The 115,343-nt window shown below is 48.2% G+C and carries 99 protein-coding genes and 4 pseudogenes (2 of these 103 running past the window's edge); 58 read left to right on the top strand and 45 right to left on the bottom strand.

Features of this window, described 5'->3' with window-relative positions:
• From glsA to JOY44_RS17645, 3 genes are all read right to left on the bottom strand, one after another.
• Positions 1-381 carry the 5' portion of a glutaminase A gene (gene glsA / locus JOY44_RS17655; RefSeq protein ID WP_171574911.1) on the bottom strand. 516 nt of this gene lie to the left of the window's left edge, so only the first 381 of its 897 coding nucleotides appear in the window; its start codon is at positions 379-381; the stop codon falls past the left edge of the window.
• Positions 382-437: 56 nt separating this feature from the next.
• Positions 438-776: a carbon dioxide-concentrating mechanism protein CcmK gene (locus JOY44_RS17650; protein ID WP_171574910.1), complete on the bottom strand. Its 339-nt coding sequence runs from the start codon at positions 774-776 to the stop codon at positions 438-440.
• A gap of 117 nt (positions 777-893) precedes the next feature.
• Positions 894-1,205 carry a BMC domain-containing protein gene (locus tag JOY44_RS17645; RefSeq protein ID WP_171574909.1) on the bottom strand — a complete coding sequence of 104 codons (312 nt, stop codon included), beginning with the start codon at positions 1,203-1,205 and terminating at the stop codon, positions 894-896.
• 458 nt (positions 1,206-1,663) lie between these two features.
• On the opposite strand from JOY44_RS17645, the gene JOY44_RS17640 reads away from it, so the two are divergent.
• Entirely contained in the window at positions 1,664-2,476 is an 813-nt protein-coding gene (locus JOY44_RS17640) for a hypothetical protein (protein WP_171574908.1), read from the top strand.
• A gap of 1,346 nt (positions 2,477-3,822) precedes the next feature.
• Here JOY44_RS17640 and JOY44_RS17635 read toward each other — a convergent pair.
• Positions 3,823-4,887 (bottom strand): hypothetical protein, encoded by a 1,065-nt coding sequence (locus JOY44_RS17635; protein ID WP_197985538.1) that lies wholly within the window; start codon positions 4,885-4,887, stop codon positions 3,823-3,825.
• 119 nt (positions 4,888-5,006) lie between these two features.
• Positions 5,007-5,147 carry a hypothetical protein gene (locus JOY44_RS17630; RefSeq protein ID WP_171574905.1) on the bottom strand — a complete coding sequence of 47 codons (141 nt, stop codon included), beginning with the start codon at positions 5,145-5,147 and terminating at the stop codon, positions 5,007-5,009.
• A 219-nt stretch (positions 5,148-5,366) separates the two neighbouring features.
• On the opposite strand from JOY44_RS17630, the gene JOY44_RS17625 reads away from it, so the two are divergent.
• The 4 genes and pseudogenes from JOY44_RS17625 to JOY44_RS17610 form a co-directional block, all read left to right on the top strand.
• On the top strand, positions 5,367-7,181 hold the full coding sequence (locus JOY44_RS17625; protein WP_197985537.1) for a YncE family protein: 1,815 nt from the start codon (positions 5,367-5,369) through the stop codon (positions 7,179-7,181).
• A gap of 403 nt (positions 7,182-7,584) precedes the next feature.
• Entirely contained in the window at positions 7,585-11,397 is a 3,813-nt protein-coding gene (locus JOY44_RS17620; RefSeq protein ID WP_171574904.1) for a sugar-binding protein, read from the top strand.
• Positions 11,398-11,437: 40 nt separating this feature from the next.
• Complete coding sequence (locus JOY44_RS17615; RefSeq protein ID WP_171574903.1) at positions 11,438-11,590, top strand: hypothetical protein; 153 nt, start codon at positions 11,438-11,440, stop codon at positions 11,588-11,590.
• A 509-nt stretch (positions 11,591-12,099) separates the two neighbouring features.
• Positions 12,100-12,563 (top strand): annotated as a pseudogene (locus JOY44_RS17610) (IS1 family transposase); the annotation flags it as partial.
• A gap of 15 nt (positions 12,564-12,578) precedes the next feature.
• On the opposite strand, the gene JOY44_RS17600 reads toward JOY44_RS17610, so the two are convergent.
• Positions 12,579-13,886, bottom strand: coding sequence for an IS701 family transposase (locus JOY44_RS17600; RefSeq protein WP_171573592.1), 1,308 nt, complete (start codon positions 13,884-13,886; stop codon positions 12,579-12,581).
• A gap of 158 nt (positions 13,887-14,044) precedes the next feature.
• On the opposite strand from JOY44_RS17600, the pseudogene JOY44_RS17595 reads away from it, so the two are divergent.
• From JOY44_RS17595 to JOY44_RS17545, 11 genes and pseudogenes are all read left to right on the top strand, one after another.
• Positions 14,045-14,297: pseudogene (locus JOY44_RS17595) on the top strand (IS1 family transposase); the annotation flags it as partial.
• Positions 14,298-14,429: 132 nt separating this feature from the next.
• Positions 14,430-14,939, top strand: a complete 510-nt coding sequence (locus JOY44_RS17590; RefSeq protein WP_171572048.1) for a helix-turn-helix domain-containing protein — start codon at positions 14,430-14,432, stop codon at positions 14,937-14,939.
• Positions 14,933-15,502 carry an IS630 family transposase gene (locus tag JOY44_RS17585; protein WP_171572047.1) on the top strand — a complete coding sequence of 190 codons (570 nt, stop codon included), beginning with the start codon at positions 14,933-14,935 and terminating at the stop codon, positions 15,500-15,502. The genes JOY44_RS17590 and JOY44_RS17585 overlap by 7 nt, the downstream gene beginning before the upstream one ends.
• Positions 15,503-15,533: 31 nt before the next feature.
• Positions 15,534-15,779 carry a hypothetical protein gene (locus tag JOY44_RS17580; protein ID WP_197985536.1) on the top strand — a complete coding sequence of 82 codons (246 nt, stop codon included), beginning with the start codon at positions 15,534-15,536 and terminating at the stop codon, positions 15,777-15,779.
• 281 nt (positions 15,780-16,060) lie between these two features.
• Positions 16,061-16,390: a cupin domain-containing protein gene (locus tag JOY44_RS17575; RefSeq protein ID WP_171574900.1), complete on the top strand. Its 330-nt coding sequence runs from the start codon at positions 16,061-16,063 to the stop codon at positions 16,388-16,390.
• Between the two features lie 158 nt (positions 16,391-16,548).
• Positions 16,549-17,390, top strand: a pseudogene (locus tag JOY44_RS17570) (IS630 family transposase).
• A gap of 25 nt (positions 17,391-17,415) precedes the next feature.
• Positions 17,416-17,871 (top strand): transposase, encoded by a 456-nt coding sequence (locus tag JOY44_RS17565; protein WP_171574899.1) that lies wholly within the window; start codon positions 17,416-17,418, stop codon positions 17,869-17,871.
• Between the two features lie 73 nt (positions 17,872-17,944).
• Positions 17,945-18,952, top strand: coding sequence for a transposase (locus JOY44_RS17560; protein WP_415881114.1), 1,008 nt, complete (start codon positions 17,945-17,947; stop codon positions 18,950-18,952).
• 264 nt (positions 18,953-19,216) lie between these two features.
• Positions 19,217-20,230, top strand: coding sequence for an ABC transporter ATP-binding protein (locus JOY44_RS17555; protein ID WP_171574897.1), 1,014 nt, complete (start codon positions 19,217-19,219; stop codon positions 20,228-20,230).
• A gap of 140 nt (positions 20,231-20,370) precedes the next feature.
• Entirely contained in the window at positions 20,371-21,201 is an 831-nt protein-coding gene (locus tag JOY44_RS17550; protein ID WP_245404933.1) for an ABC transporter permease, read from the top strand.
• Positions 21,202-21,329: 128 nt separating this feature from the next.
• A complete protein-coding gene (locus tag JOY44_RS17545) occupies positions 21,330-22,880 on the top strand; it encodes a GldG family protein (protein WP_171574896.1) in 1,551 nt (516 codons plus the stop codon).
• 35 nt (positions 22,881-22,915) lie between these two features.
• On the opposite strand, the gene JOY44_RS17540 is transcribed toward JOY44_RS17545, so the two are convergent.
• Positions 22,916-23,422 carry a hypothetical protein gene (locus JOY44_RS17540; RefSeq protein WP_171574895.1) on the bottom strand — a complete coding sequence of 169 codons (507 nt, stop codon included), beginning with the start codon at positions 23,420-23,422 and terminating at the stop codon, positions 22,916-22,918.
• A gap of 283 nt (positions 23,423-23,705) precedes the next feature.
• On the opposite strand from JOY44_RS17540, the gene JOY44_RS17535 reads away from it, so the two are divergent.
• Positions 23,706-25,568 (top strand): StlD/DarB family beta-ketosynthase, encoded by a 1,863-nt coding sequence (locus JOY44_RS17535; RefSeq protein ID WP_171574894.1) that lies wholly within the window; start codon positions 23,706-23,708, stop codon positions 25,566-25,568.
• An 81-nt stretch (positions 25,569-25,649) separates the two neighbouring features.
• Entirely contained in the window at positions 25,650-26,609 is a 960-nt protein-coding gene (locus tag JOY44_RS17530; protein WP_197985534.1) for a DUF6999 family protein, read from the top strand.
• Here the strand turns inward: JOY44_RS17530 and dacB are convergent.
• Positions 26,580-28,028 (bottom strand): D-alanyl-D-alanine carboxypeptidase/D-alanyl-D-alanine-endopeptidase, encoded by a 1,449-nt coding sequence (gene dacB, locus JOY44_RS17525; protein WP_207211194.1) that lies wholly within the window; start codon positions 28,026-28,028, stop codon positions 26,580-26,582. The two genes, JOY44_RS17530 and dacB, sit on opposite strands and share 30 nt — an antisense overlap.
• Before the next feature lie 512 nt (positions 28,029-28,540).
• Between dacB and JOY44_RS17520 the strand changes: the two genes are divergently transcribed.
• On the top strand, positions 28,541-29,794 hold the full coding sequence (locus tag JOY44_RS17520; protein ID WP_171574892.1) for an IS110 family transposase: 1,254 nt from the start codon (positions 28,541-28,543) through the stop codon (positions 29,792-29,794).
• 323 nt (positions 29,795-30,117) lie between these two features.
• On the opposite strand, the gene JOY44_RS17515 is transcribed toward JOY44_RS17520, so the two are convergent.
• Both JOY44_RS17515 and JOY44_RS17510 read right to left on the bottom strand, forming a co-directional pair.
• Positions 30,118-30,591 carry a DUF3368 domain-containing protein gene (locus JOY44_RS17515; protein ID WP_171574891.1) on the bottom strand — a complete coding sequence of 158 codons (474 nt, stop codon included), beginning with the start codon at positions 30,589-30,591 and terminating at the stop codon, positions 30,118-30,120.
• Entirely contained in the window at positions 30,588-30,866 is a 279-nt protein-coding gene (locus JOY44_RS17510; protein ID WP_171574890.1) for a UPF0175 family protein, read from the bottom strand. The genes JOY44_RS17515 and JOY44_RS17510 overlap by 4 nt, the downstream gene beginning before the upstream one ends.
• Before the next feature lie 98 nt (positions 30,867-30,964).
• On the opposite strand from JOY44_RS17510, the gene JOY44_RS17505 reads away from it, so the two are divergent.
• Together JOY44_RS17505 and JOY44_RS17500 are read left to right on the top strand one after the other, a co-directional pair.
• The gene (locus JOY44_RS17505) at positions 30,965-31,372 is read left to right on the top strand and encodes a hypothetical protein (RefSeq protein ID WP_197985533.1); all 408 of its coding nucleotides are present in this window, start codon (positions 30,965-30,967) and stop codon (positions 31,370-31,372) included.
• A 63-nt stretch (positions 31,373-31,435) separates the two neighbouring features.
• Positions 31,436-34,150 carry a tetratricopeptide repeat protein gene (locus JOY44_RS17500; protein ID WP_171574889.1) on the top strand — a complete coding sequence of 905 codons (2,715 nt, stop codon included), beginning with the start codon at positions 31,436-31,438 and terminating at the stop codon, positions 34,148-34,150.
• A gap of 112 nt (positions 34,151-34,262) precedes the next feature.
• Here JOY44_RS17500 and ilvB read toward each other — a convergent pair whose 3' ends face one another.
• Positions 34,263-36,098, bottom strand: coding sequence for a biosynthetic-type acetolactate synthase large subunit (gene ilvB, locus JOY44_RS17495; RefSeq protein ID WP_171574888.1), 1,836 nt, complete (start codon positions 36,096-36,098; stop codon positions 34,263-34,265).
• Positions 36,099-36,352: 254 nt separating this feature from the next.
• On the opposite strand from ilvB, the gene JOY44_RS17490 reads away from it, so the two are divergent.
• From JOY44_RS17490 to JOY44_RS17475, 4 genes are all read left to right on the top strand, one after another.
• Complete coding sequence (locus JOY44_RS17490) at positions 36,353-37,804, top strand: MFS transporter (protein ID WP_171574887.1); 1,452 nt, start codon at positions 36,353-36,355, stop codon at positions 37,802-37,804.
• Positions 37,805-37,936: 132 nt separating this feature from the next.
• Positions 37,937-38,149: an acetyltransferase gene (locus JOY44_RS17485; protein ID WP_171574886.1), complete on the top strand. Its 213-nt coding sequence runs from the start codon at positions 37,937-37,939 to the stop codon at positions 38,147-38,149.
• A 169-nt stretch (positions 38,150-38,318) separates the two neighbouring features.
• Positions 38,319-39,476 (top strand): hybrid sensor histidine kinase/response regulator, encoded by a 1,158-nt coding sequence (locus JOY44_RS17480; RefSeq protein ID WP_171574885.1) that lies wholly within the window; start codon positions 38,319-38,321, stop codon positions 39,474-39,476.
• A gap of 119 nt (positions 39,477-39,595) precedes the next feature.
• Entirely contained in the window at positions 39,596-39,949 is a 354-nt protein-coding gene (locus JOY44_RS17475; protein WP_171574884.1) for a response regulator transcription factor, read from the top strand.
• 43 nt (positions 39,950-39,992) lie between these two features.
• On the opposite strand, the gene JOY44_RS17470 is transcribed toward JOY44_RS17475, so the two are convergent.
• The 3 genes from JOY44_RS17470 to JOY44_RS17460 all read right to left on the bottom strand — a co-directional run bounded on the left by JOY44_RS17470 (position 39,993) and on the right by JOY44_RS17460 (position 42,853).
• Positions 39,993-41,216, bottom strand: a complete 1,224-nt coding sequence (locus tag JOY44_RS17470; RefSeq protein WP_171574883.1) for a sensor histidine kinase — start codon at positions 41,214-41,216, stop codon at positions 39,993-39,995.
• Between the two features lie 77 nt (positions 41,217-41,293).
• Positions 41,294-42,208 (bottom strand): pyridoxamine 5'-phosphate oxidase family protein, encoded by a 915-nt coding sequence (locus tag JOY44_RS17465; RefSeq protein ID WP_171574882.1) that lies wholly within the window; start codon positions 42,206-42,208, stop codon positions 41,294-41,296.
• A 45-nt stretch (positions 42,209-42,253) separates the two neighbouring features.
• Positions 42,254-42,853 (bottom strand): glutathione S-transferase family protein, encoded by a 600-nt coding sequence (locus JOY44_RS17460; RefSeq protein WP_171574881.1) that lies wholly within the window; start codon positions 42,851-42,853, stop codon positions 42,254-42,256.
• Positions 42,854-43,000: 147 nt separating this feature from the next.
• On the opposite strand from JOY44_RS17460, the gene JOY44_RS17455 reads away from it, so the two are divergent.
• Positions 43,001-43,561 carry a TetR/AcrR family transcriptional regulator gene (locus tag JOY44_RS17455; protein WP_171574880.1) on the top strand — a complete coding sequence of 187 codons (561 nt, stop codon included), beginning with the start codon at positions 43,001-43,003 and terminating at the stop codon, positions 43,559-43,561.
• Positions 43,562-43,572: 11 nt separating this feature from the next.
• Here JOY44_RS17455 and JOY44_RS17450 read toward each other — a convergent pair whose 3' ends face one another.
• The 3 genes from JOY44_RS17450 to JOY44_RS17440 all read right to left on the bottom strand — a co-directional run bounded on the left by JOY44_RS17450 (position 43,573) and on the right by JOY44_RS17440 (position 47,140).
• Positions 43,573-43,800 carry a hypothetical protein gene (locus JOY44_RS17450; RefSeq protein WP_171574879.1) on the bottom strand — a complete coding sequence of 76 codons (228 nt, stop codon included), beginning with the start codon at positions 43,798-43,800 and terminating at the stop codon, positions 43,573-43,575.
• Positions 43,801-43,912: 112 nt separating this feature from the next.
• Positions 43,913-45,487: an ATP-dependent nuclease gene (locus JOY44_RS17445; RefSeq protein ID WP_171574878.1), complete on the bottom strand. Its 1,575-nt coding sequence runs from the start codon at positions 45,485-45,487 to the stop codon at positions 43,913-43,915.
• 198 nt (positions 45,488-45,685) lie between these two features.
• Positions 45,686-47,140, bottom strand: a complete 1,455-nt coding sequence (locus tag JOY44_RS17440) for an IctB family putative bicarbonate transporter (RefSeq protein WP_171574877.1) — start codon at positions 47,138-47,140, stop codon at positions 45,686-45,688.
• A 160-nt stretch (positions 47,141-47,300) separates the two neighbouring features.
• On the opposite strand from JOY44_RS17440, the gene JOY44_RS17435 reads away from it, so the two are divergent.
• Positions 47,301-47,597, top strand: a complete 297-nt coding sequence (locus JOY44_RS17435; RefSeq protein ID WP_171573856.1) for a hypothetical protein — start codon at positions 47,301-47,303, stop codon at positions 47,595-47,597.
• Positions 47,598-47,661: 64 nt separating this feature from the next.
• On the opposite strand, the gene JOY44_RS17430 is transcribed toward JOY44_RS17435, so the two are convergent.
• Both JOY44_RS17430 and psbD read right to left on the bottom strand, forming a co-directional pair.
• Positions 47,662-47,973, bottom strand: coding sequence for a hypothetical protein (locus JOY44_RS17430; RefSeq protein WP_171574876.1), 312 nt, complete (start codon positions 47,971-47,973; stop codon positions 47,662-47,664).
• A gap of 502 nt (positions 47,974-48,475) precedes the next feature.
• Positions 48,476-49,534 carry a photosystem II D2 protein (photosystem q(a) protein) gene (gene psbD, locus JOY44_RS17425; protein ID WP_171571824.1) on the bottom strand — a complete coding sequence of 353 codons (1,059 nt, stop codon included), beginning with the start codon at positions 49,532-49,534 and terminating at the stop codon, positions 48,476-48,478.
• Positions 49,535-49,959: 425 nt separating this feature from the next.
• On the opposite strand from psbD, the gene JOY44_RS17420 reads away from it, so the two are divergent.
• A complete protein-coding gene (locus JOY44_RS17420) occupies positions 49,960-50,940 on the top strand; it encodes an alpha/beta hydrolase (protein WP_171574875.1) in 981 nt (326 codons plus the stop codon).
• Between the two features lie 7 nt (positions 50,941-50,947).
• Here JOY44_RS17420 and mdh read toward each other — a convergent pair whose 3' ends face one another.
• From mdh to JOY44_RS17400, 4 genes are all read right to left on the bottom strand, one after another.
• Positions 50,948-52,108, bottom strand: a complete 1,161-nt coding sequence (gene mdh / locus JOY44_RS17415) for a malate dehydrogenase (protein WP_197985532.1) — start codon at positions 52,106-52,108, stop codon at positions 50,948-50,950.
• Positions 52,099-56,295, bottom strand: coding sequence for a hypothetical protein (locus tag JOY44_RS17410; protein WP_171574874.1), 4,197 nt, complete (start codon positions 56,293-56,295; stop codon positions 52,099-52,101). Before JOY44_RS17410 ends, mdh begins: the two co-directional genes overlap by 10 nt.
• A gap of 146 nt (positions 56,296-56,441) precedes the next feature.
• Positions 56,442-57,548 carry a tRNA guanosine(34) transglycosylase Tgt gene (gene tgt, locus JOY44_RS17405; protein ID WP_171574873.1) on the bottom strand — a complete coding sequence of 369 codons (1,107 nt, stop codon included), beginning with the start codon at positions 57,546-57,548 and terminating at the stop codon, positions 56,442-56,444.
• A 71-nt stretch (positions 57,549-57,619) separates the two neighbouring features.
• Positions 57,620-58,078 (bottom strand): hypothetical protein, encoded by a 459-nt coding sequence (locus tag JOY44_RS17400; protein ID WP_171574872.1) that lies wholly within the window; start codon positions 58,076-58,078, stop codon positions 57,620-57,622.
• Between the two features lie 454 nt (positions 58,079-58,532).
• On the opposite strand from JOY44_RS17400, the gene cobS reads away from it, so the two are divergent.
• Entirely contained in the window at positions 58,533-59,330 is a 798-nt protein-coding gene (cobS, locus tag JOY44_RS17395) for an adenosylcobinamide-GDP ribazoletransferase (RefSeq protein WP_197985531.1), read from the top strand.
• Here the strand turns inward: cobS and JOY44_RS17390 are convergent.
• Together JOY44_RS17390 and JOY44_RS17385 are read right to left on the bottom strand one after the other, a co-directional pair.
• A complete protein-coding gene (locus JOY44_RS17390; RefSeq protein WP_171574871.1) occupies positions 59,323-59,811 on the bottom strand; it encodes a GNAT family N-acetyltransferase in 489 nt (162 codons plus the stop codon). The genes cobS and JOY44_RS17390 overlap by 8 nt on opposite strands.
• A 152-nt stretch (positions 59,812-59,963) precedes the next feature.
• Positions 59,964-60,563 (bottom strand): tRNA-(ms[2]io[6]A)-hydroxylase, encoded by a 600-nt coding sequence (locus JOY44_RS17385; RefSeq protein WP_171574870.1) that lies wholly within the window; start codon positions 60,561-60,563, stop codon positions 59,964-59,966.
• Between the two features lie 232 nt (positions 60,564-60,795).
• Here JOY44_RS17385 and coaD point away from each other — a divergent pair, with 232 nt between their 5' ends.
• From coaD to JOY44_RS17370, 3 genes are all read left to right on the top strand, one after another.
• Entirely contained in the window at positions 60,796-61,362 is a 567-nt protein-coding gene (gene coaD, locus JOY44_RS17380; RefSeq protein ID WP_171574869.1) for a pantetheine-phosphate adenylyltransferase, read from the top strand.
• The gene (locus JOY44_RS17375; RefSeq protein ID WP_171574868.1) at positions 61,257-61,955 is read left to right on the top strand and encodes a hypothetical protein; all 699 of its coding nucleotides are present in this window, start codon (positions 61,257-61,259) and stop codon (positions 61,953-61,955) included. The genes coaD and JOY44_RS17375 overlap by 106 nt, the downstream gene beginning before the upstream one ends.
• Before the next feature lie 113 nt (positions 61,956-62,068).
• A complete protein-coding gene (locus JOY44_RS17370) occupies positions 62,069-62,590 on the top strand; it encodes a DUF1499 domain-containing protein (protein ID WP_171576081.1) in 522 nt (173 codons plus the stop codon).
• A gap of 36 nt (positions 62,591-62,626) precedes the next feature.
• Here JOY44_RS17370 and JOY44_RS17365 read toward each other — a convergent pair whose 3' ends face one another.
• On the bottom strand, positions 62,627-63,520 hold the full coding sequence (locus JOY44_RS17365) for a LysR family transcriptional regulator (protein ID WP_197985528.1): 894 nt from the start codon (positions 63,518-63,520) through the stop codon (positions 62,627-62,629).
• A 215-nt stretch (positions 63,521-63,735) separates the two neighbouring features.
• Here JOY44_RS17365 and JOY44_RS17360 point away from each other — a divergent pair, with 215 nt between their 5' ends.
• Together JOY44_RS17360 and recG are read left to right on the top strand one after the other, a co-directional pair.
• Positions 63,736-64,227 carry a cupin domain-containing protein gene (locus tag JOY44_RS17360; protein ID WP_171574867.1) on the top strand — a complete coding sequence of 164 codons (492 nt, stop codon included), beginning with the start codon at positions 63,736-63,738 and terminating at the stop codon, positions 64,225-64,227.
• Positions 64,228-64,484: 257 nt separating this feature from the next.
• Positions 64,485-67,103: an ATP-dependent DNA helicase RecG gene (gene recG, locus JOY44_RS17355; protein ID WP_171574866.1), complete on the top strand. Its 2,619-nt coding sequence runs from the start codon at positions 64,485-64,487 to the stop codon at positions 67,101-67,103.
• A 208-nt stretch (positions 67,104-67,311) separates the two neighbouring features.
• On the opposite strand, the pseudogene JOY44_RS31495 reads toward recG, so the two are convergent.
• Both JOY44_RS31495 and JOY44_RS31490 read right to left on the bottom strand, forming a co-directional pair.
• A pseudogene (locus JOY44_RS31495) lies at positions 67,312-67,602 on the bottom strand (DUF3124 domain-containing protein); the annotation flags it as partial.
• Between the two features lie 5 nt (positions 67,603-67,607).
• The gene (locus JOY44_RS31490; RefSeq protein WP_242541799.1) at positions 67,608-67,916 is read right to left on the bottom strand and encodes a DUF3124 domain-containing protein; all 309 of its coding nucleotides are present in this window, start codon (positions 67,914-67,916) and stop codon (positions 67,608-67,610) included.
• 296 nt (positions 67,917-68,212) lie between these two features.
• On the opposite strand from JOY44_RS31490, the gene JOY44_RS17345 reads away from it, so the two are divergent.
• On the top strand, positions 68,213-68,581 hold the full coding sequence (locus JOY44_RS17345) for a hypothetical protein (RefSeq protein WP_171574865.1): 369 nt from the start codon (positions 68,213-68,215) through the stop codon (positions 68,579-68,581).
• Between the two features lie 9 nt (positions 68,582-68,590).
• On the opposite strand, the gene JOY44_RS17340 is transcribed toward JOY44_RS17345, so the two are convergent.
• Positions 68,591-69,049 (bottom strand): peroxiredoxin, encoded by a 459-nt coding sequence (locus tag JOY44_RS17340; protein ID WP_171574864.1) that lies wholly within the window; start codon positions 69,047-69,049, stop codon positions 68,591-68,593.
• Between the two features lie 465 nt (positions 69,050-69,514).
• Between JOY44_RS17340 and JOY44_RS17335 the strand changes: the two genes are divergently transcribed.
• Positions 69,515-70,561, top strand: coding sequence for a tetratricopeptide repeat protein (locus tag JOY44_RS17335; RefSeq protein ID WP_203032044.1), 1,047 nt, complete (start codon positions 69,515-69,517; stop codon positions 70,559-70,561).
• A 20-nt stretch (positions 70,562-70,581) separates the two neighbouring features.
• On the opposite strand, the gene JOY44_RS17330 is transcribed toward JOY44_RS17335, so the two are convergent.
• Positions 70,582-71,517, bottom strand: a complete 936-nt coding sequence (locus JOY44_RS17330) for a histone deacetylase (RefSeq protein ID WP_197985526.1) — start codon at positions 71,515-71,517, stop codon at positions 70,582-70,584.
• Positions 71,502-72,002, bottom strand: coding sequence for an MEKHLA domain-containing protein (locus tag JOY44_RS17325; protein ID WP_171574862.1), 501 nt, complete (start codon positions 72,000-72,002; stop codon positions 71,502-71,504). Before JOY44_RS17325 ends, JOY44_RS17330 begins: the two co-directional genes overlap by 16 nt.
• 80 nt (positions 72,003-72,082) lie before the next feature.
• On the opposite strand from JOY44_RS17325, the gene JOY44_RS17320 reads away from it, so the two are divergent.
• Entirely contained in the window at positions 72,083-72,970 is an 888-nt protein-coding gene (locus tag JOY44_RS17320; protein ID WP_415881113.1) for an alpha/beta fold hydrolase, read from the top strand.
• Between the two features lie 49 nt (positions 72,971-73,019).
• On the opposite strand, the gene JOY44_RS17315 is transcribed toward JOY44_RS17320, so the two are convergent.
• On the bottom strand, positions 73,020-76,475 hold the full coding sequence (locus JOY44_RS17315) for a GAF domain-containing protein (protein WP_171574861.1): 3,456 nt from the start codon (positions 76,473-76,475) through the stop codon (positions 73,020-73,022).
• A gap of 46 nt (positions 76,476-76,521) precedes the next feature.
• Entirely contained in the window at positions 76,522-78,504 is a 1,983-nt protein-coding gene (locus tag JOY44_RS17310) for an AAA-like domain-containing protein (RefSeq protein WP_171574860.1), read from the bottom strand.
• Positions 78,505-79,029: 525 nt separating this feature from the next.
• On the opposite strand from JOY44_RS17310, the gene JOY44_RS17305 reads away from it, so the two are divergent.
• The 5 genes from JOY44_RS17305 to JOY44_RS17285 all read left to right on the top strand — a co-directional run bounded on the left by JOY44_RS17305 (position 79,030) and on the right by JOY44_RS17285 (position 83,947).
• A complete protein-coding gene (locus JOY44_RS17305; protein WP_197985524.1) occupies positions 79,030-80,049 on the top strand; it encodes an Npun_R2479 family HD domain-containing metalloprotein in 1,020 nt (339 codons plus the stop codon).
• A 232-nt stretch (positions 80,050-80,281) separates the two neighbouring features.
• The gene (locus tag JOY44_RS17300; protein ID WP_171574859.1) at positions 80,282-82,063 is read left to right on the top strand and encodes an ABC transporter ATP-binding protein; all 1,782 of its coding nucleotides are present in this window, start codon (positions 80,282-80,284) and stop codon (positions 82,061-82,063) included.
• Positions 82,064-82,454: 391 nt separating this feature from the next.
• On the top strand, positions 82,455-83,168 hold the full coding sequence (locus JOY44_RS17295; protein WP_171574858.1) for a DUF4145 domain-containing protein: 714 nt from the start codon (positions 82,455-82,457) through the stop codon (positions 83,166-83,168).
• 244 nt (positions 83,169-83,412) lie between these two features.
• Positions 83,413-83,637 (top strand): DUF433 domain-containing protein, encoded by a 225-nt coding sequence (locus JOY44_RS17290; protein WP_171574857.1) that lies wholly within the window; start codon positions 83,413-83,415, stop codon positions 83,635-83,637.
• Positions 83,621-83,947, top strand: a complete 327-nt coding sequence (locus tag JOY44_RS17285) for a DUF5615 family PIN-like protein (RefSeq protein ID WP_171574856.1) — start codon at positions 83,621-83,623, stop codon at positions 83,945-83,947. The genes JOY44_RS17290 and JOY44_RS17285 overlap by 17 nt, the downstream gene beginning before the upstream one ends.
• Before the next feature lie 265 nt (positions 83,948-84,212).
• On the opposite strand, the gene JOY44_RS17280 is transcribed toward JOY44_RS17285, so the two are convergent.
• Both JOY44_RS17280 and JOY44_RS17275 read right to left on the bottom strand, forming a co-directional pair.
• Positions 84,213-84,869, bottom strand: coding sequence for a DUF2301 domain-containing membrane protein (locus JOY44_RS17280; RefSeq protein WP_171574855.1), 657 nt, complete (start codon positions 84,867-84,869; stop codon positions 84,213-84,215).
• Positions 84,870-84,975: 106 nt separating this feature from the next.
• Complete coding sequence (locus JOY44_RS17275; RefSeq protein ID WP_171574854.1) at positions 84,976-85,788, bottom strand: S-adenosyl-l-methionine hydroxide adenosyltransferase family protein; 813 nt, start codon at positions 85,786-85,788, stop codon at positions 84,976-84,978.
• 98 nt (positions 85,789-85,886) lie between these two features.
• Between JOY44_RS17275 and JOY44_RS17270 the strand changes: the two genes are divergently transcribed.
• Positions 85,887-86,051, top strand: coding sequence for a hypothetical protein (locus JOY44_RS17270; RefSeq protein WP_171573855.1), 165 nt, complete (start codon positions 85,887-85,889; stop codon positions 86,049-86,051).
• 110 nt (positions 86,052-86,161) lie between these two features.
• Here the strand turns inward: JOY44_RS17270 and JOY44_RS17265 are convergent, their stop codons facing one another.
• Positions 86,162-86,407 carry a CPXCG motif-containing cysteine-rich protein gene (locus tag JOY44_RS17265; protein WP_197985523.1) on the bottom strand — a complete coding sequence of 82 codons (246 nt, stop codon included), beginning with the start codon at positions 86,405-86,407 and terminating at the stop codon, positions 86,162-86,164.
• Between the two features lie 76 nt (positions 86,408-86,483).
• Here JOY44_RS17265 and JOY44_RS17260 point away from each other — a divergent pair, with 76 nt between their 5' ends.
• From JOY44_RS17260 to JOY44_RS17235, 6 genes are all read left to right on the top strand, one after another.
• The gene (locus tag JOY44_RS17260; RefSeq protein WP_171574853.1) at positions 86,484-87,374 is read left to right on the top strand and encodes a DUF72 domain-containing protein; all 891 of its coding nucleotides are present in this window, start codon (positions 86,484-86,486) and stop codon (positions 87,372-87,374) included.
• A gap of 161 nt (positions 87,375-87,535) precedes the next feature.
• Entirely contained in the window at positions 87,536-88,813 is a 1,278-nt protein-coding gene (locus JOY44_RS17255; RefSeq protein ID WP_242541798.1) for an ABC transporter substrate-binding protein, read from the top strand.
• A 64-nt stretch (positions 88,814-88,877) separates the two neighbouring features.
• Entirely contained in the window at positions 88,878-89,786 is a 909-nt protein-coding gene (locus JOY44_RS17250; RefSeq protein ID WP_197985522.1) for a carbohydrate ABC transporter permease, read from the top strand.
• Positions 89,787-89,795: 9 nt separating this feature from the next.
• The gene (locus JOY44_RS17245; protein WP_171574851.1) at positions 89,796-90,623 is read left to right on the top strand and encodes a carbohydrate ABC transporter permease; all 828 of its coding nucleotides are present in this window, start codon (positions 89,796-89,798) and stop codon (positions 90,621-90,623) included.
• Positions 90,624-90,932: 309 nt separating this feature from the next.
• Positions 90,933-92,570, top strand: coding sequence for an acetolactate synthase large subunit (locus JOY44_RS17240; RefSeq protein WP_171576074.1), 1,638 nt, complete (start codon positions 90,933-90,935; stop codon positions 92,568-92,570).
• A 29-nt stretch (positions 92,571-92,599) separates the two neighbouring features.
• The gene (locus JOY44_RS17235; protein WP_197985520.1) at positions 92,600-92,815 is read left to right on the top strand and encodes a hypothetical protein; all 216 of its coding nucleotides are present in this window, start codon (positions 92,600-92,602) and stop codon (positions 92,813-92,815) included.
• Positions 92,816-93,165: 350 nt separating this feature from the next.
• Here JOY44_RS17235 and JOY44_RS17230 read toward each other — a convergent pair.
• A protein-coding gene (locus JOY44_RS17230) for an IS630 family transposase (RefSeq protein WP_171573486.1) occupies positions 93,166-94,298 on the bottom strand; the annotation gives its coding sequence in 2 pieces (ribosomal slippage) (positions 93,166-93,869 and positions 93,869-94,298; 1,134 coding nt in all).
• Positions 94,299-94,405: 107 nt separating this feature from the next.
• Between JOY44_RS17230 and JOY44_RS17225 the strand changes: the two genes are divergently transcribed.
• Positions 94,406-95,884 carry a vanadium-dependent haloperoxidase gene (locus tag JOY44_RS17225; RefSeq protein WP_171574849.1) on the top strand — a complete coding sequence of 493 codons (1,479 nt, stop codon included), beginning with the start codon at positions 94,406-94,408 and terminating at the stop codon, positions 95,882-95,884.
• 624 nt (positions 95,885-96,508) lie between these two features.
• Here JOY44_RS17225 and JOY44_RS17220 read toward each other — a convergent pair.
• The gene (locus tag JOY44_RS17220) at positions 96,509-100,633 is read right to left on the bottom strand and encodes a filamentous hemagglutinin N-terminal domain-containing protein (RefSeq protein WP_171574848.1); all 4,125 of its coding nucleotides are present in this window, start codon (positions 100,631-100,633) and stop codon (positions 96,509-96,511) included.
• Positions 100,634-100,824: 191 nt separating this feature from the next.
• Between JOY44_RS17220 and JOY44_RS17215 the strand changes: the two genes are divergently transcribed.
• A protein-coding gene (locus JOY44_RS17215) for an IS630 family transposase (RefSeq protein ID WP_197985745.1) occupies positions 100,825-101,779 on the top strand; the annotation gives its coding sequence in 2 pieces (ribosomal slippage) (positions 100,825-101,159 and positions 101,158-101,779; 957 coding nt in all).
• Between the two features lie 63 nt (positions 101,780-101,842).
• Here the strand turns inward: JOY44_RS17215 and JOY44_RS17210 are convergent.
• The 3 genes from JOY44_RS17210 to JOY44_RS17200 all read right to left on the bottom strand — a co-directional run bounded on the left by JOY44_RS17210 (position 101,843) and on the right by JOY44_RS17200 (position 106,909).
• Positions 101,843-103,279: an FAD-dependent oxidoreductase gene (locus JOY44_RS17210; RefSeq protein ID WP_171574847.1), complete on the bottom strand. Its 1,437-nt coding sequence runs from the start codon at positions 103,277-103,279 to the stop codon at positions 101,843-101,845.
• Positions 103,280-103,287: 8 nt separating this feature from the next.
• Positions 103,288-106,125, bottom strand: coding sequence for a preprotein translocase subunit SecA (secA, locus tag JOY44_RS17205; RefSeq protein WP_171574846.1), 2,838 nt, complete (start codon positions 106,123-106,125; stop codon positions 103,288-103,290).
• A 100-nt stretch (positions 106,126-106,225) separates the two neighbouring features.
• Positions 106,226-106,909, bottom strand: coding sequence for a diheme cytochrome C (locus tag JOY44_RS17200; RefSeq protein ID WP_171574845.1), 684 nt, complete (start codon positions 106,907-106,909; stop codon positions 106,226-106,228).
• A 256-nt stretch (positions 106,910-107,165) separates the two neighbouring features.
• Here JOY44_RS17200 and JOY44_RS17195 point away from each other — a divergent pair, with 256 nt between their 5' ends.
• The 3 genes from JOY44_RS17195 to tpiA all read left to right on the top strand — a co-directional run bounded on the left by JOY44_RS17195 (position 107,166) and on the right by tpiA (position 109,069).
• Positions 107,166-107,666, top strand: coding sequence for a GNAT family N-acetyltransferase (locus JOY44_RS17195; protein WP_171574844.1), 501 nt, complete (start codon positions 107,166-107,168; stop codon positions 107,664-107,666).
• A 126-nt stretch (positions 107,667-107,792) separates the two neighbouring features.
• Complete coding sequence (locus JOY44_RS17190) at positions 107,793-108,197, top strand: NIL domain-containing protein (protein WP_171574843.1); 405 nt, start codon at positions 107,793-107,795, stop codon at positions 108,195-108,197.
• Positions 108,198-108,337: 140 nt separating this feature from the next.
• Entirely contained in the window at positions 108,338-109,069 is a 732-nt protein-coding gene (gene tpiA, locus JOY44_RS17185; protein WP_171574842.1) for a triose-phosphate isomerase, read from the top strand.
• 23 nt (positions 109,070-109,092) lie between these two features.
• Here the strand turns inward: tpiA and JOY44_RS17180 are convergent, their stop codons facing one another.
• Entirely contained in the window at positions 109,093-109,236 is a 144-nt protein-coding gene (locus tag JOY44_RS17180; protein ID WP_171574841.1) for a hypothetical protein, read from the bottom strand.
• 33 nt (positions 109,237-109,269) lie between these two features.
• Here JOY44_RS17180 and folP point away from each other — a divergent pair, with 33 nt between their 5' ends.
• Complete coding sequence (gene folP / locus JOY44_RS17175) at positions 109,270-110,124, top strand: dihydropteroate synthase (RefSeq protein WP_171574840.1); 855 nt, start codon at positions 109,270-109,272, stop codon at positions 110,122-110,124.
• A 31-nt stretch (positions 110,125-110,155) separates the two neighbouring features.
• On the opposite strand, the gene JOY44_RS17170 is transcribed toward folP, so the two are convergent.
• Together JOY44_RS17170 and aroF are read right to left on the bottom strand one after the other, a co-directional pair.
• Positions 110,156-110,974 carry an SPFH domain-containing protein gene (locus JOY44_RS17170; protein WP_171574839.1) on the bottom strand — a complete coding sequence of 273 codons (819 nt, stop codon included), beginning with the start codon at positions 110,972-110,974 and terminating at the stop codon, positions 110,156-110,158.
• 92 nt (positions 110,975-111,066) lie between these two features.
• Positions 111,067-111,969: a 3-deoxy-7-phosphoheptulonate synthase gene (gene aroF / locus JOY44_RS17165; RefSeq protein ID WP_171574838.1), complete on the bottom strand. Its 903-nt coding sequence runs from the start codon at positions 111,967-111,969 to the stop codon at positions 111,067-111,069.
• An 822-nt stretch (positions 111,970-112,791) separates the two neighbouring features.
• On the opposite strand from aroF, the gene JOY44_RS17160 reads away from it, so the two are divergent.
• Positions 112,792-113,013, top strand: a complete 222-nt coding sequence (locus JOY44_RS17160; RefSeq protein ID WP_171574837.1) for a hypothetical protein — start codon at positions 112,792-112,794, stop codon at positions 113,011-113,013.
• A 125-nt stretch (positions 113,014-113,138) separates the two neighbouring features.
• Here JOY44_RS17160 and JOY44_RS17155 read toward each other — a convergent pair whose 3' ends face one another.
• Positions 113,139-114,212: a tocopherol cyclase family protein gene (locus JOY44_RS17155; protein ID WP_171574836.1), complete on the bottom strand. Its 1,074-nt coding sequence runs from the start codon at positions 114,210-114,212 to the stop codon at positions 113,139-113,141.
• A gap of 82 nt (positions 114,213-114,294) precedes the next feature.
• On the opposite strand from JOY44_RS17155, the gene JOY44_RS17150 reads away from it, so the two are divergent.
• Both JOY44_RS17150 and cysK read left to right on the top strand, forming a co-directional pair.
• Complete coding sequence (locus JOY44_RS17150; RefSeq protein ID WP_171574835.1) at positions 114,295-114,729, top strand: RrF2 family transcriptional regulator; 435 nt, start codon at positions 114,295-114,297, stop codon at positions 114,727-114,729.
• A gap of 70 nt (positions 114,730-114,799) precedes the next feature.
• On the top strand, positions 114,800-115,343 hold the 5' portion of the coding sequence (gene cysK, locus JOY44_RS17145) for a cysteine synthase A (RefSeq protein WP_171574834.1). Its footprint extends 410 nt past the window's final position; the window shows 544 of its 954 coding nt (coding positions 1-544); it begins with the start codon at positions 114,800-114,802; its stop codon lies off the right edge, out of view.

Below are 115,343 nucleotides of genomic sequence, written 5' to 3'. Positions count from 1 at the left end.
TCCAGGGAGTAAGTCGGCAAGGGCGATCGCGCCACTGTTAATCATCGGATTGCGTGGAAAACCGCCATCTTCAGTGAGCTGCACCACTGAATGAAACGCTTGATCGGATGGATGTTTGCCAACTTGGCGGAAAACTACTTGTTGTCCAAGCTGCTTTAGCAAAAACAGCAGCACAAACGGTTTAATCACGCTCATCAAAGCAAAACGGTGCGACGTGTCTCCTGCTGAGAACGGTGATGCATTGGTTGCTTGAATGTATACCGCAATGCGATCGCGATTCACCTCTGCTAAGCGAGGAATGTAGTCAGGAATGCGACCTGTGCGCGCGATCGCCCTTGCCTCAGCCACCCAGCGATCTAACTGAGTCTGAGTCAACGTCATGAATCCACTCATCCTTGTTCAAGCCGTTTGAGAAACTAGAATTACCTCAAAGCGCCTTAAGAACCGAGAAGCGGTCGTCCCTCGACTGCCGTACGGAACCGTTCAACCTCATCATTAAAGCCAATCGGCAGCACCGTTTCCACATTTTCGTGTGGGTTTGGAATAACCACCCAAGTTTCTACCGTGCCGCCTTGGACTTTGCTTGCTGCTTCTAAACCTGCTTCCACCGCCCGTTTGACTTCTGATACATCACCCCGAATGTTGACTGTAAAGCGCGCACTTCCCGCTCGTAGATAGCCCACTAATGTAATCCGTCCAGCTTTAACCATGGCATCGGCAGCAGCCAATACAGCCGGAAATCCCTTCGTTTCAATTGATCCAACCGCTTGTGGCATTCCAAATCTCCTAATGCAAACTTAACAACATGTAAAAACTGAAACTGTTTATTCACCGATTGACCTTTGACAGTTCAGTACCATCTTGGGTTTTTCTTGGGTTTTAGCGGGGCAGTGTCACATGCGGAACCGCTCCACTTGGGTAGTGAAATCAATCGGCAGCACTGACTCCACATTTTCAGGTGGATTTGGAATGATGTAGTGAGACACTAGCTTGCCACCCGGTGGAGTCGTGTCAGCTGCTGCGATACCAGCCTCCATCGCTCGACGGACTTCCGCTGTTCGTCCGCGTACTGCAACCAAAAATTCCGCCCGTTCTGCCAAACCAAAATAGACCAATGTTACGCCCGCAGACTTGACCAGTGCATCCGCAGCGGCAAGCGCTGGAGGAAACCCATCCGTTTGAATAACGCCCACAGCAAGTGGCATTCAACGCTCCTGAATCTAGTTAGCACAAAGTTTATTCTACGCGCCTTCCTGCCATTTATAGTTGAAATGCTAGATGGCTTCAGTTTTGAGAAGATTGCTAACGAATTTGCTCACTGCTGAATATGAGGATGATTGCCCTTGTGTCCAGCCTGTCTCTTTAAGGAGAAGCGAGTCAAAACCCTACAGAGACGCTATGCGATTGCCCATTGGAGTTAGGGTGTAGCTCTTTTACCGTCTTAAGCTCAATCACTGCCCTACTCTCTTCCTTGATACCGTGCAACGAGCGAAGACTTCCGACTCTCACTATCTTTCTTTAATTATGTTGAGTAAGCTAATTGAGAAAGACGTATTTAATAGTCAGGCTGTAGTCCAGCAGCCTAAACTTAATCAAGCGACTGGGGTCATTTGGCACTACAAGGGTGAACATTGAGGGCATTTTTCTGCCGTTGTAGAGATTTATGATAGACCTGCCAGATAATTCCATTGATTCTGCGGATAATGCGGTCACTCATGCAGCTAACTTGTTGCGTCATTATAGTTTTGAGCTAGAAGCTTTTACGGTTGAGCAACAAATGGATGTCTGGTTGAGCAGATATCCAGAGCAATGGGTTTTGTTGGCAGTGGTGGAAGCGCTGCATCAAGGTCGCTATAAAGCAGTTTCGGTGGAGCAAATTTTACAAATTTGGCAGCGGCGAGGACAACCGCTTTGCCATTTTACCCATGAGTTTGAGCAACTGGTGAGAAGTAAGATTCCCGCAGCGATCGCTCCTTTACCCTCTAGCCCAGAAGCTCAATCTGAGCCGTTGCTTCAGCCAACTCTGTCTTATCGCACAATGTTGCTTCAGCTTCCTAGCGTCAAAGCTGCTTTTAAGCTAAAACGCCTTACCGAAATTCCCTCTCTCACATTTCCTGTGGAGTGTGAAACAGAAAAGCCTGAGCCAAGTTGTAAGAAGCTAAGCTTAGAACATCAGGCGGCTGGCATAGCTGCATCAAGCAGCACTGAATCGAATGACAACCGAGCAATCGCAGTTATCACGTCAGAATTAAAAAGCAAACCTAGGTTGCCAGGAGAAAGCGATCGCGAACTTCAGCAGTTTAAAGAAGGGGTGATTTTTGCCTTGAGTTCTGGCTTAGCGAACCGCACGCTGCACCCCAGATTCAAACTGCAACTCAGCCAGCACTATCGGCTGAACTGGCAGTATTTTTTAGACCAAGCTCCTACTGAACAGTTCGCGCCTGAAGCAGACTCTCCTGAGTTCCATGACCGCTGATAATCTCGATTTGCGCTGATTGACCCGCTCTATGTATGCAGCTTAAGCCAGCAATCAAGGGTGTTGCGGCTGATTTTGAACATCTGGCAGACATTGCTCTTACCCTACCTACCCTCCCATTATTTGATGCATTACCAAATAAAATTCGTGGGAATGCGAATCGTGATGGCTGAAGTCCTTACCCAGAAAGGTTTCAAATAGAGGGCGCTCGATTTGAAATTGAGCGATCGCGAGTTCAGATCCCATCATTGGTTTCCGTGAAAGCCCTCAAATAGCGGTGTTTCGGGGTCAAGACTTTACAGCCGACCAAAAAAACTGTGTCGATCAGTGGATGAACGCTCAGCGAGTTTTTCAGGCGAAAGGCGGGCCGATGCTAATGGCGAATATTTAATTGAGATCTTGAGCTTAGGCGGAGCTTGGATTTCTAAGCAAAGTACACTCAAAATTTCGGTGAGTCCTTAATGAAACACTTCACCCACTCAACCTTCACCATTTTTTGGACGATCGCTTCTTTTGATAGATAGGAACACAATTGCTTTTGTTTAAAAATAGAGGAATAACGCTTAAAACAACTGAAATAAACTAGCCATCAAATATTCCTAATGAAATCATCACAACTTCCCCCCGGCATAACCTATAGCATTATTCCTAAAGGCGCTGAGATTATTCTTAGCATTTGGGAACCTGCTCAGTTGAATGAATCGCGTATCCTGCCATTTTTATTTAAAACAAATTATCGATTGTCTTCCAAAGAAGAGGCTCAACTGATGTTGAGGAGTTATCAAATCACCTGCTAACACCCTTCAAAATTTGTTTATGAAACAGGATGAGTCGCCAGAGCAAGGCAATCCTATATTTTCGATTTATCGCACTCAAGATGCAATTGAGCTATGAGCGGGCTGACAAAATTACGGTACGGTACTGCTCGATTCATTAGTGCATACAAATCCTATGAGAGCGCAGTAAGCCTCGAACTTTGCCTGCCGCTTCGTTGGTTTATTGGGTTCGCTTTATTTGCGATCGCAGTGCTGCAACTACGCAGCCAAAGCTATTTCCATAGTTGTTTTAAGCAATTGAGCGTTTAATACTTGAGCAAGGACTTAACGCTGGTCAGTGATCAGGCACCCCGTTTTAGGAAAGACAAGCCATCTTAAAAGAATTCGGTTTTCTCTATTACGATGCGTAAAACTTCACGAGGCTGGAAGATTGTTGTTGGGACGATTCATGATTTAGACAGAAGCTTATTGGTAGAGAATCACTGCCAATAAACAATTAATCATCAGACAGCAATAATGGTTTGATTTGCTGTTGCTGCCTCGCCGATAATTTTCTAGGTTCAACCTTTTTTAGAACTCCTCTTCATCCGAAAAAACCTGAAGGCGAACGACGCGATCGCCCATGTCATCCAGTGGCGTTTGAATTATTTCACTAGAAAGGTTGCCCAAACAGCTTAGCAACGTGCGTAAATGGGGCGTACTTTGTCCGCTATCGAGATAAACTCGTTCCGAAAGGCTATTCAGGCGTTTCCAAGTGAGAAACAGTTTAACGGCGGTTTGTTCAAGTTGCGAGGCTTGACTCACCAAATCGGCGGTGGCACTGAGGCAACCTACCCGCAGCGCTTCTTCTAGCGCCAGTTCTAAATCTAAGGATTCATTGGTTAAAGCTTGCACACGGGCGGCGGCTTCCAAATATTTTGCCAGGTAACGCGCTTCAGCAGTTACTTGTTTGATCGTGTCTACATCAGGCGCTTCTGCCACCGTATCTCGCAGCGCAACTTGGTGCGTAATCGGCAGCTTTTGCATCTCTTTGACTAAAGGAGCCAGATAACGGGTCGGTAGGGTATGGTCAGCGGCTTTCTCCTTCACCTGTTGGGGCAGCAGGTCGGAGGTGACGGCTGTCCAGTCATCAGATAGCTGGCGCACTTCTCGACGGGTAATGCGATCGCCCCGCCGTGCGGCATCGCTAACCAACTGTTGTACTTCTGGGGCAGACTGGGCGGTTTCAACAAAAGCACGTTTGCTGAACTGATTAACATCATCGGGTTCCAGAAAGCCACCTTCCAGTAAAGTATCGGCGCTGGTCGCGACTTCTATCAGCGCGTATGCCTGACTTTTGCTAATTTCTCGATCTTTCAGCCAGTTGAGAAAACCTGTGCCGCGCCCATCGCTGTTGCGTTTTTCGCGATCGCGCACTGTTCGCAAAATCCGTCCCCGCCAGATGTCGGTTTGCAGATCAAAGCGATCGCATACTTGCCACGCCTGATCGATCTGCTGCTGAAACTCAAACTCTGGGATTAAATCATCCTCAGGATCGGGAAGCTCAAATTCTAGGCTAGCTCCATTGCTCAATCTTTCGGGAGTCACCTGAGCGACAGATTGGGATACTTGCTCCATTCCTAAACCACCAGACAAACAGCCGACCCATTATCACATCAAACAGTAAACAATAAGGGGCACAGCCGAAACTGCACCCCTGCAAATAAATCTTGATGAAGATAAGTCGTCGTCAACAGCTCGCTGCTCAAAACAAGCTAGCCCAAGACGTAGGCAGATCGAAGTGCCCACACAATCAGAACGCCAATGCCGCCCAGAACCACGATCGCCGAGAGGATGATCGCTGCTGGACTGTCTGCTCCATCGAACTTCATAATTCCACGGTTGAAATCCGACATAGTTGAGTTTCCTCTGGTCAGCTTAACACCGCCATAATTCTAGCTAATTAATCAGCAAGTTCTTTCACTCATGAAGGATTCCTGACAGAATTTGATTGAAATACAGTACTTTTGAACTACAAAGGTGTAGATTTAGGGTATAGCTTGGCTGTCCGCAGGATAGGCGATTGGTTGCCCGCGTCAATTTAGCAAACTAACAGCAACGGGCTATAAAGCTAATTGCTTCAAAGCTCCTATCTTCGACTATCGTGGCTCAGTGTGTCGGTGTATGGCGAAATGACTCAGGCAAATTTGTTGCAGCTTGCTCAATCTGGGGATGCGGATGCGATCGCGGCATTGATGAATGCCAGCTTGCAGGCGATTGGGGTGTCGGCACGGGCGGTTTTTCGAGATGGCAACCTGCATGTGCTGTTGGAATCGGAACGAACGTTAGCGCCTTCTCCAGCGATCGAGTTTATTCGGCGCGGCATTGCTCGATTGGGTCTGGGCTGGCTATCTTCTGCCATGGTATACAGTCGGCTAACGGGGCGCAGCTCTCCAGTCTGGGTACAGGAAGTTCGTTTTGGCACCCCAGAGTTCGTTGCCAATCCCTTTGCGATCGCTGTCAACTCCAACATTGGCGCAGAAATTGGCAATAAGGATTGGGTATTTCCGCTGCCCTGGCCCGTTAGCCCGTTTATGCTATCGATGTTGGCAAGTCTGCCGCTAGTGTTTCTGCCCAGCAGCGTGATCTGGTTTCGCTATCTGGCAACCACCCCACCGACAAGTATTAACTCAGCAACTCTCCCATTAGCCACTCGTGCCACAGCTACGGAGCCTAGTTCTGATTCACTTAACAAAGCCTTCAGCCAGGCAAATCAAGCCTATGTGATTGGCAAAACTGCCCAGTCTAAGCAAGACTGGCAGAAAGCCGCGACTCACTGGAAGCAGGCGATCGCCCTGCTGAAAACGGTTCCTAAGTCTGATTCTCAAGCGGCGATCGCCCAACAAAAGCTAGCTGAATACCAGCAGCAGTTGGGCTATGTGATCAAAGATAGGCTTACGTCTCAGGGAATGGTGCTGGTGAAAACTATTACCGGGGATATTGCGCCCAAATCGATTGTGCATTCCGGCAAGGGGCTGTTTTTTGCCCAAAATATGATGTATCGCCACAGCGTCACAGTGTACGATCGCCAGTTTAAATTGATCAAAACCATTTCTGATCAAGTAAAGCTGGCTGACTCCGGCTACACGAGCTATCCAGGCACTCAGCAAGGTTCCCCTGTGGAAGCGGCTTTCAGCCCAGATGGTCAAACCGCGTGGGTTTCCAACTACGAAATGTATGGCGATGGCTTTAGCAGCACGGCTGACGATGTGTGCAGTCCAGAGCAAAACCACGCCCAGAGCTTTCTATATCGCATTAGCGCCCAAAGCTTGGCGGTTGATCGAGCGGTGCAGGTTGGGGCAGTGCCTAAATATGTGGCAACCACGCCGAACAATCGCTATGTGTTGGCAAGCAATTGGTGCAGTTGGGATGTGAGCGTGATTGATCCGGCGCAAAACAAGGAAGTTCGCCGAATTCCATTGGGTCCCTATCCACGGGGAATCGCGATCGCCGCCAATCAAACCGCCTACGTTGCTGTTATGGGTTCCTCCGATGTGGCGGCAATTAATTTGACCGATTTCTCAGTAAACTGGCTGCGGGATATTGGCAATGCGCCTCGCCATCTCAACCTTGATCCGGCTGGCAAATACCTATACGCCACGTTGAATGGCGAAGGCAATGTCGCCAAGATTGATCTTTCAACTCAAGCCGTCGTTGCCAAAGTAACCACGGGCAATGCGCCTCGCAGCATGACCATTTCTGGCGATGGTCAGTTTTTGTATGTGGCCAACTACGACTCAGACACCATCAGCAAAGTGCGGACGGCAGATATGCAAGTGGTGCAAGCGATCGCGGTTAACGCAGCTCCAATCGGTATTACTTACGATAATGACACGCACCAAGTTTGGGTTGCCGCTTATTCCGGCAGCATCCAAGTGTTTCAAGATTAACCAGTTGTAAGATCCATGTTTACCAGTCCACTCAAGTCAAGAGGCTGTACGCCAATCATCTTTTCGAAGGCTGAAAAGCGGATCACACAGCACCATTGAAAGGTAGTGGCATCAAATTTAAAGCTAAGGTGATTTTTGCCTGAGAAAGTATAAAGTCAAGTAATTTCACTGAATTCGCCTGTATTCTTGTGAATAAAGCGACTCTTTGCTTTTTCAAAAAACTTAGAAAAATCCTGATAAAACATGAGATAGCTGAATGAGTATCTGGAAGGCGCTGGCTAATGCTACAACCCGACTCAATTGAGGTGAGATCGCTAGATGAATGCCTTGTTGAAGTTTATTGCCTGCCTATAACCAACGCAGCTTTGAATTCGCTCACCAACATAAACTAAGGCACATATCAATGAGCAATATCTATATGATCGGTAATAGCCTTACCGATCAGGTGAAGTACGATGGCTTTAAAGCTCTTGCTGAAAGCCGTGGCAAAACTCACAATTGGGGTCGCCATGTGATTCCTGGCACTCCATTAGATTATCTTGTAAACAATTCGACCAGTGGATTCCAAGAAGAACCCTACGGCTACTACGAAAACGCTTTCTCTTACCATCGCTGGGATGCGGTGACGCTGCAACCTTTCGATCGCCACCTGCCTGAAGACTTGAGCGCGATCGATAAACTGCTAGCTCCTCTAGCTGGCAAAAGCCCAGATGCTCAAGTATACGTTTATGCGCAATGGCCCATCAACAATGGCAAAGACTGGGATACCCAATGGCTCCGTCCCTACACTGGACAATGGGATGATTCTCAGCGCTCCAAAGCGTATTACGAACTGCTGACTCGTGAACTTAATACTGCCGAGCCTCTGTTTAGTCCGTTCTATATCATTCCTGTGGGGCATGTGATGTATGAGTTGAATCAACGCATGGAAACGGGACAAGTTCCTGGTTATAGCAGCATCACGCAGGTTTACAGTGATGGGCTTCACTTTAATAACGTCGGTTCTTACCTCGTTGCCACTACATTCTTTGCCACAATTTATAAGGAAAACCCCAACGGGTTGCCTATTCCAGTTCAATATCAACCCCAAACAGCCACAGATCAGCCTCTTTCGGCTTTCCTTGCTGGAATAATTCAGGATGCAGTGTGGGATATTGTTACCACTACGCCTCTGTCTGGGGTTTCGGCAGTGGTTCCTCTTACCATTCGCAACACGGGGCTGCCAGAGGCGATTCAAGCGCAAGCCTACTCTCAATCGTTGGAAGCAGTGGGTGGCGGGGGTTCCTATAACTGGGGCGTTGCAACTGGGGCACTGCCAACTGGGTTAACGTTGAGCAACACGGGCATTCTCAGTGGCAATCCTACAGCAACGGGAACATTTAACTTCACTGCCCGCGTGACGGATGCGAATGGTGTAAGTGTAAACAAACCGTTAACGCTGGCGATCGCCGCCGACACTATTCCAGACATCACCAGCACAACTCTACCCAATGGGGCACAGGGTAGCCGCTATCAACAAAACCTAACTGCCACTCAAGGAAATGGGAATATCACCTGGACTTTGGCAGCCGGAAGCTTACCCACGGGCATAACACTGCGGAATGATGGATTGCTGACGGGCACGCCTGGAATTCAAGGAGTTTACAACTTTTCAGTCCGTGCGACTGACTCTGATGCGACACCCGATTCGGATACACAAGCGCTCAGTCTGGTTGTTGGCACACCTGCTGTAAACACCCTGCTAACCTCTAAAACGCTTAGCCCGATCGCGATCGATGGCAATCTCAATGAATCCGTCTGGAACCTTACTAATACCGCGACTCGCACCAATATCGGCACTTTCAATAACACGGTCAAATTTGGCACTTTATGGGATAACACCTATCTTTATGTCGCGGCACAAGTCACCGATAGCGCTCTTCTTAAAGACTCAACCAATCTTTGGGATGACGATGCTATTGAAGTCTTTATCGACTCAAAACACGATCGCGAAAGTGTATTCAATAATGACGATCGCCAAATCATTGTAGACAGCAATGGTAACCTATTTGAACAAGGAGGACGCTCAAACGGTATTCAAAAAGCCGTGCAGAAAAACGCTACTGGCTACACCGTTGAACTGGCAATTCCCTGGGCAAATTTGGGATTGACAGCAGCAGAAAACTTGGCGATCGGCTTCGACCTTGCCAACGACGACGATGACAATGGCGGCATTCGCGATAGTCAACAAGTGTGGCAAAATGCAGACGTTCGCAACCTATCCCCCAGTCAATTTGGCAACCTGCTCCTGTCTAATACCACCGTTGGCGGCGGCACTGGTGGGACAAGTACAGGTAGCACTGGTAGTACAGGTACGGGCAGCACTGACACCGGCAGCATCACCTCAACCACTGTCACCTTTGAAAACTTGACCGTTGGCGACTTTGGCAGCAATTCCTATAACGACCCGAGCGGTTACAGTTTTGCCGATACGGGTTCAGATAACCTGCGAGTATATAGCACAGGTAACGGCTACCAAACCAAGGTGCTGCATTCCGACAACTGGGGACGCACGATCAAAGTTACTAAAACGAACGGCAGCAACTTTGACTTAGCTTCGTTTGATTATGCTGCCAGCGTTTGGAACGATGCCACTGATGCGATCGTCACGGGCTACTTCACCAACGGCTCCACTCAAGTCTCAAACTTCGCCACCTCCAGCAAACAAGCCCAAACGTTGAACTTAAACTGGAATGAGCTAAGCCGCGTTGAAATAAACTTTGCAGGTGGCACAAATCAAGCTTACGGCGGCATAGACAACTTTGTTTTCCACAACAGCACAGGTAGCACAGGCACAGGCACAGATACGGGTACGGGTACGGGTACAGGCACAGGCACAGGCACAGATACGGGTACAGGCACAGATACGGGTACAGGCACAGGCACAGGTAGTACAGGCACAGGCACAGGCACAGATACGGGTACGGGTACAGGCACAGGCACAGGCACAGATACGGGTACAGGCACAGATACGGGTACAGGCACAGGCACAGGTAGTACAGGCACAGATACGGGTACAGGCACAGGCACAGGTAGTACAGGCGTTGGCGGCGGCACTGGTGGGACAAGTACAGGTAGCACTGGTGGGACAGGTACGGGCAGCACTGACAGCGGCAGCACCACCTCAACCACTGTCACCTTTGAAAACTTGACCGTTGGCGACTTTGGCAGCAATTCCTATAACGACCCGAGCGGTTACAGTTTTGCCGATACGGGTTCAGATAACCTGCGAGTATATAGCACAGGTAACGGCTACCAAACCAAGGTGCTGCATTCCGACAACTGGGGACGCACGATCAAAGTTACTAAAACGAACGGCAGCAACTTTGACTTAGCTTCGTTTGATTATGCTGCCAGCGTTTGGAACGATGCCACTGATGCGATCGTCACGGGCTACTTCACCAACGGCTCCACTCAAGTCTCAAACTTCGCCACCTCCAGCAAACAAGCCCAAACGTTGAACTTAAACTGGAATGAGCTAAGCCGCGTTGAAATAAACTTTGCAGGTGGCACAAATCAAGCTTACGGCGGCATAGACAACTTTGTTTTCCACAACAGCACAGGTAGCACAGGCACAGGCACAGGCACAGATACAGGTACAGGCACAGGTAGCACTGGGACAGGCACAGGCACAGATACAGGTATAGGGACAGGCACAGATACGGGTACAGGTACAGGCACAGATACAGGTACAGGTACAGGCACAGATACAGGTACAGGCACAGGGACAACCAGCAATCGTGTGACTGTGACGTTTGAAAACCTCAATACAGGTCTTTACAGCAGTAATGCCTATAATGATCTGACGGGCTACACCTTTGCTGATTTGCAGCCTTACCCAGATAAATTGCAGGTTTACGGAACCAGCAATGGCTTCCAAAGTAAAGTGCTGCATCCAAATAATTGGGGTCACTCAATTCAGGTATCTAAAGCAGGCGAAGTGTTTGATCTTGCCTCGTTTGACTATGGTGCCAGTGTCTGGAACGACAAGATCGACGCGACTGTTACAGGATATGTGGCAAATGGCTCCACTCGTAGTGCTAGTTTTCTGACTTCGACGAAGCAACTGCAAACCCTAAATTTAGGCTGGACGGACCTCGATCGCGTGGTGATTGACTTCGCAGGTGGTCTTAACGCTGCCTACGGTGCATTAGACAATTTCGTGATGGCGAGCTGATAATTTACTATCTCTCTTCTTTGTAGAGGTACAAAATTTTGTGCCTCTTTTTCAACAAAGTGCGGACGGCAATATACAAGTGGTGCAAGCGATCACGGTTAACTCAGCTCCAATCGGTATTACTTACGACAATGACACGCGCCAAGTTTGGGTTGCTGCTTACTCTGGCAGCATCCAAGTTTTTCAAGATTAGGAAATTCCAGGCAATTTACGTCAAATTTACGAGTTAATCAGGGCGATCGTGTCTAAATCTTAAGTTGCGACCTTCCATTCTTGATCACTTCATTCACAGGTTATAAGGGTCCATAACACTGAGATAGTTGCTCAGCCGTAACTATCCCCGTTAAATCCTCCCTTAATGATAGAAGTGCCAGCAATATTTATCAAAAGGAAGAGGGTAGTGCTCAAGATGTAATGATGGAGTAGTAGAGTTTTAGGTAGTCCTAAAGATGTGATGATAGCTGAAAGCCCCTGCCAGTCTTGAATCTATGGATCATCACTTGCCGCAAGGGGTTGAAGTTCCCGCGCAATATGGAAGCGAGAACACTGACTATGGCTCAGGCTGGCGCACTTTCGACTCAAAATCAGCCTATAGACTTAAGGCGTAAAACTGCTAGCTGTATGCCTGCAACGTCTGTTCAGTCTTCATTGCAGGCATCATTACCTTTAGGGCACTACCGAGTTTTATGCTTTTCTCCTGCCATGCCAGCCTGCCCCCTTTGTGCATCCTCCCAAACGGTCAAGAATGGTCATATCCACAACGGTAAACAACGGTTCAAATGCCAGGATTGTGGACGACAGTTTGTCGAACAACCGACCAAAAAAGCAATCGACCAAGCCACACGGGAATTGATTGACCGCTTGCTGTTGGAGCACATTTCTCTGGCTGGAATCGCTCGGGCAGCGCAAGTTTCTGAGCAGTGGCTACAAACCTACGTCAATGAGAAATATGCGAAGGTGCCTCGCCAAGTGCAGGTGACACCCAAAAAAAGGGGCGGTTGACGATTGAGTGTGATGAATTGTGGTCCTTTGTAGACAACAAGAAGAACAAGCAGTGGGTCTGGTTAGCGCTTGATGCAGACACCCGTGAGATTGTGGGTGTTTACATTGGCGCACGCGATGCAGCGGCAGCACGCCAACTGTGGCACTCCTTGCCGCCTGATTATCCCTCATTAATCACTCTAAGCAGATGAAAAGATAAGTTGGAGGTTTAGCTGATGCACCCGTGGACAGATAAACTGATTCATCTTCTGCGTCAGTTGCTCAAACCCTAACTGAAGGGAAGCAATGGGAAAAACCGTCAACCAGTGTTTAAGCCAATTGAAGCAAACTAAAGGTTGAATAACTAAACGCAAGTTGTTGAGTAAGTTCTTCCAACCGCTCTGGTTATTCCACCACGGGTGCTGCGAAAACCGCTGATGGGCCAGTGGACAGGAGTCGTTGAATGGGTCGGCAAACAAACTGACCATCAAAAACGTACTCATGACCAACTCCCACCACTTCTCAATCTGCTCATAGCGGGTCATACGAAAGTCTGCCCACCCGAGTGCATCTTTGGCTTGTTTGAGACCATACTCAATCCAGGTTCTAAAGCCATAACTGTCACCAATATCTTTGAGTTTGATTGCCGGGGCACAGACCATGACATAGGACGTTGAGTTGTCCGGTAACGTGTCAGGGTCAGTGGTCAACAGCCAGTACTGCTTGCGGTGGCTTTTGCCGTAAATCACCTCAGCCATGTGACGGGTTTCTGTCGTGCCATTACTAAAGGTGCGCTTGAAGGTCTGCCAAGGCTCCTGGTACACCTCCTGGTCTTGCGGTAGCCACAAAGCATGGTTGCTGCGAATCGCCAGGATGTAAGGTAGGTTTAATTCATCTAGCACATCGACAAAGTTGACTTTACTTTCGCCATACAAGCTATCGGCGAGCACCAGTTCAAACTCAAATCCTAGTGCTTGTAATTGTCGAATCATGGTTGCCGCAATTTGCGGTTTACTTTGATACTCTTCTCCCTCTTTGAGTCGTTCTCTGGGTTTATACACCTCAAAACTCAATGGCACAATCATGCCATCGACTAAGCCGTAGGCAGTGACAGCGACAATGCCATTTTCCTTCTTACCGACGTTGCCGATGTATTGCCGTTTGACGTAATCAGTGCTTTTTCCCTTCTTACAATCTCCAGTTTCATCAATCAGTAATATCAATGACCGACCGTTGAGTACCTTGAGGGTCAACTCCAATCGCTTCTGGCGTAACTGTTGCACCTGCCAAGGAGACTCGGTAAGGAAGTGATGTAAGTTTTGCTGATTGTTTAAGCCTACTGCTTTGGCAATGGCAGGTAAGGATTTGCGTTTAATCTCGCTAATCATCCCCAGATGCAGAAGCTTAAAGGCTTCATAGCTGCGCACTTCTGGGAATAAGTCCTCATACAATTGGCAGTATTCATCCACAAAATGTATCGTCGGGCGGGCGGCTCTAGATGCTGGCATGGCAATTGAATCTGGACAAACGTACCTCTATAATAGATAGTCTCTAGTCAGAGTGATTTAAGAGGGTTATAGCGTTTCCGGCTCCCGTGAGGTGCAAACTAGAGCCTCAAATCCCTTCCCCGCTTTGTCCCAACTGCACCTCATCCGACAGAGAACCGCTATATCGTCAATGCGCGTTCGCCTATACCGACTGTTGGGCAGCATATGGAGCGGTTACTACCCAGCAAGCGCCATCGAGCCGTGGGCAAAAAAACGGGCAAAACCAGCTACATTGAGCGCTTCAACAATACGTTGAGGCAGCGGGTATCGCGGCTAGTGCGAAAAACCTTGTCCTTTTCAAAATCGTTGGAGAATCACATTGGTGCCATCTGGTATTTCATCCATCACTACAATGCATCATTACGTGTGTAGCATTACCAGGAAGAGATCTGAACCTGACCAGGTACTAATTGAGAAGGCGTGACAGGATGAAGGTTATACCAATTTAAATTGAGTAAGCGGCAAATGGACTAGACTGAGCGGAGTTGTTTGGAGAGTCTAGTCATGGCAGGTGTAATGTCAATAGACGTGAAAGAAAGTTTGGATGACTTAGCTCAACAGTTGCGGCAAGCCGAAACGCCAAGCGCTAAAGAACGATTGCAAGTGCTCTACTGGTTGAAACAAGAGAATGCGCCGAGCATTAGTGCGATTGCCAAAGCGGTCGGGAAACATCGAAACACGGTGCAAAGCTGGCTATTGATGTATCGCACTGGAGGAGTGGGGGCGATGCTAGAAATCAAGAAATCGCCGGGGGGAGTGCGAGTGATACCCCAATGGGCAGAGGATGCTTTGGCAAAGCGGTTACGACAGAGACACGGCTTTCAAAGTTATGGAGCAGTACAACAGTGGTTGGCAGAAACCTTGGGAGTAGAAGCGGAGTATCACGCGGTCTACCAAATGACCCGCTATCGGCTCAAAGCCAAGCTAAAGGTTGCTCGTCCTCAAAATTGCCAGCAGGATAGTGAACAGCGATCTGCTTTTAAGCAAACCTCAAGGGCGACCTCAGCTTGCTGAGTCAGTATGCTCGCCACCGGGGGCAGGATGAACGTCCCATTCGCTATTTTGCTCAGGATGAGAGTCGTTTTGGACTGCATACTCTGATGGGACGATTGATCACGGCGTGTGGCATCAAACCGATTGGGCAGTGGCAGTGGTTGTTCAAAGCGTTCTGGCTCTACGGGGCGGTTGAACCTGCCACGGGAGAGTCCTTTTTTCTGCAATTTTCTCATGTTGATACCGAGTGTTATCAACGATTCTTGAATGAATTTTCCAACGCTTATCCGGATAGTCTGAACGTCTTGCAAGTGGATAACGGGCGGTTTCACAAGGGTAAAGCGTTGGTGGTGCCAGAGAACATCATCTTGTTATTCCAACCGCCTTACTGCCCTGAGCTAAATCCTATTGAGAGGTTGTGGGAACATCTCAAGGCAAGTTTGAAGTGGGCTGCGTTCAAAACGCTCGACCAACTACAAGTCAAAATCGATCAACTCCTGGCTGAGTTAACACCACAAGTAATTGCTTCTCTCACAGGTTATTCCTTTATCCTGGATGCCCTATCTGCCTTGAATACTGTTTAAATTGGTATGAGTCACCTATGAGAAGCACAATATGGCGCTCAGTACAGACAATTTGCTTCAAAATACTCAAGACGCAACATCAGTCAAAATCGAGAGCTTAGCCAAGCTCTATTTAGAAGGTAACCCGGTCGAGCTTTCCGATGCAACGATCGCCCAATTCTGTGATTGGCTTTGGGGTGAGTACCAAAGTCTTTCCTTGAACGTAGAGTTCTCGTGGTACGAGCGTTACAACAATGTTGCTGAGATGTTTGCTGATATAAAGCAAAGTCACCTTTGAGTATCTGTCGAGAACTACGACACGACTCTGGGAATTAATCCTATCTATAGCTTTATTTTTCAGGCAATTCATGATGACGACCACTATTTAACCAACAGTGACTTTAGTTTGGAAGGAGAAATCGCAGCCTATAATGCCACTGCCAAATGTGCGCCCAGTTTAGATGTTCAGAAGATTTTTTATTCCGAAAGTGTGTTGCGATCAGCTGCCTATCTTTTTTAGGGCACGATCCAATCTCCAAGATCGTTTCTCCGTAACTTGCTAATATAAAAAGCAAACCCATGCCTGAAACCATAATGCCGCTGAAAGCGATCGCAATTCGGTTCGCCGAGACGATTGAATACCCCGAAACTGGAGTGCGGCGTAAAACTTTACTAGAAGATGCCAACTGCCAGTATGCACTGCTGTCGTTAGTAGCAGGAACTGAAATTGCCGAACATACATCTCCTCGCAATGCCACAGTAAATGTGATTGAAGAGCAGGGAATATTGGCCCTTGAAGGCAAAGAGATTACCCTAGAATCAGGTGTCTTTGTTTTTATGCCTGCTGCTGCACTTCATGCCCTTAAAGCAACGGCAAAACTGACATTTTTATTGACGCTCTCTGCCTAATCTCTTGACTCTGAGTATGACATTGACGGATTAATGCCTGACAGAGGTAACGTCGATCGCTTTGCTGATCCGTCTTCAGTTTTCAAGAGTTTATAGCAATCGAGAGGATAGATAAGACAGGATATACAGATACACCTAAGTAGTGGATAGCTATTCCCATGCCGGCTCCTTACAGCGACGACCTGCGCCAAAAAGTACTGGACGCGATTGCTAGTGGACACCGTAAAAGCCACGTCAGCCAACTGTTTAACATTAGTCGCAACACGATTGACCTGTGGCTCAAATGACGAGACGCAACAGGTTCACCCAGTGCTATTCGGCACTATCCACGCGGTCCCCAAGGCAAGATCACTGATTTGGAGCAATTTCGAGTCTTTGCCAAGCAGCATGGACATTTGACGCAGAAGGAGATGGCAGAGCAGTGGGGTCAACCAATCAGTGACCACACTCTGGGTAAAGCCTTAAAGCGGATTGGTTTCACTCGAAAAAAAAGAGCTATGGCTATCGGGAACGGGATGAAGCGCAACGGCAAGTCTGCTTAGCCCAATTGCAAGCCTACCTTCCGGAGCAACTTGTTTATGTGGATGAAGCCGGTGAGGATGACACCGAAGACTATGCCTATGGATGGTGTGAGCAATCCAAGCGATTTGAGGCCCTGAAATTAGGGCACCGAACGGAGCGCATCAGCAGGATTGCGCGATGGTGTGAGCGTCAAGTGATCGCGCCGATGACCGTCAAGGGCTATTGCGACAGTGTGTTATTTGAAACCTGGGTACAGGAGTTTCTCGTGGCTCAGTTAAAGCCAGGACAAGTGGTCGTGATGGACAATGCCAGTTTTCACAAATCGAGGGTAATTCGAGAGCAGATTGAGCAAGCTGGGTGCCTTGTTCTATTTCTGCCACCCTATTCCCCGGACTTGAACAAGATTGAAAAGTTTTGGGCGCGGCTGAAGCACTACTTATCCCTCATTTGTTACTTTAGCGAGAACAAAATAAGCTAGAAGTAGCTGTGTTCAGGTTGAGATCATGTTACGCCCACCTATCGCTACAGTCAGCTTCATTGACGAGTATTGTCTGCTTTACCGCTCGATGTTTGAGGATGTGCGGTTGTATGAATGCTTTAAGTGGTTGCACCTGGGCATTATGAGTCCGCTACCGCGCAAAACGTTACCCAAGATCGCCAAACTCAATGGTCTGAAAGATGGACAAAGTTTGCATCACTTTTTGCGCGATGCGGTGTGGGATGTCGCTCAAGTTCGAGCCATTCGACTGCACCTGATTGGGCAACAAATTGGCACCCGACCCATCAGCTTATGCATCGATGAAACGGGTGATGTCAAGAAAGGAGAAACCACAGACTATGTGGCGAAACAATACATCGGCAATCTCGGCAAGACCGCCAATGGCATAGTCAGCGTCAATGCTTATGCCGTGGTCGAGAACATCACCTACCCGTTGTTGCTCAAAATCTATAAACCTTAGGACTTACGCGGAGAAAATAAGGGAGATGTCTAGGATAGGGGCAAATTGCTAGAGTCAAGGTATGAAAGAAGCAGTGACTCGACTGGACTACTGCCAATATCTGCTAGTCAGCCAGATCAACTATACGTTGACCAATTTTGCAGACCATAGCGAAAAGTTTTCTCACGACCAAATCAATCGGTATTTAGTGGGAGAAAAGGTTACCCCACGCTTGGTGTGGGAAAACGTTTCTAGCCAAGTTGTCCAAAGTGTAAAGGGCTATTTGGTGTTTGGCGACACGGTGTTAGACAAACGCTACTCGTTTGCGATTGATTTGGTGCGACGGCAGTATAGTGGCAACGCTCATAGGGTAATCAAAGGGATTGGAGTTGTGACTTGCGTCTATGTCCATCCCAAGTTGGATCAGTTCTGGTTAATTGACTACCGGATCTACGACCCGGATGGAGATGGCAAAAGTAAGTTAGACCACGTGCGGGAGATGGTGAGTCACACGGTCTACCACAAGCATGTGGACTTTCAAGCCGTGCTGATGGACACTTGGTATGCCACAAAAGATTTGATGTTGTTCATTGAGTCGCTCCACAAGGTTTACTACTGTCCACTCAAAGACAACCGTCAAGTCGATGATTCTGCGGCGCAGCAGCCCTACCAACGAGTCGATACCCTCGATTGGAATGCAGCAGAATTGACCCATGGCAAGCGCATTAAAATCAAAGGCTTTCCTAAAGACCACAAAGTGCAGTGTTTCCGGGTTGTGGTGTCCACTCACCGCACGGACTTCGTTGTCACCAACGATTTGACTCAAGATTCTACAGAGGCAACACAACAGGCGTGTGGCTTTCGTTGGAAAATTGAGCAACTGCACCGGGAAGGAAAACAGGTGACGGGCTTAGCGACATGTCAATGTCGTAAAGCTCGAATGCAGCGCAATCACATTGGCTGTGCTTTTCTGGTTTGGGTACGGCTCAACACTTTAACAAGGCAAGCAGGACAAACGATTTATCAACTCAAACACGGATTGCTGGACGATTACCTTTGCCAGCAACTTAAACGCCCATCGCTCAAAATGTCTTTTGCGTAAGTCCTGTTTAATAACGTGGATGGCTAGTGTTATTTATATCGTCGCTTACCTTGTCACCTATCCTAATTTGGGTTTGTATAACTCGATAACCGACCAAAACGCTCTAGACCAACTCTATTTTAAGAGGCGTAAAATTGAGACTATTTTGAAGCCGCTTGGTCATGCTTAACGGTTCACGACCATCAATTCACACATCCTGTCACACGCTCGTTGCCTCAGTAGTTTACGATGGGCAATGGTCAACCGCACTAGGATGAGGTGGACATGATTAAAGTAGAGCATCTGAGCAAAATTTACGGCACGACATCCGCGATCGCGGATGTCACCTTTTCTGTAGAACCGGGAGAAATTTTGGGTTTTTTAGGACCCAATGGAGCCGGAAAAACCACCACCATGAGGATTTTGTCGGGCTATTTACCCGCTACTACGGGAACGGCGACGGTGGCTGGCTACGAAGTGCATTCTGACTCAATGGCGGTGCGATCGCGGATTGGATACTTACCCGAAACGCCGCCACTGTATCCTGATATGACGGTGGAAGGGTTTCTGTATTTTGTAGCGCGAATTAAGGGCGTCAGTGCGGGTGAGCGGGCAGTAAAGGTAAGATCGGCGTTGGCAAAAACCAGCCTAACGGAACGCCGCACCAGCTTGATTCGCAAGCTTTCTAAAGGCTATCGGCAGCGGGTTGGCATTGCCCAAGCAATCGTTCATGATCCATCGGTGATTATTTTGGATGAGCCGACGGTGGGGCTTGATCCACGCCAAATTATTGAAGTTCGCAATTTGATCAAAAATTTGGCAGGAAGCCATACGGTGATTCTTTCAACGCACATTCTGCCGGAAGTGAGCATGACTTGTAACCGGGTTGCCATCATTCACCAAGGGCGAGTGGTGGCGACGAATACGCCGGAGCAGTTGATGGCACAACGAGGGGGCGGTTCTGCATATGAACTGGAGATTGAAGGAGGTTGGGAGGAAACGCAAAGGGCGCTTCAATCAGTGGCGGGAGTGCAGGAGGTGAAGCCTGTGGCTGCTGAGTTGCCATCAGGATTTTGTCGAGTGCGAGTGGTGGGTGCGAATGAGGAGCTGGCCGGGCGATCGCTGGCAGCGGCGATCGTGGGGTCGGGACTGGGCTTGTTGGAAATGCGGCGGATTCAAGCCAGTTTGGAGGATGTGTTTTTGCAGTTGACTATGGAAGATGGTACGGCGGAAGGGGCGGATGGTGAGATTGGTGGCATCCATCCTTTAGCCACATCTGAAACTGATGCCGAAAAGTAGTTGGATCGAGGTCGCTGTCAAAAATAGGGGAATGTTCCCCTACGCCTGCTTCACAAGGATTCTTTTAAACAAATTTTTAAACAAATTCTTGAGTCTTAGGCAAGCAGTAATAACTGGCTGTAAGTGGAGAATGGGGGTAGATGAAAGTTTTGAGTAAGATTCAAATTGTTTTTGCGAATATTACGGCAATCTATCGCCGTGAATTGCAGAGCTATTTTGTGTCGCCACTGGCGTATCTGATCGCAGGCGTGTTTTGGCTACTAGCAGGTTTTTTCTTTGTGGCGCTGTTGTTGGGACCACAAGGGATTATTCAGCAAGCGGCCCAGGCTGATTTGGTGGGTCAGCAAGCGGGGATTCCGGTGCCGCCTGTGGATGTGCCGTATCAGTTGTTGCAATTTTTCTTAGAGGTTTTGGGATCGTTGTCGCTGTTCATTTTGCCTATGCTGTCGATGGGTTTATATGCGGAAGAACGCAAGCGGCGGACTTTAGAGCTTTTGGCAACGTCGCCAATTACCAATTGGGCGATCGCAGTGGGAAAGCTGCTGGCAGTGGTCACCTTTTTCACAACGCTGGTGTTGCCGCTGATGATGTATCAAGCGATCGCTTTGAACGCCAACAGTCCGCCGATGGACATGGCGATCATGCTGTCTGGACATCTGGGGCTAATTTTGTTGGCTGCTGCGATTTTGTCTTTAGGCATGTTCATCTCTTCCCTCACGGAAAGCACCATTTTGGCTGCTGTGTTTACGTTTGCGCTGGTGTTGTTCCTCTGGGTCATTGACCTACTGGGCAAAAGCATTGGTGGTTCGGTGGGTGAGGCGATCGCCTATTTTTCCCTACTCAAGCACTACACCAATTTGGTTCAGGGCATCGTTGACAGCAGCAGCCTCCTCGTCTTTGCCAGCTACATCTTCCTCGGCATTTTTCTCACCGCCCAATCGATTGATGGGCTTCGGTTCCAGCGATCGTAGGGAAGCTTTGAGTTGGGGGGTTCGGAGTTCTGAGTTCGGAGTTTGCCTCTCGCCATTTTTCCCATCGTTCGTTATTCGTCTCTCGTCAGTTACCCCTCGCCCTTTATCCCTCATCCCTCGCCTTTTTTATGAAATCTTTCCGTCCTTTCCTTAAATATCTGTTTTGGTTTGCGCCCATGCTGGTTGTGGCGGGCTTAACGGTGGGGGTGGTGTCAGGAAGTTGGGGGGCGCTTCCGGTGGTGCTGATGGTGGTGGGAGTGGCGATCGCAGGATTAGGATTGCTGGCGTTAGGCAGTACACCTTCTGATCAGCCGGAATTTTGGCGGCGGCGATCAACGGAAGCAGGGGCAAATACCTTGGTGTCCACGCTGGCGGTGCTGGTCATTTTGGGATTGATTAATTTTCTGGGCGCTAAGTCCGTCTGGCGATTTGACTTGACGGAAAATCAGCAGTTCACTCTGGCACCCCAAACTCAGGAGTTGGTTCGCAGTTTGCCGCAGCCGATAAAGGTTTGGGTGTTTGATAAGCAGCAAAATCCGCAAGATCGAGAATTGTTGGAAAGCTATCGACGGTTGGGCAAGCAATTTAGCTTTGAATATGTCGATCCACAAGCAGTGCCTTCCTTGGCAAAACAGCTTGAGGTGAAAAAGATTGGAGAGGTGATTTTGGAGCGATCGCCCAATCAACGCAAGCAGTTTGTACAAGCGATAAATGCTCAGGAGCGCCTGTCTGAAGTGAAGCTAACCAATGCGATTGAGCAGATCAACAGCGATCGCAAATCCACCGTTTATTTCCTGCAAGGGCATGGAGAGCGGGCGATCGACAGCGGACAGGGCGCGATGGATCAAGCCGTGAAGCAATTGGGCGACAAGAATTTTGTGGGGAAACCGCTGACCCTCGCAACCAGCAGTGAATTTCCTCAGGATGCGGATGTCGTCGTCGTTGCAGGACCACAAAAGCCGCTACTAGCTGCGGAAGTGACTGCCCTCAAAACCTATTTAGACAAAGGTGGCAATCTATTGCTGCTGATTGACCCAACCAATCCTGACCCCAAACTTGAACCGCTACTGAATGAATGGGGCGTGTCGTTGGATAAGCGTGTGACGATCGATGCATCGGGCGGCGGCAAGCTGATCAATCTCGGACCTGCCGACGCACTGGTTAGCCAGTTTGGTGAGCATCCAATTACCAAAGACTTGCAGGGAAACCTAGCGTTTTTCTCCCTGGCACGTCCCCTGGGTATCAAGGAAGTAACGGGAGTGAAAGCCACGCCGCTGTTATTTACCAATGATAAAAGCTGGGCGGAAAGTAATTTAAAATCTCAACCGCTTCAGTACGATGCTCCTGCTGACCAACAAGGACCTTTGGTCTTGGGGTTTGCCTTAACTCGTTCTGTAAAGGAAAAGACAACAGAGTCTCGACTGGTCGTGATTGGCAATTCTAGTTTTGTTGCGAATGGTTTACTAGAGCAGGTAGCAAACGGGGATGTGTTTTTTAATTCAGTGCGCTGGCTAAGTCAACAAGAGCAGCCCACCCTGGCACTGCGCCCCAAAGATGCAAAAAATCGCCGAATTAACCTGACGACGCAGCAGGCAAGTTTGGCAAGTTGGCTAGCGCTGGCGATATTACCGTTGTTGGCTTTTGGCACCGCGATCGCGGTCTGGTGGAAACGCCGATAATCGTCTTGTGCGTTGAGCGCAGCCGAAACGCACTATCACCCATCCCAAGCGCCCATATTGAAAATGCCGTATTCCTCGCGCAGAGACTCCAGCGATCGCCCCATCACGCGATCCGGTTGAAGATAGGCATTAATCTGTTTGCCAACCTGCAAGCCTTGTCGAATGCCTTGCAGGTACAGTTGGCAGACCTGCACAGGGTTTAAGTAGTTTCCCCCCCATGCTTCCCCTCGAAAGGACTGCGCCAGTAGCTCCAAAAACACGCCAACGCTTTGGAGGTAGTAATACCAGGGTCGCCGCCAAGTCAGCGCTGTTAGCAAAAAGCCAATCAGCCGTAGTTCGTGATCCAAACTGGTGCTGTAGCCTGTGACCACATGCATGATGTCATGTCGCTGCAAATCGCACCAAGGAATGCGGAGAATGCCGACTTGCATATCGCGATCGCGCACAAACGTTGGATTTGCCTGATAGTAAAGCTCCAGACCTTGTTGCAGCGTCAGAGGAACGGTTGACGCGATCGTTGAATTTCTCGGTGGTTCAATCATCCTTACCATTTACATCTCGGAAAGTTAGCTTGCCTTAATAACCTGTCACTTGCAGCGAACCAGTTTGTTTTTTCCAGTCCACCTCTTAAAAGTGTCACAAAGATTTCGCAGAGAATTGGCGTTTTTTTGTTAGTCATTAACTAGAGACATACACCGAAAAGTCAGCCAAAAAATCAGCCAACTACTTAAATCATATTTGCCATGCTTTGAACAGGAATAAAAACGCCCTCTTCAAACTCAACCGCTTCACCAAAAACTCATCATCCTCACACAAGGAGCAACTATGTACGGTGCTTTCATTAATAGCATTGGCAAATTCCTACCTGGAAATCCCATCAGTAATCAGGAGATGGAAGACTATCTTGGATTGGTGAACGATCGCCCATCTAAAGTAAAGAGTCGGATTCTTAAAAGTAACGGAATTCAACAGCGGTATTATGCATTAGATAAAAATCAAAAAACAACTCATTTAAATAGTCAAATGGCGGCTTATGCCGTGCAAGATGCGTTGAAGAAGTTAGATTTTCCTCCTAGCGAAATTGATTTACTCTGCGCTGGAACGACCTGGGCAGATCTTCTGGTTCCTGGATTTGCCAGCATGGTGCATGGTGAATTACCCGAATTTTCCCCGATTGAATTGAACACCAGCATGGGCGTTTGTTGTGCTGGCATTGGCTCGCTGAAGTATGCAGCTTCCCAAGTAAAACTAGGAGAAAAAAGAAACGCGATCGCGGTTGCTTCCGAACTCCCTTCTCGCCTATTTAAACATACAAACTTTGAAGCGGAAACTGATATTCAAGCCGGAAAATCTTTGGGATTTGATAGTGAATTTCTACGCTGGATGCTGTCTGATGGAGCAGGTGCTTTCCTAATTCAAAATCATCCTAATCCAACGGGAATTAGCCTTAAAGTTGAATGGATTGAAATGGTATCTCATGCCAATGCTTATCCAGTTTGCATGTATGCCGGAACCGAAAACGAAACGGCACAAAAAAGCTGGACGGATTATTCTTCTTACGCTGAAGCGGTACAGGCAGGGGCAATCAATCTACGGCAAAATATTCGTCTGCTGGATAACGTGGTCAAGTTGGGCGTAGAAGGCTGGCTGAAATTAATTGAACTGGGACGAGTCCAACCAGACGAGATTGATTGGCTTTTATGTCACTATTCTTCTCACTTCTTTAAGGGACAAATTGTGGAGCTATTGGACAAAGCGGGCTGCATGATTCCTGAAGAAAAATGGTTCACAAACCTCTACACACGAGGCAATACAGGCTGCGCTTCTATCTATTTGATGCTGGAAGAACTTTTTCACTCCGGTAACCTCAAAGCAGGACAAAAGATCTTTTGCTTTATTCCCGAAAGTGGCAGGTTTACTACGGCGTATATGTTGTTGACAGTCCAAGAGTCAGGGCATAGGCATCAGGAGTCAGGAGTTAGGACAGAAATAAAAGATGGCGCGATCGCTCCTTGTCCCTCACCCGTCATTTCTGAAACAGCTTCTGCCTATTTGCTGCGTCAGTTGGCATTAGTGTGGTTGGAGTTTGAGCGCAAGTTGCGATCGCTGCCCATGTTGCGACGATTGCATCGGGGTGAATTTACACTGGAAGATTACAAAGCGTTGCTACGAAACCTGCGTCCCCAAGTGGTGGAAGGTGCACGCTGGATCGCTCGTGCTGCTTCTAATATGAGCGATTTTCGGTTGCGGTCTACCTTTATTGGGCATGCTCAAGATGAACACCGCGATTTTCAGATGTTGGAGCGAAACTATGTCTCGGTTGGTGGCGAACTGCAAGAGATTGAGCAGGCGGAAAAGAATTTGGGCAGTGAAGCGCTCTCAGCGTTTATCTTCCATCAAGCATCGCGAGAAAACCCAGTGGATTTGATCGGCAGCATGTTTATTATTGAAGGATTGGGCAATAATTTGGCGGCGCAGTGGGCAACCCAAATTAAGCAAACACTGGGCTTAAAGGATGAGCAGGTGTCGTTTTTGGCATACCACGGCGCAAACGATGAAGCCCATATCGGCAAGCTGAATGCCATTTTGAATGCAGAATGGATGACCCTAGAGATTGCTCAGCGGATTGTCAAAACGGCGCAAGTGACGGCACGGCTTTATCTGATGCAACTGGAAGAAATTCGATGATTTGAATAGGGCGCATCCTGATGCGCCTCTGCGATATTTTCAACAGAAATACTTTCACTTAAATTCACCAACCTTATGTCAATGACTGACCTTAAACAAACTGCGATTCCGCAGAATGGATCGATGGAAATCGCGCAAAGTGAATCTCTCATTCAGTCCCCGGCTTACACACCAGAACCCCACGATCGCCAAAATCCTAACGTCTGGGATGCACTCTATTTAGATACTGCCATTCCGGTTGATCCGATTGCCAAAGCTCATATGATTCGGGATTTGAGAAGCTGGACACGAGCCTATTTGCTGCTACCAATTAAGCTGATTGCCAATACGTTGTTGGCGTTAATCATGACAGTGAAGCGGCTGCTACCATTTCAGTTCAGCAACTATGTCCTGATGCATCGTTCTGCTGCATGGTTTCTCAAGCACTTCGTTTCGCCGGAAGCTTGCTATCTAATTGTTCGGCATATTTGCCTGGGTTCTAATATCGTTAATTTTTTAATTGAGAATGGACCTGATTCAACGATTGAATCATCTAAACTTTATCCGCATACAGTAGATGACTTAGCTGAAAATGCATTTTTAGAACACGATATAATTCTCTATAACTTCGTGTTGGACTATAGCAAAGCTCAACGAGAACATCCTAACTGGCTGCAACAAGTGCATCAAAAAGGATTGAGTTATGAAAGCATTCAGCCGATTGATTTAAATATCGATTTCAATCAGCGAAGTTGGCTGCAAGTATTAGATTTAGAATCAGCGATAGAGCTTTTCAAAGTGTTCTATTCACTTTGCCTAACGAGTGATGAATTTGAACGCGCCGTGCTGTCCCTAGAGTTTGATGAAAACTTTGGCTGTTATATTAGTCAACTCGTGGGTGACTACAACTGGAATCACGTCATTGCTAATCGAAATCCTTTAGCACCCGATAGTTCCTTTGGTTCAGCACGACGCTTGCTGCTACACGGCATTATTACAGAGTATCTGCATCGCCACTTAGAACTCCGAAAATTAGCACGATCGCAGCCGAGTCATGATTAGGACAATTTCATCAATAGCAGATCGAACCGTGGCGGTTGAAGTGCTGGGGTAGTTGGTCAGAATGCTAAACGCGATCGGTGGGTAATTGAGTGGGGTAAGGTAACCCGATAGGCTGGTAACTCCAGAAATGGTTCCTGTCTTCGCTTGCAGTCTACCTTGAGCAGCGGTGCCGCGAAAGCGATTTTTCAGTGTGCCACTTACCCCAGCAACGGGAAGCGAAGCCCGAAATACTTGGGCATTGGGTGATTGCGCCATACCTTGCAGAGTTTTGGTGAACGCCTCAGCGCTGGCACGGTTTTTATCCGCCAATCCTGACCCATCCACCATGGTGTATTGCATCGGCGGCACTCCCACGGCAAATAAGATCGGTTTGATCGCCGTAATGCCGCTAGCGGTCGCATCCAGGTTATCTAGGCTTTGGATGCCTACCGTTTTTAGCAACACTTCAGCATAGATATTGTTGCTCTCCTGGTTAGTTTCTTTCAGCAAGTCTGCCAACGTTGGCGAGTCTAACGAAACCAGCTCAACTTCCCCCGCTGGTGCTGGGGTTGTTTTCACTACTGTGGCTTGCGTTACCGTAATTTTTGCCTGGGTCAAAGCATTGCGAAATTTTTGAATCAGGTAATTACCGGGATTAGAGATCGATGTGGCGACCAATTCTGAGGCAGAGCCAGCGCGAAGTTGACCCTCAATGTTGATAACTGGTTGAGTGCGATCGCGCGCCACATCAAGCGATTCGCCCTGACTTGCGGATACCGTGACCGATTGATTGTTCAAGCGCCAATCGGGAGTATCTGTAGGGTCATCCCATTGCACTCGCAGCGGTTGCCCAACATTCTGGGGAAACAGTGTCAGTCCAATTCCGTTTTGGTTCAGCATTAAGCTGTTCACCGGTGCGCCGTAGCCTTGCAGCGTGTCGTCTGCATCCCAATTAGGGTTGGTGGCAGCACCTCGAAAATAGGTGTCATCACCCACCAGCAGAGCAACCTGACGAATTCCTTTTTGACTCAAGCGCTGCGCCAGCAGATTCAGGTGAGAGGTTTTTAAGCTAGGGTCACCCCGACCAATAATCCGTAGAGTCGCTAAGGTTGAGTTAGTGCTGTCGCCAGTCACCGAAGTGCGAATCCGGTAGGTTGCACCCAGTTTTTGCAACGCGGCAGCAGTCGTGAACAATTTATTGTTGGAAGCAGGAGCTAGTAGCGTCGTAGCATTTCGGGCATAGAGCGTTCGCCGGGTTGCCGGTGGACTGAGAGTTTGCACCTGAACTCCCCAACGTACAGCAGGTAGACGGCTAATGACTCGATTGATGTCAATCGGTAGTTGAGAGGCACACACTGAGGAAGCCGCAAGCAGTTGGGTAGGAACCACTGTGCTTGATGGTTTTGAAGGAGACTGAGCGATCGCAGGAATCGGTGACAACACTAAAATCCATGCACCCAATACAACCCTTGTTAAAATTATGTTTTTGATCACGCGATCGCGTCTCCTCACTCCACACCCCATCGACTAGACCTTATTATCGACCAAGTTGAGCCGTCGCAGATAACTCCTGATTCCTACAGATAAGCTCTCGGTGGTCAGTTGCAACGACTTTATGGGGAGACGACCAATAGAAAGGCAAAAGGAGACGACCATGCAGCGAGTGACAGCCCTGATGTCTACTAACATATCGTTCGCTCCTCATCCTTGAGCTAAACCGATTACAGAAAAGCTTAGAGTAAAAAGCGGGAGAGCCTGCCAGGGCTAGAGGACGACTATGCACTAGAAGTCATTCGATGACTACTAACATATCGAATCGACTCTCTGCCTTTGTCTTATCACAAAATAACGAATTCTCAGGGAATAAGGCTGTAACCGTTTCCATAATCTTTTCGCGGGTGGAGGCGGCAGGTTCTCTCGGTTCAATCAAAATCAATGGACTTTAATCTACCATGACAACTGATGATTATGTCGCTTACATCGGCATTGACTGGGCAGATCGGAAACACGATATTGCCCTCTATGACTGTGCCTCTGGCACCTGGCAAGAGAGCGTCATTCAAACCCGTCCTCAAGACATTTTAGATTGGGTCAATCAGCTCAGGCTTCGTTACGGTCAGGGTAAAATTGCCGTTGCCCTGGAACAGAAACGAGGTCCCTTGCTCTATGCTCTCTGTCAGTATGACAATTTAGTGTTGTTTCCGATTAATCCTCGCACGGTGGCAAACTACCGCAAAGCCTTCCAACCTTCTCGGGCTAAGTCAGACCCGGTGGATGCCCGCATCTTGGTCGAACTGATGCAGAAGCATCCCGAGAAATTAGAACGCTGGGTGACAGGCTGTCCTCAAATCCGCGCCCTCAGACAATGGGTGGAGTCGCGCCGGATGTTAGTGCAAGAGAAGGTCAGATTGACCAATCGCATCACTGCCTCTCTCAAGTCCTATTTCCCTCAAGTCCTCGATTGGTTTGAGGATAAGGACACCCGCCTGTTCTGTGACTTCCTCCAACAGTTCCCGGATGTCAAATCTGCTCAAGCGGCTACCTCACAGCAGTTGACCTTGTTCTTTCGCTCTCATACGGTGGTCAGGCGCACCGCGATCACCCGTCGCATCCAACAAATCCAAGATGCAGGTCCACCCTTGACACCAGACGAGGCGATCGTCGTGCCCGCGCAAGCCTTGACACTGGCACTGGTTGCTCTTTTGAAGGTCATCATCCAACAACTAACCCGCTTTAATGACACCATTGCCCACTTGTTTGAGGCACTCCCGGATGCGCCCTTATTTGCCGAGTTGCCAGGAGCAGGTCCCCATTTAGCACCCCGATTACTCGTGGCGTTTGGAGAAGATCGTTCCCGTTTCACTTCTGCACAAGCCTTCATGAGTTATGTGGGGATTGCTCCGGTTAAGGAGGAAAGTGGGAAGAAAAGATGGGTTCACTGGCGCTGGTCTTGTCCGATTTTCTTGAGGCAGACGTTTGTGGAATGGGTCAACCAGGCAAGACGGTTTTCGGCTTGGTCACAGGCGTTCTATGAACAGCAAAAACAAGCGGGCAAAAGTCATCAAAAAGCGATTCGATCGCTGGCTTACAAGTGGGGCAGAATTTTGTGGCGCTGTTGGCAGGACAACACTCCCTATGATGAGGAGAAGTATGTTGCTGCATTGAGACAGAAGCAATCACCGTTAGTCAAACGGTTGGCAATTTAGTCACTCATTTTCCTGACAAATGAAACCAGTTAAACATCAAATAAACAATGGAGAAATCAACAGAAAAAACAACTGCGAGACAAATGTAAAAATCAAGCAAGCCTGAAATAGGTAACTGAATAAATCTGAAGTTGAGAATAAAAACAATTCACTAACCAACTACAGACGATTTTGTTGGGCATCCAAAAGCAAGTAATACACCAAAACTAAAGGTTCAGACTTCTCTACTGACTCCGTCCACCTCAGGGACTATGTTAGCTGGCTTTTCCGTTCCGCTCCAGTTTAACTTCAAGTCTTATTGTTCGAGGACTCTAGTTTATTTGCTAATTCGGTGGTTTGTTTAGCAACGCCTGAATGATAGGACGGGAAACCCGAAAGTTTGTTTGTTGCAATTGTGCGATCGCTTCAGCAAGGTTGATCAAACCTTGAGTTGCGGCATCATCCAAAATTCCCAGGGTGCCGATTATGGAAATCCCACGCTCTTCTGCAATCCGTCGTCCCAAGCGTTCATCGATAATCAGCAGATCAGCGGGTAAAGTTTGAGCCAGGGTAATCGCTGCCTGTTCTCCAGAATCAAGGGTGTTGAGAGTTGTATCGGTTACGAGAACGGGTTGAACAGTGAGCCAGTCAGGAGGATTCGCAATCCATTGCTGAAGCACGGGTGGTGCATCTGGATCAACCATTTCATCCCGAACCACATCAGGAATGATGATTTGCTGGAATAGGCGGGGCAGTAGATCAATCTGGTTAATGAGCAGTAGATAGTTGATCGGTGAGGTATCGGCAACGACGATCATGAAGCGCTACTGGTGGGCTTTGCCCGTAACTGTTGGAGGGTTGTGCGATCGCGCTCCAAATCAGCCTCATCGTAATGCAAATCAGCAAGGTGCTGTTTCAAAAAGGCATCGATCGCCCAGCGAGAGGGTAGTCCCAGAATCCGACCCACTTCAGCATGGGTAATTTTCTCAGTTTGATAGGCTTGGATCACCAGCGCTTCTAGAATCTCACGGGCGAGAAGATCAGGCTTAAAGTGCTGAATGAGCTCTTCAGGGAGATCGATTGTGATTTTCATAACCTAGGCTCCATGATGAAGTTATGAAGCTGCCTTACCTAATATTCTACCTGCCATAATTAGGTAGCTGAAGTAATTAAACTCTGGAGCGGCTGATAGTGGAACCTATAACGACCCTGACGGCAACAGCGATCGCTACGATAATTGCGACTAAAGCATTTGAGAAGACGGGCGAGAAAATCGGTGAAGCGGTTGGAGGCTTAATACCCAAGTTCCTCAGGGCTTTGCGGCGTAAAGATCCCAAAACGGCTGATGCCATTGCTACCGTAGCACAGCAGCCACAGTTGGCAGAACAGCAGCCCCAGGATTATGGTACTGCCGTCCTAGTTGCTAAGGTTGAGGAAGCTGCTAAAGATGATGTCTCACTGAAACAGGTGATTGAGGAGCTTGCCACAACCGCTAAAGCTCAGCACCCCATCATTAACAACTTTGCCCAGCTTCAAGAGAAGGGCATCATTATTCAAGGTGGAGAACCGGACTTTAGAGGTTCAACATTCACCTTTTGACTTCAGTCGTCGGCATCGGGAACCGATAAAGTAAATCCTGCACAACTGATATACAGTGACCCGGTGCCCGATCTGCGAATCTTTCAAGGACGGGAAACTGAACTCTCGCAACTCAATACCTGGCTAACCGATCCAGCCGTCTCGATGGTTGGCATTCGGGGTGAGGGCGGCATCGGCAAATCGACGTTGATGGCAAAAGTGTTTGCTGAGAGCCTGGGGTTTGCAGGTAAGTTTTGGGCTGATGTGCGAACGGGCACGTCGATCTCCGCGTTGGCAGAACGATCGCTGCAAGAGTTGGGTGTGTTGCCGGAACAGGTGCGATCGCTAGAAGAAAAGGATTTGATTCCCCGACTGTTACGGCAGTTGCAGCAGGGGCGCTATTTGCTGGCGATCGACAACCTGGAATCGGTGCTGACGGCAGAGGGAGACTGGCGAGGGGGCTACGAAGATTTTCTGGATGGTTTTCAGAACTTGGGTAGCGAGAGTGTGTTGCTGCTGGCAGGGCGAGAATATCCTCAGAAGTATCATGGTTGGCGACACTCTCGCTGGCTGACGGTAGATCAGGGCTTAACGCCCAGTGAAGGAGCCGCACTGCTGGAAAGCTTGGAAGTTGCAGACACGATCGAAAACCGAGCCACAATATCGGAGCAAGTCCAGGGGAATCCACTCGCCCTGTCATTGATTGCCGGCTGGCTGCGGGATGAATATCGCCAACCCGCAGAACGGCTGGTTTGTCACTTGAGCCAGCACACTGATCTGTTTCAACTGGAAGGCAAGCATCGGGGGGAGGCAAACATCAGTGTGGATAGGGTTTTGCAGTGGAGCGTTGACCGCCTCACCCCAGCACAGAGGTATCTTTTAACCCAGGTAAGCGTTTTGCGCAGGGCATTTGAGGCGGAACTGGCAACCGCTTTGGTGCTAGAGCCACCCGTCAGCGATCCCGATTTACATGATTTAGAGCGGCGATCGCTCCTGCAAGAACTCCCCAAGCTCAAGCCAGATGGACAACGACTGTTTCAACTTCAGCCCCGCATCCGCGAGTTTGTCCAAAAACAGGGAACTGATCTGACCCCAGCCCACGAACGCGCGATTGTCTATTTCTGGAGCCAGCGCCAGACCGAATTTGCCCCAGAGGATACCCATGCCGCCATCACTGAATATGCAGAAACGTTCTATCACCTGTGCCAGTTGGGGCACTATGCTGATGCCGCAGCTACCGTATTTGCCTGTGATGCGTTTTTGCGACGACGTGGATATTATCAACTCCTGGTTGACCTTTACACCCCACTCTACACCGACTGGCAACCTACGCCAGAGCAGCAGACCTACGCCGCTGTTTGCACCAATCTGGGGAATGCATACAAGTCATTAGGGCAATACCCACAGGCAATCGCCTTCCATCGGCAGTCCTTAGCGATTACACGCGAGATTGGCGATCGCAACAGTGAAGCTAACTCGTTAATAAGTCTGGGGAATGCATACGAGTCCTTAGGGCAATACCCACAGGCAATCGACTTCTATCAGCAGTCCTTAACGATTACACGCGAGATTGGCGCTTGCCATGGTGAAGCTGCCTCGTTAGGCAATTTGGGGATTGCATATAAGTCATTAGGGCAATACCCGCAGGCAATCGACTTCTATCAGAAGTCCCTAGTGATTAAACGCAAGATTGGCGATCGCAACGGTGAAGCGAACTCGTTAGGCAATCTGGGGAATGCGTACCAGTCCTTAGGGCAATACCCGCAGGCAATCGACTTTCAACAGCAGTCCTTAGCGATTCAACGCGAGATTGGTGACCGCAACGGTAAAGCGAACTCGTTATGTAATCTGGGGAATGCGTACCAGTCCTTAGGGAAATACCCGCAAGCGATCGAGTTCTGTCAGCAGTCCTTAACGATTCAACGTGAGATTGGCGATTGCCAGGGTGAAGCGAACTCGTTATGTAATCTGGGGAATGCGTACCAGTCCTTAGGGCAATACCCGCAGGCGATCAACTTCCAGCAGCAGTCCCTAGCGATTCAACGCGAGATTGGTGATCGCCGCGGTGAAGCTACCTCGTTAATTGGTCTAGGGAATACCTACGTTTCCTTAGGGCAATACCCGCAGGCGATCAACTTCTATCAGCAGTCCCTAGCGATTCAACGCGAGATTGGCGGTCGCAACGGTGAAGCGAACTCGTTAATTGGTCTAGGGAATGCCTACGCTTCCTTAGGGCAATACCCGCAGGCGATCAACTTCTATCAGCAGTCCCTAGCGATTCAACCCGAGATTGGTGATCGCAACGGTGAAGCGAACTCGTTATGTAATCTGGGGAATGCGTACCAGTCCTTAGGGAAATACCCGCAAGCGATCGAGTTCTGTCAGCAGTCCTTAACGATTCAACGTGAGATTGGCGATCGCCACGGTGAGGGGTTGTCACTGTTTAACATGGGGTATGCGCTGGCTCGGCTCAATCAGCATTATGAGGCGTTGCAGAGCTTTCAACAGGCATTGGCAATTTATGAAGCGCTAAAGCTAGACTATAGGGTTGAGCAATGCAAAACCGCCATTGCAGAACAAAATCAAATTATTGCAGTTCAACCGCGCACGGCACCTACTATTGGCACCAAGAGACACAAAGATGATGATTTGTATACCAAGAGCTTGCCTACCAAAAGAAAAACATCTGCTGCACTGTCTTCTCGCCCCATGCAGAACTGGTGGCTGTGGTTTGCGGTGGGGTTGGCGGATCGCACTCCTCATCTGGTGGCTAAAACGGTAAGCACTGTCAGAACTTGACTGATGGACTATGGGGGCGATCGCCCTCAGTCACTACCTTTAGCAAAATCTGGTTAAAGCGCAGCAAAAAGGGTGAGCAATGCCCACCCTCGTTTGATTATCCGATCGATTTCTATGCTTTGGTGCCGCATTCAGAGCAGAAGCGGTTTGTGGAAAGGATCTTTGCACCACAACTGGTGCAATGAACTAATTGTGGAGTTTTTTCGAGGTGTTTGTGTTCCGGTAAGCCAACCATCTGGGCATTATTTTTCCCGGCGGGCACCATGGGATAGCAGTTTTCATCCCGCTTTACCCGCACATCCATCAGCACGGGACCTGGATGCGCCAGCAGTTCTGAGATCGCGCCCTTTAACTCATCGCGCGATCGAACAACCATTCCCTTAATGCCAAATGCTTCTGCCAGCTTGGCAAAATCGGGCATACTGGGCAGCATGTTGGATTGAGAATAGCGCTCGTCGTAGAATGCCTCTTGCCACTGGCGCACCATGCCCTGCCAGCCATTGTTGATGATGATCGTTTTTGCAGCAATGCCGTATTGTGCCAAAGTTCCCAGTTCTTGCAGGTTCATTTGAAAGCTAGCATCGCCGCTGATACAGATAACCTCTTCATCGGGCAATGCCACCTTGGCACCCATCGCCGCCGGCATCCCAAAGCCCATGGTGCCCAATCCTGCACTAGAAATCCAGCGACGAGGACCGTTTTTAAGAAACTGGGCTGCCCACATTTGGTGCTGCCCCACATCGGTGGTGTAGTAGGCGTGGGGTGCTTGAGTGGCGACTTCCACAATCACCTCTTGAGGCGAGAGGCTATCCGCATAGTGCGGCACAACCAAAGGGTAATCTTCCCGCCACAGATTGATGCGGTTCAGCCACGCTCGATTGCGATCGCTTTCAAATCTGTCGCCATCCTCTTTACTACGACGCAGCATGTCAATTACAACGTTGCGGACATCTCCCACAATGGGCACATCAGGGGCACGATTTTTGCCCACTTCTGCCGGGTCAATGTCAATATGAATTACCTTGGCGCGCGCTGCAAATTCATCCAGCTTGCCCGTCACCCGGTCGTCAAAGCGGGCACCCACCGCGATTAGCAAATCGCATTCCATCACAGCAAAGTTGGCATAAGCCGTGCCGTGCATTCCTAACATACCGACTGACAACGGATGGTGTTCATCAAAGGAACCCAAGCCCATCAATGTAGTCGTAACAGGCAAGTTGAACAATTCTGCTAACTGCTGAATTTCCGCATAGGCATTGGCAGCGATCGCCCCCCCGCCCACATACAGCAACGGCTGTTTTGCCTCACGAATCAACCGCAGCGCATTGGCAATCTGATTTGGATGCCCCTTCACGGTCGGACGATAACCCGGCATTTTGACAGATCCAGCTTCCACAGGCACATAGTCAAATTCTTCTGCGCCCACATCTTTGGGAATATCTACCAAAACTGGACCGGGACGACCTGTGCTAGCCACATAAAAGGCTTCGGCGATCGTTTGCGCCATGTCTCTCGGGTCACGCACGACGTAGGAATGTTTCACAATCGGCAGTGTAATGCCGTAAATGTCGGTTTCTTGAAAGGCATCCGTGCCGATCGCATGGCGAGGAACCTGCCCGGTAATGAACACCATTGGGATCGAGTCCATGTGAGCCGTGGCAATTCCAGTCACTAGATTAGTGGCACCGGGACCAGAAGTCGCGAAACACACACCCACTCTGCCAGTGGCACGGGCATATCCATCTGCGGCATGAGCAGCGCCCTGTTCGTGCCGCGCTAAAATGTGCCGAAGTTCCCCACGGGCCTCAAAGCGGTAAAGCTCATCATAAATCGGCAGAATGGCACCACCAGGATAACCAAAAAGGTCAGTCACACCATGGCGCTTTAAGCTATCCATTAATGCGTAAGCGCCCGTTGCCCGTTGAACCGCGACACGTTGAAGTTGCACAGAAATATCCTCGTCAGTCTTCAGATGTTTTTGTATCGAATGCTGCATTAATGCTTGAAGCCCAGTCTAGAGTGGATTTTGATTTTCTGTCGAGAAAATCTCGGTCAAAGTCAAGCCTATGACTTCTAGATTGTCCATTTCATCAGCATTTAGCTAGATAGTCCCTGATTTTAACATCAGCTTCCGATGACATTTGAAGAGATTGTAACGAAAGTTTTTCCATACCTTGCACCTTACATAAATAGAAACGTTTCATGGTTCCAAATTCTGACCCGATCGCCCCTAATCTGTCCTTTGAGCAACGGCTAGATGCCTCTGATCTCACCCGTCCGATGAAGTGGTTGTGGGCATTATCCGCTGGTTTGATTGCGCTGGATGGCTTCGATTTTTTCATTATTGGCGTTGCCCTTCCTTTTTTACAGCAAGATTTTGGTTTGGGTACGGCGGAAGTTGGCGCGATCGCCGTGGCAGCTTTGGCGGGGTCACTGGTGGGGTCGCTGATTTTGGGATCGATCACCGATCGCGTGGGGCGGCAGCGAATGCTGATTGTGGATATAATCCTGTTTTTGGTCGCAACAACAGGAACGGTGATTGCCTGGAATGCAACATCCCTGATTGTCTTCCGGTTTTTGGTCGGCGTGGCGATCGGAGCCGACTATCCCATTAGCGTTGCTTACATCACGGAGAATGTGCCGGCTCGATTGCGCGGTCGCATGGTGATTGGGGCGTTTACCTTTCAGGCAGTGGGGGCACTGTTAGGGGCGGTGACGGGACTGGTCGTGATCTATGGGTTTCAAGCGCTATATCCCGATTCAATCCAGCCTGCGATCGCCTATGCATGGCGCTGGATGTTAGGAGTCGGGTTGGTGTTGGCGATCTCGGTCGGCATTTTACGGTTCAGCTTTTTGCTAGAAAGCCCCAGCTACTATTTAGCGCGAGGCGACTATAAATCCGCTTCTAAAGCCGCGTCGATTTTACTAGAGCAGGCGATCGTCCTTACGCCAGATACCGACCCACCCAATCAAACACCCAAACTTGCCTTTGCCGATTTGTTCTCATCTGCCTATCGCCGCAACACGCTGTTTGCTTCTATTCCCTGGTTTTTGCAAGACATTGCGACCTATGGCATTGGTATCTTTACGCCCGTTATTTTGGCAGCGCTGGCGTTCACGACCGAAGACAGCCTATTAGCGAGAGAATTCGCCGCTGCTCAAGGTTCCGCAATTGTGGATCTGTTTTTGGTTGCAGGTTTCTTGTTGGCAGTGCTGCTGGTCGATCGCCTGGGTCGCATTCGTCTACAAATCATCGGCTTTTTAGGAATGGCGATCGGCTTAACCATTTTGGCGATCGCCAGCCTACTTCATTTGCCGCCCAGATGGAATTTAGCCGTTATATTCCTAGGCTTCCTCATCTATAACCTGATGATGAACATGGGTCCCAACTCCACCACCTTTTTACTATCTGGCGAAGTGTTTCTATCATCCATTCGCGCCACTGGAGCGGGGTTTGCAGGCGCGATCGCCAAAGCCGGAGCCATCTTAGGCACATTTACACTGCCGTTTATCAGAAAAGCGGGGGGCGAGACGACCTTGCTTTTCCTGCTAGTGTGGGTCTGTTTGTTCGCAGCCGGGATGACTTATTTATTACGGATTGATGGAGTGGGCAATCAAGCAACCTTAAAGCAGAACAAAACTGAGCAGTTATAAAACATGGTGATGCGTGTATAAAATAAATGCTACTTAAGATAGAAAAACTGATCGACCGAATGGTCTATGCTCAATGATGAATTAATTTAGCGATAAATTAATGACTTAAACTATTGCTTTTGGATTAAAAAAATGTTTTTGAAGAGTAAGAAAGACGGTGCGCTCATCAAAGTTTTGGATGCTGAAGCTGTAATCAATCCAATGAAGCCGACTATTTCTGGAAGGATTCAAGATGGGCAGGAAGAACAAGATCCTGAGGAATTTGACAAAGCTAACTTAACTTTTCCATCCGACGAAAATTTGCCCCAATGTTGGACAGACCCAGATTATCAAAGCTCTTTATAGGCTAGCTGAAGTTATGTCCATTAGCAGAATAATTAGTAGCAACTTGACAAACTGATGAGTCGTATAATGTTTGACCAATTGGTACTGACTATTCAGTATTAAACAAGCTAGCTTTTAGGGTGGAAGGTAATTACTTAAAAAAGTATTTAACGGGCTTTTTGAAAAACATATGCTTGCCAATCAGGTTCTTACAGGGAATATTTTAGTAGTTGACGACTCGGCTGATAACCGATTTTTGATACAAACAACGTTGGAATATGGTGGATATGAAGTTGCATTAGCCGAGAATGGCAAGACAGCTTTAGAGAAGGTTGAGGAACTTCTACCAGATTTGATTTTGTTAGATGTCATGATGCCCGGAATGGATGGCTATGAGGTGACTCGGCGAATTCGTCAAGATGCAGATCATCTTCCCTATATTCCGATTCTACTGATTACGGCGGATGAGCGATCCAGCGTAGTGAAAGGATTGGATATGGGAGCGGATGATTTTATTCGCAAACCTGTGGATGTAGATGAACTCTTGGCGCGAGTGCGATCGCTAATGCGGCTCAAACGTAGCATTGATGAACGAGACCGTATGGTGCGCCAGCAAGATGATTTTGTCATGCGGTTGACTCACGACTTGCGAACTCCTTTAGTTGCAGCAGATCGAATGCTGGGATTGTTTCATCAAGAGGTGTTGGGTCCGCTATCAGACGATATGAGTGAAGCGGTAGGTAGCATGGTCAAGAGCAACAGTAATCTGTTGCAAATGGTCAACACTTTACTAGAAGTATATCGGCATGATGCTGGCTCAAAAACACTTACCTTTGTGCCCTGCAATCTGCGGGAGATTGTGGATGAGGTGGTTCATGAATTATCACCTTTAGCAACAGACCGAGGTTTGACGCTCATTGCTGAGATAGATAAGACCGAGATTGAAAAGAGTGAAAATTTGCAAGATGCCGCCACCGTCATGGGCGATCGCCTGGAGTTGCGCCGCGTTTTGACTAATTTGGTTGGCAATGCAATTAAGTTTACTGATAAGGGATGGGTAAAGGTTCGCTTGGTTGAACCGATGGCAGTGGACACTGCAACAGGCAGCAATCCTACTATGCCTTCAATCCGGCTTGAAGTGAGTGATAGTGGCACTGGAATTGCATTAGAAGAGCAGCAAGCATTATTTAAGCGATTTCGTCAGGGAAACCATAAGCGAGCAGGCAGCGGCTTAGGGCTTTATTTGTCACGTCGAATTATTGAATCGCATCAAGGAAACATTCAGCTTCAATCTGAACCCGGAAAAGGCAGTGTATTTACCATCCATTTACCCGCGATCGCACAATAAAACGCCATTAAATTGACTTTCAACAGTTAGCTTGGAGTTTACTTTTAATCAGGGATTGCAATTCTCATCAGTCACAACCTTTATCAATCGTACTCAAGGTTTTTACTATTGAATTTTTCATGAAACATATTCTGGTTGTTGACGATATTGTTGATAATTCCGACTTGCTTCAAACATTTCTGGAATCGGAAGGCTATCAGACTGACGTTGCCAACAGTGGTGCGATCGCCTTAAAAAAGATTGCGGCACATCCCCCCGCCCTGATATTGCTAGATGTAATGATGCCCGGAATGAGTGGGTATGAAGTTGTTCAGCAGGTTCGCCACAATCTAAAATTATCGATGCCAATATTGCTAGTTACGGGTAATGATCAGGCTGCAATGGCAGAGTCAAAGGTAGAAGACGAGGATCTTATTCGTAAGCCAATTGATTTTGACAGGTTGTTAAACCGTATTCAAACGTTGCTCAATTGAAGTTTTTGCAATACGAACCTCGCGATCGCGTGAGGCAGTTTAGTTAACCTAAAGCTACAACTTGAGGATCGAAACTATCTACCACCATGGTCTGGGGCAATATGATCGCAAAGGTTGAACCCATACCAACCTGGGAAGTAAGATGAATTTCGCCCTGTAGTAGTTTCACAAGTTGAGCCACGATCGCCAATCCTAAACCCGTGCTATCAGGAAGGGGAGGTTGACGAGGTGAGGTGACTTGATAGAAAGGCTCAAAAATTTGGGATTGCTCTTCTACAGCAATGCCGATACCAGTATCCGTAACCGCAACTTCCCAAGTGTCGTTCTCTAGCGATCGACAAGCCAAAGTAATGCTGCCCGCTTCGGTATAGCGAATCGCATTACTGAGTAAATTGATTAGCACCTGCTGAAGCCTAAATCCATCGGTCAGCACTTCCTCAGGAGCGTTATCGCAAGCCAACACAAATTTTAAGCTACGAGCATCAACCAGCGGTTGAATCACTTCAACCACAGCTTGAAGAATTTCCTGAACATCAACTAATGCTGGATGAGCCTGTATTTTGTTAGCATCCGATCGCGCTAGCTCAAGCGCATCATTAATCAAATGCAGGAGTTGACGACCATTCCGCAACACCCGCTCAATGTGGTCAATATTTGGCGCTGTATCTTTTACTTCGATTCGGCGCTGTTGTCGCAAAAATAATTCAGCGTAGCCAATAATGGAGTTAAGCGGCGTTTTTAGCTCATGCGCTAGCATAGACAGGTTTTCTTGATTTGCCCGAATCAACCGATTTAGCTCTTGCACAGTTAATGTAAGCTGACTTTGAAGCTGTTCTAGCTCTCGGACTCGTTCTTGCACATAGCTCTTGAAGCACTGAGCGATTGCGGCATCAACCACAGCCGATATCAACGACATCGCTCGAAACAGTTCTATTGTGGTTCCTTTCAGTAACTCATCTTGCAGGTTTGTCAAAATGAGTGTCCGCAATAAATGATATTCGCGCACAATTTCCGTCGGGTCAAAGCCTTGTTCCGCTCTCAAAGCTCCGTGCAGAAAGCTCACTTGAGTGATCGCCTCAACATCGTTAGTTTGATCTTCCGCTAATACCGTCACCATGGCTTCTAGCACATGCGGAATATGATCGCGAATGGCATTGCGAGAAAGATCATTCGTGCTGGCAATTAGGCGATCGCGAACAACGGCCTCGACCCATTGAGCTGTAATTGTTTCTGTTCTGTCAGCTAGCAGTTGACTAAAATCTTTCATGGACAAAACTCTCGTTCACGAACGATTTAATCAGTCTAAGGGGTCTAGACATAAAATGAAATAAAGCTGGGTGCGGGTTACCCCAGAGGCAAACCGCCCTCCACGCGATAGCCACTGGAAAGATGAAAACGGAATAATCGCTCTGCTCCTTCGTAGGCGCTGATTTCCGCCCCTTTCCAGATCACCTCAGCAGTGCCGGTAAGATAGAGCAAATCACCCTGCTCAAAATCGATAAACAGCAGACCCGCACGCGGATTTAGCTCCAGGTTACCGAAAGTATTAAAGTGACCATTGCCCGAAAAATCTGGCACGGTTAAAGTTTGGGCATCGTCGATTCGCACAAAACCGGGTTTGCCGCCCCGATGAGATACGTCTACACCGCTGGCAGTTCCGGCTGAAGCAGCTTGATAGGCAGTCGCAATGAAGAAAGTACCAGCGGCGGCAATCAGCTTGCGTTCGGGAGTGCCCAGTGTTGCGATCGCCTGAATTGGTTTAGACACTAGCGGATCAAAATCATTCAGCTCAACCATCCGGGTTTGAATGTATTGGGGGCAGTTGCCAAAACTTTGCCCTACTTGAATAACAAAGCCATCTGCATCCATTGCTGCAACGGTGCCATTCAGTCGATTGCGGCGGCGCGTGTGCAGTTCAATTCCCAGTAAGCCGATGTCAATGCCGTCCGCAAGGGTCGTGACTAGCGGCTCGCCAAACAGCGGTTTTGCGGTTACTCGTAAGGTGCGATTGTCTGGCGAGGAGAGAAAGCCCGGTTTTCCCACCAGAATGGAGGCCCAAGGAGAATCTGATCCATCCACCGTGCCCACAATTAGGTAAGGCAGTTGAGCAAAAAACTGACGATGTTGATCGGCGAGATAGTCCCGAATCACTTGCCGTCCCTGCTTGTCCATTTGGTTTTGTATTCCTAGTCGGGCTTGAATTGCCCGTTCACCCACGTGGAAGGGCGATTCTGCTTGTAACCAGCCTGGAGTTGCCATGGTTCATTTTCCTTTATCACGCTGTTGTGATGCTCTTAAACCTATCTACAAGCCTGCCATGGGAATATAACCAGGCAATTGCTTGACTCGTTCGATCCACGCCAGCACGTCGGTGTAGGCATCCAGGTTGATTTTGCCGTCACGTGCTAGAGCCACATAAGGAAAGATCGCAATATCAGCGATCGTTGGGCGCTCAAACTCTAACCAGGTGCGCGTCTCCAAATGCTGGTTCAACTGCGTCAGAATGAACTCTGATTTCTGAGTTGCCCGTTCAATCTCAACAGCGGTTACGCCAAACAAGTAATGAAGCCGCGCATTTTCAGGACCCTGCCGAACTTCCCCTGCTGCTGTTGAGAGCCAACGAATGACTTGCGCCAGCGGTAGAGCTTCACTTGGCAGCCATTCTTCACCTCCATACTGACGCGCCAAATAAACCAAAATTGCCTGGGCATCAGGCAGGGTGACCTCTCCATCCACCAACACAGGCACCTGTCCAAAAGAATTTCGCGCCAAATGTGCTGCCCCTTTGTGCTCTGCTTTCATTAAATCGACGGTGATCCAGTCAAATTCCAGCTTCAACAAGGACAAAAACAGTCGGGCTTTGTAGCTATTGCCGGATAGTTCGTGACCATAGAGCTTAATCATGGGTTGAATCCTCTAGATTTCGTGAAAAAGAATAGTCGCTTAGGAAAAATCCAATTCGTGTACCGTTCGTTCGGTATAGAGAAACTGTACTGAACGTTCGGTATGATTGTCAATAGATGAATTAAACTTTTTTCACGGGTTGCGACGATGTCTAAGCAAACTTATGTACCCTTTCTGCTAGATCTGTTCCGACAGTTTGGCTACGATGGCGTGACGCTATCCAAAATTTCGCAGGCAACAGGGTTAGGAAAAGCCAGTCTTTACCATCATTTTCCGGGCGGCAAGGATGAGATGGTAGAAACTGTGTTGGCAGATCTAGAACAGGGTTTAGAGCAAATTACTTTGGAGGCAGTTCGCGGTGAAGGCAATGCCAGAAAGCGTTTAGGGCGCATGTGCGATCGCATCGCCAGTGTTTACCAGGATGGTCAAAAACCTTGTCTACTGGCTGCCTTACTGCTCGGTTCAGCGAAGGATGTGTTTCAAGATAAAGTGCAACTCTTGTTAAAGTCGTGGATTGATGCGATCGCCGCCGTATTAGTTGAAGCGGGAATGGACAGCGCGATCGCCCAGCAGCGAGGAGAAGATGGTGTGATTGCCATTCAAGGGGCACTGATCTTAGCTCAGGGGCTAAACGATCCAGCGCCCTTTCAACGCGTACTGAAACAACTACCGCAAAAACTTTGGGAGGGCATTGCCGAGAGACATTAGAAGCAGTGATTTCAGGCTTTTGACTTATCTAAACATTGACATAACTCTGTAATCACATACCTGGCTGATTGGGGTCGAAATTTGCCTGCACGAAAATCAGCTAAGCTCTGTTGGGCATCCGCAGCCATTTCTGCACGACGACTTTCGTGGTGACGATTTTGCAGAATCTTAATCAGTATTTCCTGCTGTTCGTAGGACAGTTGCAAAGCCTTTTCTAACACCTGGTCGAGAGTATTCATGATGGAATTAGATTAATGTTCTATTGAGCGGTTTCAAGTAGCCTCTGCGTCATCACAAGGTTTTCCTTCAGTCTGTTTCAATAGGGCTATCTATGTTGCGTTGTAGTGTCTTTCATCTATTAAGAAATTCTCGAATAAATCCAATAAGTCTCTGTGACTCTTCTGGGGCAGAATCAAAAGCACTCTTTATTAAGTGACTTGCCACAACCGTCTCACCAAGCGTTAGGATTTTTGCTGCTTCACGGAACTCATTATGCTTACCAGCCCTAGATGCAGAATCTAATAAATCATCGACTTCCGCTATTGACATTTGCAGTTCTCTCTCAAATCTCTCATAAAAAGGGTTTCTATCGTTAGGTTTAACAATCCAAGATTCGGGCCATTCATCACCTGGTAGAAACAGCAGACGTTCTTCTACCCATTCCTTAGATTTTTGTTGTTCAGTAGGATTCTCTAGAGCTTTTATAAACAGATTAATCTGCTCAATCTTCTTCGATGACTTATCTCCATCAAGGAACACACATACTTCTAATATTTTGTCTTTTTTATGTTTGGTTTCCTTGTATCTTGCAGCGAGGTGCCGCATAACTGCGGCGGCTGAACCAATAGGTAAAACATGTGTGCGGGAGCGAAGCTCTTTATCCAAAACTGTTTCAAGTATTAATTTTGCTGCTTCGTCTTCTACTAAAATATCCAACTCAACATTTCGACGACCTGAAAGCTTACCAGTTGCATAAGCTGGCGAAATCCCAGGTATGATGACGGTCTCAACCCCACTGCGTTCAAGGAAAATTCTACTTTCCGGTGGCAAACATTCAAGAATACGAGAAGAGTGAGTTGTACAAATGATCTGGAATTTACGCTTTTTACAAACTTCTTTCAATTCTTTGATTAAATTTTCCTGAGCCTTCTCATGAAGACCAAGTTCTATTTCGTCGATCAAAATTAGAGATCCATCAGGACATTCATAAATGATTGAAAATAGCTCAAATAAAGAGTGTTCTCCTGCTCCCATATTGAAGCCAGAATAAATTTTCTGATCTTTTTTAGCTACGACAGGTAAACGGTATTTTGAATGTCGCCTATAACTGAAACTGATGTAGTCAGTTCCAAGAATTCTGCCCACAATCTCGCGAACATTATCTTCCCAGCCGTGATCGGTTCCCGACTTGAATTTACCTCGATAACTCTTAGATACGCTTCTTTCCGAATGTGGGACAATTCGCTCAACTCCAAGAAATACAACAGTACGCCTTGCTCTAGAGTCATAGTTATTCCAACGACCTCCTGATTTTTTAATACGATGTTGCCAAGCTGCTCCAGCCTTGCCTCCCTTCCATCTATCGTGAAGGATTTCGTAGCCAACTATTATATTTCCCAGTGCAACCTCTTCTTTTGTCTGGACAAAAAAATCTGAAAAAGTGTAATATGGCTGCTTTCTCCCAGACAATTTAAAGCCGCTAGATGTGTTGTGGAAAGCACAAGCTGATAATGCAAGGACTGTAGTTTTACAAGACCCATTGCACCCAGCTATTGCTGTTATTGGATAACAAAAGTCTACAGTGGCTTTTCTAAGACCTCGTATCTGTCCATGCAATACTTTTATCGTGCGTAGTGTCGCACACGAATTGTCGTTGGGAAACCATTTAAGATTATCCTCATCTAGCTTTGAGTAGTTGTATGCCATTTCGTAGATATCAATAGGAAATAAAACTCAAAGCAGACAAGTACTCTCAATTTCTAAACAGAAATTATAGCCGCCCAGTCGGCTTTAGCTTACTCTAACGACATTTCCCTGACCAATGCCCTACGATTGCTTGCAACATAATAATTACTTTAGTTGGAGAAGAAATTGAAAACCATTACAGTTCTCGCATTTGATTCTCTACTCCTCAGTTCCCACTTCTATTTGTCTCGGCATGTAGTAGCTGGCAATTATGCCAAACATCAGCCACCAAAGGGTGTTAACTTCAGGGCGATACAGCACCGTATCAACTAGACCGTGAGCAATCATGCCGAAGAGAGACGCGATCGCCGCAATCAGCCACAAACCATCGCGATTCGTGAAACGATCCCTATGGGAATCGCTCGCTTGACGCAGCCGTTGGATCGCGTCCCAGCCTTGGGCTATGGTCACTGTTAGCAGCCATACAAAGCAAGTGAATCCAATAATTCCGGCTTCTAAAATCACTTCTAGAAGAATGGAATAAGCGCTCAGGGCAGAATAACGCGCCTTCATGTAGAGAGGATAGATTTTGTTGAAGGCAACATTACCAGGACCAATGCCCCAAATAGGATGATCTTTAATCATTTCAATGACTGCCAGCCAGACATTAATCCGAAAGTTGTTGCTACTGTCACCCCGTCCGGCAAACATGCTGCCTACGCGATCGCGCAAGGGTTCGACCACGAGCATCGCCAAAATCACTACGACCGCAGCACTTCCCAGCACGATTGGCAATGCCCACCGTCGCCAAAATCGCGGTAGATAAATACTCCACCAGTGCGCCAGCAGCAGCAGCAATACGCCAACGGCGACTACAATCCCAATCCAGCCACCTCGACTAAAGGTCAGCGCCAAGCACACACTATTGACGACTACCATTACGGCAGCCAGTGCTTTTTGCATCCAGCTTTGCCAGACAAACACCGCTGCAACGCTAAACGCGATCGCAGGAATTAAGTATCCTGCCAGCAAGTTTGGGTTACCCAGATAGCTATACACCCGCGTTGTTTTGGAAAGCGGCGAAGCGGGATCAACCCAGGTTGCCAATGCTGCTGTGCCAGAGAACCATTGCTGCAAGCCGTACACACTCACTGCTAAAGCGGCTAACAAGTAAACCGCAATTACCCAAGAACGAATGCGGGGAGATCGCAATATCCGCGCCACCAACGCAAAAAATAGGAGATAAAGCGTTAGCTTTTGCCAACCTACAAAAGCCGCCTTTTTCACGGGAGACATTGCCGTTGCGATCGACACGGCTGACCAATAGAGCAGCACGAGAACGTGAATCGGAGTGGCGAGAGGGGGGCGACGAGGGGCGAGTGGCAAATCAGCCTCCAACGCCTTTATTTCTTGCTCATCTTCTGAGAGCGTCAATAAAACCCAGTAGGCTCCACAAGCCGCTAGAAGTACAGCAACTAGCTCATTGTTAACAAAAGGAGCCAGCGCAAAGACCAGCATGACTAGTGCTCCGCCGATCTCGTTTGCCCAGCGCATCACCCAGCTCCCCCGTCGCCACTGCCGCAGCGGACCAACGAGATAATGCAAGTAGCTGGCATTGAGCCATTGCTGAAGTGGCAAAGTGGATAGCGTCAGGGTTTGCCAAGCGGAGTTCATAAGGGCACTCGCGATCGCGTAAAAGGATTCCTGGCTATTTTAGTCGATTAGGGGCAAGGGACTGGAAATAGGGGAAGGAAAAATTATTTGCGACCTCTGTAAAACGCTTAAGGCAAACTGTATCTATCAGCTTAGAGTCATTTTCAACTAGGAAATGCCAATGGCACGACAACTTAAACGGTGGGAATCGCCCCGTAAAGAAGGACGAAACGATAAAGGACGGGGTGGATCTGCTCGTCAGCGTCAGCGAAAAAAGCAGTTTCAAGCACTGCGAAAAAAGCTGAAGGAACAGACAGACAATCAAGCAGACAGTCAAGACAACAAAAATCAGAAAAACCAAAGTGGGGAGGCGAATCAGCTTCCCCTTTCTTTTGTCAAGTTTCAACTTGAGCGCGTCAGTTACCGCAGTACCCGAACAACTCTCCAACCATTTTTTGATTTGCCAAAGTTGGCATAGACGCTCCTAGTCTTTAGATAAATTGGTTGTGCCCATTGGTTAGCAACGCAATCGTCTTAACAAATTACTGACCAGGTGGTTTCTTTTTAGGAATGCTTAACAAAGGCAATGTTGGACGAGAAGCGGAAGATGGTAACGCATACAGTGGCGTGCGATTTGGGACACGCTTGAAAAGCGTGGTGGATTTACGGCTCTGAAGTTGCCACCAACCAAGGGCGATCGCCATGCCGACAGTGCCTAAACCTAGTGACATCAACACCCAATGGGTACTTAATCCGCCAATTACAACATTCACTGCACCAGCTGTTGCTGCAAAGCTGAGTACAGGTTCCCGACGATATTTTGATCTAAAGCTTCGAGTCCACGAACTATTCATGCAAAAGCTCTACTGAAATATTCTAAATGCTCAAATATATTCTAGTTTTTAAGGCGATCGCGTTGATGAGATTGAAATCCCCTTTAAAAAACTATCCGCTCTCACCTAGATAAGGTAAGAGCGGTGTAGCGGGTCATCGAACTGAACCTAACTGCCGGAAGAAACTCTTGCGTAACTTAAATTTAAGTCGACTCTGGAGCCTTCCAAAACATTAAACTATCGGCTAGAGAATGGCTCCGGCGCGCAGTTGGCTTTTTCCAGTCTGACGACCCATGGTTTTACTACTATCTGGCATGGGCATCACCTCCTTATTCCTGAACGGTAAGTTTCAAGGGTTTGCAATTTGGTGTTTCTAAGAACACCTGAACTTAAGATAACACAATTTTATAGAATGCGATCGCTTTGAAAACAAGCGACTCAACAGGTTGCAGAGGTTACTGGAAAAAATAAAAAGCCTCCATCATAAAAACGAAGGCTTTTTGAGTAAAAAACCGTCCAATCCTTAGAGAGCGTTCCCGCGAGGTAATACTTCTTCAGGGAAGATAAAGTTTTCGTGAATCTGGTCTTGAGGAGCCATCCAAGCGCGGATGCCTTCATTGAGCAGAATATTCTTGGTGTAGAACGTTTCAAACTCAGGGTCTTCCGCTGCCCGGATTTCCTGTGAAACAAAGTCATACGCTCTCAGGTTGAGCGCTAAACCGATGATACCAATCGATGCCATCCACAATCCCGTGACTGGCACAAACAACATGAAGAAGTGCAACCAGCGCTTGTTGGAAAAGGCGATGCCAAAGATTTGTGACCAAAAGCGGTTCGCGGTCACCATGGAGTAGGTTTCTTCGGCCTGAGTGGGCGAGAAAGCGGTGAAGGTGTTGGAGCCTTCGCCATCTTCAAACAAGGTGTTTTCAACCGTGGCTCCGTGGATGGCGCAGAGCAATGCACCGCCCAAGATGCCGGCAACGCCCATCATGTGGAAGGGGTTGAGGGTGAAGTTATGAAAGCCCTGAACAAACAGGATGAATCGGAAGATGCCCGCTACGCCCAGGCTGGGTGCAAAGAACCAGCTCGATTGTCCCAAGGGATAGATTAAGAAGACGGAGACAAACACAGCAATCGGTCCGGTGAACGCGATCGCGTTGTAAGGACGAATGCCCACTAAGCGAGCGATTTCGATTTGGCGCAGGCAGAAGCCGATGAGGGCAAATGCACCATGCAAGGCAACGAAGGCCCAAAGACCGCCGAGTTGGAACCAGCGAGTCAGGTCACCTTGAGCCTCGGGTCCCCACAAGAACAGAAGGGAATGCCCGAGGCTATCAGCGGGGGTGGAGACGGCTGCGGTCAGAAAGTTGCAGCCTTCTAGATAGGATGATGCGAGTCCGTGGGTATACCAGGAGGTGACGAAGGTGGTGCCGGTTAGCCATCCGCCGATTGCCATGTAGGCGCAGGGGAATAGCAGTAAGCCGGACCAGCCGATGAAGACAAAGCGATCGCGCTTCAGCCAGTCGTCAAGAGCGTCAAACAGCCCTTGTTTTGCAGGCGCGCGCCCCATTGCTACGGTCATACGGTAAAACTCCAGATTAGATACGAGTGCTTAAGAGGTTTTTCAGTCAAACCCTAATTAGCCTGAATCAGAAAAATTCAGAATAATTAAAGTATGAACAGAGTTTACGTTTCTTTACTATCTGCTAATTATACAAATTAGTCCATAAATTTTCTATGTAAATTCTGAATATGTTTGGTCTAAGTATTTATGCTCAATCACTGCTATGACTATTGTTGAAGCTATTTTGAAAATAGAGTTAAAAGGTTTCAGTCATGCCCGACGATACAGGTGCCTTCCTCATTGGAATAGCAGTTCTCGTCTTATATTTAGGACTGTCTGCTCTAACGGAGATGGGCACGAAATTGCCTTGGAAGGCAATATGTTTAACAGCAAATTTAACGAACAGCAAATTCATTATTCGGTCTTAAGGGACACATAAATTCATGGTTGGGCTAGATTTAGTTAAAAACTTGTTGCTAATCGTAACAACGCTCTATCAGGCGATCGCCTGCTGGCATGAAGATCAAACATCACCGCCCGGTCAGCGCATCGACATAGGCGGATACAAGCTGCATTTATACACCGCAGGCGACTCCACGAGCCAGCCAACCATCGTGCTGGATCACAGCTTGGGCGGCATCGAAGGCTATTTCTTATTGCCAGAACTGGCGAAGTTGGGTCGGGTTTGTTGTTACGATCGCGCTGGATATGGATGGAGCGATCGCAGCCCCCATCCTCGCAACAGCCAGCAGATTGTCACCGAACTCGATCAGCTTCTCACTGCTGCCAACGTTGCCCCACCCTATCTGCTGATTGGTAATTCCTTTGGCAGCTACAATCTGCGGCTTTATGCCTACCAGTTTCCTGAAAAAGTTGTGGGGTTGGTGTTAACCGATGGCTTGCACGAAAACGGCATGTTGCAGATGACGTTACTGCTGCGTGCTTTGAAACTATTTTTTATCTCTGGCTTTGTCATGTGCTTGCTGGGAGCTGGTTTGGGAATTATTCGCCTGCTGAAGATCTGTGGAGTGTTTGAGCTAATCAAGCCTCCGCTAAGACAGTATCCCAGCAGTACTTTGAACCGGGTCAAGCGATCGTTTTGCCGTCCCAAACATTGGATTACAATGGCTCAAGAGATGTGGAGCCTGGACACAAGCGGACGGCAACTTCAAGCTGTTGAGTCCCTCGGCTCTTTGCCAATCGTCAGCATCAAAGCCAACAGCTTTTTCAAACCATCTTTATGGACGCGGTTCATTCCCTTAGAAGCCGCCAATCGACTGCGCGATGAAATGCATCAGGAGCTATTAAAACTTTCAACCGATTGCACTCAACTTCAAGCCGAAACTAGCGGTCACTTTGTTTGGCTGGATCAACCAGAGGTGATGATCCAAGCAGTGAAGATTCTTTTGGAAAAAGCTAACTGAATGAGTTCTAGAAGTTCAACCCTGATTCATTGAGTAGCGCCACCAAGCGCTCCAAATTTTGCCGCACGGCATCGGCTGACGTGTTTAATTCTGCTTGCTCCTGTGGGGTTAACTCCAGTTCCAGCACACTTTCAATTCCCTCAGAACCTAAACGGCAGGGCACTCCAAGGAAAATATCTTCTAGCCCGTATTGTCCTTGTAGATAAGCAGCAACCGGTAAAATGCGCGGCTGGTTGAAAATGATTGACTCGACCATCACGGCAACTGCTGAGGCGGGAGCGTAATAAGCTCCGCCGGTTTTTAGGAGTCCTACCAGTTCTGCCCCGCCATTTCGAGTGCGGGCTACAATTCGAGCGATCGCGGCTTCATCTAAGAATCGGTCAATTGGAATGCCATTCACGGTGGAATAGCGCGGCAGCGGCACCATCAAATCACCGTGACTGCCCAATACCATGGCATTAATGTCATTAATTGACACGCCTAACTCCATGGCGATGAAGGTTTGAAACCGGGAAGAATCTAGCACTCCTGCCATGCCCATGACTTTGTGGATCGGCAAATGGCTAGCTTTCCAGGCGACGTAGGTCATCACATCCAGCGGATTGGTGACCACCAGAAGGATGGCATTCGGTGCGTGTTCCATGACCCTGCGGGTTACATCCAGCACAATCTTGCCGTTCGTCAGCAGCAGATCATCACGGCTCATGCCGGGGCGGCGCGGTAACCCGGCGGTGATCACCACCAGATCGACATCGGCAGTATCTTTAAAGTCGTTTGTGCCCACAATTTGGCGATCGTGGTGTTCCACGCCCCGCGCTTCCATCAAATCTAATGCCACCCCTTGAGGGCGACCTTCCACCACATCTAGCAACACGACATCGGCAATATTTTTTTCGGCTAGCCGTTGCGTCAGGGTTGCGCCCACGTTGCCCGCCCCAATCACCGCCACACGAGCGGTGGAACTGGGAACCTGAGAGGGACGAAGCGCCATCCCATACATCTGTGAAGCGGAAGGATCAGAACTGGAAGTCATAGGGTTGAACAGCAGACAGCAGAAAGAACTCAGCAGGACTTCTTCAAATCCTGAATCTAAATTATGCTGCACGGCATCCAAAAAATTGGCAAAAGTCAGATTTTGCTCACCTTTGCGTCGGAATACTATTGCCAATCATCGAGTTCAACAATCCAGCGTTGCAGGAGGCTGTTGACCTGACTGCGACGGGCTTCAAAGGTAGCGGCAATCCAAATCAGCAGTAGCCCAACCGCAATGCCGATCGCCCACAGCACCAGAGAATAATCGCTAATAAAGCGCCACACTTGCCATAGCACTTGCAGCATGAAGGTGGCGGTGCCGACATACAGCAGTGCTCGAATTCTGAGCAACACTCCTGCAAAGATGAATCCTAAATCAATCGCGATCGCGCCCAAGCCAACCAGCAGGGGAAGAATGCCAGCAATTCCCACCTGCGCTTGATAAAACGCTGTCAAGCTGACAGTACCAGTGGCAAGACAGCGCAGCCAATGGCGCGTTTCGCGCTTGTCGGGCGATCGCAAGCTTGGTTCAACTTGGGCAACGTATAAGAGAGAAAACCCGATCACAGCGGCAATCCACAGCGGTTCTATAGCTCCCCGTTCGTGCAGCATTCGCAACACTGCCCAATCTGCCAGCAGCACGCTAAGGTAGCTTAAGCTGACGCGCCGTTCTGCACTCGACAACCAGCCATAAAACGCCGCTACGATCAGCAGACTTTGAATGTTGCTGCCCCATCCCGTTAGCAGAATTGCAATGGTAGGGAGCACGATCGCCGCCTGTCGCCACGGATGCCAATTCCAGCCCCACCGATCCCAAGGTGCAAAGTAGAGAAATACGGCAATGATCGCCGCGATCGCTCCAGCCCAATCGATCAACATCGCATCCGGTAGCCAGCGGTGTAGCCAATAGGTCAATGTCACCAAGCTCTGGGTGATTCCGGCGTAGATCCACAGGGAAGTGGAAGATACGAAGTACGGAGCGTGGAGTGCAGAGTGCGGAGTTTCCTCTGATCCCCGCTCTATGTTTTGCGATCTCTGATCCCTGTTTCGTCCCATTGCCAGGGCATATGCCGTAGCTGTTGCGATCGCTGTTGTCCAGAGCCATTCACCAAAAGCGCTTAGATTAAACAAGGCGGGTATCAGTAGGGTTGAGCCTAAAATCCAGTGGGCGTGGGCGATCGCTTGCCACATCCATTCAGGAACTCGCAGGTAAGGGATCAGCCAGCGCTGGAGCGCGTAGTAGGTGATCGCAAACGCGATCGCTAACCCTGCCAATAGGGTAATGCCATCTCCTGAACTGCCACCTTTTGCCTGCAACAGTTGATAGAGCAGCAGTTCGTAAGCAGCGATGGAAACCCCACCCAATGACAAAAAAGTGAGCCACTTTAGCCACCCTTGACGACGACCGACCCCAAGCCCCACAAGCGCCGCAGCAAAAGTATACCAACCCGTGGTAGCCGTAAACGTGCGGTGCTGAATCACGACTCCAAAAAGCGCGTAGAGAATAGGGATGACGTGAAAGGCGGAAGGGTGATTCGGCGTAACTTCTGCGGAGGCGCTATGTAAAGGGAGTTCGGAGTCGGGAGTTGGGAGTTGGTCGAGCCTTTGATCCCGGTTCCCGGTTTCCTGTTCCCTAACCCCGCGTCCCGCGCCCCCTGATTGCCTGCTTACCATCCACCAATCACCGCCGAGCTGAGTGGCTAAGCCGAGGGCAAGATTAGCAATTCCTAAAGCGTCAAGGGAACGCCCCGTGAGAGCAATGCTGCTGGTGAGTAGGAGTTCCACGCTCCAAGCGATCGCGTGGAAGCCGACATTGCTGGCACTTTGCCATAGTCGATAGCCGATAGCGGCGATCAAAATGGCTGACGCGATCGCATCGTTTGCCGTGGATTGATTGAATTCTAAGTAAACAGCAGCCTGACTTAGGGTGAGCACAACCAGAGTTAATAGGGTTAGCGCAATAGCCCAACCATCTGCAGCTTTCTGATAGAGGTTCTTGAGGTGATGGGGTGGGTGGTTTAGTAGCCAACCTCGCAGCAACCAGAGAACCAGCACCGCGATCGCCAGCATAACGGTGGCAAAACCAATGGTACGGTTGTTGGCAAAAATCTCCCAAGCGGTGACAGCAGCAAATCCTAGCCCAAAGCCAGTGGTGAGCACTGCCGCGACTAAACGCTGCATTCGGCGAGTATTCAGCAGCATTAGCACCGTTGCAATGCCGAGACTGATTAACCGCCCCGCGATCGTGGTAAACATGAGCGGCTGCACCAGTACCAACGCCACACTACTTAATCCGCTCGCGGTGTAGCCATAGGAAAATCGTCGTTGGTTGCCCAACAGTGTCAACATCAACGGCACGATTAGCCACAGTCCACCCCAATCGAGTGTTTGTTCTTGCAACCCATGGAGCCACAACAGCCCATAGCTCAACGCTGCCAGAGTTAGCCCAAAATACCAGGCGCTCAATTGCCATGATGTGCGGGGAGCCAAGAGTGCGGAGGATTGGACGCTGCTTTCTGGTTCTATTGAGTGTCTTCTACTACCGATCCAGCCGATGCTAAGGCTCCATTCGGCGACCATGCCAACGAGTAATATACCTGCCCACGTAGTAGAAGATAGCGTGGGAAACCTCCAGTCAATTCCAGAGGCGATCGCGGCTAAAAGAATGCCATGAGTCAGGTAAATCAGCCGGGGTGAAGGCTGAACTCGTTTAGTGGTGATCATCAGTAGCGTGACTGCCGACAGCAGCAAGTTGAGCGATCGCACCCAAGCATTATCCAAACTGATCAGGGTCAATGCACTGCCCAAACCCAGTGCCAAAAATTCTGCATATTGGGCTAGTCCAGGGCGTTGCCACCGTCTCAAGCGAAACGCTAAAACCACTGTGAGCAGCACGTAAGGAAACAAACCTAGCCCCAGAAAAGTCAACGGCGTCGCATCCGTTCCGGCAAGTTGAGTAAAGAAGGTCAGGATGCGGGTTTGGACAGCAGCGGGAACCACTTGCCAGACCAACCAGCAGGCTTGCAATCCCACCAAAAAGCCAGTGATTAAATCAATCGGTGACCCGATACGACGCAAGCGATCGCCCAGCAGCCACAGCGCCAATCCACTCACCGCGATCGCCTGCCACGGGGGAATCACCGTCACCGCCACCAGCCACCCCAACAGCAGCAGCCCTGCTCCAGCCCTCATCCAGACAGCACGGGCTGAATTTTGACGCGCCAACCAACACAGCACCCAGCCGCAGATCCCCAATGCCAAACCCAGTTGGTTAATCGGCACTTGAGCCATCAGCGCCGCCCGTCCAATCAAAATCAGTGCAAACGCTGCTACTGCAATTTTACTCAGAGAGGGAGAAACGAATGGTAGATTGATCGGTGAAGTGATCGCCTCAACTGGCTCTATTTCTCTATTTTCTGTTCTCTGCTCCCTATTCCCTGCTCTCTGCACTAACACCGCCGCCGCCCCAACCGTTCCCCCATACACCGCCCAAAAAGGCACTTCCTGCCAGCCCCAACCCCAATGCAGCCAAGTCAGGGTGATCGCGGCGATCAGCAGCATCCCGTCACGACTAGATTTCAACAGCAGAATCAAGATGCCAGTCAAGAGAAAAGACGCGATCGCTGCCATACCCAGCCCAACCGGACTTTGCCCCAACTGAAACCCGTCCATCATCCAAAAATTGACGGGGATAATCAACACTGTGGCAATGCTCAACATGCGGCTGGTCAACTGCAAGGAGGCCTGTTTTCCTGTCCACCAGCCGACTCCCCAAAAGACCAGCGTGTAGCCCAATAAAATGCTGTACTGCCCGACGGCTGAAAAGTTGCGCCATTGGGTCGCTGCTAGCACGCCCGACGACACCACAACCAAAAACACACCTAAAAATAGCAGCCACAAGACGCTGAGTTCTGCCATGAAAGACTGCAACAGTCGAGCAGCCACTGTGGGATGGCGAACAGGTGCAGAGACTACAGGCGTTTCAGAAACAGCACTTGCACTTCGACGGGGATCATATTGCAAATCTCCCTGCCTCGACTGATCCGTTGCTTCAGGCGGAAGAAAATTGCCTCCCACTTTCACAGGTGGCTCTATTGCGTTGGGTGTTTCCAGGTCTGCTGCAATTCCCGTGAGGGCAACACTTTGCGGACTCTCTGAGACCTGCGGCACTGGGCAGACTAGTTGTTCCGCACAAATTTGCCGCACCAGCACATCAGAAATTAATCCCAGTTGCAGCCAGCTTTCTAGCCCTTCTAGTAAAGCCGGACTGACAGAGCGAACAACTAGCTCAAGCGTAAATTGGCGATCGCGAGGAGAAGCCATGGAAGAAAAGAATATAGCTCTCCATTATCATCGCGCCTGTTCTGTGACATCGCTCAAATCTTTAGCCAACCAATGTCTAAGCGATCGCCGTGCTTTGCCAATTCAACTCAGTCGTACTTCTACCGCGACAATGAGTTTTCCCTCAATTAATCGGTCAACCATGATCCAAATTCCTCCACAAAGCGCCCTTGAACAATGGACTGACGGATGCGCTGGGTGAATTGAATCAGTTCAGTAATGTTATGAATTGAAAGCAGGGTATAGGCCAATATCTCCTGAGATCTCAGCAAATGGCTGACATAGGCACGGGTAAAGTTTTGGCAGGTATAGCAAAGACAGGCCTCATCTAGAGGGGTAAAGTCTTCTCGAAATCGAGTGTTTTTCAGGTTCCACCGTTCTCCCCCCACGATCGCATTGCCATGTCGTGCCAACCGAGTCGGAATTACACAGTCAAATAAATCAACACCTGCTGCGATCGCCTGCACCATTTCTCGATGAGTTCCTACCCCCATCAAATACCGAGGCTTTTCCGCAGGGAGCAAGGGCGCAGTTGCCTTAACAATGTGCTGAATGAGCGCTGGCGGCTCTCCAACGCTGACTCCACCAATTGCAAAACCCGGCAAATCTAAATCTGCCAGTTGTCTAGCAGCAAACTCGCGCAAATCAGGATAAACTCCACCCTGAACAATGCCAAAAAGTGCTTGATCTGATCGCTGATGAGCAACCATACACCGCTTCAGCCAGCGAAAGGTTCGCTCTGTTGCCTCTTGCACACTCTCGCGAGTCGCGGGGTAAGGTGGGCATTCATCAAACGCCATAATCACATCGGCACCCAGCGAATTTTGAATTTCAATCGAGCGTTCAGGCGATAAATAAATCATCTGTCCATCGCGAGGCGATCGAAAATGCACACCTTCTTCGGCGATCGTTCGCATTTCACTCAGGCTAAACACCTGAAATCCTCCTGAATCCGTCAGAATCGGACCCTTCCACGCCATAAAGCGATGCAAACCACCCGCTTTTGCCACGATATCTTCACCAGGCTGTAGATGAAGATGGTACGTATTTGCCAGTACCATTTGTGCGCCTGTTGCTTGCAATTGGTCAGGCGTAATGGTTTTAACATTTGCTAAAGTGCCAACGGGCATAAATCGAGGCGTTTCCACTTGCCCATGGGGAGTTGAAAAAACACCTACTCTCGCTTGGGTATGGCTACAGGTTGCCTGACACTGAAAAGAAAATTGAGTATTCAACGGTATTGAGCGATCGACACAGATTTTTCATTGTGCCACTTTGAATGGAATCAAGATTGACTACTTTGACTTTAAAGAAAGAAATGCTCATCATCGTCAATTTGCACATCCCATCCAGCAGCTAACACATCAGCAACCACTGCATCCAAAGCTGCCGCATTCAAATTGCGGCTATGTTGCTCCGACAGCGGATTGGATAAAGGCACAATTTTCAGTTGACGGCTGTCTTGAACTAAGTTAAAACAAGGTGTCTGGTCAGAAGACAGCCCAATCTCAAGATAATCAAAGCTTTGAACATTGAGATAAAGTGCGTGGTTGGCAACCAAAGTAGAACGATAAGGATCGGCAAAAACTTCAAGAATATAGCCTTCTCCCTGACTCATTGTGATGTCATCTTGGAGATGCATGTACTGAACACGTCCTAAGTCTGAAAGCAGTCTTTGCATGTCTTGAATGTTAACAATAGTGCCACTATCAACAATGCAAGGAGCAATGGGACGCTGACTACGGGGAGATTGTTCATAACTCATGTAGAGAAAGCCTCTGAACTGAATAAGCCGAGCAGTTTGACAAGACAGGCATCTGTATAACAGAACCCAAAAATCCTTCAATACTTAGAAACTAAAGGATTAACAAAAGCGATCAAAGAACAGCATGAAATGTGACCACTTCAACAAAATTCTTCGACTTTAAAATAGTTAGTTTGCCAAAAAGATAACGACCTAAGGACTTGACTAATAGTAGGAAATAGATGTAAAGAAGACAGAATCCAGCGGAGATGAAGTCGCGTATCAGGTATGTTTTAAGTTTATCCCAACTTTTTTAGGTCACAGCGAATGAATTTGATTAATTTCCTTATAAAAGTGATTCAATAAAAGGATTTTTCATATCTGTGGGTATTCACCAAACTTTGCCACTAGATGTAGATAAATTAAAATTGAGTCTTGCAAAATTAAATTTATGCGGTCTATCAATTAAGTTTTTATGACCGATCCGCATTCAGCAATGGAATCTGAAGATAGAGCTGGGCGATCGCTGCTGCCAACTTTTTTAGGCGCGATCGTGTTTTATACTTGCATTCCTTTACCCAGTCATTGGCACTTAAAATTTTATGGAATTGCTGAATGGGCACCTCTGATTGGCTTGCTGATTGGTGCTTTGCTAGGGTTAACCGATACTGGGTTACAACAGCTAGGAATGCCAATTTTGGTTCGCAGTGCGCTGCTCGTCGTCGCTTGGGTTGGTATCACCGGGGGGCTGCATCTAGATGGGGCGATGGATACTGCGGATGGGTTGGCAGTCCTTGATCCAGCGCGGCGCTTAGAAGTGATGGCGGATAGCCGGACGGGCGCTTTTGGGGCAATGGTTGCTGTGGCAATTGTGTTACTAAAAACGACTGCTTTGGCAAGCCTAGAAACCAATCGCTGGATCTATTTAATGGCAGCGGCAGGTTGGGGACGATGGGGACAACTGGTGGCGATCGCCCAATATTCCTACCTAAAACTTGAAGGGAAAGGCGCTTTACACAAAGTGGCAATTCAATCGATTTGGCAAGCCCTGCCTAGTGGGCTGATGCTGCTAGGATTCAGCGGAATTTTTGTTGGGCTACATCCGCAGCAATGGGCTGGGGCAATCGGAATGGCAGCGGTTGGCAGCGCGATCGCCGTTTCGACAGGAGCCTGGTTCAACCAAAAGCTGGATGGTCATACAGGAGACACCTATGGAGCCGTTGTGGAATGGACTGAGACACTATTGTTGTGCGTGCTAACCGTAACTAGCTGAAACTCAAAACTTTTACATACACACGATCGCATCGGGCTGTCTCGACTCCGGTTGTAGGTTCATAGCCGCTGCTTTCATAAAGCTTGACGGCTTCCTGTAATACACTGGCGGTTTCGATCCAGATTTTCTCGAACCCGCGTGCGGCGATCGCGGCTTCCAATTGTTGCAGCAACCATTGCCCCAAACCTTGACCTCTGGATTCCGGCAACACATACATTTTGCGAATTTCGACAGCGTTTTGTGACCGTTGAATAGGGTAATAAGCGGCAGTGCCAACTAACTTGCCTTGCTGCTCAATTACCCAAAACTCGCCGCCTGTTTGCAAATAATAGGTTTCAACTTCTTGCACATCGCAATCGGCTCCATTCGGCTCCCACCCCAAACCGTACTCTACCAGCACAGAGTGAATGACTTCGGCGGCAATTGCGCGATCGCCCACCTGCCAATCTCGAATTAAAAAAGTCTGATAGGTTTTCCGCATGATGGGTTGGTTACCAAACTTTTGCCATTTTTAGGATAAATCCAGGTAGTTCAGGTTCACCACTCACTGTTTCAGAATGCAGGCAGGTTAATTGCCATCGAAGTGGAGTCTGCTTGAATGAGCAACCTAGTCGTCATCGTATAGAACTCCTGCTAGCTATGAATTCGGGGTTCGGGATGTAACGTAGAGAGGAGCTCACTTTCCACTGTTGCCAATTGTTCTAAACGTTGATTTGCCACAGTGCGATCGCAATAGGTTGTTGCCAAAACCCAGTAAATGCCATAGTGACGAGCCTCCGATGCCATTAATCCCCGATAAAATTTTGCCAGTTCAGGATCCGGGCAATGGGTTCCCAACAACCCTAAGCGCTCGTGGCTGCGGGCTTCAATTAAGGCAGACACTAGCAAAGCATCCAGCAGGCGATCGGGTTCTTGGGAACGAATTTGCTTACTCAAACTAGCCCCATAGGGAGGAGCGGCTAAAGGTGCAAGGGGAATGCCACGTTGCTCCAAAATCTGGTTGACCTGATCGAAGTGTTCTAGCTCTTCTTGGGCAATAGCAGTCAGCGCTCGCACCAGTTTGGTACGTGCCGGATAACGAAACATCAGATTCAACGCAACTCCCGCCGCCTTGCGCTCACAGTGGGAATGATCCAACAAAACCGTATCCAAATTTGCCAGCGCCTGCTCTATCCATGCGTCTGAAGTGGGTTCTTGCAAAAATTTAATCGTTGTCGCTGTTGATGAAACCATCGAGTTTGGGAGCTGGTTATTTAGTCTACAAACCTAAAAAGTAGACTGTTTTTTATTGAATCCATAAAAATATGAAACGTTACAATCCTTGACTTCCCATAGAGTATCGCTTTTTCAGGCTCGTGTTACGACAGAAAAACAGCCTGTTCTTGCTCAACTCGTCTTCATCTTCCTGCTTTTAAACCCGCATTTACTCTTATAATCGCCTCATCAGTCAATTTGGTTCCCGTTGGTGTTTGCAATTTACCCTGGCAGTTTCGACCCAATCACCCTTGGGCATTTGGACGTAATTGAACGGGGTTCTCGCCTGTTTGAACGGGTTATTGTAGCCGTACTACGCAACCCAAACAAAACACCGCTGTTTACAGTCGCGGAGCGCATGGATCAAATTCGGCGTTCAACTGGTCATCTCACTAATGTTGAAGTGGACAGTTTCGATGGACTGACGGTGACTTACGCGAAAATGCGCCAGGCAAACGTTCTGCTGCGAGGTCTGCGAGTGTTATCTGACTTTGAGATGGAGTTACAGATGGCACATACAAACAAGACGCTTTCAGAGGAAGTTGAAACTGTTTTTTTGGCAACCTCTAACGAACATAGCTTTCTCAGCAGCAGTTTGGTGAAAGAAATTGCTAAGCTTGGCGGTCGAATAGACCATCTTGTCCCTCAACCTGTCGCCCCAGATATTTATAAATGCTACGCCAAGATTCTTCCAATATCGGTTCCGAAGCAGGATTCAACACCAGTGGTGGAACACCCCAGAACGGAGTTTCTTCCAGGGATGGACAAACCGGGGTAGACATTCAGCGTGAGTTGAATCGTCTAGAAGAAATGATTCTGGATAGTCCGCGATTTTTTGGGCGAACTTTTTTGGATGAAGAACGCATTATCGAGCAGCTCGACCAAATTCGTTTGAGCTTGCCTGATGCTTTCCATGAGGCGGATAGCATTGTGCGTCATAAAGAAGAAATCTTTTTGCAATCAGAGCAGTATGCTCAGGAAATAATTGATACTGCCGATCGCCGATCAGCTCAACTAATGAATGAGTCAACCATCGTGCGACAGTCGGAGATGCAAGCACAGCAGATCCGTCAGCGGGTGCAGCAAGAGTGCGAGTCAATTCGGGAGCAGACGATCGCCGAAATTGATCGGATGCGCCATCAGGCACAGCAAGAACTGGAAGAAATGCAGCGGATGGCGATCGCGGAATGTGAGGCAATTCAAGCGGGAGCTGATGACTACGCCGATCGCACTCTGCACGACATGGAATCTCAGCTCGGCGAAATGCTGCGAATTGTCCGCAATGGTCGTCAGCAGCTACAGCCGGAAGCACCTGTTCGGGCTAATTTTGGACAAGGTGGAATGCGCCCTACCCATGGTCGTGGAAAGTAAGGGTTCCCTTGTATTGGGTCGTTTTGTGTTGCAAACTGTAAAGAAACGCGATCGCAACTCACATGTGTATATCTAACCCATTCTTCGGAAAACTGCGTCCTTTCTGGCGCGCCATGACCAGTTCTATTTTGTTTGCATCCGTGTTGATTTTTCTGTTGAGCTGGTTTGGGTTTGTTAATCCAGCAGTGGCCTATCCGGCTTCACATTCTGAGGTGATTGCAATGTCTGGCAGGTTGTTTTCATTTTCTGGTAGTCGCCCAGCCAATTTGGGAGTAGTGGATGGAAAGCTGGCTGCATGTCCTGCTTCTCCAAATTGTGTGAGTAGCCAGGGTCAAGATGCTGAGCATCAGATTGAGCCGCTGCGATATGAAGGCACCCCCACAGAGGCGATCGCGCAACTCAAAAAAACCATTGAATCTTTACCCCGAACCCAAATCATTCAGACTACTGATCGCTACCTTTACGCCGAGTTCACTAGCGCATTGATGGGTTTTGTGGATGATGTGGAATTTTACGTCAATCTCTCTCAGCCAACAATCGAGGTGAGATCGGCATCGCGGCTTGGTGAATCCGATTTAGGCGTGAATCGCCAGCGAATCGAGGCAATTCGCAGTGCGCTTGATGGATTAGCCTAATGGATTAGCCTAAAAGATCGGCACAAATTGACTCCATCAACCCTTGGATGCAAACGTGCCCCTGCCTTGTAGTAAGTCCAGAAAGGTGAATACTGCTGGAGAATGCAACCCATTAGCAAAGATCGCCGCACCAATAATGCGTTCAAGAGGAACCGGCAACGAGCGTACCTGAATGCCTTTGGGAATCGGCAGTGCCGCCAGTCGTGGCAAAACAGCGGCTCCTAACCCTTGGGACACCATGCTGACAATCGTGGAATCTTCCTTAATTTCATGGGCCACTTTGAAAGACTGCTGCCATTGAATCCAATGGTTACGTACCGCAGAGGTGCATTCAGCATAGTTATAGAGAATGAAGGAATATTGGGCGAGATCTTGCCAGGTCAACTGCTGAGGGATCGGGCTAGCAGACGGTGGCAACATCACCACAAATTCATCACGAGCAATTTCCCACGTTTCCAGTTCGTCAGATAATCGGGGCAGGGGCACCAAGCCAATATCCACTCGTCCTTCGCGTAATGCCAATTCTATGCTCGTTGGGTCATCTTCCGTCAATGTGACTTTGATGTTGGGAAAGCGATGATAAAACTGAGCGATCAGCGGCGGCAATAGATGGGTAGCGGCACTGCGAAATGAGGCGATGCGAATCCGTCCACCGCTGAGATTTCTCTCCAAATCAATTTCATGGTCAATGCGATCGCGAAGCTGCAAAATTTGGTGAGCATGAACCAAAATCCGCTCACCAACGGGAGTAGGGCGTGCCCCAAAGCGTCCTCGTGACAGCAGAGATACGCCCAGCTCTTCTTCAAGTGCCGCGATCGCTCGACTGACCGCCGACTGAGAAACCTCTAGTTGAAGAGCAGCCTCAGAAAAACTGTGATGCTCCGCTACGGCTGCCAAAATTTGCAACTGAAAAATAGTTATCGACTGCATCTATTCGTTTTCTGCATAGATATAACTCGCGAAAGGCTTTGTTTATGTCTAATTACTCACGCTAGGCTAAACCTACAACTGTTAAGTTATTTGAATCTAACAGGAAGGGGCGGAGAACCAACGTGAGTAAGATAAGTTCCACTATCTGCATGGTTTTGTCTGTTTAGCCCAAACGATTCACAACTTGCACTTATATAGAATTGAGACTTAGCGACATGTTTGAGTTGATACCTTACCAAAAATTCCGCGATACGCCCAAAGTTCGTTTTTTTGACATTACTATCTCCAACTCCAATGCCCGTGACCTAGTATTTCATGACGGTCCAGCAGTGAGTCCAAACAATTCCGCAGAGGGTAGCTGGCAATTTTATCTACACCCCAGACAAGAAGATAATTTGTTGGCATTATCTGGCGGACGCACCTTTTATCTGGTTAATTTTGACTGGGAATATCCATTCCATATTGTACGGTTAGAGTCGGGCGGCGACATTTTACGCATTCCTCCCGGCACATTTCACCGCTCTGTTTCCGACTCTGATGGCTCTTTAGTATTAAACCAGGCACTTCGCAAAGTCGAAGCAAAAGTCGAAAACGAGTTTCGAGTTTATAACAGTGCAGAAATTCCTCGATTGCTATGGGTCATTTCTAAAGCTGCTCCACCGCCAAAAATGCATGGATTCGAGCGGGCCGAGCTAAGAGCGGCTTAGCAAAATTTGGATCACATCCATTAGTGGACAATCCGATGATATGTGGCAGCGGGGGAAACGACTTCCGTTCAGAAATGTAGGCTCAATATTGAAGGGGATTCTACACATCTCTCTCGTAACTTCGTAATCTCTCGATGTCAATAAAGCTTCTTATTTTCGAGATGCCCCTTCTGTAGTGATTTATTAGGGATTATGTAGGATAGATTACGTTAACCTTTGTTGACAAGCCATCTTGTCACGGCATAAACGCCTTTTGCATGACTCAAGATAACAAAGGCGTGTCTTCTCGATTCGCCATTTCCCAAGCTCCACCCGACTGGCTACGTTTGCAAAAAGCGTTGTCAGTCGAAGCAGATCGCGGCTTTAACGATTTGCAAGGCAAAGAACACCGCTTCAGCGAATTTCTCAGCTTTTCCCTGAATCAGCCACCCGAACCGCTTTCTTCGGATGATCAACGTCGCTGGCAATCACTTGGGAGCCAGTTCACCACCTATTCTGAGATGAGCTTTGCCCAGCGCCAGCACCTTGTAGCAGACACGCGACGTTTTTTGCATCAGGCAAGGCAAACTTGGGAGCTGGCCAGCCAGAATGTTGGGGAAGCAGAGAGCAGAAGAGCAGAGAACCAAGGCAGCGGTAGAGACGCTACGCAAACAAAACTCAAAACATTCTCTACGGGAACGCCACGCGCTAGCAAAGCCAGTCCAAAGGACTTACAAAGCTCTTCATCTAGAACTCCGAACTCCAAACTTCAAACTCCTCCTCCCTCCTCCCCTCTGACCCTAGATCAACCGCTGACTTATCTATCTGGTGTAGGTCCTAAAAATGCCGAGAAGCTAGCAAAACTAGGACTTTTGACCGTGCGGGATTTGCTCTACTATTACCCGCGCGACCATCTTGACTACGCCCGACAGGTGAATATCCGCGAGTTAAAGGAGGGAGAGACGGTAACGTTGGTCGTATTTGTGAAGCTCTGCACTTGTTTTAGCAGTCCTCGCAACCCAAAGCTGACAATCTTAAACTTAGTCGTGCGAGATAACACTGGGCAACTAAAGCTGAGCCGATTTTATGCGGGTAGTCGCTACAACAGTCGCGGCTGGCAGGAGCAACAAAAGCGCCAGTATCCACCCGGAGCCGCGATCGCGGTTTCAGGCTTAGTCAAGCGGGGTAAGGAAGGTATGACGATCGAAGACCCAGAAATTGAGGTGTTGGATCACTCTGGCGGTGAGATTGACTCGCTGAAAGTGGGGCGATTGGTGCCCGTCTATCCGCTGACCGAAGGAGTTGGTGCCGATTTAGTAAGGCGGACGGTTGTCGCAGCTCTCCCGGCAACCCTGCAACTTCAAGAGGCATTGCCCGATTCTTTGCGATTGCAGTACGAATTAGTGGGCATCCATGAAGCGATCGCCCATATCCACTTTCCCCCCGACCATGCCGCTCTCGAAGCTGCTCGTCATCGGCTGGTATTCGACGAATTCTTTTATCTGCAACTGGGCTTGCTTAAACGCCGCAAAACTCAGCAAAAGATCCAGGCCAGCGCCAGCATTGCGCCGACTGGAAAATTAATTGACGAGTTCTACACCCTGCTTCCGTTCAAATTTACCAACGCCCAAGATCGCGTCGTCAACGATATTTTGAACGATCTGCAAAAAACGACCGCCATGAATCGCCTGATTCAGGGGGATGTAGGATCGGGCAAAACGGTGGTAGCAGTGGTTGCCATGTTAGCAGCGATTCAATCGGGGTATCAAGCAGCGATGATGGCCCCTACAGAAGTGCTTTCTGAGCAGCACTATCGTAAGTTGGTTGGTTGGTTCAACCTGCTACATCTGCCTGTAGAACTGCTGACCGGTTCAACCAAAGCTGCAAAACGCCGAGAAATTCATTCTCAGTTACAAACTGGCGAACTATCAGTGTTGGTGGGCACCCATGCCTTGATTCAAGACTCAGTGACTTTTCAACGACTGGGATTGGTGGTGATTGATGAGCAGCATCGGTTTGGGGTGCAGCAACGGGCACGACTCCAACAAAAAGGAGAGCATCCGCATACGTTGACCATGACTGCTACGCCCATTCCTCGCACGTTGGCTCTTACGCTGCATGGCGATTTGGATGTTAGCCAAATTGATGAGCTGCCGCCAGGACGAAAACCAATTCAAACGACTGCGCTTGCAGGAAAGGAGCGGATGCAGGCCTATGATCTGATGCGACGAGAAATTGCCCAAGGACGGCAGGTGTATGTAGTGCTGCCGCTAGTAGAAGAATCAGAAAAGCTGGATTTGAAGTCGGCGATCGCAGAACACCAGGAACTGCAAGAGGCGGTTTTTCCCGAATTTCAAGTGGGCTTGCTACATGGACGCATGAGTTCTGCTGAGAAAGAAGATGCAATTAACCGCTTTCGCAAAAACGAAACTCAAATCCTTGTTTCCACGACGGTGGTTGAGGTGGGTGTAGATGTGCCCAATGCCTCCGTTATGCTCATTGAACATGCAGAACGGTTTGGGCTATCCCAACTGCACCAGTTGAGAGGTCGGGTGGGTCGGGGTGTCGATCAAGCGTTTTGCTTGCTGATGAGTAGCTCCCGCAGTGAAACGGCTCGTCAACGCCTCAAGGTATTGGAGCAGTCTCAGGATGGCTTTTTCATTTCAGAAATGGATATGCGTTTTCGGGGTCCAGGTCAGGTGTTAGGCACGCGCCAATCGGGATTGCCAGATTTTGCGCTCGCAAGTTTGATAGAAGATCAAGCGGTGCTGGAACTAGCGCGAGAAGCTGCCGAAAAAGTGATTGCCAAAGATGAAACTCTTAGCCGTTGGACGCTGATGCAACAAGAATTGGACTATCGCTACCAACGCTTAATGGGTGGCGCAATTTTGACTTAGGCTAGATTCTAGGTTGCAAGCGCTAGAAAGGATTTTAGACCAGTGAGACAGGCGATCTCTCCGGCTTGATAAATGCGAAAAAATTTGGTGGGGATATTGATAGTTTACATGCTCTAGTTTTATAACTTTGCGTTTTCCAAAATCAGCGAATAAGGTACTGACCTTACAAATAGCAAAGATAGTTTTATGCAAAAAATGTGTGATTGATTTAAGAGGAGACGTTTGCTTCAATCGGCTTTAATACTTTGCCAGGACTCACAAAAGATAAACCTCGCCCTGACTCAGTGCTAACCATCACAGCTTCCACAATTGGCTCAAATACTGAATGTTCGCTCTTCCATTCCACTAAAAAATTTGCACCTAATCCACCGCTTACCTCATTTCTAGGAAGAAAGTAATCCGCAGAGGCCATCAAGGAAAGTTCTGAAGGACTCTCTAACAGGTTTTTAATTAGCTTTCCACTTGTGTCATAGTACTCAACTTTTGTGATGATAATCGGATGCTTTAATCCGTGTTGCGAATACTCAAAGTAGTTGCTAAGTTGATGACTTGAGTTTGCGTATCGTAATGATAAATGTAGGAATAGACGGGTACATAAATAGTTTGACCTGTCAGGATTTTTTTGGATTCTAAAGTAACTGGTTTAAGAGTTGATTTTCCCATCTGAGGCACTGCTGGCTGGTCTGTTTGAGCACTCAACGTTGTGCAAGCAGCTAGACTGAACATCAAAATCAATATTAAGCTCAACTTAATCCACTGGTTTAATTGCTTTATTACAGTTTTTTGCAACACTTTATTTTCCTGATGAAACAAACACTTCCATCGAAATATCGGCTGATTATAGGATTCCTACTAGCGATCGCGGTCTTTAAAATCTATTGGTCATAGATTTCCTTAACTCCTATCCTTCGCCAGGCTATGGAAACATGCCTAACCAACACTGCAAATACACGGCTTAAATCTGCTGCATACCGACTCTGTAAAAAACATAAAACATCACACAACTGTTACACAATCCAGTATCAAAGCTTAAGCAAACTGTCTTTGCCTTCTTGCTAGAGTTACACTAAGGAAATTCTTCATATAAATGCTTGCGCATTTACTTGTTCATGGCTCTATCTTCTCTTCCCTCAGATGATCGCGCTCCTGTACAACTGGGTAAGGACGATAAAACGATGCATCGCCAATTGAAGGAGGCTCTGAGCAAGGGCTTTTATGAAGCGTGTAGTGGAGTGATTCAAGCGTTGCTATTAGCTTGTGAGTGGCACCTCACCACTGAGGCACATGCATTAACGCTTGTGATTGCTTGCCCTGATATGACTATTCACTGGCGAGTGTTAAGCAATCTAGCCGCGATCGGGCACGCTTTAGAACGGTTCACACCAAATGCGAAGATCTGCATTTGTCCTCCGGTCGGCACAGGTATTCCATTTGAGTTACGGGTAGACGAGATTTCGCTATATCGTGATTTGTTTTAGCGATTTAGCCTACCCGCCTTGGAGCGCCTTTAAAGATTCTTCTACATGACCCTTGAAGTTAAGCTGAGAGTTAAAGATTTTTCTGACCATCCCTTGTGGATCAACAACATAGGTAACACGACCAGGAAGTATCCCTAAAGTGGAAGGAACGCCAAACAGCTTGCGAACCTTGTTACCTGTATCACTGAGCAAAATAAAGGGAAGCTGGTGTTTCTCGGCAAATTTACTGTGAGATTCAGGTGAATCTGCGCTAATACCAATCACTTCTGCTCCAGCATCTTGAAACACTGTATAACTATCGCGAAAAGCGCAAGATTCTGTTGTGCAACCGGGTGTATCGTCTTTTGGATAAAAATAAAGCACGATCGCTTTTTTGCCTAAAATCTCTTTCAATTCAATCATTTGCCCGGTTTGGGATGGCAAAGTGAAATTGGGAATGGTGTCACCCTCTCGAATTGGCGTACCCATACTGCGTTGACTCCTGACTAGATAACTGACAATGAATGACATTTAGATAGTACAGCGATCGCTCTGATTGCGCTTAGTTCTAAGATTAGAAACGATGCAAGCAAAACCGCGATCTCGAAGCATAAATCCAAATTTGAAAGATCTTCGTATTCTCCCTTAAAAGCAGTCAATATAATGACTGCCAGTGAGTAGAAAGTTTATGGAGGATTATTCTGACCTAGACATCGCTCCAAAGGTCTACTCAAGCACTTTACTGTGTCAATCTATCCATATTTAAAGAAAGTGTGAGGAAACTGTGTGTTTCACACTAGCTTGATGAAGGGTAGGTAGAATTTAGTAAGCAGCAGTAAGTTAATTCACGCTGTTTACTTCATGTATGGTAATCCCACTAGTGAGGATACTCAGTACCTCAGGACAAGGATAATGCTTGATACAGGTCAAATAGCACTCAATAGAGAAGCTCTGATGTTATTTTGTCAGGGACTCGCCGCCGCTGCCGCTTTGAACTACGAGCAGGCAGTAGCTTATTATGACCAAGTGCTGAACCAGCAAGCAGACTGTTATGAAGTCTGGTACGAACGCGGACTAGCCTTAGAAGGTCGTGGTGATTACATTGAAGCGATCAGCAGCTATGATCGCGCTTTAAGCTTAAGACCTAAAGATTCATCTGCCTGTGAAATTTGGCATGAGCGTGGCAATGCCTTTCACTATGGCTTAGGTGATTATACTCAAGCCCTTTCTTGTTATGACCAGGCGTTAAAACTCGTTCCCGACCACGAGCAAGTTTGGCATAATCGCGGTAGTTTACTTTTTTATGGCATGAGCCTACCCGAAGAGGCGATCGCCTGTTATGACCGCACCTTGGCAATTAATCCAGACTATGAACTGTGCTGGCGAAATCGCGGTAATGCACTAGCAGAACTGCGTTGCTATGATGCGGCGATCGCTAGCTATGATCGCGCTTTGGCATTGAAACCAGGTGATCCAGTCTGCTGGGAAGCTCGGAATTTAGCAGTTGGCAAATCGGGTCGCCCCTATCATCAGCCCACTACCAGTCCCATTTTCACTATGGGCTATGGTGACCAAACTTTTGTCGAGGGCGATACTGATTCAAATGTTGTTTTTGCTTCTGCTCATGGAGGTAATGGCGAAACTCCCCGTACTCTGTCAAGGCACCCACTGCTGGTGATTGAAGACGATTGGGGTCGGCGAGAAATTTTGCTAGAACGCGATCGCTATTCAGTCGGGCGTGATCTTAAAAGCGATATTTGTTTGCATTCTCGATTTGTTTCTCGCCAACACGCAGTTTTGGAACGTCTCAATCCTGATAATGAAACGGTGGCTTACCAAATTACCGATGGCGATTTCAGCGGTACGCCTAGCACCAATGGTCTAATAATCAATGGAAGAAAGTGTCGCTCAACTGAGTTGCAGTCTGAGGATGTGATTGTATTTGGTCCTAAGGTACAAGCAGTTTTTAAGATGGTTCCTGCTGGCTTAAAGAATTTTTAATAGGTTACGTTCGCCGTTTCCTAAAGCTGATGGTAGCGATACATTTCACTCGCAGCACGATGCAGTAAAGAATGACGGTAAACCAACGCTGCCATATCTTCTGCATATCCGCCCCCAATCACACAGGCAACGGGATAACCTTGAGACAAGCAGGTGCCCAACACTTGCATATCGCGGCGAAACAATCCGGTATCGGTAAGGGCAAGTTTGCCTAGGCGATCGCCCTCATGGGGATCAACTCCAGCATCATAGAACACCAGATCGGGCTTTATTTGAGATAAGAGATTGGGCAAATGGGCTGCTAAAGTTTGCAAGTACTCGTCATCCTCCATGCCTTCAGATAGTGGGACATCGAGATCGCTTTGCTGTTTGGTGCCCGGAAAGTTAACACCACAGTGCATTGAAAAGGTAAACACACTGGTATCTTCCTGAAAAATGAACGCAGTGCCGTCGCCTTGATGCACATCCAGATCCACGATTAATGCGGTTTGAATCAGTCCTTGGTGTTGCAGATGGCGAATTGCGATCGCCATGTCGTTAAAAATACAAAATCCCGATCCATAGGCAGGAAAGGCGTGGTGCGTTCCACCGGCTGTATTGCACGCCAGCCCTTGTTTCAGCGCAAGCTGTGCAGTCAACACCGTTCCTCCCACTGCCACACAAGTCCGGTTCACCAAAGCAGAGCTCCAAGGCAAGCCAATCCGTCGCTGGGCTTTGGCATCCAAACTGCCTTCACAGTAAGCCTGCACATACTCTGGCGTGTGTACTTGTTCGATCCAAGCGGGGGGCGATCGCTCTGGCAGATGAAACTGTGAGTGAGTTGCCACTCCATCCGCTAGCAATTGCTCATAGAGCAACCGAAATTTGGACATAGGAAATCGATGTTCCGCTGGCAGTGGTGCCACATAATCAGGGTGATAGACAAGCGGCAAATCCATGATTAAAGAAAATTCCATTGATCAAAGGTTGCTGCCTGACCGCAACAGTCACCTTTTTCATCTATTACATTCCACAGGATGACATTGTGAATTGAAAACCGTTGTCCAGTGCTGCAAATTCTCACGCCCTGGTAATTGTTGATAAAGCCATTAGCGTTTGCTTGCTGCAACAGGCGATCGCGGTCTGCCCATTCCATCGGTTCAGCCGTAAGCCGGGAAGGGGTTTGGGTAAACTGATCCCATTCCATTTGCCATAATCGCAACGCCTGCCGGTTGCCGTAGTTGAAGATTGGATCTGCTTCCGTGCCATGGGATACCACCACAAAAGGAGCTTCGAACAACGCTTGGGCGTTATTGCAGCCTTCCTCAGATAGAACCGTGGCTTCGTTTCCATTGTTGATTACTTCATTTTCATCGTTGACTAACAGAGGCACTCCTGTCCAATGATGAAAACTGTGAAGCAACCTGTGGGTATGACGGATCACCTCTTCCTGCATTTTCATCGCTTTTGCTCCTACTCCAGTTCCCAGATTCTTATATCATGAAGATAAGTTAAGATTTCCATTACCACCCCCGATATATCGTGTTGACCCAAACTTCCATTAGTGATCGCCCCTTTGAAATTCAAACTTGGACTTGGAAAGGATACCAAATTCCTTATACCGTCATGGGCAGCGGACAGCCATTGCTGCTAGTGCATGGGTTTGGTGCATCGTTGGGGCACTGGCGTAAAAATATTCCGGTGTTAGCTGCCGCAGGCTATCGGGTGTATGCGATCGACCTGTTGGGGTTTGGCGGTTCCGATAAACCTGCGCTGGACTATTCTCTTGATTTGTGGCAAGAGCAACTCAAAGATTTCTGGACGGCACACATTCAACAACCCACCGTGTTTGTGGGCAATTCGATTGGCGGCTTGCTGTGCTTGATGCTGCTGGCAGACCATCCCGATCTAGCGGCAGGTGGGGTGTTGCTTAACTGCGCGGGTGGCCTCAACCACCGCCCCGATGAATTTAATTTGCCGATGCGACTGGTGATGGGCACTTTTACCAAAGTCATCAGTTCTAAATTGATCGGTCCGTTTATGTTCAACCGCATCCGCCAAAAATCTCGCTTACGTCGCACGTTGTACCAGGTTTATCGCGATCGCACTGCGGTTACCGATGATTTAATCGATCTACTCTATAATCCTTCCTGTGATCCCGGTGCCCAGCAGGTATTTGCATCGGTACTCACCGCCGCCGCAGGTCCGTCTCCCAAAGAGCTGTTGCCCAAGGTAAAAGTGCCGCTGCTCGTGCTGTGGGGCGAAGCCGATCCCTGGACTCCGATCACAGGAGCCGCCCTTTATCAAGAATTTGCCAAAACCCATCCTCTAACATTCATCCCCATTCCCAACACGGGGCATTGTCCCCACGACGAAAATCCTGATGCGGTGAATCCTTTAATTCTGGATTGGTTGGCTCATTTAAACTAGAACTAGCCTGTCAACGTTCCGTCCTGTCTCTTTTAGGCAGGGGAGTAAATCAATTGACTTCTAAATTAGCACGAAGATTTTGCTCTTGTTGCTTGACAGCGGCTAACAGTTCAGCATTTTGCAAAATTATTCCTACTTGATTATTGAAGAGTTGCATATATTGTTGGTCGGTTTCATCGAAGCTCATTTGAAAGTACTCTGGAATCTCTTTTTGATAGGCAAAATCAATTTCTGGTTCTGTTCCTGGCTGCTTTTTATTGAGCAATTGAGTGACTCCAATCAGTTCTCCATCAGGATTGAGAATAGGAACACAAAGTAAACTACAGGTGCGATAGCCGCAAAGCGCATCGATTCTTTTGTCGGTTGCTGAATCGAGGCGATCGTACACGTCAAAAGGGATGTTTAAAGTTTTACTGGTTTCGGCAACTTGCCCAACGTAGCCTTCTCCCACCCGCACCCGTACTTCTTGGCGATCGCCCTTTGCAAATGGCATGTGAGCATACAGTTCGTGAGTGGCGCGATCAAGGAGCCAGAGCGTGCTGCGATCAGCATTCATCAGTTCTCTGGCAGCCTGCATCACCCGTGTCAAAATTTCTTCCGGTGTCAAACTGCTTTGACTGACCGATCGCGTAGCTGCCATCAACGCGGCGGCAACTCGCTGCCCTCTAGCAGTGGTGTGATAGGAGCAAAAACTTTCCAAAATCATCCGAATCAGCGGCGTGTTGGCAGTGAATTGCTGCATATCTTCATGGGTAAAGCCCTGGGGATCAATGCGACTGACTAGAGCAGCGTTGGAGTCATGATCTGGCTTGAGCTTGTTCAGCAGTTGAATCACGCCAATCAACTTGCCGCGATCGCTCATCAGCGGCATTGCCAGCATGGTGTAGGTACGGTATCCATTGCGTCGATCTAGCTCTTTAGCAGTGGTAGATCGGGAATCGTCGTAAAAGTCGTAAGGAATCAAGATCGCCTGCTGCGAACGGGCGACCTCGCCCACAATGCCCTGATCGGCTGAGATCCGAATTTCCAGCGATCGCCCACCTGATGTTGCATCGCTGTGTTCGGACTCTGCCACAATTGACCACAGTTCATTGCGCTCATCATCCAGCAAGAAAATGGTGCTGCGATCGGCACCCAGGGATTTACCCAGTTTCAACGTAATCGATCGCAGTGTGGCATCCAAAATGTCATCAAAACCCTGATTGTCCATCACCTGATTCAGCATTGACAGGGTTTGCAGCACCACGCTTTGGGGATGGTTTTCTGCCTGATATTTCATCGCTGCAAACTGTTGAGCGTTATACAGTGCCACGCCTACCTGTGCGTTAAAAATTTGCATGTATCGCTGGCTGTTGCTGTCGAAACTTGCCTGGAAGCAATCTGGAGCCTGAGGCCAACCAGCCGGATCATAATCAGAAAATTCTCCTTGACGGCGTTTGTTCACCAGTTGAGTCACGCCCAACAGTGCCCCATCGGGACTCCAAACAGGCATACAGAGCAGGCTACAGGTGCGATATCCAGTTTTTTGGTCAGTCAACTTGGCAGTATGTGAATCGGGATTCTCATAAAGGTCGAAGGGAATATTGAGCGGTTCACCGATTTCAGCAACTTTTCCGGCAAACCCTTCGCCAATCTGAATTCGCAGTTCTTTGAAGGTGCCATCCTGAAACGGAATGCGGGTCCAAAGCTGATTGTTAATGCGATCGATCAGCCAGAGTGTGGTGCGATCGGCATTCATCAGTTTTTTTGCCGCTTCCATCACTCGCCCAATGATTTCATCTGAATCGAGGCTGCTTTGAGACACCGATCGCGTGGCTTCTGTGAGCGCTTCGGATGCTTGCAATCGCTGAGTCAGCCTGTAGCAGTCTTGACAGCGCGCCAAAATGCGGAGAATAGCGGGAGCATATTCTTCTAACTGATGTTGCTCGGATTGGGTGAAGCCGTGGGGGTTGACGCGAGCGCTCAACGGCATCAGGTCATTGGGCGTAGAGGTCAGACGGTGGGACGGCGCATATCGTTTCAGCTTATTGACCAACTGCACCACGGCAACCACTTTGTGATGGTCATTCATCAAGGGCAGCAACATTTCATTGTAGATATGGTAACCATCACTGGTTTCAGATTGTTCCCGCGACACCATTTTTCTGATGTTGGTGACCTGCGCTTCCATGCCCTGATTGGCAATGATTTGAATGTCAGGAAAATCCGCTCCTTCGTGCCGAGCGATGATTGACCAGATATCATTTTTTTCTTCGTCAATGAAGAAAATCGTGGTGCGATCGGCACCCAACAAATCGCCCATCCGCAGCGTAATAGATCCTAAAATTTCATAGAGAATATCGGCAAAATCTTTCCCTTCCATAACGCTGAGCATGGAGAGCAGCTTTTGTTCTTGACTGGATACCACCTGCATAAAGTCTGCCTGCAAGTCAGTCAGCGCCTTAATCACCCAACTGTAGTTAAAAACGGTGCTATAAAGTTGGTTGCTAATGCGGATTTTTCCAGCTTGCTTTACCACCAATCCAGAAAGGCGTAACTCCATTTGTTCAGGAGTATTCACCTCTTCCACTTCACCTTGCTTTAAAAGCTGTTGATAGACATCAACTACGCCCCGGCTCCGTTGCCCAATGCGCAATAGGCGATCGCGGATGGCTTTCAAATGGGGTGGCTCATCGGTAGCTTCCCAGTTATCAATCAAGTGCGATCGCACAAATTGATCAACCCATGAGCCTTCTTTTCCAGTAGTAATTGTTTGGTCAGAGGTATGGATCAATTTACACAATTTTTGAGTTAAAAAAGGTTGTCCACCCGTCCACTCTAAAATTGCTTCCAGAACTGCCCAGGGACGATTTGCTTTATGTATCAGTCCATCCACTAAAGGTTGAGATTCTGAAAGCTTAAAGCCATTCAGTTCAATGGCGCGACCAATGTTGAAGGGAGTTCTATTTTTATCCTGAATTAAGTCAGAAGGAGTGGCAACGCCGAGTAATGCAAAGGTCAATCGATTGTATTCATTGCAGGCGCGGATGAAGGCAAAAAAGTCTTCAGTACGAAATCCTAAACTTAAGATACTGTCGATTTCATCAATGAAAATGACTACTTTTTCGGAAACTGCTGCCAACAGTTCTTGTTCTAAAAATTCGCTTAATCGCTGCACGGGCGGCAAATATTCGCGATCGCGGAGCCAGCTTCGCAGTTCTACAGGCAGATTGAAACTAGTGACCAATCGCCGCATCAAGCCGGCATACCATTGATCGGGTGTAATCTCTTGGCTACCAATTTTGTTCAAGTCGATCGCCACACCCACAATGCCTTCCGCTTGCAAGTAATGCAACGCCCGCACCCGCAGACTCGTTTTGCCCATCTGCCGCGAATTCAACACGTAGCAAAACTCCCCTGCTTTTAAGCCTTCATACAAATCGCGATCGGCTTGCCGCACGACGTAACTGGGCGCATCTAAGGAGAGGTGTCCGCCGACTTTATAGGTGAAGGGTGAAGGGTGCATGGGAAATGAGGGAATAACTATTAGGCAAAACTCGAAATTTTTTCGTCTATTCTCTTTCTAATCGTTCGCTGAAATAGCGCCGATAGAGGTCAAAGCGCGGGGTGACTTCGTTCCCTTGGAGATGAACTAAGCCCATACTGTGCAGTTTAAAGGCGAGGATGGAATCGAGTTCTGTGGGTTCCGGGTTGGTGACGACACGGTTGAAGGCGTTGGCGAGTTCGGGATGCTGTTTGAGGTTCCATAGGTGGCGGCGCAGGTGATCGCCATAAATGCCCGCTTCGGTAGGGGCGGCATGGATCAGGTCGCTGAGGGTGAGTGAATGTTGGGCAAGGTGGTAGAGCGCAAGGCGAACGAGATAGGGATGTCCTCCCGCGATCGCCATCAGTTGCTCAACGTCGATCGGTTGCCAGTCTAATCCATGGCGCTGCACCAGATCTGCCACTTGGGTCGGGTTAAATTCTGATAGCTCAATCGGCAAGCCAACGTTAAAGGGTGACTGATTGACATCCAGGGGAATGTAGACTTCGGTGGAATGCACCACCACTAGACGCAACTTTTCCCACAAACCGCTATCGTTGCCGCCATAGCCCGCTTCTTCATACCAGGCACGCAGCAAGCCAAAAAAATCATCGGCAATTTTAGGATACTGAAAGATGCGATCGACTTCATCCAACCCCAGCACTAACGGACTTTCAATTTTAGATAGGAGGCAATCTTCAAAGTACAATGTGCAGTTGTCTTTGCTGCCATACATATCTGTCCAATATTGGTCAATTTGATGAGGCAGGCGGAGTTTACGGGCGACTTTGCCACAAAACCATTGCAGCAATGCGCTCAAACTGGAAAAAATACCCACATCCGCATGTTGAAAACTGAGGGGAACTGTTTGAAAGCCTTTCGCTCTTGCCTGATACAAAATTCGCGACATCAGCGAGGTTTTGCCCATTTGGCGCGGCGCTTTGATCCGAATTAGAGTTCCAGGCTGCAAGATTTCTCGGTAGCACTGGGCTTCGTGGGGCGATCGCTCAATATACAAAGCAGAATCGAGGCGCACCTGTCCCTGGGGAAGTTCAGGATCTGCGGTGGGGGAAGGAGTAAGCAGAAGGGGTGAGGGGCGAGGAGAAAGAGGGTTTTGTGAGTCCTTCGGACTGGCTTCGCCAACGGGTAGCGTTTCCGTAGGAAATAGGTTGAATTGTGAGTTTTGTGGTGATGGGTCTTTGGCTTCTATAGCGGAATGGTCTTGAAAATGGACGGGTTGAGGCTGGGCGCGATCGCCAAGTGTCCAGGACTCGGTGCCGTTGACGTACCGGACAATCGCTTGCGCGAGATCAGCCGTATCAACCGGGCTATGCCATTCTCGTTGGGGGCTATCTTCTAGGTAGGATTGCACATCGTGATTCAGCAGCGAGTGGGGCTGCCAGTTGATCCGAATGGACAGCACAAGAGGTTTGCTATTCTTGCGACTGCCTTGGAGGTATTTGGCGCGTTCTAGTTCCTCTATCACCATTTCGCTGACGGCTGCTTGGGGTGACAGCAGAAGCAAAAAGTAATCACATTGCTGTAGTTGACTATCAATTTGCTTCAGCCAATCTTGATTTTTAGAGGGGGTGGCAGACAGATTGGTATCCGTCATGAAGGGTTCATGTCCAGCGGCAGCGATCGCATCAAAGAACTTTCTCGCCAAGCTCACATCTGGCTCTTGATGTCGATGGCTAATAAAAACTTTTTGAATTAAATGAACAGGCTGCACTGAAGTCGCCGTTGGTGACGGCTGGCGTTGTAATGCACGTTCTAAGGCACCACGCAATTGCTTTTTAGTGACTTTTTCACCACAAGCATCCGAAATTTTCCGCCATAATTTATAGCCGACATATTTCTCAACATATTCTGGATTAATTGGATAAATTTCTTCGTAGGTTTGCCCATTCCAGGAACCAATAAAGACTTCACGCTCTAAATCAGTTAGATATTTTCCAGTGTGAACATAGAGCAGGCGATCGACGATTTCCAAAGCTTCTTTAATATTCATTTTTAGCAACCACTATGGTCACTTTTGCAAGGTAATTGTAATGAAGTAGATAGCACAAATTTGAAAGGGAATAAGCCTAGATATTTGCTTTCACCCCACTTGATTTTAGTTGGAATACTATTTGATACCTTGATCGAGATCACACCGAGGAAATAATTTTCTGGCTGGTTTTAATTCAGAACTATGAGGGACTAAGCGTCTTGCTCAAGCAAAAACAGACGGGTATGTCTCCGGATCAATGCTGAATAAAAGATTAAAAAGTCCTTTAGTAACTTCTAAAGATATTTTCATTCTGAGGTTTTTATGAGCTTTTATGAGGTTCTATTGAATTAATTTAGCAGTAGGTTTTTATGAGTTTTTGCAATCACGCAGATAGTTGATCAAGATCACTTGAAAACTGAGCTTTCTTGGTTCTCATTCTGTTGAAAATTCGTGAAGCTGTTCATATCAGACATCTACTTTCAAAGTTTTATACGCAGTCATTCTTCATCTTGAGTTAGCTAAATTTTTTAGAGGAACGTCACAATGTTTACCCCCACATTTAATCCTACTGAAACCATGATCCGTTGTGCGATCTCAGACTTGCAAACGAGCTACCGTCAAGTCTATGGCTCGTTTAAACCAAAGTATGCCGATCTGATTGCTCAAGCTGCGATGATGACCCTAACTGCGATCGCCCATACCGATGCCCTGTATCACGATGTGGAACACACCATTCTGGTCACCATGGTCGGGCAAGAAATGTTACGCGGCAAGTACCTGCTCGAAGGTGCGGTGACTCCCCAAGAGTGGACTCATTTTATAATTGCTTTGCTTTGTCATGATGTGGGCTACCTCAAAGGCATTTGCCGCAATGACCAGCCCGATCAGCACCGCTATGCAACGGGTGTTGGCAATGAGCAGGTGCCGATCTCACCGGGTGCAACCGATGCCAGTCTTGCGCTTTACCACGTCGATCGCAGCCAGCAATTTGTGGCAGAAACCTTTGGCAATTACCATCTGATTCAAGTGGAAACGATTCAGCGCATGATCGAGCAAACTCGCTTTCCGATTCCTGACAGTACTGACTATCAAGACACAAACAACTATCCCGGTTTGGCACGGGCAGCCGATTTGATTGGGCAATTGGCAGATCCGCACTATCTAGAAAAACTACCTGCGCTCTTTCATGAATTTGCCGAAGTTGGAACCAACAAAACCATGGGTTATCAAACGCCAGATGATCTCCGAACCAGTTTTCCTGACTTTTTCCGCACAGTAGTCTATCCTCTGATTCAACCTGCATTGCACTACTTGCAAGCCACCCAGCAAGGGCGGCAGATTGTGCAGGAGTTGTTTAATAATGTGGCGATCGCTGAACAACCACACAGCGCGCAAGCGAACTGCTTATCTACCTCAAATCCAGTTTTTTGCCAGCAGCGCTATCATTTCTATTTGCAGGACGATGCTGAAACGCTAATCGGTTCTTCACACCCGTCTGCTTCAATCAACGAGCCGCCCCTATCCTATTTTTGTCTGAACAGCGGGATGCCTATTCAAGGATGAGAGCATCGCCTTTGTCAGCTTTGTCGGCAGCTTAAGCTATGGTTTTAGGAAGAGATTTCTGTTTAAGATGTTGCAGCCAAGGATGATTTAACTGCCTGATTCAGACGCTGACTTAAGACGCTGACTTAAATAGATCATCCATCTGGTCAGCACTCAATCTATGTCACTGATCAGACTATGACTTGGACAATATGTTGTTACCAATATTCACGATGAAGCGAGAGAAAGCCCTATGAGAGGTCCCAGTCCTGTAGTCGCATCAGAGCAGAAAGCGACTCAGCAACTCTCCACAGTGCGGCGGTTTTTGCACTATTTCCAGCCTTATCGTAAAGAAATTCCGATCGCTTTCGCCTTGATTTTGGTTGGTGCTGCCACTCAAGCCGTGGGTCCCTTCTTTATCGGTTGGTCGCTGGATCATCTAATCGCTCAGGGAGATTTGCAGGGTTTATTGCTACTTTTGTGCGGCTTGGCACTGATTTATCTTGCCGGAATTGGTGCCATTCGGGGGCAAATCTTGCGCGTTGGCTGGATTATGCAGCGGTTGCTTGCCCAACTGCGGCAGGATATTTTTGCCAAAATTCAAAGCTTACCGCTCAGCTTTTTCGATCGCAGTGAAGCGGGTGACTTAATGAGCCGATTGCTGAACGATGTCAGCACCGTTAACCAGGCATTTGGTCAAACCGTTGCCCAAATGTTAGGCAACCTGTTTAGCTTAATTGGCATCGTGATTGCCATGCTGGCGATTAACCTACAGCTGGGTTTAATCAGCAACTTAGCTGTGCCGCTAATGATTTTTACCACGGGGTTATTTGCGCGGTGGGCACGAGCTAGATTTCGTGTAACTCGTCAAACGATTGGGGAACTCTCTGCCCGGTTGGAAGAAGACATTGGCAGTGTAAAAGAAGCTCAGGCGTTCAATCGGGTTGATCTAAATATTGAAGAGTTCAGTTTGTTGAATGCTGCCAATCGCGATGCCAATGTGCAAGCGGTGGCAATCACATCTGCATTTCTGCCGTCGATCGACTTTCTTAATAGCCTCGCAACCGCTGGAGTGCTTGCTTATGGCGGCTATCTCGCGGTAACAGGTGCCGCTACAGTGGGCGTGGTCACTGCTTTCTTGCTGTATGTGCAGCAATTCTTTCGTCCCATCCAAATTCTCAGCCAATTTTATACCCAGGCTCAATCTGCCTTTGCCGGATTGGAACGGATCTTTTCGCTGCTGGATGAACCTGCGCAGCTTCGGGATGCGGCGGATGCAAAGGAAATGCCGCCCATGCGAGGAGAGGTGAAGTTTGAGCAAGTCACCTTTGGCTATTCAGCCGACCAGTTGGTGCTGAAAGGAGTTAGCCTGCACGCCCAACCCGGACAAATGATTGCTTTAGTTGGGGCAACTGGTGCGGGTAAAAGCACGATCATCAACCTAATTCCACGCTTTTATGATGTTTCTGGCGGCAAGGTGACGATCGACGAGATTGATGTTCGCACGGTCACTCAAACCAGCCTGCGCCGGCAAATTGGCATTGTGTTGCAAGACAACCTGCTGTTCAGCGGCACGGTGGCTGAAAATATTGCCTTTGGTCAACCTCAGGCAAGTCAAGCGGAGATCGAAGCGGCGGCGCAAGCGGCAAATGTGCATGAGTTTATCACTTCGCTATCTCATGGCTACACCACGCAGTTAGGAGAGCGGGGCGCACCGTTGAGCCAAGGACAACGTCAACTCATCAGCATTGCCCGTGCGGTGTTAATTAATCCGCGCATTTTGATTTTGGATGAAGCAACCAGCAGTATTGATACCCGCACAGAAGCCTTGGTACAGGCTGCAATCGCCCGACTATTACAAAATCGCACCAGCTTTGTCATTGCCCATCGTCTCAGTACTGTCATCCAAGCCGATCAAGTTTTGGTAATTCAGCAAGGGCAAATCGTAGAACAAGGAACTCATACCGAACTGATTGCTCAACAAGGCGTTTATGCAAACCTCTACGCCCTCCAGCTAGGCAAAACGGATGAATAGAAGATCAATAGCTAGCTGCTCGGAGCAAAATATGAACATATTCATCGACTCAAAATCTGTTGGCTCGGAGGTCATTACAGAAACAAGTGTGAGGCTGGGCTGACTTAAGCAGATCAAGATAGATTCAGGCAATCATGTTTATAGCCTGGTTCTATCATCAGTAAAGATATCATCCTGGTTTTCATGGGCAAGCAGCAGCTATGAGATTCCAACAGAACTAACTACGTATGTTGGCGATTCACGAATTCTTGTCAGCGAAGGGGCAGAAAAACAGATTTCAACCTTAAACGTTGGTTTAATAGAAAAAATAGGTTTCGGGATTTAATTTGATCTAATTTTCGATAGCGTGCAACATCACTTGCAAAGCAGTATGAACAAGCAAAGGTAATTTATGACCAATACAAAGCAAAAAACTACAGGGTTTTTGACCTGTAATCATTGTGGAAATCACGCCCCAATGAATATTGTTGCTGAGTATTACCGTTCTCTAAAACCTGCCTATGGCTCCCCCGAAGGCGATTATTATAATGATTACGAACCGGATCAAGGTTATAGATATGAACTGTTATTATGCTTAGCTTGCAAAGAAGTAACGCTATGGAAATATTTCGATGCTGATTATGTAGATCCAGAAGAAATCACAACAGAGACTCTTTACCCATTAGCGAAATCGAGGTTGTCTGGGCTACCTTATCGAATTCAGGATGCATACGAGATATCACTTAAGGTGCGTGTCATAGATGCTAACGCTTATGCAGTTCTGTTAGGACGGATACTAGAAATGGTATGCGAGGATCGTAAAGCTACAGGAAAAGATTTGTTCCATCAACTGAAAGATCTAGCTACGAAAGGAGAAATTCCAGTCAAATTGGTAGGAGTTGCTGACAACCTTCGACATTTACGAAACATCGGTGCTCATGCTTCTTTAGGAGAATTAACTAAAGATGAAATTCCAATACTAGATGATTTGTGCAGAGCAATTTTGGAATATGTCTACAGAGCGCCTTACTTGGCAGAAAAAGCACAACAACGACTTAATCGCTTGAAAGAAAAGCGAGTTAAGAAAGAAGAAACAAATGGCGAAGATTCAGAAGATACGAGATGATTTAGTATTCACATTACTGACTGTAGAGGTTATCTAACAACTCACTTGGAGCGGACTATCGAAAGATCCTGGTGCATTGAGTGAGGTACTTGCAGCCACCCAGCGAACCATTAGGTGGCTTGAGGTGATTGACTGTTATAGCGTTGTCAGCGATTGGGCATGGTCAGAGATCGCTTCTAAGGAGTGCTCTGAGCAGTTAGTCGTGGGCTAAGATCGAAGAGATTCCTGTTATTAGATAACTGATATGACAACCGCAGCGCGTGTTATTCATAGTGACCCTGACATTTTGGGAGGAACTCCTGTTTTTGTTGGAACTCGTGTGCCGATGAGAACCTTACTTGATTATCTCGAAGCAGGCGATCCACTCGATGAATTCTTAGATCATTTTCCAAGTGTTAGGCGTGAGCAAGCGATCGCGGCCCTTGAACTAGCGAAGGAAATGCTGACAGCCTATGCGAATCCTGCTTGATGAATGTACTCCGCGTCCACTAAAGCGTGAATTGCCTGATTACGAGATACAGACAGTTGTTGAGATGGGATGGTCAGGTAAGAAAAACGGTGAATTGTTGCGGCTTATGAGTCGAGAGGGCTTCACAGTTCTGCTCACTACCGATCAAAATTTGCGCTATCAGCAAAATCTACACCAAGCTGGAGTAGCAGTCGTTGTTCTTGTAGCACGCAGTAATAGATTACCGGATTTACTTCCTCTGATGCCGGATGTTCGTAACGTACTAAATGCAATTGCTTCGGGAGAAGTAATTGAAGTTGGAGGCTCCTAAAATTGCGTAAGCGGCGCAGCACAACAGGTGGCTTGAGGTTATCGACTGGGATAGCATGGTCAGAGATCGTCGACTTTTGCTGTCAGGTGGCTTGAGGTGATTGACTGAGATAGCAGGGTTAGCGATCGCTACTCTTGTCTTTCTAAATACAGCTCTACATGTTGCCGTGAACCAATCATTTAGCCAGATCTTCTTTAGTCAATTGGATAGAGCAATCGGATGCTGTAACGATACTTTTCGGTTCAATTGCCATCGTTCAGCATGTCTATACAGATTGCTTTTGAGCGCCTGACTTGAGGTAATCAAACACGCTTTTATCGCCAATATCTGGAGGAATAGGTTGAATCACCTTACGGAAGGCGAAGACACCAAAAAGGATTGCCCAACTCACCAACAAACCTCGCTCAACCTCAGGCGACAACCAATTCAACAGATGACCCAGTAGCAAAAGGGGCACGAGCGGCGTTAACACTTTGGCTTCTAAACGGTTAAAGCACACAGCTTCTTTGAAGAAAATACCTGTGAGGGCAGCAAAAACAAATCCTACACCCAAGATAGTGAGGGGATAAGTATAAACAGTGAGCGCAAAAGGTTCGGGGCTGTTATGAGCGATCGCGATAGATGCCACCACACCCACCAGCCAAAATACCTGTAGCGCCTGATGTAGTGGCTTTAGATAAATGTGAATCATCCACAGGCTAACGCCCAAACCCACACAAAAAATCGAATACAATCCACTGACCCAATGCAAACTGGTGAAGTTGTTTCCTTGCCAAAGGACTAGCCCCGTCGAGATCGCAAAGCACACTGCTGCCAGCATTAGCCCACCCCGATAGAAAATCACCTCCCGACGATCGCTCTCTAGAATGGTGAAGTTACCAAACTGTCCTTGATAAACAATAGGGTCGGTAGAGGAAAGCATAAAGATAAGGGGTTGGAAGTTAAAGGCTGATTGACGAGCAGAAATAAGGAGACAAACAACGATTTTATCTCTTACCTAGCATCTGATATCTGACACCAGATACTTCTCAGCTCATTCCTATCCTATCTAACTTCACTTCTACGGGATCTCCGATTTTTGAATTCAGCCGGGTTTGAGCGCTGCCGTTGTTAACGGCGATTTCTAGCCAGCCGTGACTACCAATGAAACTGATGAATTCTCCGACCCGGCGATCGCTGTAGGTGAGAGCGCTGAGGATAGACGTGATGCCAATCGTCACCGACCAGGGATGGGAGAGAACAATAGCGGGAATGTTGGTGATCAAGTTACCAAAGTGATCAATAGCTTGGATGCAGCCATGAATGGTGTTTTCAGTTTGGAAATAAGGCGGCAACGAGAACTGCACTAGGCTATCGGGCGTGATCGCGGCACCCAGCTCCGCTAAAGGTACGCCACTGGCAAGGTGAGCACCCACCGGAGCAAAAATATCTCGTCCATGAAAGGTGCCACTGGGTTCATCCGTGCGCCAAAACTGAGCATTCGTCAATTCAACGACAGCATAGGCTGGAAATTGGTCTAACACGCCGCTAAAAATACCATTGTCAGGACCGACCAAAAATCCCACAGGTTCCCCAAACGGAGTGCCAATACCGATGCCCACAGCCCGACGCTTGCCGCCCACACCAGGATCGACGACAGCAACATGAACAGTTTTGGGTGGGAAATAGGGAACGGCGGTCATCAGTGAAAATCTGCCTGAACCAATGTTTTGAGGCGGAACCTGATGGGTAATATCAATCACCACTACAGCGGGGTTAATTTGCGCGATCACGGCTTTCATCACACTCACATAGGAATCGCTTAGCCCAAAATCGCTTAACAACGTAATAATTTGACCCATTGCTACGGAATCATAAAATTTTGGTAACAAATACTACCGTTTAGTCTTCCGGATCTTATAATTAAGATATACGCATGAATGAATGAAAGGAAATGTCCATGTTGAACGAAAAACGTCAGGAAATGGCAACAAAAGCGGCGACAGCTCATCGTCTTACGTTGCACAAGAACTTGCAGCGCCGTTTGGAAGTTGCTAGAGCCAATGGGGATGAAAATCTGCTTCGCCAATTAGAAGCTGAAGCTAGCTACATCGGTTTAAACTAACCCTTGCTAGTTGCCTACCTTGCGTCGCAATCCTGTCAACATGTTAGTGCCTTGTAATACTACAAGGCATTTAACAGTTTAAAGGGAGATCGTGTTTTGCCAAGTAACGCTTAACCATTATATTCAGAGTCAATTTCAATATCGAGAGTTTCTTCATCAATGCGGACATAGAGATGATTAGGGCGGCAACAGACCTGACAATCTTCAATGTAAGACTGCTGCATCCCTCCGCTTAAATCAATAAAAGTTGTGTTGGGTTCACCACAGTAGGCACAATTAAACTCAGCAGTGTTTTGCATATTGACGAGAATGGTTGGAGATAGATGGTAGGGTGTGTTGGCAATCGCTGTTAACATATCTCATAAAAACTTGGGTTGATCATCTCCATTAGTCGCGCAGGGCACTGTGTATTGAACCACCTTCACGATAAGAATGCCACCTGCAACAAACTTTTTTATTGGTTGTGCTCTCTGGGGTTACAAAGATTGGGTCGGTGAGCTATTTCCACCCGGTAGTCAAGCATCTAACTTTTTACAGCTTTATAGTCAGCGGTTTACAACGGTAGAAGGCAACACCACTTTTTACTCTGTTCCCGATGCAAAAACGGTGGCGCGATGGGCAGCCACAACACCAGAAGGGTTTCGATTTTGTCCCAAGTTGCCCAAACAAGTCACCCACACTGGATTGCTATACCCCCAACTTCCTCAGGCACAGCAGTTTGTGGAGCAGATGCAAGGGTTATGCACTGGTACACCGCCTGCCAACAAAACTCGTTTGGGTCCTATTTTTGCCCAATTGCCGCCTAGCTACAGTCCGGATTATTTTTCAGATTTACAAGCCTTTTTGACGGCGCTTGTTCAGGAAAATGCAGAATTTGCTTTGGAAGTGCGTCATCAGGATTGGTTTAAACCACCCTGTGCTCAGCGATTGACCGCCTTGCTGCACCGTTTAGGAATAGGTCGAGTGCTGCTAGATACGCGCCCCATTTATGATGTGCCCGATGATCCTCAGCTTCACTCCGAACGCAAGAAGCCCCGTGTGCCCGTGGAATTTAGCGTTACGGCATCCTTCAGTCTGATTCGATATATTAGTCACCCTAATCCAGAAACCAATCTTCCATTTTTGCAAGACTGGCTGACTTATATTGATCAATGGTTACGTCAGGGCACCCACATTTATCTTTTTGTTCACTGCCCTTTAGAAGCGCGATCGCCAGCCAATGCCCGCTATTTTCATCACCTACTTGAACAATACGGTGCTCCAATTCCGCCGCTTCCCTGGAATACCCTTGACCACCCTCCAACCCAGCTAAGTTTGCTCTGAAAAATGATTGCAGAGAGCGTTCTTTGCTACTAAATTTTGGGGTCAGACTTGTAAACGAATCAACCAGAATGGTCAATTTTTGCTCACGTAGCAAGAAGTATCGCTATAGATTAGAGAGAAGGGGATTTGAAGGTACAGCGATACTCGCTATGAATATCAGCTTGAGCAGGTTCGGATTCAGTTGTCTACTATTTGGGGCGATCGCGTTAACAAGTTGTCGTAACCAAGCTCCTTCTTCGCGCAGCCCAAATACACTCCAGCCAAACAAAACGGTCACGATTACGTTAAGCGGTTGGCAAAGCAATCCCAATGAAACGCGGCTTTTGCATCAAGTGCTTCAAAATTTTGAGGCGAAAAATCCTGATATTCACGTTAAACATGAAGTCATCAATAGCGAATATATGGACGTGATTAAAACTCGTCTTATTGGTGATGTTGCGCCAGATGTGTTTTATCTGGATGCCCTTGAAGCTCCATTGCTGATGCAATATAACGTGCTAGAACCGCTGGAGCCTTACATCATACCCGCATTCGAGCTAGCTGATTTTGAACCCTCACTGCTGAATGCGTTTAAGCACAACGGTAAGCTTTATGGCTTGCCTAAAGACTTCTCAACGCTTGCCTTGATTTATAACAAAAAGGCGTTTGCTGCTGCGGGTATCGCCCAACCGCCAAAAACATGGGATCAATTCATGGCTGCATCTAAAGCACTCACGATCGATCAGAATCATGATGGAAAAATTGATCAATATGGCTTCGGACTTGCACCTGAATTAGCTCGGCAAGTGTTTGTGTTGAAAGCTTTTGGTGGGCAGTTAATTGCTCCGAATGGTTATGCCACCTTTGCTGAAATGAACAGCTTAAAGGGCTTGCAGTTAGTGATTGATCAATATCGTCGCGATCGCACGTCTGCCCAACCAACTGACGTAGGCGCAACCTCAGGTAGCGAAATGCTCGGTCAGGGGAAAGTGGCGATGACGATTGAAGGCACTTGGGCAATTCCCTACTTCAAAGAAACCTTTCCAAATCTTGATTTTGCTACCGCAGAAATCCCTACAATCAATGGCAAACCCGGCACAATGGCATTTACCGTCGCTTACGTGATGAACCGCAAAGCCAAGCATAAAGCAGCCGCCTGGAAATTAATTGCTTACTTGACCGGATCTGAAGGGATGAGCGCTTGGGCAAAACAAGGGTTGGCCTTACCCACTCGCCGATCCGTCTTGGCAGGTTCGGGCTATCGCCAAAATCCTTTATATGCGCCCTTTGTGCAAAGTGCAAGCTACTCAACCATCTGGCAAGCGGGTCAAAACTTACCCACCATCCGCATGAATTTCAACAATCAATTTATTAGTGCTTTGTTGGCTGAACAACCCTTGCCACAAGCAATGAAAAAAGCTCAAGAAACGGCTAATCGAGAAATTTATTTAGCTAGATAGCGCTTGATTAGCAGACCTCTGACTGCTTCAAGAGGTTAGAGGTCTAAAGGTAGGATAGGTGTTTATGAGTACATTGATTAAACATAGCTGGAAAAAACGGGTTGCAGAGGAGACCGTAACAGGGTATCTGTTTATGGCTCCAACAATTTTGATTGCTGGAGTGTTTCTGATACTCCCGATCGCCTATGCCGTTGCGCTTGCCTTTCAAAAAGTGCAGCTTTTAGGAGATGTCAGCTATCAGTTTACCGGGCTAAAAAACTTTGCCCGGATTGCCCAGGACGATCGCGTTGGGATTGCGCTGAAAAATACGGCTTCCTATGTGGCGATCGTCGTGCCGATTCAAACGCTTCTTGCGCTGGCACTTGCCCTGATTTTGAATAGCCAAATCAAGGGGCGATCGTGGTTTCGCGTTGTCTTTTTCCTACCCACCGTTACCTCATCGGCTGTTCTAACGTTGATTTTCATGTGGATCTATAACGCTAATGGCTTGCTGAATAGCCTCCTAGGCTTTTTGCACTTACCAACTTACAACTGGTTGGGCGATCCCAATGTTGCCTTGAAGGGGATTATGATCATGAATATTTGGTCAACCGCGCCGTTGTTTATGGTGATTTATTTGGCGGCGCTCCAGGGCATTCCAGACACCTTGTATGAAGCAGCAACGCTGGATGGAGCCAGCCATTGGGAAAAATTACTGCATATCACCCTACCCTTCTTACAACCCGTTACATTTTTCGTTGTTGTGATGGGAATTATTGGGACGTTCCAGCTATTTGATCAGTCATATATTTTCTCCGCTGGCTCTGGTGGACCCAATGATTCCACGTTGACGATTGTGCTTTTGATTTACCAATACGCGTTCAAAAATTTGGATATGGGCTATGCCTTAGCGCTCACACTCATTCTGGCAGTCATCTTAATGACTTCGACGATTATTCAGCGAACGTTGTTTAAAGAAGAACGCTTAGATTAGGAGCTTTGAATGAAAGCCATTCGTTGGTCAACTGCCGTCCTATATCTGTTTTTAGCGGTCTACACGCTGATTACATTGTTACCGTTTGCCTGGGCATTATCAGCATCCTTCAAATCCCTCGCTGAAATTTCAGCAGGCGGCTTGAGTTTAATTCCTAAACAGTTGACGTTGGCAAACTATCAGACGATTTTTGTGCAAGAACCGTTGTTTGGTCGCTGGCTAATGAACAGCGCGATCGCAGCCATTTCGATCACACTGCTCAACCTACTCTTTAATTCAATGGCAGGCTATGCCCTGGCAAGAATTCGATTTCCCGGCAATCAGTTCTGGTTTTTTCTCATTCTGGCAGTGCTGATGGTGCCAGGACAAATCACGCTATTGCCTAAATTCCTGATTCTCAAATCGCTCGGCTGGCTCAATACCTATCAAGGATTGATTGTGCCCTCAGCCATCAATGCCACCTTTATTTTTATGATGCGGCAGTTTTTTATCAATTTTCCTAAAGAGCTAGAAGAAGCCGCTGCTCTGGATGGCTTGGGTCGTTTTGGCACCTTTTTTCAGATTGTGCTGCCGCTTGCAAAGCCTGCATTAGCGGCTCAAACAATTTTTGTCTTTATGGGTTCCTGGAATGAATTTCTGATGCCGCTGGTCATTCTGTCTGATCCTGAAATGTTCACGCTGCCACTCGGCTTAAATGCGTTTAAAGGGCAATATATTAGCTATTGGAATTACATCATGGCTGCCTCCATGATTTTTACCTTACCTGCTTTAGCGGTATACGCTTTTTTCAACCGCTATTTTATTCAAGGCGTGGCGTTTACAGGTGGGAAAAGCTAAGGAAAAGTTTTGAGCTTTGAGTTGATTGAGTCAGACTTTCTGCGTTTGTCAGTCTCTATGGCTTATATCATTTGAAGACTGCGAGATTTGAAGAGAGTTTAAGAGTTTAATAGATTCGTGCGATCGCTGAGAAAGAACCGCTTAGAAAAGGAATCTTAGAAGTAGTGCCGATATTAACGCAATCGTTCAATCCGCAACATTCAATCGCGATCGCTAATTCAGTCGAGAGGAACCATGCCTAAAAAACTAGATATTACCGACTCCATATCGCAACAGCACGGAGTCACCAACCCTGAACAAACCACTCAGATGAATACAGCAGAACTGTTAGTTCAATGTCTAGAGAATGAAGGAGTTGACTACATTTTTGGGTTACCTGGCGAAGAAAATCTCCATGTGCTGGAAGCCCTGAAGCAGTCGTCGATCCAATTCATCACCACCCGCCACGAGCAAGGCGCAGCGTTTATGGCAGATGTGTATGGTCGCCTTACGGGAAAAGCAGGTGTTTGCCTGTCTACGTTGGGTCCCGGTGCCACAAACTTGATGACAGGTGTGGCAGATGCCAATCTCGATCGCGCTCCTCTCGTTGCCATTACGGGGCAAGTCGGCACCGATCGAATGCACATTGAATCACATCAATATTTAGATTTGGTGGCAATGTTTGCGCCCGTCACCAAGTGGAATGCTCAGATTGTCCGCCCCAGCAACACCACCGAAATTGTGCGGAAGGCATTTAAGATCTCTCAAGCTGAAAAACCCGGAGCCGTTCACATCGATTTGCCGGAAAATATTGCTGCCATGGTTGCCACAGGTAAGCCCCTGACAATCGATGGTCAGGAAAAATCCTATGCTTCGTTTCACAGCATTGAAAAAGCGGCTGAAGCAATTTCTCAGGCAAAAAATCCGTTGATTCTAGTCGGCAATGGTGCGATTCGGGCACATGCCAGTGCCACCCTGACTGAGTTTGCCACCCAGCTTAATATCCCCGTGGCAAATACGTTCATGGGCAAAGGCGTGATCCCCTACATCCATCCCTTGGCGCTGTGGGCAGTGGGACTTCAGCAGCGCGACTATATTAGCTGTGGCTTTGACCGAGCAGATTTGGTGATTTGTGTGGGCTACGACCTGATTGAATACTCACCGAAAAAGTGGAATCCTGATGGCGCGGTTCCCATCATTCACATCGGCATGACTCCAGCAGAAGTAGACAGCAGCTACATCCCCATTGCAGAAGTTGTTGGCGATATCTCTGATTCACTGTCAGAAATTTTGGCGCGCTGCGATCGCACCCATCAACCCGCGCCATACGCCCTAGAACTGCGCAATGAAATTCGGGCAGATTATATGCAATATGCCAATGATGATGCCTTCCCGATTAAGCCGCAAAAAATTGTTTACGACTTGCGCCAAGTGATGGGAGCCGATGACATTGTGATTTCGGATGTGGGCGCTCACAAAATGTGGATGGCGCGGCATTATCACTGCGAACGCCCCAACACTTGCATTATTTCCAATGGGTTCGCAGCAATGGGCATTGCGATTCCGGGAGCGCTGGCGGCAAAACTGGTGCATCGCGATCGCCGCGTGGTAGCGGTTACAGGCGATGGCGGCTTTATGATGAACTGCCAGGAACTCGAAACCGCACTGCGAGTTGGCACGCCTTTCGTTACCCTGATCTTTAACGATGGCGGCTATGGCTTAATCGAATGGAAGCAGCAAAACCAGTTTGGCTCATCCTGTTTTGTCAAATTCACCAATCCTGATTTTGTCAAATTGGCGGAAAGCATGGGCTTGAAGGGCTATCGAGTGGAATCTTGCGCCGATTTAATTCCCACATTAAGAGAAGCCCTAGAACAAGATGTTCCCGCTGTAATTGATTGCCCTGTGGATTATCAAGAAAATCTTCGTTTTTCTCGTCGAGCAGGCGACCTCAACTGTATTATTTGAGGGTTACAAGCTACACCGTTGAGGGTTGATTGCATCCTATTTTACCGAGGGAAACCCAATTTCACGGTGGATATCGACAAGGTGGAAGATTCCAAGAGCGATCGCGTCAAGGTGGCCCTAAATGGCAAGTTTTGAGCCTAGAAAAAATGGTGATCCTCACTTTGCAATCAACAGTCTCCTTTATCGGTAGCGCGATCAAAGACATCGGCAACGCCCTGCAAGACAATCGCCCCAGCCGCAGATAACCAATCATTGCAACTTGCGGCATTTATTTTGCTCAGCCACCAAAACAGCAGACAACGCTTCGGTCTATCCACTTAACTTGGGCTATTATCCAGGAATTTTCTGCATAATCTCCTAATTTGGGATGTTATACGGAAATTTTCTGCATATTAAGTTGTTATGCCTCAGGTTTCTTGATTTGAAGGAGTTTAGAAAAGTCCTGAATTTTTCAGAGTTTTTCCAGATATCAACATTTAATTCTATGGAGCTAAATTTAAACTCAGTCAAGTAATGGTTAGAGTTTCCTGTAAAAACTACCCGTAAGGGTACCAGTGGAGTGGGCTTACTAAAGCCAGAATTAACTAGTGTTTAGTCAATTATTAATAGACGGGTAAAGCCGCTTTAATTTCACCCTGGCATCCGCCGTCGCAAAGCGCCAGTCAATCCAGGTTTCCTCATGATTGCGGTTGTCCTGCCAAGCTGCAACTTCCCGCTTGAGCACATCCATATCAGGAATGCGACGATCCAAACATTGACGACTCAAAATACTCAGTTCAATTTCAGCCATGTTTAACCAACTGCCATGCTTAGGAGTATGACAAAACTCCAAGCGGCTCAAAATTCGCTGCGCTTCGGTTGGCTCAAAGGCTTTGTAAAGTGAAGCGGGTGAATGGGTGTTGAGATTATCGGCAATGACGATCACTTTGTCGGCTTGGGCATAATCTACATCGACCAAGGTTTTGAGCAAGTGGGCATAATCGAGGGCTGTGCGTTGCTTTGTCACTTCCACCCGCCGCCATCCCACCATCGGTTCACTCACCATAAACAAGTTCGCTGTGCCGTTGCGTTCATACTCATAATCGACCCGTTCCGGTTGTCCCCGCTCTGCTGGCATGGGAACGAGGGTTTCTTTGACTAATTGCTTGGTTGCCTCATCAATGCAAACCACTGGAACGTTGGGGTTATAAGCTGTTTGATACAGGTCCAGCACTGCTTCCATTCGCCAGACAAACTCTGCGTTTTGCTCCGGTGGAATTACCCAGCACTCTTGCCGCCAGGGTTGCAGTTCGTTTTTTTCAGCACTTGTCGCACGCTTTCATGACTCAACTGTTCGACATACCCCAGTTCCACCATTTGATCTGCCAATAATCGCAACGTCCAGCGCCCCTTTCCCTCGGGAGCCTCACTACATCGCAATGCGATCAAATGTGCCTCACTTTCCCCATCCAACTTTCTTTTTCGTCCTCCACCCGGACGGCTTTTAAGCGCAGCTTCCAGACCTTCTTCGACAAATCGTTGCCGCACCCGCTCAATCGTTCGCAAACTAATGTCAAAGGCATCTTTGATGTCCTGGTCACGCCAACTCCCGTTCGGTTGATTGCAATCCGCTTTCAGAAGAATCCGCGCATGATTGATCGTGTAGGCAGCTCGTTTGCCGGTCGTGACCAGTTGTTCGAGAGACTGCCGTTCTGTTTCGTTTAAGTTAACGATGTACTTTTTAACCATACCAGCACCGTTGAAAGGACTGACTCAATCTTACTCCTTCTACTCGTCACTTCTTGATTGACTGAACACTAGTTGAGTGAATTAATAATTTTTTGGAGATCCTTTCAATGACTACAGCTTCTGCGCAATTTCGCTTTTGGATCGACTTGAGTTTGGAATGCATTCGCCGTGACCATACAGCAGGCCCCGGTGATCAGAGAGGACCCTTTAGTACGGCACGCGCTTTGGGGATGGCATTGGCTGCCCTCCATGACGCCAATGCCTACGCATCAGGTCGAGATCCCTTGCTGACATCACCAGCAACGCCAGGCTTGCTTGACCTTAGCGGTAATCAGATAACGATTGCGAGCGCTGCGGCTTGCGCGCAAGTCCTCAGGCTGCGATATCCAAACCAAGCCAGCTTGTTAGAACCATCCTGGCTCTGTTGGCTCGCGAATTTTAACTATGGGCCAGCCGATAGTCCCGCTGAAGTCGCTGGACGTGCTTTAGGCACTGCGATTCACAACTTGGGGGCAGATGATGCGAAGAATGCGGCTCGTGACAAATACAGTCCTTCCGGATTGCCATACGGCCATACTGTCCCACCGAATCAGCTAGAACAAGGGTATGCAGGGGCTGATTGGGGCTTCTCAACCCCTTTGCTGGCAACGCGAGTGGCCGATTTCCCAATGCCTCCTGGGCGTGTACCTCCAACCGCCGCAACCAAAGTCAATCCAACGCAACATTTCAAAGATGATTTTGCTGAGGTTCTGCGTCTAGGGAGCCTCAACAGTGTTGATCGCACGAAAGAACAAGAATTTATCGGGATCGCATGGGGGTATGACGGCCCGCCAGAATTAGGGACGCCACCTAGACTTTACTTGCAGGCTGTGTTGAGCGTATTGGATGCAATTGAAAATCAAGATCCTAACAAACTGAGCAATGCTGACGAGTTGGCAGTTATCGCTGGGGTTGGCATCGCCATGGCAGACGCAGGTATAGACGCTTGGCATTACAAATATGCGCCAACCCATATGATGTGGCGTCCGGCTGTAGGCATTCGCAATGCTGTAGACGGCAACGGTACCCCCGATCCGACCTTCTTCCCACTCGGACGCCCCGACACCAACTTACGCGGCTTGGCCTTAACTCCGAACTTTCCCGCGTACCCATCGGGGCACGCAACCTTTGGGGCGGCTGCTTTTCAATTATTGCGGCTCTTTTTAGTGGAAAAAGGTATGAATGCATTTGATGCGAATGGGGTTGATGACGTAGGCATTAATTTCATATCGGACGAATATAACGGCATCAACAAAGATCCCAGAACACTGCTGCCACGTTGTCCTACTCCTAAGCCAGTAGTTTTATCGAGTTTGTGGAAAGCGATTATCGATAACTCGGTAAGCCGCGTGTATTTGGGTGTGCACTGGCAGTTTGATGGCGTGACGAAACGAAATGCAGCGGGAGAAGATGAGTTCGGTATCCCCGAATCACCGACAGAATTGGGTAAAACTGGTGGTGTTTGGCTGGGTGCAAAGATTGCCAATCAAATCGCGCCTAAACTTGGTGTAACGGCAGCAACCATCTCCGATTCGAAGATACTGTAAGACAATCCTTGATGGTTCATTGTCGAACCACCAAGGATTGTAAATTAAATAATTTGTAACTGTGGAATTTGCTAGGGCTGTGCATTAGCATAACTCTACCAGGAAAATTGCACTTTAATAAATCCATAATCCTAAAGCATTTTAGAGGTTGGGCAGTGGCGGGTCTCGTCAGGTTTGGGAACGTCCATGATTGCAGATCTCTTCGGCTTTCGAGAGGTGTGAACTGATGAAGTTGCGGCGTGATCGGGAGATGAGCAAAGCATAACAACCCGATTGGAGCGGACTATTACTAGATTTCGGTGAGGATTCGAAAATACTCACAGCCGCTCAATCGGAACGTTATGACGAAAATGCGTTGTCTCTACTTTGAGCACGATCGCCGCATTTCAAAATATGCTTCTAACAGATCTTGCCAGCATGGATGCTGTTTCAGCTGTAGTCGTCGCCACTCAGCCGCAGTCTATTGAGTAATTTTGGCAAAACCTGAGGCAGCACAACAAGGTTGGCTATTGCCGGGATCTTAAACTGTTGTTAAAAGGCGATCGCCCTAGTTGTTTTCTCAAAATCTGTATAGGATTAGGAGTTGAAAGCTAGAGGCTAAAGTACTTATACCCCATAGCTCTTCTATGGAGTAGAGCAGGAAAGCGAAGTCCAAATTGGGTTGTGAGCGGTTATTTCAAGGGGTTGGGCAATCAGAGAAATTGTCCCGCGCTCATCTTGCACCCAGCCTTGCGCTTCAATAATAGCTGTAGTTCTGTCCACAACCGATCGCTGATGCGTGTCAATGGTTGGCTGGTTGGATACTGGAGGATATTTTGAGATCGCGTCGATGGGTTCAGCCAACGTGCGATCGCCGCTAAAAGCTTCATCAGGGGTCAGAGGCAATCCGCCCTGTCCCAGAATCACAAATCGACTGCTGCCGATACGGGGGTTCTCATCGGCAGCACATCCCACCCTAATACTGGGGATTGGTTCTACCATTGGTGGCGGTTTGGTTAAGCCTTTTGTCGGGTCAAGATTGGGGAGATCTAACAACACCTGACCGCTGATGCCAAATTGTGAACTGGCAGTAATGTCACTAAAGGGTGTGGATGTGGGCTGAAATGTGAGTCCGTAAATACCAAAAGCGCTGATGCTGATCTTGCCGCCGTTTCCGGTAAAGGCATTGGCACGAATATCACTATTTTCAGCTAGCACTCCGACAATAAAAGGAGTGTTGATAAAAATGTTGCCGCCATTGCCGCCTGCTTGTGCCGTGCCAGCGGTGGTAGAGATTAGACTATTGCGCCGTAGCAAGATCAGGTCGCGCACATCCAGCATTAAGTTGCCACCATTCGCGCTGGTCGTTTCAGCCGTTAGACGGGCACGGTCTTCTAGCTGTAGCCGATTCGCTTGTAAGGCAATATCGCCGCCCTGACCGCTGCCCTGGCTGTCTACCGAAAGGGCGGCATTGTTATAAATGCCCACCAACGGAGCTTTGACAAAAATACTGCCGCCATCACCTGAAGAACCAGTCAGGGTACTGGCGAATAGTCCCGTGTTGGCATCAGTCAGCGTCAGGTGATCGCTGACATCCACTGTAATATCTCCTGCCCGTCCGCTGCTGGATGTGGTGGTGAGAATTTGTCCAGTCTGACTCAGTTCCAAACTGTTTGCGATCGCGTTAATTTTTCCGGCATTGCCGCTGCCGGTCGCGATAGCGGCCAATTGAGCACCCTCTGCAATGGTGGCTGCACCTGTCCGTAGCGTAATGCTGCCACCCTCCCCAGTAGTGCCCGGAGATGTGCTGGCGAATAATCCGGTGTTGGCATCCCTCAAATTGAACTGGTTTGCGGCATTGACCGTAATGTTGCCTGCCTGTCCACCGCCCGACGTAGTGGTGAGTAGCTGACTGCCTGTGGTGCCATTGAAATTATTCGCATTAACCGTAATGTTGCCGCCTTGACTCTGGCTGCTGGTCGTTGCATTGAGCGTGGCAGTATTGGCAATTTGAAAAGTGTCGGTCGTGACGGCAATACTGCCCCCCGCACCCGTTGCTGAACTAGTTTGGGCAAATAAGCCCGTATTCGCGCCCGTCAGAGTCACACGATCGCGGCTGTTGACCACAATATCTCCCGCTTGCCCTCGCCCTGTGGTGTTTGCCGTAATCTGCCCTCCATCCGTCAGCAGAAGTGAGCGGGTTTGAATGTCGATGTTGCCCCCGCTGCCCGTTGCTGTTGAATTCACCGCCGACGCGATCGTGCTACCAGAAAGCACCACTGAATAGGCATTTCTGACTAAAATCTGACCCGCATTGCCATCGCCAAAGGTGCTAGCCGATACAGTGGAACCTCCTGTCAAAGTCAGAGTTTGGGCATCCACCGCCACCTGTCCCCCATTACCAGACGCATTGGGAACTCCAAAATTTGCTCTCACGATGCTAAGCACCTGCGCTTTATCATCCAGGGCCACCGAACTGGCACTTAGGGTCAAGTCACCTGCATTTCCCTTCTCGTAATTGCTGCTAGTCAGTTCGCTATTGCTGACCAAGATTCTAGAACCCGCCCTCACATTTAAGGGGCCAGAGTCTCCAACCCCAAAGGATTCGCTACTCACTCGGCTATTTCCAGTGAACGTGACCGCATCTGTCGCATTGATAGCAACTGCGCCGCCTGTTCCCGTAAAGAAAGACTGGGCAGCGATGGAGGTTGCATCAATTTCAACTTGCTTACCACTCACTGTAATGGGTCCAGCATTGCGATTTAGCCCACGACTGCTGATAAAGCTATTGGTCAAGCGCACTCCCTCGATCGCGGTTATAGTCGTAGGCGCACCATCTCCACCGCGCCCGATACTGCTGACAGAACTGTTACTGATATCTACCGAACCCGCCGCGGCATTGATGACAATTCCTGCCAGTCCTTGAGCATTCCCTGTACTGGCAACCCTTCCTTGATTAACGGCGATCGCTCCACCATTGATCGTAATGAAACCTGCATCTCCCACTTGCGTCGCACTAAAGCCATTGCTGGTGCTGAAAACAGAACTATTGTTGGTGATCGATACCGATCCAGGGGCATTAATCGTGACATTACCAGCGTTGTTTGTAGTGGTCCAGGTGATGGTGCCGATGGAACTATTGTTGTTTAAGGAAACCGTGCCTGCATTAATGATGATGGGTTGACCATCTCCACCACCATACGTATCTGCTTGCAGCCTGCTGTTGTCTAATGAAACCGTATCAGCCGTTAGAGTAATTGCTCCAGCCCCTCCCGCAATGCCAGCATCTGGAGTGCCAGGGATACCGCTAGAAACAGAGCCATTCGTCAAAGAAATCGTGCGGCCAGAAAGACTCACCTGTCCAGCATTGCTAGAAATCGTGCCGTTGAGAATAACGCTGCCGCTACCAGAGTTGTCGCTGTCTGCTTGCAAAATCAGATTCAGCGGATTGAAATTGGTAGGAACAAAAAAGGACTGAATCTGAATACCGGGCTGCAAGAGAATGTCGTTGGCGGCGGTTAGCGTTAAGGTAGCCGGTCCGCCGAACGGATTTTTGGTGATATTGTCTGCGATGGTGATGTTGCCTGCCTGGGTGCCCGTATTACCTGTGGTAATGGTGACGCTAGTTCCAGCATTCAGACGGTTTTGAATATCGGTCGTGGCAATAATGGCGCTATCCCCGATGGGCGTGAAAATATCAGGATTGGTACCGCTAAAGGTGCCGTTGGTGGAAGCTCCAACATTTTGAATGATGATGTCGCGGGGATCAATTAGCCAGTTTCCGGGCAACCCATTGGCAGCAGAGGCATCGACTTGAATACCTGCCACATCGACGATGCCTGCACTAGAGGTTTCGATCAAGCCACCATTGCCAGTGTTCTGCGATCGTGCCGTCAATGTTCCATAGGCTTTGGTAGAAGCATTCGACCAAACAACAATCGTGCCACCGTTTGCAGGAGTAGAGGCAAAGAGACCATCGGCACGAATCACAGCACCCCGATCAATGTAGGTTGCCGTTGCTGTGGGTAACGTTCCTTGCCCTTGCAGGTCGCCCCCGATGCGAACGGTACCGCCTCCCGTGGTACTCGAAACATCAATCTGAGTGGGAGTCAGTAGAGCCACGCGATCGCCCAATAGCTGCACTGTTCCCCCTGCGGTTCTTAGAGTTCCAGTGTTCATCACCGTGTTGCCATACAGCGTCAGGCTTTGTCCATCTGTCACTTCCAAACTTCCTGCTTGGTGAATATCACCCATCGCTTTGCCATACTGCAATCCCAGCGGCACATTGACCGTTAATAGAGATGAAGCTTGGGGTTGGGTGGCGCTGAATTCGCTGCCATCGGCAAACTTGAAGCTAGGGGCGGTGCTAGCAAAAAATGAACCCCCAATTTGCAGCTGAGCATTTGAGCCAAAAACAATGCCGTTTGGATTGAGTAAAAACAGGTTGGCAGCACCGTTAGCTTTGAGCAATCCATCAATGTTGGAGAGGGAATTTCCGGTGACTCGCGTGAGAATATTTTGGATTTGGGCTGTGTTGTTGAACCAGGCAGCGCCACCCGTGGGAATAGAAAATTCTTTGAAGCTGTGGAACAGATTGACCCCGCGCACAGTGCCGCCATCAATCATGCAAGTGGTGCAACCCGGAGCCACTTGCGAATTGATTGGCAAAGTTGCATCGGGAATCATTTGGCTAGCGGCGGGAAGTGATCCTATCCACTGACTCAGCATGATTCCGCCGACTAAACCAAACAAAGAAACGACCTGGTTCATTGCAAAGATCTAGCAAGTTGCTAGCGCTACTGTAATTTCTGTTTACGGGCACAAGTCGATATTGACAGGAAAATTTATGGGTAAATGCAGACTGCGATCGCTCCTTAGCGAATTTGATCAAATTATAGCCTTTTCCTATTGAATGAGGTACGATTCTAGTAATGTTTAGTAGCCTAAATGAATCGGTAGTGATGAAAGCGTATTCTACAGACTTGCGCCAAAAAATCATTGACGTTTACAAAGACGAACCCATCTCTCAACGCCAACTAGCCAAGCGATTTAGCGTGGCAACCAGTTTCATTATCAAACTGCTTAAACAATACCGAGAAACGGGCAGCATTGAGCCAAAACCTCATGGAGGAGGTAAGCCCGCTCAACTGACGCTTGAGCATCATCAAGTGCTTGCCGAATTAGTCGAGGCTACCAATGATGCCACGCTTGCCCAGTTATCTGAGCAATTCGAGGCGAAAGTAGGAATGCGAGTAAGTCGTTCAACGATGGGACGAGCGGTGCAACGCTTAAAGCTCACCGTCAAAAAAAACCTTTCGAGCAACTGAACGAGACCAGGAGCAGGTGCAGCAGGCACGGGTTGAGTTTTGGCAAATGATTACTCAAGTCGAAGCCAAAGACCTAGTATTCATCGACGAAGCCGGAGTAAATCTAGCAATGGCAAGGCTCTATGCCAGAGCCCTTCAAGGACACCGCGCTTACAGTCATCGTCCACAGAACCGAGGAAAAAACCAAACCATCATTGGAGCGCTCACCCTTGATGGCATCATTGCGGCACTGACCTTTGAAGGGGGAACGGACGGACGGGCGTTTCAAACTTTTGTCCAACAGGTGTTAGTGCCAAACTTGTGGAAGGGAGCCTGTGTCGTTATGGATAACTTTAGTTCTCACAAAGTCGATGGCATTGCCCAAGCGATTGAAGCAGTGGGTGCAAAATTAGTCTATTTACCCTCCTACTCACCCGACTTTAATCCCATTGAGCAGTTTTGGTCAAAAGTCAAAGCAATCCTCCGCGCGATTGCTCCACGAACCAAACAAGCGTTAGACGAGGCGATGACTCAAGCGTTTGCTCAAGTGTCGCTTAAAGATATTCGTCATTGGTTTACTCATTGTTGCTACTGTACCTCACTCGACTGAGAACCGCTATAACCTATGATCTCGAACTTTGGTAGGAAGGAGTATGCCGAGAATGCAGTGTCTCTACCTTGCCCGCGATCGCCGGATATCAAAAGAGGCCTCCAAAAGATCTTGCCAGCATGGGTGTTGTTTCAGCCGTAGTCGCTGCCACTCAGCCGCAGTCTGTTGAATAATTTCGGCAAAGCTTGAAGACGGCACAACAAGATCCGCAAGTGCCTGAAGCTTGAGGCGTTTTTGCAGGGCGATCGCGATCGTGCCAATGAACTCCTCTGCACGGGTTCCAACCACATGGGCACCTAGCAGCGTTCCATTCCGCTGCACAATTAGCTTGCAAAAACCAGTCAGGTCATTTTGGATTTGTGCTTGGGTCAGGTTATAAAACGGTTGCCGTAAAATCAAGACATCCTTGCCATACTGGTCAACGGCTTCGCGTTCCGTCAAACCGACCCAAGCGGCAGCAGGACTAGTGTGGATGCTGAACGGAATGGCTCGGTAGGAGGTGCGCTGGTTGGAGAAAAACAGCGCATTTTTGACTGCAAGTTTGGCTTCGTAAGTGCCTAGATGGGCTGAGAGGGAGTGCTGCGTTCGTCCTTCGCAAATGTAAACGTGGGGCGCAGTTTGCAATTTGGAATTTCGTACAATTCCGTGGTTGTACCTTTGCACGTTCATTGCCTCCAGGTTCCAGGTTTCCACATCAGGAACTTGCTCCACTGCCAGCAAAATGTCACCGGCAACTAGAGAATGGGTGCCCCACTGAACCAATTTCTTGCGATCTACACAGCTCACTTGGGTGACGTCGGCATTTAGCCAAATTTGCACTCCTTCAGCTTCCAGCTGTGCCTGGATTAATTGGGAAACTTCCCGGTCAGCCTCGGTTAATAGTTGGGCGGTGGCTAGCAGCAGAGTAGTCTGACATCCAAGCCGCTGAAGGGCTTGAGCAAGTTCCACGGCGATCATACTTCCGCCGACGATCGCAAGGCTAGTAGGCAGGGATGGCAGCTGTAGCAGGGTTGCAAGAGTTTGATACCCTGTGGTTTGCAAACCAGCAATTGTGGGAATCAGTGGACGATGACCTGGCGCAAGAAGATAGGAGCGCGATCTCAGCAACCGTCCATCCACCAAAAATCCGGGGGCTGGCTTGCGGCAAAATTCGCCACTGTTGGTGATGATGTCGATGCCGAGAGTTGCCAAAGCAGAGGGAGAATGGCGCTCGTCTAAATTGGCAGCGATCGCCCGTATCCAATGTTTCACAGCGTGCCAATTCAATGCAGGTGGGGCAGATACTTCCTGCCATAGGGGCGATCGCTGCAAGTGTTGCCACTGCTCAGCCGTGTGCCCAAGGTTCGCTAAGGCTGGAATCAACAAAGAATCCGGCAGCGTGGAAAAAGAAAGCCCTTGAGTCACCAGCGCGACACGGGCTTTGAATTGGACTGCAAAAATGGCGGCTTCCACCCCAGCGATGGTGCCGCCAATCACAACCAGATCGTAGTCAACGGGCATAGCGTTGACTATTCCTCGTATTCGATAATGTCGCCAGCAGCGGCGGTTGCAGCGGTCGCGGTCGGTTGCAGTTGTGGCTGGAACTGGAACAGAGAATACACAACGTTGCGACGAATATCGGTCATCATCTCCAAGAAGAATTCGTACCCTTCGCTCTTGTATTCAATCAGCGGATCTTTTTGCCCATAGCCCCGCAAGCCAACCGATTCGCGCAATCCATCCATTTGCTGGAGGTGTTCTCGCCACAGGGTATCAATCTGCTGCAAAATAAAGAACCGCTCTGCCTGCCGCATCAATCCGGGCTGAATTTGATCAATTTGAGCTTCTTTCATGTCGTAAGCAATGCGGACTTGCTCATGCAAGAAGGCTTTAATTTCTCCGATACTAAACTCTGCTAGCTGTTTGGGTTCTAGATCTGCTAGCAAGTAGACAAACTCTTTTACCTTGCTGGAAAGCTTCTCCAGTTCCCATTCTTCTGGGGGCAGTTCCGGGTTAACGAAAGCATTGACAATGTCGTTCATCGTCAATTCGGCGTACTTAATCATTTGTTCTTTCAAGTCTTGCCCTTCCAGCACACGGCGACGTTCAGCATAAATCGCTCGACGCTGGTTGTTCATTACTTCGTCATACTCAAAGACTTGCTTCCGAATGTCGTAGTAATAGGTTTCGACTTTTTTCTGTGCTCCTTCTAAGGAACGAGTCAACATGCCAGATTCGATCGGCATATCTTCTTCAACACGGAAAGCATTCATCAAGCCAGCCACCCGATCGCCGCCAAAAATTCGCAGCAGATTATCTTGTAAGCTGAGGAAAAATTTGGTGGAGCCAGGGTCACCCTGCCGTGCGGCGCGTCCTCTCAGTTGGTTATCAATCCGGCGAGATTCATGTCGCTCTGTGCCGATGACATGTAAACCACCTAGATTTACGACTCCATCGTGTTCTGCTGTGGTAAAAACTTCGTACTCTTGGCGAATTTGATTGTAAATTTGACGCAGCTTTTGAATCACAGGATCATCAGTCGGCGCTTTTTCTGAAGCAACAGCCACCTTGTCTTCTGCTTCTAACTCGGAGAGCGATCGCTCTCCATACTGCTTCACTGCAAAATCAACGGCTTCTTTTAGCAGCTTTTCAGTATCTTTTGAAAGGTTGGTTGGATAAATTTGGGGTGAAGCTTTCCAGCTTTTCACTTTGAGACCGGGAACAAAGCCCTGTCCACCACCCTTGGCACCATGGGCGGCGGGTACATCAGTCATTCCAAATTCGTCTTCATCCTCTGGTTTCACAATCCGGGGCATAAAGTACTCGCGCACTTTCAGCCGCGCCATGTAGTCGGCGTTGCCACCCAGAATGATGTCGGTGCCGCGTCCTGCCATGTTTGTGGCAATGGTAACCGCGCCTTTGCGTCCGGCTTGCGCGACAATTTCCGACTCCCGCTCCACGTTCTCAGGTTTGGCATTGAGCAGATTGTGAGGGGTGTTAACTTCTGCCAATAAGCGAGCCAATAACTCGGATTTTTCAACGCTGGTGGTGCCGACTAGGACGGGACGACCCGCTTGATGCATCTCAGCACATTCCAAGGCGATCGCGTTCCACTTTGCATCTTCGGTCTTGTACACTACATCCGATTGGTCTCTGCGAATGTTGGAACGATTTGTTGGAATCGTGGTCACTTCGAGATTGTAAATTTTACCAAGTTCCGCTTCTTCGGTTTTTGCGGTGCCCGTCATTCCTGCCAGATTGGGATAGAGCAGAAAGAAGTTTTGGTAGGTGATCGTTGCTAGAGTTTGCGTTTCGGGTTGAATTTCTACCCCCTCTTTAGCTTCGATCGCTTGATGGAGTCCATCGCTCCAGCGGCGACCGGGCATGACCCGCCCCGTAAACTCATCCACAATCACCACTTCATCGTTGCGAACGATGTAGTTCACATCCAGGATGAACAGTTCTTTGGCTTTGATCGCATTAAAAATATAATGCGCCCAGGGATCTTTAGGATCAAACAGATCCGTTACCCCCAGCACCTTCTCGGCCTCAATAAAGCCTTCATCCGACAGCAGCACATTTCGCTGCTTCTCATCGACTTCGTAGTGTCCTTGGGTGTCGTCTTCATTAACTTGACGGGTCAGTCGGGCTGCCACCTGCGCCGCTTGCAAATATTTTTCACTGGGGTTATCGACCTGTCCTGAAATGATCAGGGGCGTACGGGCTTCATCGATTAACACCGAATCGACTTCATCAATCACGCAATAGTTAAACGGACGCTGCACCACATCCTGAATTGAGGTCGCCATGTTGTCGCGCAGATAGTCAAACCCTAATTCACTGTTCGTGCTGTAGGTAATGTCGCAGGCATAATTTCTCTTGCGCTCGTCTGAGGTCATGGTTTGCTGAATTAACCCCACACTCAGACCCAAAAAGCGATGAACTTGACCCATCCATTCGGCATCGCGACGTGCCAAGTAGTCGTTGACCGTCACGACATGGACCCCTTTCTGGGCGATCGCATTCAGATAAGCAGGCAGGGTAGACACCAGGGTTTTTCCTTCCCCCGTTCTCATTTCGGCGATCTGCCCTTCGTGCAAAATCATACCGCCCAACATTTGCACATCGAAGTGGCGCATTCCCAACACTCGTTGAGCAGCTTCTCTGACGACTGCAAAAGCTTCGGGCAGCAAATCGTTTAGGGATTCGCCTTTTTCGATCCGCTGTCTAAACTCAACGGTTTTTCCCTTCAAATCTTGATCCGATAAGGGATGAATCTCTGCTTCAAGCAAAGCAATTTCGGTCACAATCGGCTGATACTTTTTGAGCTTCCGCGTATTCGGGTCGCCCAGCAACATTTTTAACATGGCGGAATGGTGGCAAATTTAATAAGTTTTTAATGACAAGGCTAGTGTTCCGTCAGGAAAATTTTGACGAGTCAAGGCTCTCAAAATTCAAACTCAATCCTTATGGTGCATTCTGCCACTCGGCGCTGAGGCTGCGGAAGTCGTAGGTTCCGGCTCCGGGATGACAAGAGATGCAAGTAATTAGGCTTGCCCGTTCGGGAAACTTCACTCGCGGATGCAGCAACTTAAAGTAGGAAGACTGGTAAATCCGGTAGGGAACTTGTTCTTCCGCCGTGAGTGAACGGGAAAAGTCTCGCAGATATTGCCAGACTATTTGAACTTCAGGATTTCCCAAAGGTTTGATAGTTGCGCCGTAGTGCTCAGCATCTTGCAGCAGCGATCGCCAGGTCTGAGACGGCATCACCGCAGGCGGCAAGGCAATATGACAAGTGGCGCAATTCTCTAGATAAAGCTGTTGTCCTAGTTTGTAGCGCTCTGAAATGACATCTACAGTGCCGATCGCGGCAGTTATTGCACCAGGCTTGGCAGAGTCAAGCTTTGTAGAGTCGGGCTTTTTAGAATCAGATGGCGCTGCAAGCTGAGCCGTTGAATCCCGTTCTTGAAGAGGAATGACTGCCGATTTTGGCTCTATAGCTTGTGCTAACCCAATCCCCAAACACAAACTCCATAGCAGCAACAACACCAGCAATACCCAAATAGACCGCTGCCGAGTAGGCTGAAATTGACGGCTTGTGCGCCTTGTGCGATCGCGGTTTAGTTGAAAATTGCGTTTGGGAGAGGTCATGCTAGCTAGAATTGCCAGTCAGAATATTTAGATGGAAGCGTTGAGCGGAGGGATAAAAGCTGTAACGGCAATTGCAGTGCAATTAACAATAGACTTCGTACTGTATTCTAGCGTTGCCTGTATGCAATCAGGCGTTTAAGTTTATCAAGAAGATGTCGAACTGGTTGGAAAAAGACAACAATTTCTGCATCAAAGGATTCATTTATTAATGAAACACCTCTTGTAGGCTGAGTAGCATCGTTAAATGCATAGGAATATGGATTGTCGAAAAATTCAGTTTTGCGATCGTCGTTCTCAAGTCGATTTTCAGCAGCTTCAGGCATTATTTAACCTAGCTGCATTTTGGGCCCGTGATCGCCGCCCCGAAGATCTGCAAATTGCGGTTGCTAACAGCGATCCCGTCATTACTGCTTGGGACACCACCGTGGAAGCCTTTTCTCACAAGCAGCGCATGATTGGTTTTGCCCGCGCCACCTCAGATGGCATTTACCGCGCCACCATTTGGGATGTGGTTATCCATCCCGATTATCAAGGAGCGGGTCTAGGACGAAAATTGGTACAAACCGTGATTAGCCATCCCAAACTAAGCAAGGTAGAGCGGGTATACCTAATGACCACTCATCAGCAATCATTTTACGAAAAGATTGGCTTTGAATCCAACACCAGCACAACAATGGTGTTGCACAATCAGCCGATAGAAGCGATCGGGAATGCAGTCGGCGAGCAGGGGGCAAGGATGAAGGGGTCGGGTATATGAAAGGGCGGAGTTGGGAACAGAAAAATAAAACCAGTCAAGAAAATAGATGTCACGATGACAATAGTGCTAATAGAAACCCAACTCCCCAGTGCTAAATTCCTTTTTCTTGAAAACTGAAAACTACTTGTGAAAAAACGCGTTACGCTCACCTTCCCAAAACGCTCCGTGCAAATGCCAGTCACCTACCGACTGGCAAAAGATTTTAATGTAGCAGCCAATATTATTCGAGCGCAGGTAGCTCCCAACCAGATTGGCAAACTAGTGGTGGAGCTTTTGGGTGATATTGATGAGTTAGAGGCAGCGATCGAATGGATGCGATCGCAGGATATTGGTGTTTCGTCCTCTAGCCGCGAGATTGTGATTGATGACGATTTGTGTGTTCACTGTGGGCTGTGTACAGGCGTGTGCCCCACGGAAGCGCTCACTTTAGATCCGATATCTTTTAAACTCAACTTCACGCGATCGCGCTGCATTGTTTGTGAACAATGTGTTCCAACCTGTCCCGTGCAAGCAATTTCTACTAATCTTTAACCGACCCGTTCATCCTGCGTCCACCCATCCTTTATTCTCTGCTTCCCTCGGTTCCCACAAAGCCGTAGACTTAACATACAAGACTAAAAAATTAAGACTCAGAAACGCAGTCTTGTTATGTTTACCTTACTGAGCGACCCGTGCGAAAGAAAGTAATTGCTGGCAATTGGAAAATGTATAAAACCCAAATGGAAGCCTCAGAGTTTCTGCAAGGGTTTCTGCCGCATTTGGAAGACACACCCCCAGATCGGGATATCATCCTCTGTGTGCCTTATACAGATCTCTTTGCGATGTCTCAAAATTTGCACGGTAGCAGCATTCGCCTGGGCGCTCAGAATGTGCATTGGGAAACGGTTGGAGCTTATACAGGCGAAATTTCTGCGCCGATGTTAACCGAAATGGGTGTGCGCTATGTGATTGTGGGGCACAGTGAGCGACGACAGTATTTTGGTGAAACCGATGAAACGGTGAATATGCGAATCAAAGCTGCTCAGAGTGCTAGATTGACCCCCATTTTATGTGTGGGCGAAACGAAGCAGCAGCGAGATATGCGTGAAACAGAATCGATTATTTGTGAGCAGCTAGAAGGCGGATTGACAGATATTGACCAGACAAATCTGATCATTGCCTATGAGCCAATTTGGGCGATCGGGACGGGCGATACTTGCGCTGCAAAAGAGGCAAACCAGGTGATTGGGATGATTCGCAGCCAATTAAAAAATGCTGATGTACCCATTCAATATGGTGGCTCTGTCAAGCCAGATAATGTGGATGAAATTATGGCACAGCCGGAGATCGATGGAGCGCTGGTAGGCGGAGCCAGTTTGCAGCCCAATAGCTTTGCACGGATTGTAAATTATCAAAATATCTAGGGCAAGATTTGTTGCTTAGGGCACTATTGCAGTTGGTAATTGAAATGGGACGGTGATCCGCTGTCCCATTCGCTTTGAACCCTAACATCATCTATCATTTCGCAAAAATGCTGAGTAATAGATCGCCCTAACCCCTGTGCTGCCATACTACCGAGTGTTTGGGTCATCTATCTGCCTCCCATCCTTTACTGTTTCACTCCATGCCCGTTGTTCTCTCTCCCTGGCAAATTCGCAACTACTCATTCAGTTGGGGCGATCGCACCTATATCATGGGCGTTTTGAACACCACTCCCGATAGCTTTAGCGATGGTGGAGAGTTCGATACGGTAGAAAAAGCGCTGGTGCAGGCGCGATCTCTGCGGGACGCAGGGGCAGACATTTTGGACATTGGCGGACAATCAACCCGCCCCCAAGCAACAGAAATTTCCTTGCAAGAAGAACTCCAGCGAGTGATTCCGGTGGTGCAGGCGGTGCGCCAGGAGATGGATTTGCCAATTTCAGTCGATACCACACGAGCAGCAGTGGCAGCAGCGGCGATCGCGGCGGGTGCGGATGTGATCAATGATATTTCTGGAGCAACTTACGACTCTGCCATGCTGCCAACGGTGGCAAAACTGGGCGTGCCGATTATTTTGATGCACATTCGTGGTACGCCCCAAACCATGCAGCAGTTGACTGATTACCAGGATGTGATTGGGGAACTGGTGGCATTTTTACAGGCGCGAATTGAGGCCGCCGTTGCTATCGGAGTTCAGCGAGACTTGATTGCGATCGATCCAGGGATTGGCTTTGCTAAAACCTACACTCAAAATATTGAAATCTTGCGGCACCTAGCAGCATTTCAATCCCTCAATTGTCCATTGCTGGTCGGGGTTTCTCGGAAAAGTTTTATTGGTTATATTTTAGAGCAGCCCGATCCTAAGCAGCGGGTTTGGGGAACTGCGGCGGCATGTTGTGCCGCGATCGCTCAGGGTACAGATATTCTGCGAGTTCATGATGTCCGCGAAATGCAGGATGTTTGCCGGGTTGCTGATGCCATTTGGCGATCGCGTTAGTAAATTTGCTGGCAACACTTTTTACTGAATCTTAAACCTCCCCATCGGCACCCATATTTTGAATATTTTCAGCTACTTCCATTTCAATCAATCCACCGACGGCTTCACTTAGCTCTTTCGGATGCATGAAAATAATTTTGGAGTTGTTACTTTTGCCTAGCTCATAATTTGCTTCCACATACTGCTGAGCAAGCAGGTATTTCAAGATTTCGGATGTCTGGTCCTTATCTTCCTTTAGAGCTTTGGCAATGCGTCGAATCGAATCGACCGTTCCATCTGCTTTAGAAATAGCAGCACGACGTTCACTTTCTGCTGCCTGCTCATTTTCTAGAGATTTTTCTAAAGTGGATGGTAGTTTGATTTTTTCGACCTCTACCCGAATTACCTTCACGCCCCACGTCGCGGTCGCCTGATCTAGCTCTTTCAGCAGCACTTGACCAATCTTATTGCGTGAAGAAATCATTTCTCGCAAATCCATGTGCCCAATCTCAGAACGGAGCGTGGTTAGCACCAAACTCTTCAACGATTCTTCAACGTTTTCGACGGTGTAATTGGCTTTCTCTACATTCAAAATCTTCCAGGACAAAATGGCATCCACAATAATCGTCACTTGATCTTTGGTGATGACGGATTGAGGCTCAATATCTAGAAGCTGTTCACGGGTGCTGTCCACCAACACAGTGTCTAAAAAAGGCACTACAAAATTCAGTCCCGGCTTTAAGGTGCGCTGATAGCGTCCTAGGCGCTCTACAATGCCCTCATAGCCCTGGTTGATGATTTTGATCGAGCCAATGATGTAGCCAACGATCGCTAAGGCGGCAATAACAATTAATGAAGGGATGACCTCCATGAGATATGTGCCTCTAAAGGTAGGAATTCTACTGAAATTGTAGCCTTGCCGGGCAGATCTGGTTCTTAAGGATACGTTTAACCTAGGGTCATTTAGACTGACATTGCCATAGGAATCACCGTGCGATCGCCGCCGGGAGTTCTGTGGAAAGCCTCGCTAACGTTGCCCGAATCGCCGAGCGAGCGTCCTACCGAAGCCGCGATCGGTTCCAGACTGATCATCAACTCTGCCATTGCCTCCAAAGACAGGGCTTGGCGAGCATCAGACACAGACTGTTCGGGCACCGGATGACACTCAATTATTAGTCCATCAGCGCCCGCTGCGATCGCGGCCTTTGCCAGATTGGGCACCAACTCCCGCTTACCCGCTGCATGGCTAGGATCAACAATCACAGGCAAATGGGTCAGTTGTTTCAAGCCAATCACTGCGCCCAAATCCAACACATTTCGGGTGAAGGTGTCGAAACTACGGATGCCTCGTTCACACAGCACCACATTGGGGTTACCATGCGCCAGAATGTACTCCGCTGCCATGACAAACTCTTCCACCGTTGCCGCCAAGCCCCGCTTCAGCAGGACGGGTTTGTCTGCTTGTCCCACAGCCTTGAGTAATTCAAAATTTTGCATATTGCGACTACCAATCTGCAACATATCGGCGTAGGCGCAGGCAGGTTCAATTTGGGCGATCGCCATCACTTCAGTGACCACAGGCATTCCATACTGTTCTCGCAGGCTTGCCAAGATTCGCAACCCATCGATGCCCATTCCCTGAAAGCTGTAGGGCGAGGTACGCGGTTTGTATACGCCACCCCGTAACGCTGTCACGGCGATCGCTGAAAGCGAACGGGCGACCTGCTCCATTTGATCCACCCCCTCAACCGAACAAGGTCCACCAATCACCACGAGGAGATCGCCACCGATTGCCACCTGCTCAGATAGGTGAACTACTGTTTGATGACCAGGTTGAGTTTTCATTGCCAATTTAGCTTCTAACACAGATTAAGCTCCTTTAAATACACGACTAAATACACGACACGACAGAACAAACAAAAAAGCCCGGAGCTAGGGAGTTCCGGGCGAAAACAAGCTTTGCACAGCAGGTCACCCGGATTTCCTGGTCCAAAAATAAAAACTATAAAACCAACCGGGTTGTTGAAGCATTTGATCAAAAGTAAACTGGGTCGAGAAAAACATCTAATAAAAAACAAAAAACCGCAGATTTTATTCTGCGGCTCACCAGTGGACGGCATCAACGATGCTCACCTCCGGTGAACCGCTGAATACCAAAAATAAAATTTGGAAAAGGTCATTGTTTTTTTGCTAATGCAATGTGTATCGCGTTGAACTGAAACTAACAAAGCCTGAAGCTATAGTCAAGCCCCAAACGAGCTTATTTTTCGAGCTTTCAAAGAGGATTCTCTTTCCTTGGGTGGACTTACCACTCCATACAACAATCTAAATTATGTGAAGGCACGGTGAAGCTCGCTGGTTTCAATGTTACCAATTGAGATGATTATTTAGAAATACTTTAAAGACTGTTACCGTATCGTGCCTAAAATTAAATCTTCCCGTTGAATCTACTGATCTATAATGGTTTGTTTAATACACTCTGTACTGAAGCTGATTCAGAGTAAACAAATCTTTAATGTGGTTGCAGATCAAACTAAGACGAGAAAATTGATGTCGACTTTTTAGAGCTTAAAGAAACCTTTATAGAAGATCCGTAGATCTACTGTTCAAATTCATCTAATAGACATAGAATCAAATCAAAGCACAAATTCAAATCCAATGAACGTGTTACGCATCCCTGCAATTTGCATGATATCGCTACTGACAGCAACCTTAGAGCTTTCAGCGGTCCAATCAGTGAATTTTGCTAGCTCCAAAGTTTTGGTCAGTGCTTTTACAGTGGAGGCGAACACACCTAATGAAGCTAATTCACAGGCACCAAAGCCGCATCCATTGTTATCTTCTTATGAACCGCCACCCGATATTGGCGCTCCTAAGCGCACCGGCGGTTCTGGTGGACGTTACGTTTAACTAATATCTCTAAGTGCTTTGATCGCTTCAGAAGCTTAGGGCAGTCAATTGGCTAGCCAACTCCAATTTTCCTACCCTGAACATTGAGATTGTTTTGCTAAGTATGCAGATGGGTAAAATTCGCCTCAATTTATCCATGTCTCGTGCCAAGATGCACCCCCGACTTCTAACCCAGCCAGAGAACTGTGAGCTTGAACTACCTGTTGATCGTTCGCCCGATTCCACAGCTTAAGCGACAGTTCGCCTTGAGTGGTGTCTCTGCAAGCAAAAATAAATCCTTGAACGGTCGGAACGCGCACTGATACGGGCGATCTCGTCGTTTTTCCTACCAATTCCACTCGACACAGGTCACTTTCAGCCCACATCTGCCAATCGCCCCAGGGTGAAATCTGCCATCGTACTGTGGAATTCCAGGGTGCAAATTCATAAAATCGCCCCTGATAATGAATGCCAACCATGGCTACCGACTCCAGCCAGGTGAGCAAGCGCCGCCGTCCACCCCCTGCCACCACTGCCAGTTCTGGCTCTTCATCAAAGCTGTTGCATTGAATCCAAAACCACTTTTGCGGAAAGGCCCCACCCCAGTTTTTTTCGGCATAGGCAGGCGCATCGCAAAACTCGTAGCGCCGTCCGTTCCATTCCATCCAGCCCGTTGCTAAACCATGCGCCATCAAAATCTGCCAGCCCGGCTCAAAAACGGGTAGGGATGCCAGCCAGCCAGCCGTCGATCGCTGCCGTTCGCCCCGATTTCCCCAACCATCCATTGGCTGTATCTGATAACACCAGCGTGCCGTTTTCCCAGAGGGTTCTTGCAAATGCCCTTGATGGAGGGTTGCGGTCACTTGATAGCCTTCTTGAATGACGCGATCAAACACTTCCGGCTCTAACCATCGTGCTCTCCCTCTAGTCCCCTCCACCCTTTTCTTTCCCCAATGCCCTAAACCCAAACGTTCTCGCTCTGCCCAAAAGCCCTTCACCTCTGGAAATGTGCGGCACAGGTATTCTTCATCGGTGCCTAAAATTTGAGCCACTCCGCCACTCAGGGGATTTTTGCCTTGAGGATCGTCGATGGAGTACATGAAAGCAAAGGTTTGGCGAACGTCCGGTAAGGTCAAACGGAAGTACCACCCCTCAAAAAAACGGCGATCGCTGCCATCCCAGTGATATCCGCTATGGGGAGTTTGCCAAGAATCAAGCATAAACTATCAAAACCCTAGTGATGAACCGTAGTATGATAGAGAGAAGAGGCATTTGCTTCGGGATACTACCTTGGTTTGAACTGTGGAACTTTCTTGTAAGAACGAGTACGCGATCCTTGCCCTAGTTGAGTTAGCCGTCCACCATGTTAGTGGTGAACCGCTTCAAATTCGTCAAATTGCAGCTCAGCAAAATATTCCCGATCGTTACCTAGAGCAACTTTTGGCAGCATTAAGACGAGGAGGCTTGGTGCGATCGCAGAGAGGCGCAAAAGGTGGATATATCTTATCGCGGGAACCGTGGAAAATTAACTTACTTGAAGTAATGAACTGCCTGGAGGGTGCTGATGCTCAAATGGCAGAAGACGATCAGCTAAAAACCGTTGAGAATACGGTCATTTGTGAAATTTGGCAGGAAGCCCATGCTGCTTCCGAAACCGTTCTCCAGCGCTATACGTTACAAGATATTTGTGAAAAGCGCGATGCTCGTCGGCAGCTAGATATCATGTATTACATTTAGTCCTCAATTGATATCCAATCTTCTAGCGATTCTCCAGTTGATTTTATCCATTGCCACCTGATCAAAAACTATGCACGTTGCTAACAATATTACGGATCTGATTGGTCACACGCCACTTGTTCAACTCAATCGCATTCCTCAAGCAGAGGGCTGTGTTGCTCAAATTGTCTTTAAGTTAGAAAGTATGAATCCCTCCGCCTCCGTTAAGGATCGGATTGGAATCAGCATGATTAACGCGGCAGAACGGGAAGGATTAATTGCACCTGGAAAAACAGTGTTGGTGGAACCAACCTCTGGAAATACCGGGATTGCGCTGGCAATGGCAGCCGCAGCTAAGGGCTATCGCTTGATTTTGACGATGCCTGAAACGATGAGTTCAGAGCGCAGGGCAATGCTGCGTGCCTATGGAGCCGAGCTTGAACTGACTCCCGGCATCGAAGGCATGAGTGGCTGTATTGCAAGGGCACAAAAGATTGTAGATACCATTCCCGATGCCTATATGCTGCAACAGTTTCGTAATCCAGCGAATCCTCAAGTTCACCGAGAGACAACAGCGGTCGAAATTTGGGACGATACGGAGGGACAAGTCGATATGATTGTGGCAGGAATTGGGA

Source organism: Leptolyngbya sp. Cla-17 (assembly GCF_016807185.1).
GTDB lineage: Bacteria > Cyanobacteriota > Cyanobacteriia > Leptolyngbyales > Leptolyngbyaceae > ULC077BIN1.
Note: the sequence above shows the minus strand (reverse complement) of the source record. Positions and strands in the feature narration are given on the sequence as shown.

Excerpts from the sequence above, each read along its gene's own strand:
- JOY44_RS17535 (WP_171574894.1), top strand. The coding sequence starts at position 23,706 with ATGTACGGTGCTTTCATTAATAGCATTGGCAAATTCCTACCTGGAAAT.
- JOY44_RS17375 (WP_171574868.1), top strand. The coding sequence starts at position 61,257 with ATGCTACGCCAAGATTCTTCCAATATCGGTTCCGAAGCAGGATTCAAC.
- JOY44_RS17420 (WP_171574875.1), top strand. The coding sequence starts at position 49,960 with ATGGTTGGGCTAGATTTAGTTAAAAACTTGTTGCTAATCGTAACAACG.
- JOY44_RS17600 (WP_171573592.1), bottom strand. The coding sequence starts at position 13,886 with ATGCCAGCATCTAGAGCCGCCCGCCCGACGATACATTTTGTGGATGAA.
- JOY44_RS17590 (WP_171572048.1), top strand. The coding sequence starts at position 14,430 with ATGGCAGGTGTAATGTCAATAGACGTGAAAGAAAGTTTGGATGACTTA.
- JOY44_RS17460 (WP_171574881.1), bottom strand. The coding sequence starts at position 42,853 with ATGATTAAGCTCTATGGTCACGAACTATCCGGCAATAGCTACAAAGCC.
- JOY44_RS17220 (WP_171574848.1), bottom strand. The coding sequence starts at position 100,633 with ATGAACCAGGTCGTTTCTTTGTTTGGTTTAGTCGGCGGAATCATGCTG.
- JOY44_RS17315 (WP_171574861.1), bottom strand. The coding sequence starts at position 76,475 with ATGCACCCTTCACCCTTCACCTATAAAGTCGGCGGACACCTCTCCTTA.
- JOY44_RS17530 (WP_197985534.1), top strand. The coding sequence starts at position 25,650 with ATGACTGACCTTAAACAAACTGCGATTCCGCAGAATGGATCGATGGAA.
- JOY44_RS17385 (WP_171574870.1), bottom strand. The coding sequence starts at position 60,563 with ATGGTTTCATCAACAGCGACAACGATTAAATTTTTGCAAGAACCCACT.
- JOY44_RS17450 (WP_171574879.1), bottom strand. The coding sequence starts at position 43,800 with ATGAATACTCTCGACCAGGTGTTAGAAAAGGCTTTGCAACTGTCCTAC.
- JOY44_RS17270 (WP_171573855.1), top strand. The coding sequence starts at position 85,887 with ATGTTGAACGAAAAACGTCAGGAAATGGCAACAAAAGCGGCGACAGCT.
- JOY44_RS17285 (WP_171574856.1), top strand. The coding sequence starts at position 83,621 with ATGCGAATCCTGCTTGATGAATGTACTCCGCGTCCACTAAAGCGTGAA.
- JOY44_RS17550 (WP_245404933.1), top strand. The coding sequence starts at position 20,371 with ATGAAAGTTTTGAGTAAGATTCAAATTGTTTTTGCGAATATTACGGCA.
- JOY44_RS17650 (WP_171574910.1), bottom strand. The coding sequence starts at position 776 with ATGCCACAAGCGGTTGGATCAATTGAAACGAAGGGATTTCCGGCTGTA.
- JOY44_RS17360 (WP_171574867.1), top strand. The coding sequence starts at position 63,736 with ATGTTTGAGTTGATACCTTACCAAAAATTCCGCGATACGCCCAAAGTT.
- JOY44_RS17510 (WP_171574890.1), bottom strand. The coding sequence starts at position 30,866 with ATGAAAATCACAATCGATCTCCCTGAAGAGCTCATTCAGCACTTTAAG.
- folP (WP_171574840.1), top strand. The coding sequence starts at position 109,270 with ATGCCCGTTGTTCTCTCTCCCTGGCAAATTCGCAACTACTCATTCAGT.
- JOY44_RS17485 (WP_171574886.1), top strand. The coding sequence starts at position 37,937 with ATGTTTTTGAAGAGTAAGAAAGACGGTGCGCTCATCAAAGTTTTGGAT.
- JOY44_RS17630 (WP_171574905.1), bottom strand. The coding sequence starts at position 5,147 with ATGTCGGATTTCAACCGTGGAATTATGAAGTTCGATGGAGCAGACAGT.
- JOY44_RS17400 (WP_171574872.1), bottom strand. The coding sequence starts at position 58,078 with ATGAGTTATGAACAATCTCCCCGTAGTCAGCGTCCCATTGCTCCTTGC.
- JOY44_RS17390 (WP_171574871.1), bottom strand. The coding sequence starts at position 59,811 with ATGCGGAAAACCTATCAGACTTTTTTAATTCGAGATTGGCAGGTGGGC.
- JOY44_RS17575 (WP_171574900.1), top strand. The coding sequence starts at position 16,061 with ATGCCTGAAACCATAATGCCGCTGAAAGCGATCGCAATTCGGTTCGCC.
- JOY44_RS17260 (WP_171574853.1), top strand. The coding sequence starts at position 86,484 with ATGCCACCTGCAACAAACTTTTTTATTGGTTGTGCTCTCTGGGGTTAC.
- JOY44_RS17240 (WP_171576074.1), top strand. The coding sequence starts at position 90,933 with ATGAATACAGCAGAACTGTTAGTTCAATGTCTAGAGAATGAAGGAGTT.
- JOY44_RS17365 (WP_197985528.1), bottom strand. The coding sequence starts at position 63,520 with ATGCAGTCGATAACTATTTTTCAGTTGCAAATTTTGGCAGCCGTAGCG.
- JOY44_RS17645 (WP_171574909.1), bottom strand. The coding sequence starts at position 1,205 with ATGCCACTTGCTGTGGGCGTTATTCAAACGGATGGGTTTCCTCCAGCG.
- JOY44_RS17410 (WP_171574874.1), bottom strand. The coding sequence starts at position 56,295 with ATGGCTTCTCCTCGCGATCGCCAATTTACGCTTGAGCTAGTTGTTCGC.
- JOY44_RS17325 (WP_171574862.1), bottom strand. The coding sequence starts at position 72,002 with ATGAAAATGCAGGAAGAGGTGATCCGTCATACCCACAGGTTGCTTCAC.
- cobS (WP_197985531.1), top strand. The coding sequence starts at position 58,533 with ATGACCGATCCGCATTCAGCAATGGAATCTGAAGATAGAGCTGGGCGA.
- JOY44_RS17310 (WP_171574860.1), bottom strand. The coding sequence starts at position 78,504 with ATGAATATTAAAGAAGCTTTGGAAATCGTCGATCGCCTGCTCTATGTT.
- JOY44_RS17545 (WP_171574896.1), top strand. The coding sequence starts at position 21,330 with ATGAAATCTTTCCGTCCTTTCCTTAAATATCTGTTTTGGTTTGCGCCC.
- JOY44_RS17300 (WP_171574859.1), top strand. The coding sequence starts at position 80,282 with ATGAGAGGTCCCAGTCCTGTAGTCGCATCAGAGCAGAAAGCGACTCAG.
- JOY44_RS17370 (WP_171576081.1), top strand. The coding sequence starts at position 62,069 with ATGACCAGTTCTATTTTGTTTGCATCCGTGTTGATTTTTCTGTTGAGC.
- JOY44_RS17180 (WP_171574841.1), bottom strand. The coding sequence starts at position 109,236 with ATGACCCAAACACTCGGTAGTATGGCAGCACAGGGGTTAGGGCGATCT.
- JOY44_RS17580 (WP_197985536.1), top strand. The coding sequence starts at position 15,534 with ATGGCGCTCAGTACAGACAATTTGCTTCAAAATACTCAAGACGCAACA.
- JOY44_RS17195 (WP_171574844.1), top strand. The coding sequence starts at position 107,166 with ATGGATTGTCGAAAAATTCAGTTTTGCGATCGTCGTTCTCAAGTCGAT.
- JOY44_RS17445 (WP_171574878.1), bottom strand. The coding sequence starts at position 45,487 with ATGGCATACAACTACTCAAAGCTAGATGAGGATAATCTTAAATGGTTT.
- JOY44_RS17515 (WP_171574891.1), bottom strand. The coding sequence starts at position 30,591 with ATGATCGTCGTTGCCGATACCTCACCGATCAACTATCTACTGCTCATT.
- JOY44_RS17170 (WP_171574839.1), bottom strand. The coding sequence starts at position 110,974 with ATGGAGGTCATCCCTTCATTAATTGTTATTGCCGCCTTAGCGATCGTT.
- JOY44_RS17465 (WP_171574882.1), bottom strand. The coding sequence starts at position 42,208 with ATGGCAACTCCAGGCTGGTTACAAGCAGAATCGCCCTTCCACGTGGGT.
- JOY44_RS17565 (WP_171574899.1), top strand. The coding sequence starts at position 17,416 with ATGTTACGCCCACCTATCGCTACAGTCAGCTTCATTGACGAGTATTGT.
- JOY44_RS17290 (WP_171574857.1), top strand. The coding sequence starts at position 83,413 with ATGACAACCGCAGCGCGTGTTATTCATAGTGACCCTGACATTTTGGGA.
- JOY44_RS17295 (WP_171574858.1), top strand. The coding sequence starts at position 82,455 with ATGACCAATACAAAGCAAAAAACTACAGGGTTTTTGACCTGTAATCAT.
- JOY44_RS17225 (WP_171574849.1), top strand. The coding sequence starts at position 94,406 with ATGACTACAGCTTCTGCGCAATTTCGCTTTTGGATCGACTTGAGTTTG.
- JOY44_RS17265 (WP_197985523.1), bottom strand. The coding sequence starts at position 86,407 with ATGTTAACAGCGATTGCCAACACACCCTACCATCTATCTCCAACCATT.
- JOY44_RS17475 (WP_171574884.1), top strand. The coding sequence starts at position 39,596 with ATGAAACATATTCTGGTTGTTGACGATATTGTTGATAATTCCGACTTG.
- JOY44_RS17480 (WP_171574885.1), top strand. The coding sequence starts at position 38,319 with ATGCTTGCCAATCAGGTTCTTACAGGGAATATTTTAGTAGTTGACGAC.
- JOY44_RS17245 (WP_171574851.1), top strand. The coding sequence starts at position 89,796 with ATGAAAGCCATTCGTTGGTCAACTGCCGTCCTATATCTGTTTTTAGCG.
- JOY44_RS17490 (WP_171574887.1), top strand. The coding sequence starts at position 36,353 with ATGGTTCCAAATTCTGACCCGATCGCCCCTAATCTGTCCTTTGAGCAA.
- psbD (WP_171571824.1), bottom strand. The coding sequence starts at position 49,534 with ATGACCGTAGCAATGGGGCGCGCGCCTGCAAAACAAGGGCTGTTTGAC.
- JOY44_RS17210 (WP_171574847.1), bottom strand. The coding sequence starts at position 103,279 with ATGCCCGTTGACTACGATCTGGTTGTGATTGGCGGCACCATCGCTGGG.
- JOY44_RS17540 (WP_171574895.1), bottom strand. The coding sequence starts at position 23,422 with ATGATTGAACCACCGAGAAATTCAACGATCGCGTCAACCGTTCCTCTG.
- JOY44_RS17620 (WP_171574904.1), top strand. The coding sequence starts at position 7,585 with ATGAGCAATATCTATATGATCGGTAATAGCCTTACCGATCAGGTGAAG.
- JOY44_RS17520 (WP_171574892.1), top strand. The coding sequence starts at position 28,541 with ATGACAACTGATGATTATGTCGCTTACATCGGCATTGACTGGGCAGAT.
- JOY44_RS17335 (WP_203032044.1), top strand. The coding sequence starts at position 69,515 with ATGTTATTTTGTCAGGGACTCGCCGCCGCTGCCGCTTTGAACTACGAG.
- JOY44_RS17640 (WP_171574908.1), top strand. The coding sequence starts at position 1,664 with ATGATAGACCTGCCAGATAATTCCATTGATTCTGCGGATAATGCGGTC.
- JOY44_RS17275 (WP_171574854.1), bottom strand. The coding sequence starts at position 85,788 with ATGGGTCAAATTATTACGTTGTTAAGCGATTTTGGGCTAAGCGATTCC.
- JOY44_RS17155 (WP_171574836.1), bottom strand. The coding sequence starts at position 114,212 with ATGCTTGATTCTTGGCAAACTCCCCATAGCGGATATCACTGGGATGGC.
- JOY44_RS17250 (WP_197985522.1), top strand. The coding sequence starts at position 88,878 with ATGAGTACATTGATTAAACATAGCTGGAAAAAACGGGTTGCAGAGGAG.
- JOY44_RS17455 (WP_171574880.1), top strand. The coding sequence starts at position 43,001 with ATGTCTAAGCAAACTTATGTACCCTTTCTGCTAGATCTGTTCCGACAG.
- secA (WP_171574846.1), bottom strand. The coding sequence starts at position 106,125 with ATGTTAAAAATGTTGCTGGGCGACCCGAATACGCGGAAGCTCAAAAAG.
- JOY44_RS17340 (WP_171574864.1), bottom strand. The coding sequence starts at position 69,049 with ATGGGTACGCCAATTCGAGAGGGTGACACCATTCCCAATTTCACTTTG.
- JOY44_RS17330 (WP_197985526.1), bottom strand. The coding sequence starts at position 71,517 with ATGGAATTTTCTTTAATCATGGATTTGCCGCTTGTCTATCACCCTGAT.
- JOY44_RS17440 (WP_171574877.1), bottom strand. The coding sequence starts at position 47,140 with ATGAACTCCGCTTGGCAAACCCTGACGCTATCCACTTTGCCACTTCAG.
- JOY44_RS17280 (WP_171574855.1), bottom strand. The coding sequence starts at position 84,869 with ATGCTTTCCTCTACCGACCCTATTGTTTATCAAGGACAGTTTGGTAAC.
- JOY44_RS17305 (WP_197985524.1), top strand. The coding sequence starts at position 79,030 with ATGTTTACCCCCACATTTAATCCTACTGAAACCATGATCCGTTGTGCG.
- JOY44_RS17555 (WP_171574897.1), top strand. The coding sequence starts at position 19,217 with ATGATTAAAGTAGAGCATCTGAGCAAAATTTACGGCACGACATCCGCG.
- recG (WP_171574866.1), top strand. The coding sequence starts at position 64,485 with ATGACTCAAGATAACAAAGGCGTGTCTTCTCGATTCGCCATTTCCCAA.
- JOY44_RS17345 (WP_171574865.1), top strand. The coding sequence starts at position 68,213 with ATGGCTCTATCTTCTCTTCCCTCAGATGATCGCGCTCCTGTACAACTG.
- JOY44_RS17435 (WP_171573856.1), top strand. The coding sequence starts at position 47,301 with ATGGCACGACAACTTAAACGGTGGGAATCGCCCCGTAAAGAAGGACGA.
- JOY44_RS17470 (WP_171574883.1), bottom strand. The coding sequence starts at position 41,216 with ATGAAAGATTTTAGTCAACTGCTAGCTGACAGAACAGAAACAATTACA.
- JOY44_RS17200 (WP_171574845.1), bottom strand. The coding sequence starts at position 106,909 with ATGACCTCTCCCAAACGCAATTTTCAACTAAACCGCGATCGCACAAGG.
- JOY44_RS17430 (WP_171574876.1), bottom strand. The coding sequence starts at position 47,973 with ATGAATAGTTCGTGGACTCGAAGCTTTAGATCAAAATATCGTCGGGAA.
- JOY44_RS17160 (WP_171574837.1), top strand. The coding sequence starts at position 112,792 with ATGATATCGCTACTGACAGCAACCTTAGAGCTTTCAGCGGTCCAATCA.